Origin of the sequence: Methanococcus maripaludis (genome assembly GCF_013760955.1) — an archaeon.
GTDB classification, from domain to species: Archaea; AGJL01; Methanococci; order Methanococcales; family Methanococcaceae; genus Methanococcus; species Methanococcus maripaludis_A.
On record NZ_JACDUL010000004.1, the window covers coordinates 1 to 115,343 of the forward strand.

Sequence of the window (115,343 nt, forward strand, 5' to 3'; positions counted from 1 at the left end):
AGTTGTTATAACTTCAACTTCCGGGAATTTTTCCCCAATTACTGCCATATTTACCCCTCTTGATTTTTTAAATGCATAGATAAAATTTGAGATTTAGTGGATATATAGATTTTGATATTGATTTTAAAAATAAATTAAAGTTTTTTAGAACAACTTAAGAACTTTATATAAAACTAGGATTATATTTTTAATATTAAAAAAATTTTGAAAATATACCATTTAAGTTTGGGGGTAAGGGAATTTATGATGCCGTTAACTTCGTATCATCCGGTATTTCTTGCGTTAGTGGCAACCCTATTTACTTGGTTAGTGACTGCACTTGGGGCATCTTTAGTATATTTTACAAAAACTGTTAATCGAAAATTGCTTGATATTTCACTAGGGTTTGCCGCAGGAATTATGATTGCCGCAAGTTTTTGGTCGTTACTTGCCCCAGCAATTGAACTTTCGAATAGTATGGATAATTTAACATGGTTTCCTGCAAGTTTTGGTTTTTTAATTGGTGCATTTTTCCTTGCAGGAATTGATAAAATAGTTCCGCATCTTCATATGGGTCAGCCATTAAAAGAAGCAGAAGGTCCCAAAACAACATGGCATAAAAATCGACTTCTTTTATTGGCTGTAACAATCCATAATATTCCAGAAGGGCTTGCTGTGGGAATTGCATTTGGTGCACTTGCTTTAAACATGTCTGCGGATTCTTTAATGGCGGCAATTGTTCTTGCACTAGGTATAGGAATCCAAAATTTTCCAGAAGGAATTGCAGTTAGTTTTCCTTTAAGGGGGGAGGGACTATCGAAAAATAAAAGTTTTTTTTATGGACAACTCTCTGCAATTGTTGAACCTATTGCCGGTGTTTTAGGGGCTTTTTTAATTACTATTTTTACCCCAATACTCCCCTATGCACTAAGTTTCGCTGCTGGAGCAATGATGTTTGTAGTAATTGAAGATATAATTCCAGAATGTCAAAGGGAAGGAAACATCGACAGCGCTGCAATAGCTGCAATTCTTGGTTTCATAGTTATGATGATTTTGGATGTGGCTTTGGGATAATATATATATATAAAAATCATTTAAAACCATTAAAATCTAATTTTAACGTTTAATTGTTCTTCAATTCTTTTTTGTATGGAAAAATATATTAGTTTCTAAAAAATAAATATTATATGGGGGTGAATATTATGGCAAAAGTGTCTCGTGAAATGGTAGAAAATTCGGGCATTAATGTAGACGAACTAGTTGAACTCCTGGTTAAAAACGCTGCTGCTGAATTAACTACCTTTTACTATTATACAATATTAAGAGTTAATTTAATTGGATTAGAGGGTGAAGGCCTTAAGGAAATTGCAGAAACTGCTAGAATAGAAGATAGAAACCATTTTGAAGCGCTTGTTCCAAGAATATATGAATTAGGAGGGGCCCTACCAAAAAATATGAAAGATTTCCACGATATATCCGGATGCCCACCTGCATACCTGCCAGATAATATTAAAGATGTTAATAGCATGATCAAAGTTTTATTGCAGGCAGAACAGTGTGCGGTCAAGCAGTACACAAAAATTTGTAACATGACTGCAGGAAAAGATCACAGAACGTATGACTTGGCTCTTGCAATATTAAATGAAGAAATTCAGCATGAATCCTGGTTTTCAGAATTTTTAGGCGAAGGGCCGTCAGGACACTTCCTTAGAACGGGAAAAACGTCTCCATTTGTATCTAAATTTTTAGAATAACATAACTATATTATTTTTTTATTTTTTTAAAAGCATGTCCTATTTTAAATACTTCGAAATAAAATTCCAATAAAAAATTATTGTTTTTCCAGAAATGGACAAAATTAAAATTACAACAGGTAAATCTTTTGTATGAATATTGTAATACGTTAAATCTTACAGATTCACGATTTTAAAATAGTTTTAACGTAAATTTTAAAAACAGTGTTTCTCATGATGCCACCTATTATATATCTAAAAGCACCTAATTATGAAACAGTTTGAATAGAAACATGGTGAAACTTATGAAAGATGTTACAATTGGGCTATTTGGTGACTTTGCGGATGCTGGGAAAAACATCGCAAAAAAAGGAACTTCAACAGATATTACACTTTACAATCACAAAAATGGCGATGATTCAGCAGTATTTGTCGAACCTACAAGGTACCCAGAAAGAATCCAGCCATTAATATATACTATAAACATGATGGACTATGCACTCGTATTTATTGACGAAATAAAACCTGAAATCGGTGAAACACTCCTAGCTCTCGATTTATTCGGTGTTGAAAGAGGATTTTTAGTAGTTGGCGAATACATTGACATTGAACAGTTGAAAGGAATTATCTCAAATACCTCAATGAAAAACTTCGAAATTTTGGAAAAAGACTACATACAAATCAGAGAAAAAATGATTTCAATTCCAGAAGTTGAAAAAAGTGGCGAATTTGTAAAAATACCAATAGACCACTTCTTTTCAGTAAGGAGTGTTGGTACAGTAATTCTCGGAAAAGTAGACAAAGGAACTGTTTCTGTGCATGATAACTTAAGGATATACCCGACAAACAACAAAGCAATGGTAAAAAGTATTCAGGTACACGATAGGGACGTAAAAGAAGCTAAAACTAATTCAAGAGTTGGACTTTCATTGAAAGGAATCAGCACTGAAGACTTGGATAGGGGAATGATTCTTTCAAACGGCGAATTGAATGTTTCTGATGTAATTGAACTTGAAATGAAATGGAACCCGTACATGAATAAAGAAGTTGCTGTTGGTGAAGGATACCAAATTATCGTTGGACTTCAAACTGTAAGCTGTAAAATTGAAGAGAAAAACGGAAATAAATTAAAATTAAAGCTGTTAAAACCTGTTGCATTTGAAAAAGGAGATAAATTTATAATGTTAGATGGAAGTGCAAAAATTAGGATTATTGGAATTTCAAAATACGAATAAAATAAAAAATAATTAAAAATATTTCTTTTTTTCAAAAATTTAAAAAAATAAGTTAAGTTCCAATTCGTACGGGTTCTGAAAGATCCTTTATTAATTGAATAGCTGAATATGCTGCAAGTGCAGACGTTTTTGGATTGTCTTTGCAAGGATTATTTTCTACACACGTTTTTATAGTTCCAATTGAACCTTTAACCAAAATTTCATGCCGATTTACCATTAAATTAGGATCTGCAATGATTTTTACTTTTGCAGGGTACTTTGATGCAAGAGATAAAACGACAGAAACATTGATATTTTGTGGAAATTTCGAAATTGCTTCGAAAACGGTTCCTTCAAAAACCACTTTTGGATCCATTATATCATCAGTATTTAATCCCTGTTCTTCGAGAGCACTTTTTAAGCCGTGAACAGGTTTTGTTGTAGTTAACGTAACTTCTGAAATTTTACCAAGTGACCCAGATTTTACAGCATCTATTCCTGCAATTGCACCTGAAGGTATGTATATCTTTCTTCCAAGTTTTTCTGCAAGTTTATAAAGCTTTAAAAATAGATCTTTGTCTGCAAATGCGCCTACACTCATCACTATAACATCTTTGTCATTATTTAGTGATTTTATAACTGTATCTTCAACTGCAGTTACTGAAGCACATTCTACAATCAAATCAAGATCTTTTGAAACCAGTTCATCGAGAGATCTGCAAAAATCAGCTCCTGTTTCCATCGCAAGTTTTTCTGCTTTTTCCAAGTTCCCATCGTAAAAAGCCAAAACTTCTGCCTTGTTAAGTCTGTCTGACATTAAAGCCTTGGTGATTAGTGAAGCAATTGCTCCACAACCCACTACACCTATTTTCAACATTTTAATCTCGACTTGGTTATTAATTAAAATCTGCCTGTGATTGGAGGCTTTATCAAAATAATATTTCCTATTGCTGAAATTAAATTAAATGGCAATACTACTTTTTTCGTAGGATCATCGATATTTTCGCTTAAACATCCGCTTGAAACATCTGTAATAACAATACCGCTTATTGCAGCCTTATCAGTATCAACCATGGCGTCGTAAACTTTACCAACATATATAGCATCTGTAGTGTATATTTTTTTGTTCAACAAGTCACTAATTTTAATTGCCATATTACTCCTCCCGTTAAATTCTTTCAATAATATGAAAAAGGTAATATAAAATCTTTGTTAATCGTTAATATTTTTAATATACTTCATTTATATGTTTTATTAATTATTTTTTGAGGTGAGGCCATGTTTGTCGAATATATTAAATTTTATTTCGAAAAAGATGGAGATATTTGGGAAAAAATAGTTCAAAATAGGGATTCCGTTGAAACATTGGATATTATCCGTGATGCGGTTATGGTTGATGGATACAAACTCATAAAATGGGAGGAATGGGTTTCCGAAGAACATTATTAATTCATAACCTAAATTACAATTATTTTGGATAATTTTTGATTACTAGTTCTGTTATTTTTCGCCTTCCGTTAACCCTTGAATTTATTATTCTTCCTGCAAAGACTTTATCGATTTTAAATCCGTTGTAATGTTCTTCAAAAAAGCGGTCTTCTGGATCGGTGTTTGTTGGATCAGAATTACTAAGCATTAAGTACGCGCCTTTTTCATCCAGATCTTTAAACCAATTACTAAGTTCCACCTGATCCTTTTCAAGGAAATCTTCTTTAGAATAGGAAGTAAAACTAACTGTTTCTGGAAGCGGCCGGTATGGCGGGTCAATATAAATAAATGTTTCGTCGTCAATATCAATACAATTTTCAACGTTTTTATAATCCTCACACATCAATTTTACGCCTTTTAAAGCCTTGTTTACTCCCCTAAGTGTCGGTTCATCAAATATTCTCGGGCGAATATATCTCCCAAAAGGAACATTGAACATTCCTTTCTTATTTATCCGATATAATCCATTAAAACAGGTTTTGTTTAAAAAAATAAACTTTGCAACGTTTTCAATAATATCTGCAGGTTCATTTTTATCTATTTTTAATTTTTCGAGATTATAATCTTTTCTTATTTTATAATATTCTAATTTTTGTAATCTAAAAGTCATTTTATTAAATTTTTCTTCGATTGGTTGTAAAATAGAAATCAATTCTTTAATATTATTCTGAACGACTTTGTAAGAAAGCATTAATTCGTGATTTATATCGTTCAAAATTACTTTTTTAAATTTATATTTGCTCTGAAGACTAAAATAAACTGCACCACCACCCAAAAATGGCTCGACATACTTTTTAATCTTCCCAGCCCTTAATTCATCTGGATAATGATTTTCAAACTGGGTTAAAAGCCTTCTTTTACCGCCAGCCCATTTTAAAAAAGGTTTTGCTTCATGTGGCATAAGTTATCAAAAAAGATATAATGGCAATATATGTATATTTTTCGGTAATAGATCTTCTAATAAGGTTTTTTCAATTAAAAACTGTCAATTAGATCTGCATTTGAGATATTAACTCCATTGTTAAAATATTCATAATTTAATACGAGTATGATATGCTCAACTAGCCCTTTCTTTTCCAGATTCAAAATTTTTGTAAGGTCATTTCTTACCCGTTCATCCTGTATTTCTGGAAGCAACTTTTCAGTCATATTGATGGTGTCGATACCAGAAAGTGTTCTTCGTATGGTTTTTGGAAGAATTTCGGACACGTAAGTATGATTTTTACTTTCAAGATACTCCATATTTCTAAGTATTACTTCATTTTCCCCAATACTTCCATCATATCTTATCATTTTTGTCCCCCCGGATCTAACATTTATCTAAATTAAAATTTATAAAAAGAAGTATATATGTTTTATTAAGTAATATATCCTTCAAAACATCATATGCGAACATAAATTCAATTTACAATATGAAAAGGCGAGTTATGGAGCAGGTTCGAAAGTTAAAAAGTGAAAATATTAATAAACTCATTTTGAGATACGTCATCCCCTCAATTGCAGGTACCGTCATTATTGGAATTTATAGCATAATTGACGGGATATTTATTGGAAGAACCGTCGGAGCTGAAGGTCTTGCAGGAGTAACACTCGCATTTCCAGTTTTAATTGCAATTGGATCCATTGGAATTATGATTGGAGCGGGTGCTTCTGCAATAATTTCAATAAGTCTTGGAAAAAAAGATTATGAAATGGCTTCTCGCATTTTAAAAACTGCATTTTACTACATTATCTTAATAAGCTTTATAATTACATTTTTAGGATTATTGTTTATTGATCCAGTTATTTCAGGCCTGAATCTTACGAAAAATTTGGAAAACTACGTTTTGCAATATTCAAAAATAATAATTATTGGGGCAATTGCACAAATTTTTGCAATATCTCTTGACCCAATACTTCGAAATGACGGCTTTCCAAAGAAATCTATGATAATACTGACTTTGATGTCAGTATTTAACATTTTACTCGATTACATCTTGATAGTTGTATTTAATTTTGGAGTTATGGGGGCGGCTACTGCAACCGTGTTTGCACAAGCCCTTGGATCAGTTTTGTACCTAAAACATTTTTTGCTAGGTAAATCAAACGTAAAAATTGGAAAGAATAGTCCATTTTCTGAATTTTCAATTATAAAACGAATTGCAAAAACCGGATTTTCACCATTTATTATGGAACTTGCATTTGGAATATTGATGATAGTACACAATATCCAGTTTATAAGGTATGGTAGTTCCCTAGACGTTTCTGCATACGGTATTGTAATATATATCACGTCATTTTTATACATGGTGTATTTAGGGATTTCAGAAGGCGTTCAGCCATTAATAAGCTATAATTACGGGGCTAAAAAATTTAATAGAGTTTTTGAAATATTAAAAAAAGCAGTATTCATTAACGCAATTCTTGGTATTTGTTCATTTTTAACAATTTTAAATTTCCCAAATCTTTTAATAAAGATTTTCAATCCACATGATACGAATTTAATCGCAACAACCACTGTCGGCCTTGAAATACATAATTTCGCAATTTTAATTCTTGGAGTATCAATGGTTTTGACGATGTATTTTTTAGCTACAGAGCAACCAAGGATCGCGGGTTTTTTGTCGTTAGGAAGAACTATAATATTTATTCTTCCTGCGATCATTGTATTTCCAATATATTTTGGAATTAAAGGGATATGGTGGGCCACAGTATTTTCAGAGTACATGGGGCTTATATTTACCATTTACTTCATAGCTAAAGAGATTAAAAAGATAAAACGAAGAATTTAAGATTTTAAAAATAGCGATTTATGTAAATAGTATAAAAATAAAATAGTATTTCTTAACATTAATCCGAATTCTAAAATTTCAAAATGGTCATAATATGCTTCAATTAACCTTAGAAAGTGCATTTTCAAACACACTAACGGTTTCAGAACTGAATAATTATGTAAAAAGTACTTTGGAAGAAGATTATTTATTGAAACGGGCATCCATTAAAGGAGAAATTTCAAACTGTACTTTACACAAATCTGGACACGTTTATTTTACATTAAAAGATGAAAATAGCGTGATTGACTGTGTAATGTTTAAACCATACACTAAAAACTTAAATTTCAGCCCAACAGAAGGAATGAGTGTAATATTAAAAGGAAAAGTCTCGTTATACACAAAAACCGGAAAATACCAGTTTTACTGCAATTCTATGGAAAAAGATGGGATTGGAGATTTGTTTATAAAATTTGAAAAATTGAAAGAAAAACTTGAAAAAGAAGGATTGTTTGATGAAACAAATAAACAAAAAATCCCAAAATATCCAAAAAACATTGGAATAATTACTTCTCCAACAGGGGCTGCCATTAAAGACATTATCAAAGTTACACGAAATAGGAACAGTTCTGTTAATTTAATTATATATCCTGCAATAGTTCAGGGCGAATCTGCTGCAAAAACAGTTATTGCCGGACTTTTAGAACTGAATAAACTTGAAAAAATTGATTTGATAATTATTGCACGTGGTGGAGGTTCGATGGAAGACCTCTGGTGTTTTAATGATGAATCACTTGCAAGAGCAATTTTTGAATCGAAAAAACCAGTAGTTACTGGAATCGGGCACGAAATCGACTTTACCATTTCCGATTTTGTGAGCGATTTAAGGGCGGCAACACCATCAAATGCTGCAGAACTTACGGTTTACAATGAAAATGAATTGAAATCGATGGTAAATAACTTTGAAAGAATACTAAAACACCGCATGAAAATTGAAATTGCAAACCGTTCTTACGAATTAGATATTCTTTATTCAAAAATAGAAAAAAACAGCCCTAAATCCAAAATAGAAAAGCAAAAACTATATATTGAAAGAATCATGACTTTGATGAATCATGAAATTAAAAACAAGATTTCTTACGAATTAAAACGCTTTGAAAAATCATATTCGCTTTTGAATGCATATAACCCATTAAATGTATTAAACAAGGGCTACAGCATCATACAGGATGAAAATGATAATGTTATGAACTCCAAAAATTCGTTTAAAACGGAAAATAATGTAAAAATTACATTAAAAGATGGAACCATTGATGCACATATTACTTTGAAAGATTAAAAACGATACAGGTGATATTTATGGATAATTATGAAGAATTGATTGAAAAACTTGAAAATATCGTAAATTCAATGGAAAATGACGAATTATCTCTTGAAGAAGCCATGAAAAACTACGAAGAAGGGATAAAATTAAGCAATAAACTTTATAAGATTTTAAATGACGCCGAAGGAAAGATAAAAATTCTAACTGAAAACGGCGAAATTGACTTTAACGACGAATAAAGGGATTTTATGTATTACATCTCAATGATTATCGTAGTTTTAGCAAGTATACTCTACCACATCTGCCAAAAATCAATTTCAAGTGGTGCAAACCCATACGTTTCACTTATGGTTACATACCTCGTTTCGATAATTTCGACAGTTGTTGCAATTTTTATCCTGAATGGAAAAATCGATATCGTAGAATCTGTCAAAAATTTAAACTGGGCAACTTACGTACTTGGAATTTCTATTGTGTTTTTAGAGCTTGGATTTTTACTTGTTTACCGTGCAGGTTGGAATGTAAGCGTTGCGGCACTTACTGCATATGTTGCAGTTGCAGTTTTATTAATACCTGTAGGAATACTTTTATTTAAAGAAAATATAAGTTTTTTAAAAGTTTTAGGAATTTCATTTTGTATATTGGGACTAATTTTAATTAATAAATAATTCAAAGTCGGATTAATTGCGCACTTTACATCAATAAATTATCCGATTTTCGTACCGTTTTTATTTTATATATCGTTACCCATATTTTTATAAAAATTTTAATCCAAATTAGTCCAAATGATAGTTATGAAAGATATCATCATCAAAGGTGCGAGAGAACATAATTTAAAAAATATCTCGCTAACACTCCCAAGAAATAATTTAATAGTTGTAACTGGAGTTTCAGGTTCTGGAAAATCCACGATAGCATTTGATACGATATATGCCGAAGGTCAGAGAAGGTACGTTGAATCACTTTCAGCATATGCGAGGCAGTTCTTAGGGCTTATGAATAAACCCGATGTTGACAGTATTGAAGGACTATCCCCTGCAATTGCAATACAGCAGAAAACAACAAGTAAAAACCCAAGAAGTACCGTTGGAACAGTTACTGAAATTTACGACTACTTAAGATTACTTTATGCAAGAATTGGAATTCCATACTGTCCTGAACACAACATTAGAATAGAATCACAGAGTCCTGAAAAAATAGCTGAGAAAATCGAAGAAGAATTTTCTGAAACTGTAACGATATTATCCCCAATTGTAAGACAGAAAAAAGGAACGTATCAAAAACTCGTTAAGGACTTGAATTCTGAAGGTTTTGCAAGAATTCGTGTAAATGGCGAAATTTACAGAACGGATGACGAAATAACACTTGAAAGATACAAAAAACACGATATCGAAATTGTTATAGATAGATTAAATCCCAAAGAAGATCATTCAAGGCTTGTTGAAGCCTGTGAAAGAGCACTTGAACGTTCAGGCGGACTTTTAATCGTAACTGGCAGTATAAATAACGAAGAAGTTGAAAAAATTTATTCTTCAAATTTAGCATGCCCTATCTGCAGTATTTCATTCGAAGAACTTCAACCACGAATGTTTTCATTTAACAGCCCATTTGGTGCATGTGAATACTGTAGTGGACTTGGAATAAAAATGGAGTTTGATGCGGACTTAATAATTCCCGATAAAACCAAATGTATTGCTGACGGTGCAGTTGCACTTTATAGAAACTTCCTTGATGGATACAGGTCACAACATTTGGCGGCGGTTGCAAACCATTTTGGTTTTACGGTTTTAACGCCAATAAAAGACCTTTCAAAAGAACAGTTTGATATATTGCTGTATGGAAGTCCTGAAAAAATTCATTTTAAAGTATCAAACGGCAGTGGGGATACTGAATGGAGTCAAAATAAACCATGGGAAGGGCTTATTCCACAATCCATTAGATTATATAATGAAACTAAATCAGAATACCGGAGAAAAGAACTTGAAAAGTTCATGACAGTCAGTTTGTGTCCAAAATGTGGTGGAAAACGTTTAAAAGATAAAGCACTTGCCGTAAAAATAGAAGATAAGTCAATTATCGATTTAACCGACCTTTCAATTTCAAAAGCCGAAGAATTCTTTAATAATTTAAAATTAACAGATAAAGAGTATGAAATTGCAAAACAAGTCATAAAAGAAATAAAATCGAGATTAAAATTCTTAAATGATGTTGGTTTGGGATATTTAACTCTTTCAAGACGATCAGGAACACTTTCAGGTGGAGAAGCTCAGCGAATCAGGCTTGCAACCCAGATTGGATCAAATTTAACTGGTGTTTTATATGTACTCGATGAACCATCAATTGGCCTTCACCAGCGAGATAATCAAAAATTGATCGAAACACTCCATAAACTAAGAAATTTAGATAACACTCTCGTTGTTGTTGAGCATGACGAAGATACAATTTTGAATGCAGATTATGTCGTAGATATGGGTCCAGGTGCTGGAGTTCATGGTGGAGATGTGGTTACAGTTGGAACACCGACTGAAATTTCGAAAAATAAGGATTCTTTAACTGGAAAATACCTTTCAGGAGAATTAAAAATCGAAGTGCCTGAAAAAAGAAGAAAAAGTAGCAAATTTTTAAAACTTTCAAACTGTAAACAGAACAATTTAAAAAATGTGTCTGTTGAAATCCCCACCGGAGTATTTAACGTGATTACGGGAGTATCCGGGAGTGGAAAATCCACTTTAATTTATGAAAACTTGTACCCTGCGTTGAAAGAAAAAATAAAATCCGAAGAAAGTTTTGAAGAACTTGATTTTGAAGATCAGCTTTATGAAAACACGAAAGAAAAGTGCAACCTTGAAATTGATTCGGAAATCGATAAAGTTGTTGTAATTGACCAAAGTCCGATTGGAAGAACTCCAAGATCAAATCCTGCAACTTACACGAAGGTATTCGATAAAATCAGGCAGGTTTTTGCAGAAACCAAAGAAGCAAAAGTAAAAGGATATGGGCCAGGAAGATTCTCGTTTAATGTCAAAGGCGGAAGATGTGAGAACTGTCAGGGCGATGGAGTCATAAAAATAGAAATGAACTTCTTACCTGATGTTTTTGTAGAATGTGAGGAGTGTAAAGGTGCTAGATACAATAGAGAAACTCTCGAAGTAAAATACAAGGAAAAATCAATTTCAGACGTTTTAAACATGAGCGTTGAAGAAGCGAGAGAACATTTCAAAAATATTCCGCAAATTTCGACAAAATTAAAAACCTTGTGCGATGTTGGACTTGGTTACATTAAATTAGGGCAGAGTTCCACGACCCTTTCAGGAGGAGAAGCTCAAAGGATTAAATTAACAAGAGAACTATCAAAAAGAGCTACTGGAAATACGATATATTTACTAGACGAACCAACAACAGGACTTCATTTCCACGATGTTAAAAAATTAATCGATGTATTAAACAGCCTCGTTGAAAAAGGAAATACCGTAGTTGTAATTGAACATAACCTCGATGTAATAAAATGTGCTGACCATATAATAGATCTTGGACCTGAAGGCGGGGATTTTGGTGGCGAAATAATTGCAACAGGAACTCCCGAAGAAATTTCAAAATGTAAAGAAAGCCATACTGGAAAATTCTTAAAAAACATTCTTTCTAAAAATTAAAGATAATATGATAAATATTTCAGATATTCCAAAAAATCCCGGTTGCTATATTTATAAAGACGAATCCGGAACCGTAATTTACGTTGGGAAAGCAAAAAACTTGAAAAAAAGAGTTAGTAGCTACTTTAACAAAAAAAATCACGACCCTAAAACCGAACAGCTTGTAAAATCAATTTATGACATGGAATTTATTGTAACTGATAACGAAATCGAAGCTTTAATTTTAGAAAGTACTTTAATCAAAAAATACCGCCCAAAATACAATATTGACCTGAAAGATTCGAAAAATTATGCATATATCTACATTAGCGAAGAAGATTTTCCAAGAATCGGAATATCGAGAAATAAATCCGAAAAAGGAAAATTCTACGGGCCATTTACATCGGCAAAAGAACGGGATTACGTATTAGATGTTTTAAAAAAGACTTTTAAAATCAGGTCTTGTAAAAACATGCACAAACGCCCGTGTTTAAGGCACCATATAAAAAACTGCACTGCACCTTGCAGTGGCGATATAACTTCTAAAGATTATTTGAATCAAATAAAAAAGGCAGAATATGTTTTAAAAGGAAATATTGATTCACTAATTCATGAACTTAAAAATGAAATGGATTTGAAATCAAAAAATTTGCAGTTTGAAGAAGCTTTGGTAATTAGAGAAGAAATAAATGCAGTTGAAAGATTAAAAACCCGTCAAAATGTTAAAAGAGATGTAAAATACAACGAAGATGTAATCGGCATTCTTGAAAAAAGCGGAAAAATCCACATGATGGTTTTTAACGTATTAAAAGGAACGCTCTTTGATAGAAAATACTTTGAATTTGATTACACAGAAAATTTCTTTGAAGAGTTTTTAATCCAATATTATTTGGAAAACGAAGTTCCGTCTGAGATTATAATTTCCAGCCTACCAAAAAATCTTGAAGAAGAATCCAAAGATTATAATTCTGATGCACTTTTAGACTACTTATCTCAAAAAAAAGGTTCAAAAGTCGCTTTCAAAATCCCCCAAAAAGGAGAAAAAAAGCAGCTTTTAGATCTTGCAATTAAAAATCTTGAAATTTACGTTAATGGAAATGAAATAAAAGTTGAAAGCTTAAAAAATAAATTAATGCTTGATAAACCTCCAGAAATAATAGAATGCTTTGATATATCGCATCTTTCAGGAACGTCCACCGTTGCGTCGATGGTCCAGTTTAGAAACGGAAAACCTGACAAAAAAAATTACCGCAGATTTAAAATAAAAACTGTTTCTGGAATTGATGACTTCAAATCGATTTCAGAAGTTGTGTTTAGAAGATACAGTAAATTAATTGAAGAAAATTTAGAATTACCTGATTTAATAGTTATTGATGGTGGAAAGGGCCAACTTTCGTCAGCATTTTCTGAACTTCGAAAATTAAAACTTAAAATTCCAATAATTTCAATTGCAAAACGAGAAGAAGAAATATATGCTCCAGGAATTGAAAATCCACTTCCAATAAAGAAAAATGAAAAAGCATCCCTTTTTATTCAAGAAATTCGTGATGAAGCGCACAGATTTGCGATAAATTACAATCGATTACTTAGAAAAAAGGAATTGATAAAATGAGTTTTCCAGATTTCAAATTAAAAGCAGACTTTAAACCAAAAGGATCCCAGCCAGACGCGATTGCAGAGCTTGTGAATGACCTTGAAAAAAATTCAGAAAAAAGTAAGCAGACATTGCTTGGTGTTACAGGTTCTGGAAAAACTTTTACAATTGCAAATGTGATTGAAAAAGTTCAAAAACCAACTCTGGTAATTGCGCACAATAAAACACTTGCGGCACAACTCTATAATGAGTTTAAAGACTTCTTTCCCGAAAATCGAGTAGAATACTTTGTTTCGTATTATGATTACTACCAGCCAGAATCATATATTCCACAAAAAGATCAATATATTGAAAAGGATGCACAAATCAACCCGAAAATTGAGCAGATGCGTCTTCGTGCAACTTCTGCAATTCTTTCGAGAAGGGACGTAATAATAGTAGCATCTGTTTCTTGTATATACGGCCTTGGAAACCCAAAACTCTTCAAAGAGATGGGTTTTGAACTAAAAACTGGGGAAAAAATTAAAAGATCCGGTATTATTGAAAAATTAGTGGATATTCAGTACGAACGAAACGATATGGAATTAGTCCCGGGAAGATTTAGGGTAAAAGGGGATACTTTAGATATTATTCCTGGATATCAAGATGATATCGTAAGAGTTGAAATGTTTGGTGATGAAATTGATAGAATATATGAATTAGATCCAAAAAACATGACCAAAAAACATGAATTGGATTCCTTTTATATGTACCCTGCAAAACACTTCGTAATTCCTGAAGAAGATAAGAAAAATGCGATAAAATCCATTTTGAAAGAACTAGATGAATGGCTTCCAAATTTAGACATGCTAAAATCGCACAGGTTGAAGCAGAAAACTCTCTACGATATAGAAATGATCGAAGAAACTGGAAGCTGTAAGGGAATTGAAAATTATTCGAGGCATTTTGAAAATAGAAAAGAAGGAGAACCTGCATACTGCCTTTTAGACTATTTCCCGGAAGATTTTTTGATTGTAATTGATGAAAGCCACCAGACAATCCCACAAATTCGTGGAATGTATAAAGGAGACAGATCAAGAAAACAGTCATTAATCGATTACGGATTCAGACTTCCAAGTGCATATGACAACCGCCCCCTCAGATTTGAAGAATTTAAAAAATACATGAACAATGTAATTTTTGTATCCGCCACCCCCGGAGAATACGAGTTAGATAACTCCAATCAGGTTGTAGAACAGATTATCCGACCAACCGGGCTTTTAGACCCTGAAGTTGAAATAAAACCGATTGAAAATCAGGTTGAAGATATAATAAAAGAAACTGAAAAAATGGTCGAAAAGGGGGAGCGGGTACTGATTACAACCCTTACAAAACGGCTTGCAGAAGAATTAACAGAATATTTAGCAAAACGCCAAGTTAAAGCAAGGTATCTACATTCGGATATAGATACAATTGAAAGAACTGAAATCATTCGAAATCTAAGGCTTGGAAAATTTGACTGCCTTGTTGGAATAAACCTTTTAAGGGAAGGATTAGATATTCCAGAAGTTGGATTTGTTGGAATACTCGATGCCGACAAAGAAGGGTTTTTGAGAAACGATAAAAGCTTGATTCAAACAATTGGTCGTGCTGCAAGAAATGCGAACTCAAAAGTTGTGCTTTATGCTGACAAAATGACCGATTCGATTAAAAAAGCGGTTTCTGAGACCGAAAGAAGAAGAAACTTACAAAAAGATTATAACGAAATGCACAATATCACTCCAAAAACGATTGTAAAACCAATAAGAGAAAAAGTCGTCGATATTTCCGATATAAAACATATTCCTGTAGCAGATATTCCAAATGTCATTATTGAACTTGAAGCTGAAATGTATGAAGCTGCAGAAGCTCTCGAATTTGAAAAAGCAATTAAAATAAGAGATAATATTGCAAAGTTGAAGAAAAAACTAAAATAATCTATTTTTCTTTTTTAAATTAATTAGTCGAAAAACATAAAACTTTTTAAAATAAAGATTATTGTTAGGTATATTTTGTTACATGAGGTTGGTTATGGGAAAAACAGACAAATTTAAGAAAAAATACGGGATCAAAAATATTAGTGAACAGGGTTTTTTTGAACATTTTTTTGAACTTGCACTCTGGAATTCTAGATTTGTCGTAGTTTTAGCAGTTATTTTTGGAACCCTTGGATCAATTACGTTATTTTTAGCAGGATCTGCGGAAATATTTCATACAATCTTAGAATACATTTCGGATCCAATGAGTAGCGAACAGCATAATCAAATTTTAATTGGTGTTATCGGTGCGGTTGACCTTTATCTAATCGGGGTTGTACTTTTAATATTCAGTTTTGGCATATACGAATTATTTATCTCAAAAATAGATATAGCAAGAGCAGATGGCGATGTTTCAAACATTTTAGAAATTTATACCCTTGATGAACTAAAAAGTAAAATTATAAAAGTTATAATAATGGTTTTGGTTGTCAGCTTTTTCCAGAGAGTTCTATCAATGCACTTTGAAACGTCTCTAGACATGATTTATATGGCAATATCCATATTTGCAATATCTCTTGGAGTTTATTTCATGCACAAACAAAAAGTGTAGTTTTTAAACTACTGCATTTTTTAATTTAGCCAGTACCTCGATGTAACTATTGAATTCACTGAGGATATATTCAATAAATAAATCATGCCTGTATACTGGAGCTTTTTTTATGTTTAATTCATAAAAATAATGGTTTTCTGATTCTGAAATATTTATATCTAAACATTTTTTGCAGTATATATCATACAAAATATTTTCTCGCAGATAATTAAAATAACTTAGAGCATATTTGTCAGATTTTGATATTTCAAAACCATAACATTTATTGTGGTATAATAAAAACATTTTTTCTGCAATCGAAATTTCCTGAGAAACTACCTCAAGCAATTCTGGAATTTTTAGAACTATTTCCACGTTATTTTTAATACATTCTTCAAAACTATCGGAATTTTTAACTAAATACAGGTAATATCTGTATTCATGATTATATTCATCCAAAATACCCCTCGATAATTAAATAATTATGTGGTTGATTATGGGAAATCTGGATTAATACGCAGATTGGATTAATCGTTAATAATTCTGTTTTCATTCCGATATTAATATCTTTTGAAAAGTTTAAAATAGTAAAAATTTTGAACAAAACGACGGGTACTTCCTACATTAACCATTATTTCGTCAAGCAAATAAATAATTAAAATTTAAAAAAATATTATCTCGGCATTAATAAATACCAGGCTTTATCCCCATGTTCCTGATATCTAACAGCCATAAATTCAGTTTTAGACTTTTTTGACATTTCATGGGTGAAAGTTATAAATGGACATTTTTGTTCACTAACTTCCCCCCTCATTTGTTTTAGGATAGAATAAAGTCGTTTGAAATAAGTTATACTATCGTCTTCATCCGGATAAATGGCATCATAAACATTTCTAGTTATGTATACTGGTTCAATAAAGCCCCTCCTTTTTGCATATCGAGAAACATTTATGACTTCCGCGCCAGGTTTTATTACAGGTTCAAAATCTTCTAATTCTTCAGGTATTTCAAAATTGCCCCTCATCAAAAATCCCCTCCAAAGGAAGTAAACTAATATATGGGTTAACATTGCATTTAAATATATCGGTAAAAGGAATATTTTTGCTTTTTTCAAAAATAGGAATCCAAAAAAAGAATATAATAAAAATTAAAGCTATTTTTACACATTTGTGATAAATCTGATTCTTAGATCTATTTCAAAAATAGCATTGATAATTATCTAGTTGAACTCCATATATTGTACGGCGTGGTGTAAAAAGTAAGTTATATGTTAAATGACATTGTAAAATCTAAATTTTAAAGAAATAATCGATTTTGTACATTTAAGTCCTATTTTTATCCAAAATCCTTGAAAAAGTATTTAATGAAAGACATTCATACTCTATAAATTAAATCTGGAACGGAAAAACATGGTATCCCAAGACGACATACTTTACGAATTTTACAATAACGATGGAATACTCACTACCGATGAGTTAAAAGACTTATCTGGAATTCCAAAAGAAGAAAGTATAAGGAGTATTTCAAAATCCATGAATTCTTTGATCCAAAAAAAACTAATTGGAAAAGTAAAGGGGCCAAAAAACAGCACGATTTATTTTTTAACAAACCCTTACTATTTCTTATGTGACGACAAAGAACGGTTAAAGCATGAAAAAACGCACTGTTTGAATGTTATAAAAAAGGTCATGGAACACCACGATGAATGCAGAATTTTTGAACAACAGGATATGCTTATCCTAAAATTCAATGCAACGTACCAGATTCGAAACCATCTTAAATTGATAAAATCAATCATAGAACTTTTTGGAAACTGCTTAAAATATGTTTTGCATGACAATTACATTATAGTTACTGGAAAAACGCATTTGGAAATAGATATGTTTAATATCAACCATTTTTTACGGGAAGAAAAAGAAATGAACTTTAAAAAAAATATAAAATAAATTTAGATGCAGTATATTTCTTCTGCTTCCAAAACTTCGGTATTATGATCTTTTAATACGTCAATTCCTTTTTTAACGTCTTCAGTTCTTAAAACTGCGAGTGCTTTATCGCCCATTGAAAATGCGTAGACATAATCAATGCTGATGTTTTCTTTTGAAAGAATATCAAGGGTTTTTGAAAGAGCGCCTATCTCATTTGGAATGCATATACATATAACGTCAGTTAAGCTAACTGAAAATCTATTTTCCTTTAAAACTTTCAATGCAAGATCCGGGTTTGAAACAACCATTCTCAAAATTCCGTAATCTGATGTGTCTGCGACACTGAGTGCTGAAATATTTATTCCAGATTTTTCAAGTATCTCAGTTACTTCTTTTAGTCTTCCGGATTTATTTTCTAAAAATACTGATAATTGTTTGATAATCATATTAACCCCTCCATTAAAGTTTTCTGTTATCAATTACTCTTTTAGCTTTTCCTTCGGTTCTTTCGATAGTTTTTGGCTCTACAAGCTTAATTTTAACACTTATTCCGAGAGTACTTTCTATGTTATGCTTGATTTTTTTGCTTAATTGTTCAAGCATGCTGATTTTGTCTGAGAAGAACTGGTCTTCAACTTCCACCCAAACTTCAAGAACGTCTAAATTATTTATCCTATCTACTATTAATAAGTAGTGTGGCTTTGTTTCGCTCATTTCTAAAAGAACGCTTTCTATTTGTGATGGGAAAACATTAACTCCCCTTATAATTAACATATCATCGCTTCTTCCAGTACACTTGTTCATCCTAACAAGAGTTCTTCCACATTCACATTTTTCATAATTTAATGAAGTTAAATCCCTTGTCCGGTACCTTAAAAGAGGCATTCCTTCTTTTGTAATTGTTGTAAACACAAGTTCGCCCTCACTTCCTGCAGGAAGCGGTTGTAATGTATTTGGATCGATAATTTCTGGAACAAAATGGTCTTCGTTTACGTGTAACCCTGCCTGATATTCACAGTCACATGCTACACCTGGCCCCATTACTTCACTAAGCCCATAAATGTCCATTGCTTTTATTCCAAGTTTATTTTCAATTTCTTTCCTCATGCTAGGAGTCCAAGGTTCTGCACCAAAGATTCCAACCCTCAAACTGATGTCATCCGCAGTCATTCCTGCTTCTTCGAGTGCTTCTGCTAAATAAAGAGCATATGAAGGAGTACATGCAAGAACTGTTGTTTTAAAATCAGCCATTAATTGAACCTGTTTTTGAGTATTTCCGCCAGAAATTGGAATTACAGTTGCACCTAACTTTTCACTTCCGTAGTGCAGTCCAAGACCGCCGGTAAAAAGACCATATCCGTAAGCAATTTGGATAAAATCATCTCTTGAAGCTCCGGCACAGTTTAATGCTCTTGCAACAACTTCTGACCACATTGCAATATCCCTTCTGGTGTATCCAACAACTGTTGGCTTTCCAGTGGTTCCAGAAGATGCGTGAACTCTTACAATTTCACTCATGGGAACTGAAAATATTCCAAAAGGATAATTATCTCTTAAATCCTGTTTTGTTGTAAATGGCAATTTTGAAAGATCGTCAATACTTTGAATATCTTCAGGGTAAACTCCCATACTTTGCATTTTTTTCCGATAAAAAGGAACATTATGGTAAACACGACTAACAGTTTCAGAAAGCCTTTTACTTTGAAGTTCCCTCATCTCTTCTCGGCCCATGCATTCAATAGTTTCATTCCAAATCATGATATCCCTTCTATTCTAGATTGTAACCCAATTCAAAAGCTTTCATATTCAATTCCAGAAATTTTTCAGGAACAGTATCTTTTATAGCTTTTATCCATTCTTCTTTTTTAATGTTGCTATTTTTCGCTAGAACTCCAATTAATGCAACATTGACTGCTTTTATCGTTCCTGCATTTTTTGCAATTGATAAAGCATCTACTGGAATATATTCAATGTTTAATTCCCCAATTTTTTCACTTAAATCAGAAGGATATTTCACATCCCCGGTAATAACAGGCATTGGATCTATTTTTTGCGTATTTACTACCAATTTTCCATTTTCTTTTAAGTAATCAACGTATCTTGCACCTTCGAGCATTTCAAAAGCCAAAACTATGTCTGCGGTTCCTTTTTCAACTACAGGTGAATAAACTTTGTCACCAAATTTAACGTATGCGACTACGCTACCTCCTCTTTGGGACATTCCGTGAACTTCTGAAACTTTAACATCTTTTCCGAGGTTTTGTGCCAGCGTTCCTAAAATTTTAGATGTTAAAACTGCACCCTGCCCACCAACTGCTGCGATGACGATATTCATTATTTTACCACCTCAACTATTGCTGAAAATTTACATAAGTCCTTACAAAGCCCGCATCCAACACATAATGAATCATTTATTTTTGCAACTTTTCCGTCAAATGAAATTGCCGGACATCCTATTTTTAAACATAGTTTGCAGCCAGTGCAAAGTTCAGGATCTATTTTATAATCTTTAAAGTCAAATTTAACGCCTTTTATCAATACACAAGGCCGTTTTGTAATAATTAATGAAGGTTCTTCTGCATTTACTTCTTCTTTTATCGTTTCTTCGAGTGCTTTTAAATCGTACGCGTCAACTACTCGAATTCTGTTTATTCCAATCGCTCTTCCAAGTGTTTCAAAATCAATTTGGGAAGTACTTTCTCCAGAGAGTGTTTTTCCAGTTGAGGGGTTTTCCTGATGTCCAGTCATTGCAGTGATTGAATTATCTAAAATTATCACGGTACTGTGTCCTTTGTTGTATACAATATCCATTAAACCAGTAACTCCAGAATGACAGAATGTAGAGTCTCCGATAACCGCAACGGACTTTTTAGCAAAATCTTTTCCCCTTGCTTTTTCAAATCCGTGTGCCATACCGATACTTGCACCCATACAAATTGTGGTATCGATTGCATTGAGCGGCTCAAATCCTCCGAGAGTGTAACAGCCAATATCTCCTGCAACGTGGAGTTTTAATTTTTTAAGAACGTAAAATGGGCCCCTGTGGTGACATCCGGGACATAAGACTGGCGGTCTTTGAGGTAAATCTTCAAATTTATTAATTACTTCTTTTGATTCGTTCAAAAGTGCACTTCTAATTATTTCGCTACTTAATTCTCCGATAATTGGGAATATATCTTTTCCAATTACTTCTAAACCCATTGATTTAATTTTTTGTTCAAAAATAGGTTCTAATTCTTCGAATACGTAAACTTTATCACAATTTTTAACGAATTCTTTTATTTTTTCTTCAGGAAGTGGGTAGCTCATTCCGAATTTTAAAAAAGATGCATTAGGAATAACCTCTTTTGCGTAATTGTATGCAACACCACTTGTAATTATCCCGATTTTTTTATCATTGTATTCGATTTCATTTAAATCTGATGAATCTGCGAAAATGGAGAGTTCGTTTAACCTTTCTTCGATGAAAATTCTTCTTTTTTTCGCATATGCCGGTGCTGAAATATATTTCGAAGGATTTTTATCATATGGTTTTAATTCGATATCTCCTCTTTTTTCGAGTTCAACCAAGCTCTGTGAGTGGGATACTCTCGTACTGAGTCTTAATATTACGGGAGTATCGAATTTTTCACTGATTTCAAATCCCAATTTTACAAAATCCTTACATTCCTGACTGTCTGAAGGTTCCAATACAGGTATTTTTGCGAAAATTCCGTAATATCTTGTATCTTGCTCGTTTTGCGAACTGTGCATGCTTGGATCATCTGCAACAACTATTAAAAGTCCTGCGTTAATCCCAGTATACGCAACAGTCATCAAAGGATCTGCTGCAACATTTAATCCTACGTGTTTCATTGAAACTATGGTTCTAGCACCCGCAATCGCTGAACCAATAGCCACTTCAAGAGCAACTTTTTCATTTACAGACCATTCCGAATTAATTTCAGGATATTTCGAAATATATTCTGTAATTTCAGTGCTCGGAGTTCCAGGATACGCTGTTGCGACCATTACTCCTGCTTCGTAAGCGCCTCTCGCCACTGCCTCGTTTCCAAGCATTAATTTTTTCATGATCTGCCTCTCAAACGAATTATTGATAAAATATTTTTTCATGAATTTTATGAAAATAACGATTAATCCGATATTTGATACTGATTTAAACAATATCAAATCTTTCCGGTTTGAATATGGAATGACTGTTATTTATGCATATTGTAAGTTTAAAATAAAAAAGCCGTAAAACACTGTAATAATAAATTTAAAATAAAACTCGAAAAAAGAAATTCTGGATGGATATCCAGTTAATTTATAGTCAAAACCCCTATTTCTTAAATTACCCTTCCGATTATTCGAGCAATTGATAAAAGTATCCCTAAATTTTGGGACAATTAATTACTTTTGAATGGAAGCATATATAAAAATTGTTAATTGAATCGATTAGATAAATTTATATGAAAATCTTAGATAAAAGTCGAAAAAATTGGTTTTGTAAACATTAAACAATTAATTAATTCAAAAATAGAAAAATAGTGCGGTAATTTTAATTTTATTCAATTTCAAAGTATTTTAACCTTAATTCTTCGTATGTTCCATCGTTATATATGCCCATTAAAATCTTATTTATATTGTCTATTAAATATTCATTGTCAAGTGAAGAAACTATTCCAAAGTAGTGAATTTCAGTATTTTCTATTATTCTTAAATCATCGCCATTGTTCTTAAAATATTTGCAAACGAAATAATCAGCAAGTATTCCATCAACGTCACCATTTAACAGTGCAGAATTTAAATCATAATAATTATGATATTTCACAATTTCAAAATTAACACTTTTTTTATAGGATTCTGCATGATCTACATAAACAGTATCATCAACAACGCCTATGCGTTTACCCCCAAAATCCGCCAAACCAGCATATTTTGAATCTAAACATACAAGGGAAGAATAAGAATTCATGTAAAGTTGAGAATATGTTGAATCTTCTTCCCTTAATACAGTTTTAGTAATTGCTGAAATTGAAACATCAACGGTTCCAGAACGAGCAGCAATATAATTTCCATATTTATAATCAGTCTCAACAAATTCAATTTTTTTGTCCATCCTTTTAGCAATTTCCGAAATTAATTCTATTTCAAAACCTTTTAATTCACCATTCTCATAGTACTGGTATGGGGGCATGTATGGATATATTCCTACAGTTATAGTATCTGATTCAAAACAGCCATTAGTATTAGTACAGGCAGATGTTACGACCAGAATACTAAATAGAATAATTAAAGTAATTTTTTTCAAAAATTCACCTTTGTTTGGGGAATACCATATTGTTGCCACTTATCATTTTAATAATAAATATACTTTTCGAATATTCAAATATAATAAATTCAAATCCACTTTTTTCGCCTGAAAAACATTACCATCGAAGTTAAAATCAGCCCCATTACAATAAGAACATAAAAATATCCAAAAGACCACCTTAATTCAGGCATGTTCTCAAAATTCATTCCATAAAGTCCTGCAACAAATGAAAGCGGAATAAAAATTGTAGAAATTATCGTGAGCACCTTCATAATTTCATTCATGTTGTTGCTCATTACAGAAAGATGTATTTCTGCGATATTTGAGGTATTGTCTTTTAAAACGTCAATCGTTTCGATAAGATGAACAGTATGGTCGTATAAGTCATGAATATATATTAAATTGCTTTTTTCGATAAATTCATACTCGTCCCTACTGAATTTATGAAATATTTCTTTAAATGGCCCTATATTTTTTCTTAAAGCCACCAATATTTGTCGGATATGTTTTACACGTACAATTTCTTCATTTTCAATATCTGAAAACAGTTTTGCATCATACTTTTCGATCTCATCTTCGATATGTGAGATTATTCCAAAATAATGGTCAACTATCGAATCCAATACTGAATAAAATAAATAATCCAGTCCTTTTTCACATATTGATCCTTTTTTATTAGAAATCCTATCAAGTAAACTTTCAATTATTTGGATATCCTGCTCAAAAAATGTAATCAAAAGGTTGTTTTTCAAAATTATGCTAAGCTGTTCTGATTCAAGATGTATCATATCAGTTTTTTGGTGTACTATTCTTGTTACAAGATACTTATATTTCTCGTAAACCTCAAATTTGGTTCTTTGACTGGTATTGAGTATATCTTCAAGAGTTAATTTATGAAGTTCATATCTTTCACCAATTAACTTCATTTCTTCAGCAGTTGGTATTCCGGAAAATATAATCCAATTTACGCTTGAATCATCAATAACTATCTCATCAAGACTTTTTACCTGTTTTTTTAAAAAGTTATCTTTATTATAAGTGATAAATATTATTTCAATCGCTTTTAACCCCATTTCACCAGTATATACCAGATCTCCAGGGGGTAATCCTGCTTTTTTTGAATATTTACTTCCAATTTTCCTCATAGTCCACCTCAAAACAAAACTTCTTTTAAACCCGTTACATGTTTGCTTGATTTTTTGTGTCTTTTATATACTTTCAAAAGCTCGTGTGCCCCCAAAAATACAACTGATGCAGCTATGACGTATGCCCAATCAATAAGCCCCATCGGTGCAAACCCAATCGTTTTGTTTATTGGAGAAATATATATCGCAGTTAGCGTAAAACCTATCGAAATTATTATTGAATAAATCATATTCATATTTGTAAAGATTGTCCTGCTAAATAACGTTTCATAAGAGTATCTTCTTGAAAGAATGTTCATAAACTGGCAGCATGCAATTGTAGCATAGCTTATCGTGGTTGCAAGCGGATATAATTCATGAATCGTAGTTAATTCTAAATTATTTCTAAATATAAACAGTCCAAAGTTTAAAAATGCCAATAAACCCATTAAAAATCCAAAAAATAAGATTTCCGAGATTGCATATTTATTTAAAACGTGTTCCTCTTTTCTCCGAGGTGGTGCATTCATTATATCTTTTGATGCAGGATCGAATGTAAGTGCAGTTAAGGGCAAAATTTCGGCAAGCAGGTCGATTGCAAGTATTTGAATCGTTAATATGGGCATTGGCCAACCCATATAAGCTACAGCGAGTAAACCAATTAAAACTATTGTTAATTCTCCCCCGTTACTCGTAAGTGATGCAATAATTGTTTTTGTAAGGTTATTATAAATTGTACGCCCTTCTCGAATTGCATAAACGAGTGTCGCAAAACTATCATCCAGTAAAATAAGTTCGGATGCTTCTTTTGATACATCAGTTCCAAGTTTTCCCATTGCAACCCCGATGTGTGAACTTTTAAGGGCTGGGGCATCATTTACCCCGTCTCCAGTTACTGCAACGATTTGTCCTTGCGCTTTTAGTGTTTTTACAATTCTAAGTTTATTTTCGGGAGAAGTTCTTGAAAATATCAGTGCATCATTTTCAGACATTTTTTGTTTTAATTCTTCATCAGACATTGTGTCGAGTTCTTTCCCAGTTATAACATTTACTTCTTGTCCCCCATCTGCTAAAAATATCTGTTTTCCAACGGCCTGTGCAGTTATAGCATGATCTCCAGTCATTATGTAAGTTTTTATGTGTGCTTCGTGTGCTTTTTTTATTGCATCCTTCACACCTTCTTTTGGAGGGTCACTCATAGCCATTAAACCTAAAAAGACCATATCTTTTTCAGTATTTTCAACAGAATATTCTTTTTCGTTATTTTCTAATTCCCGATATGCAAATGCAAGAACCCTCATTGCTTTTTTTGAATATTCTATATTTAACCCGTTTAACCTTTCAATGTCTTCTTTTTTTAATTCAACAATTTTTCCATCCTTATAAATATATTTACTAACGGAAATAACGCTATCAATTGCTCCTTTCATCATTAACGTCTTTTTATCATCGAAAAGCCGAATAATACTCATTCTTTTTCGAACAGAATCAAAACTAAATTCTTGAATTTTGGGATATTCGCTATCTTCGTTTAATGACATGATATTTAATTTTCTAGCAACTGTTATCAAAGCAGCCTCAGTTGGGTCGCCGATTGGATACCATCCGTAGTGATTTTCGTCAGGTTCATGAATTTCTGCATTTGAAGCCATTGTTGCTGCATTGAAAATTAATTCTATTTTTTCAAGGCCTGTTTCATCCAGTTCATTTTCTGATGAATCAAGAATGGTGCCCTTTGGTTCATAGCCAACACCCGTTATTTCATACTCTTTTCCATTAAACCATACATTTTTAACTGTTATTTCATTTTTAGTTAATGTTCCAGTCTTATCCGTTGTAATTACGTTTGTTGAACCGAGTGTTTCAACTGCCGAGAGTTTTTTTATTACTGCATTTTTCTTCGCGAGTTTAGAAACCCCATTTGCAAGAGCTACAGTAATCTGCATTGGAAGGGCTTGGGGAACTATGGCAACTGCAATTCCTAGACCGTAAATTAAACCAAATTTTAAACCGAGTCCCTGATTTAAGCTTATAAAAAAAAGTATTGATGCAATAACTATTGCAAAAATCGTAATTTTATTTGCAATATTGCTGATTTCAACTTGTAAGGGGGATTTTGCAAGTTTTTCTTCGCGAGTTAAATTTGCAATTCTACCAAGTTCAGTATTCATTCCAGTTGCTACAACAATCCCCTTGGCATTTCCTGTCGCAATATTGGTTCCAAGATAAACCATATTTGTACGATCAGCAACTCCAGCTTCAGAATTAATTGTTTCAGTATCTTTTTCTTGAGGCATTGATTCCCCAGTTAGTGAAAAATCATTTGTAGTCAGATTGTAAGATTCAATCAATCTGATATCAGCAGGTACTTTGTCTCCCTCATCAAGATGCACGATATCTCCGATAACTAGCAAACCTTGCGAAATTTCTTTTAATTCCCCATCACGATAAACTTTTGAAGGGGACTGTATCAACTTTTTTAAAGAATCCATGATATTTTCGGCTTTATTTTCCTGATAATACCCGATTATTGCATTGATTATCACGATTAATGCCATTATGGTTCCGTCACGATAATTGCCGATCAAAAAAGAAACTGCTGATGCGACAATTAAAACTGCCGCAAAAACATCTTTAAATTGAAATAAAAATTTTAGCCATTTTGGAAGCCGGATTTCCACGTTTAATTCATTTTTTCCAAATTTTTTTAAACGTGTTTCAGCTTCTATTTCGGAAATTCCTGCCTTATCCGTTTCTAATCCTTCAAATACATCAGAAATGGGCATTAAATAATAATCAGTATCCGGCATCCCCTCCCCCCGACAAAATCCTCAGATTATTTAATTTTTAAAAAAAATCCATCATTTAACTAATTCTTAATATGTAAAAGAACTGATTTAAACATTTTCAAAATAGCGACTTTAAAAACTGGTTATCATTAAAATTTGTGAAAAAAAGAAAAAAGATTTGAGGTTATTACTCTGAAGGCACGAGTGTTACGTCTTGATCCACTATTCTTAGGTAATACTTAGCATTACCGCCCAGATTGCACATTTGGAAGTTAAAGTAGTCGCTTCCTTCTGGAGGTATGATTTCAAAGCAGAATGTGTCGATATCTATAGGTTCACCATTGATCGTAACATTAATGTCAGAATTTATCATCCTAAGAGTAATAGTTGATGCAGTGAAGTTTTTCCACGTTTCATTTAATGGAATGTACACTTTACTACCATCTTCATAATTCATAATTAAATTTTCATGTACATTATCTAATGAATAGATTATTACAGAATTATCTGTGAGATTAATGTATGTTGAATTGAATGCATTGTTAGAATCTGCATCGTTTGGGTTAACCTGAATTTCTCCAGTAGTAAGTGTTACTATCGCATTGTTGATTACATTAACATCGAATCCAGATGTAAACCCGCAGTATGAAGTTTCTTGAACCTCAGTAACGGAAGTTGTTTCAAAAGCGCCTTTTGACATGTTTAAAGCTACATATGAGCCGGAAACCAAAACTGCAATGATCAATATTACCATTTCTATAGATAACTGTCCTCTGTTGGACATTATTATCACCGCCTTTTAAAGACAAATATAACTTATATATAATTAAAATATATCTGTTCAATAATATTAATCTTATGTATCAATTAAATAAATTAATTAAAATCGGAAAAATTGGTCTAAATTAAAACAGTATTTCTAAAAATCAGTTTTTACGTTCAAAATGTAAAATCAAATATATAAATATAGTTATCAAACAGTCTGAAAAACGCCCCCATCGGGATTTGAACCCGAGTCCACGGATCCGCAGTCCGCGAGGATATCCTACCTACCCCATGAGGGCATGTGCATAATAATTACAGGATTTTGATTAATCCTTTTTAATATACTCGTAAAAAATATATTAATAGTTTTTGGTTGTTTTAAATAATTTTAAGCTAGTTAATTAAAAAATAAAACTTATTTTAAAAATATTTTGTAATTTTAAAATTTTTTAGATTGTTTATTGTCTGCATACTTTTACAATTTCTTTAACTAAATCTTTTTGAATTCTTCCTTCGTTCCTATCTCCTTTAGTGCATGCAGCACCCCTAACTCCAACAATGTCGCAGTTAATTTCTTTTAACATAGGAATTTCTTCAATTTTAATTGAACCTGCAAGAGCACATTTCATTCCGTATTTGTGTGTTTCTTCAACAAATTCTTTCAATAATTCAATGCTCATGTGGTCAAATAATGTTTTTCCATCTTTTACAGCAGTATCAAGCATTGCAACGTCGCATCCTGCATCTCTTGCAACTCTTGGAATGATTAAAGGATCAACCCCGCCAACTCTGTAAGCATCCGCATATCCTGCAGCTACAACAATTTTATTTTCGCCAGAATCTTTTACTGCTTTTGTAACATTTTTCATTACATCCAATGCTTCTTGATATGATCGTGTACCATAAAGTCCGACCTTTATATAATCAGCACCACTTATTGCTGCCCCTAAAGCTGCTAAAGTAACAGTTCCTGGTTTATAGGGAACGTCCCCTATTGCAGCACTTACAAGCATTCCTTCTGGTGTCGCTTCTCTTGTTTCTTTAATTACCCATGGGAAGTTTGCACCCAATGAACCTTCAGGAGGATTTTTGACATCGATTATATCAGCACCACCTTCGATTGCTTCGTGGGCTTCAGCAACATCTTTAGGACTTACAAGTAATATCACAATTTCACCTAATAATTTCCGTAGTTTACCTAAGATTATAAATATGTATTCGTAGTTATTCTATCTGATTTATAATATCCAAAATTATTTAATGTATAAAAATTTAACGATTTGTATAATGTATTAAATCCATAACTAGTAAAATTTACAAATACCTATGATTTAACCTACGGGCAAAATATATCATACGTACTGGGTGTTAAGATGGAAATCCCCCTTGCAATAGGGTACATATCCCTTTTATTTATCATTGGATCATTTATCGCTAAATTAGCGGATAGAATCGGAATTCCAGATATTCCACTTCTATTGATTATTGGTTTACTAATAGGCCCAGTATTTGGATTGATATCTCCAATTTATGCTCAAACAATTTTTTCTTTTGTGGGAACTGTTGGTCTTATAATTCTTCTGCTCGTTGGAGCCTTTGAAATGAGATGGATTGTTTTAAAAAGAGTTTTAAAAACAGTTTTAAAACTTGATACCATCGGCCTTGTCATTTCACTTTTAATTTCTGGACTTATATTCAGTTTTGTATATGCACTACCATTCACAAATCCGATTGGATTTATCTACGGTGCAGTAAACTGTGCAACTGACCCAGCAACCCTTATTCCAATATTCTCAAAATCAGATATTGACCCAAAAATTGCAGTTACTTTGGAAGCAGAAAGTGTATTTAACGACCCACTTGGTATCGTTGCAACAACATTAACACTTTCAACAATAGGGCTTAGCAAAAGTATGAATCCAATTCTTGATTTTATAATGTTGGCATTTGGCGGTCTTGTTTTAGGTTACGTTGGTGGAAAAATATTTGAATTTGTAGTTTCAAAAGATGAATTTGGAGAATACATTGCACCACTTGGTGTTGGGGCTGCAATGGCATTATGGTACTTTGGAGAAGACGTTGTTCCCCATTTCTTAGGACATGGATTAAGTGGCTACATGGCAGTTGCTATTATGGGACTTTATATTGGAAACGTAGTAACTAAAAATCCAAAAAATACAAAAGACATGCATAAAATGGCAGAATTTTGTACAGACCTGTCATCACTTACCAGAATTTTAATATTTGTATTTCTAGGTGCGAGCATAAGTTTACCTCTTCTTAAAAGCTTTGGATTTTACGGACTTCTTTGTGCTTTTGGTTCGGTATTTATTGCAAGACCAATAGGTGTTTTTGCTGCAACAGCAATTCCTCCGGCGAGTTCCCTAAAAGAGCGAATCTATTTTGCACTTGAAGGTCCAAGAGGAGTAGTCCCTGCAGCGCTTGCAGCAATGATATATTCAAGTATTATGCACAATCCGGGTGTAATACCACCAGCAGTAACAAAATATATGCCCCCAGAAATGATTGCAGGTTCAATCCTTGTTGCGACATTCCTTACGATACTTTTAAGCGTTATTGTAGAGGCTTCTTGGGCATACCCCCTTGCAAACAAACTTTTTAAATAATCCGGTGATTTAATGGAGAAACATGGCAATTATGATATTAAAAAGATCTGTGTTATAGGACTGGGCTATATTGGACTTCCCACAGCTTCGATGCTTGCAAATCATGGATACGAAGTTGTTGGTGTTGATGTCAACGAAAAACGAGTAAACCATATCAAAAACGGCGAATTAAAAATTGAAGAACCTGGACTTTTAACACTCGTAAAAGGTGCAATAAATTCAAAGAACTTAAATGTTCAAACTTCTGCAGAAGAAGCAGATGCATTTATCATTTGTGTCCCGACACCGGCACTTGAAAATGAAGATGGATCTAAAAAATGCGACTTGACTTATGTAATGAGTGCAGTTCAGGCCATTATTCCATTTTTAAAAGATGGAAACTTAATAGTAGTTGAAAGTACAATTCCACCGGAAACCACTAAAAAAATTTACGAAACCATTAATAAGAAAATATATGTTGCCCACTGCCCTGAAAGAGTTCTTCCCGGAAAAATTTTAAAAGAACTCGTTGAAAACGACCGTATTATTGGCGGAATAAATAAAAAATCTGCGGAAATGGCAAAAGAAATTTACAAATCATTTGTAGAAGGAAAAATATATATTACCGATTCAAATACTGCGGAAATGGTAAAATTAATGGAAAATACCTACAGGGATATAAATATTGCACTTGCAAATGAATTTGCAAAGATTTGCGATGAAATAGGAGTTAATGTATGGGATGCAATAAAAATTGCAAACAAACACCCTCGTGTAAACATATTAAATCCAGGACCTGGGGTTGGAGGCCACTGTATAAGCATTGACCCGTGGTTTATCGTTGAAAAAACAAATAATGCAAAATTTATACGTGCTGCAAGAGAATTAAACGACAATATGCCTGCTTACGTTTGTAAATCCGTGCTATCAGAATTGAATAAACTTGGAATTGAAAAACCAAAAATATCAATATTTGGTGCAACTTATAAAGGAAACGTGGAAGATACACGAGAAAGTCCTTCCAAAAATGTTATTAAAATGCTTTTAGAAAATGGTGCAACAGTTTCCACATTTGATCCACATGCAGACTGTTTTGAATACCCATTAAGTACGTTAGATGAATGTATTTCAGGTTCAGACTGTATAGTAGTCTTAACTGATCATGACGCATTCAAAAACATTAAAAAAGACGATATTGACGAAATATGTCCAAAACTTAAAAACAAAATCGTGTTCGATACGAAAAATATACTCGAGCATAATTTATGGAAAAAAGCAGGTTTTAAGGTTAAATTACTTGGTAATGGGGCATGGTGAATAAATGGTAAAAATAGGGGTAATTCTTGGGACTAGGCCTGAAATAATTAAAATGTCCCCGATAATTCGGGAACTAAAAAATAAAAATTTTTTTTTGATTCATACAAATCAGCATTATTCTGAAAATATGGATAAGGTCTTTTTTGAAGAACTAAATCTTCCAAAACCAGATTATAATCTAAATATCGGTTCTGGCAACCATGGAGACCAGACTGGAAGAATGTTAATTGAAATTGAAAAGGTTCTTTTAAATGAAAAACCTGATTTTGTACTTGTTCAGGGCGATACTAACACAGTTTTAGCAGGAGCTCTTGCTGCATCAAAATTAAGCATAAAAATTGGGCATGTTGAAGCAGGCCTTCGAAGTTTCGATAGAAAAATGCCTGAAGAAACAAACCGGGTTCTTACAGACCATATTTCAGAACTTTTATTTGCTCCGACAGAAACTGCTGCAAAAAATATTTTAAATGAAGGAATTTCTAGCGAAAAAATACATGTTGTTGGAAACACCGTTGTTGATGCAACTCTTCAAAACTTGGAAATTGCGGAAAAAAATGAAAATATTTGTAAATTTTTATCAGAAATAACAGAAAATAAAAAATATTTTTTATTAACGCTCCATAGGGCTGAAAACACCGATAACTTCGAAATTTTATCTAAACTCGTAGATTCTATAAATGAAGTATCTAAAAAATATGAAAAAAACATTATTTTTCCAATTCATCCGAGAACATATAAAAAATTAAGTGAATTTGGTTTAATCGACAAAATCAAAGACAATTCACTAATAAAAATCATTGAACCTGTAGGCTACCTCGAATTTTTAATTTTAGAAAAAAATGCCGAACTTATAATAACGGACAGCGGTGGACTTCAAGAAGAGGCCTGTATTTTGAATATACCTTGCGTAACACTACGGGAGAATACCGAAAGACCCGAAACACTTTACGTCAATTCAAATATTTTAGCAGGCAGTGATCCAGAAAACATTTTAAATTGTATTGAAAAAATGATAAAATCAAATAGACACTGGAATAATCCATTTGGAGATGGAAATTCTGGAAAACTTATTGTTAATATTGTTTTGGGTGGAAAAAAGAATTAAACTAATTATCTGAACCTATATGTGTAGTATTTTTATATAATATGTTATTCATTGTATAAGTGATATTTATTTAACATCCAGCGGTGAGATTATGGCAGAAGAATGCTCTGGAAATTGCGACAGTTGTAGTTCAAGTTCCGACTGTTCAGATACCAAAAAAATGATGGAACAGCAAAATGCACAAATTAGAAACAATATGTCAAAAATTAAGCATAAAATAGCAGTTATGAGTGGTAAGGGAGGAGTAGGTAAATCCACAGTTACCGTAAACCTTGCAGCAACCCTTAACATGATGGGATACAAAGTTGGAGTTTTAGATGGAGATATCCACGGCCCAAATATTCCACAAATGCTTGGAGTAGACCAAATCCAACCAATGGCTGATGAAAATGGAATTTACCCAATAGCTACCCCACAAGGAATTAAAACAATGTCTATTGGATATTTCTTGCCAGATAAAAACACACCAGTTATATGGAGGGGTCCAAAAGCAAGCGGTGCCATCAGACAATTCTTAAGCGATGTTAATTGGGGAGAACTCGACTTTTTATTAATAGACACCCCCCCAGGATCTGGAGATATCCAGATAACAACATTACAAGCAATTCCCGACATTGACGGAATTTTGATCGTCACAACCCCTGAAGAAGTATCTGTTTTGGATGCAAGAAAATCAGTATCCACTGCAAATACCTTAGAAATTCCAATAATCGGAATTATTGAAAACATGGGCGGATTTGTATGTCCGGAATGTGACAAAGTAATCGACATATTTGGTAAAGGTGGCGGTGAAAAAGCTGCAAAAGAATTAAATGTATTTTTCCTTGGAAGGATCCCTCTCGACATTAAAGCAAGAATTGCATCCGATAGAGGAGTTCCAATGGTTACAATGGACTGTAAAGCATCAGAAGAATTTAAAAAGGTTGTTAATACCGTTCTTGAAAGAATTAAAAAAGAATAACTTAATTTTTTTATTTTTATCCCTGATTTAGGTGTAGTTATGCTTCCGAATAAAAAAGCACTCGAGTTAATTAAAATTTACATGAAAAAAGATTTTACTTCAAAAAATTTAAACGAGCTAACTAAAAAACTAATAGAATTAGATTTACTTATAAAAACAGAAGACGGGACATTTACCGTTCGATCAGAAGATCCTGAAGAATTGATGCACTCAAGAGTTGGAGCTTTAAAAGAAGGAATTGAAAAATTTGCGATTCCTTCAAAAATTGAAGATATTAAAAATCCAAAAATTTTGGATCTATGCAGTGGCATGGGCTACAATGCAGTTTCTGCACTTCATTACAATATAAATTCAGAAATAGATATAGTTGAATACAGTAAAGAAATGCTTTTTTTATCGCTTGCACTCGATATCCCAATAAAAGAACATTTACTGGTAAAAAATGCAATATCTGAATTTTTCAAAGGAATTACGGATGAAAAAATTAGAATTTTTAATGAAGATGCGAGAATTACGCTTTTGAGAAAAGATTTAAAAAAATACAATTGCGTGTTTCACGATGCCTTTTCGCCTGCGAACGATCCTGTATTATATACAGTTGATTTTTTAAAGTTGATCTATGAAAATATGGATGATTCTGGTGTTTTAATATCATACTCTTCATCAATTCCATTTAGAAGTGCACTTGTCGAATGCGGATTTGTAATTTCTGAAGGGCCCTCAGTTGGACGAAAAAGAGGAGCTACATTAGCTTACAAAAATCCAAACGAAATTCAAAAAAGTGAAATAAAAAGAATTCCTGAAAGTGATGAAAGGTTAATTGCACTATCTAGTGTCGGAGTTCCGTTTTACGATAAAAATCTGAATTTAAATTCTTCTGAAATTATTAAAAATAGGGAAATTGAAAGAGTAAATCTAAAAAATTTGCTTGGAAATAAATGTTATTCGACTACAAAGATTAAAAGCGGAAAAATAGATGAAAAACTCCTAAAAATTCAAAAAGAAAATCTAAATTCATCTGAAATTATTAAAAAAATGAATAAAATATATTTTGAAAATTAATACTCTTTTGAATAATTTAAAGCTTCTTCAATTAAATTTTGAGCGATATCTACATCGGAAATCCTTGAAAGTCCCTCCCATGACGGGCATGCATTTACTTCGATAACTTTCAATCCATCAGTACTTTCAAGCACATCCACACCACCATAAACGAGTCCAACTGCATCTTTTGCCGCAAGCACAATTTCAGTCAATTCATCGGTTATTTCACACTTTTTAGGAACTCCGTTTTGATGTATGTTTGTAATCCAGTTATCAGATGTTCTATACATTGCAGAAATTACCTTGTCACCAACTGCAAATGCCCTGATGTCTCGATAAACATTATTTGGATTATTTACAAATTCCTGCATGTAAATTACGCCGTGAGTGCTTTTAAAAGTATTTAAAGCCTTTAATTTAGCAACAGTTGATCTTCCCTTAACTCGTACAAGCCCTTTTCCTTGATTTCCAAAAAGAGGTTTTAAAACAACATCTTCAAATTTATCTGCTGCAATGAGTGCTTTGTTTACATCTTCTGCAACGATTGTTTTTGGGTGCGGAATTTTATGGACTTCCATTAAAAAAGAGGTTCTAAATTTATTTCCGGCATTTTCAATTCCATCCATCGGATTTATTATGGGTATATAATTTTCAAGATACTTCAACATGTCAAACCTGTGAAACATTTCGACTCCTTCGCCAATGTTTCTAACAAAAGCACATTTTAAATCGAGTATACTCCTATTATTCTGTTCAAATTTAACGTCTGATCCAATAGAAGAAATTATTTTTGAAGGCTGTATAATAACCGGATCGATATCATTTTTTTCCATTTTGAATTTCAATTCATCGGTTACCCAGTCTCTTTCTTCAGAAATTATTCCCATTCTCATATTAACACCGTAAAAAATTATTAAAGGTAATAATATTGCATTTAAAATTCTGAAAATATTTTTTTAAGTTTAACATTTAGTGGCGTTGGGTTGTGGAAAGCTCTTGCCATCTGTGCATTAACTCCGTTTTCAGTTAAAATTTGCACCAATTCATCTTTAAACTCTTTTCCGAAAACGATTGCTGACGTATCCACATTGTGTGTCATTTTGTACGTTATAATATAATTAACTGCTGCATCGTTGTGCGCGAAACCAAAAATATAATCAACTTCAGCCTTATTTTTAAGACCTTCATCAATTGGTTGAAAACCGATTCCTTTCAAATAATACTTTTCAGGATCCACGGATTCAATCAATTTTAATGCTGCGGGGTTTGCTGAAACTATTATTTCGTGTCCTTTGTTTTTAAGCATATTTAATAAAAACATGAACGAAGGAACCAAAACAGGGGGCTCTGGACATCCCAAAATTATCATTATTCTCAAAAATACCACCAAAGTATATTAAAAGCATATAATTCTATCAATAAAAGATATTAATATTTTCCGATATTTCAAAATTCCAAAATCTATTTTGGTTTACCGTTTAGTTTATATAATATTATAGTGATAGGATATCAGATACATATGATATTATTGATAATTTATCGATCTAAATTGGAAATAAATAGAGACTGGTGCTTTAATGGATGATAAAATCGAAATTTCGAATGTAGAATCTGCAATTTTGGGTTTGCTCCTTGAAAAACCGATGTACGGTTATGAAATTGAAAAAATAATCGAAGAAAGAAACATGAGGCAGTGGACAGAAATTGCATTTTCTTCGATATACTATGTTTTAAAAAAATTGGAAGAAAAAGAGCTTGTTGAAGGCGAAACCATTAATAAACATGGAAGAACTCGAAAAACATACTTTGCAACACCATTAGGACAAAAAGCAATGCAAAACAAGGTAAAGGACCTTATTTCGAATTATGAAAAGTTAATATCAGGTTTTGACCTTGGAATGAGTAAGTTGGACATTCTATCAAAAGAAGAAGCGTTGGAATGTTTTGAAAAGTACATATCGGCAATTGAAGAAAAGATCGATTACATGAATGATATAAACAAAACTATTGAGAATGATTGTCCAAAACATATTTTGGCACTTTCAAATAGATGTTTAGCTCATTTAACCACTGAAAAGGAATTTATTATAGAATTTAAGGAGAAATTTAAAGATTAATAATTTAAATTTGTGATAGTATGGCATACAAAAGTGAATTTTTAGGTACTGAAGACGTTAAAAAACTTTTAGTTAAACTCTCGATCCCTGCAATAATTGGAATGTTGATAATGGCGCTTTATAACGTAGTCGATGGATTTTTTATCGGCAGATGGGTCGGAACAGCTGCATTTACTGGAATTGCACTGATATTTCCATTCCAAATGATAATTATGGCATTTGGAGTAACTTTTGGAATCGGTGGATCATCCCTTTTATCGAGAAAACTTGGTGAAGGAGATTTAGACTCTGCAAGAAAAGCCGGAGGAAATTCAATCAGCAGCGTTTTGATTTTATCAGTTTTGATAACAATTATCGGAATTGTATTCATGGTTCCAATTTTAAACATTCTTGGAACCTCTGCCGAAGTATTCCCTTACGCAAAAGACTATTATGAAATAATACTCTACGGAACGATATTTAACAGTTATTTAATTGCTGCAAACAACCTTGTTCGTGCAGAAGGAATGGCAAAAGTTGCAATGTTTGCAATGGTTGTTCCTGCAATTATAAACATGATTCTTGATGCATTATTTATCATGGTATTTAATATGGGAATCAAAGGTGCAGCAATTGCAACAGTACTATCTCAAATTATAGGTGTAATTTACATATTAAAACACCAGTTTGGAAAAAATACGAGCATTAAATACGCAATGAATGATTTTTTAATTAATTTAAAGATTTTAAAAGAAACAGTGTTTATCGGATCTTCTGAATTTGCAAAACTAATTATAAGCAGCGTCCTTGTAATTGTTGGAAATAATTTGCTTGGAATATATGGTGGAGATATTGCAATTGCAATTTACGGAGTAATTATGAGAATCGCAATGCTTTTGCTAATGCCTGTTCTTGGAATCGTGCAGGGTTTACAGCCAATTGTTGGATATAATTACGGAAAAGGACAGTTGAATAGAGTCAGCGAATCAATAAAACTCGCGTTAGTTGGAACTACGGGTCTCTGTTTACTCGGATTTATACTTGTAATGATATTCCCTGAAATATTTATACAGATATTTGTAACTGATCCAAACGTAATTGCACAGGGGGTTTTCGCAACAAGGGCATTTTTCATGTTCTCATTCCTTATCGGAGCACAAATGACAATAGGTGGATTATACCAGTCACTAGGTAGGGCAAAACCTGCATTCATCATTTCTTGCGCAAGACAGACTTTATTCTTAATGCCCACCATGATTATTTTGCCAATATTCTTTGGATTGAATGGAATATGGTTTTCATTTCCAATTGGAGATTTGTTAGGGTTCACCCTTGCAAGCGGCATTATCTACAAAGATAGAAAATCATTAAAACTATCTTCTTAAATTCTTAAAAAAATTATTTTAAATTTTTATTTTTAAAAAAGGTATTTTAAAAAATTCGGAATTAAATTTACCAGAATTTCAATTTTGAAAGTATTCCTTTCTTTTCATTACCATCTTTAATTTTTTCTTGTGATTTCATGTACTGCTTTAATGGAACCCTGAGTACGTGACTTCCATAGCAGGGCTTTGTAAACGGAAAAATTACGAAATCATCCTCGTAAGCAACAGGAATTGGGGGAAGTCCAATAAGCATTACTCCTTCCAATAGTTCATCGCCAGGATTAAATTCACGAATATTTTTGTAATTTTTTTTAATATAATCACTGCATTCTTTAAACGAACCTTTTAAGAGAATTTCATGGTTATAATTATCAATACATGACATAAAATCACCATATAAAAAATTAAAAGTTATTCCATGTATATTGCAGGTTTGTAAGGTATTGCAAATTTCTTTTTGCCTTTAACATCTTCACCGTTTACAATTACCTCGCAATCAAATTCACTTTCAATAAATGTTTTGGCATTTTCTAGTATTTCTACTTCCGCTATTGCCTTTTTGACACCGATTTTCATTATTTCGTTAATCAATTTCATCACTTCTTTTCCGTGTCTTTTAAATTTATCTTCTTTCATAACAAGCGGAATAATTGCTTTTACGTTTTTCTCAGAGTTTTCGTTCATAAATTCAAGGAGATCGTATTTCCAGTCGTCTGCAGTGTATAAATACATTTTTTCAGGGTTAATTTTTGCAACCCCTTTGATATTTCTGATATCTTCCATTGCAGACTTGATAAATTCTTCTCCAAGTTCTAAATCTTCATTAATTAGTTCTGATTTAATTTCAGGATACATTTCCTGCGAAATAAATCCACTGTATCCCAATTTTTCCCAGATTTCTTCACAGAGGTGAGGGGTTACAGGTGAAAGTAATTTCGTCCAGATTTCAACTACTTCTTTTAAAACATTGTTGTTTTCTCCGCCTCTTCTTTTATACCATCTTAAATCATTGATGAGTTCGTAGAACATCAAACCAATTTTTCTGAGCTGGAATTCTTCATATGCAGTTTCAGCACCTTTTATTGAACTGTAGGTTTTGTGTAAAAGCCATTTATCAATTAATGAGAATTCTTTTTGTGTACTTTCTTCTTCCATGACAGATACTGCAAGTTCGTATAATTTTATTAAATTATCTCTTGCTTTTTCCATTTCTTTGAATTTAACATCCGCATCCTGTGGAAGTTCGGCACATGTCGTGATGTAAAACCTTGCAACGTCTGCACCAAAGTTTTCTGCAACTTCTGAAACTGGTAAAACCGGACCTTTTGATTTTGAGAGTTTTTTGCCCTCAATTGTAACGTATCCGTTTATTTCAATTCCTCTTGGCCAGTGTTCTTTTTTAAATAAGGCTACGTGGTTGAATATCATGAATGTGAGGTGATTTGGAATTAAATCTTTTGCAGAACATCTCCAGTCGAGCGGATAATAGTATAAAAACTCTTTTCTCATTTCTTCAATCGTTTCTTTTGAAATGTTTGAATTTTTAGCTATTTCTTCAACATTCCCGTTTCCAAGGAATACGTACTCGAATAATTCTGGAACAAGCTGTTCTGGAGTTAATCCTTCGTTTATAAATCTTGCAATTGTGTAGTATGCCATGTAAATTGTACTGTCCGACAAAGACTCGATAATCCAGTTTTCGTCAAATGGCAGTAATGTTCCAAGCCCCTTTTTCCTTGCACAGGCTTTGTCCTTCATCCAGTCAACTTTGTTGTGGAATTCCTGCCTTATGTTTTCAGGCGCAAAGTTCATGCTGTCGATACATTCGTGAGCGAGTTTCTTCCAGTTTTCGTCAGAATAGTTAATAAACCACTGTCCTTTTACTGTTTTTATAATGCACTTTTCACCGCACCTGCAAACAACTTTCTGCTCTGAAAATTCGTACATTATTTCTGCAATATTTGAATTTAGGTAATCTTTTGTTAATTTTTCTTTAATATCCTTTACAGAAATTCCTGCGTATTCTCCGCAGTTTTCATTTAATTTTCCCTTGTGGAATTCATCCTTGTAAATTTTGCTCGTTGCTTGCTCGAGTAATTCATCATCATTTTGATCTTTAACTCCAAGTTTTTCTACAATTTCTTTTGCCGGGAATTTATCGTATCCTTCAATTTCAATTAATGGAATAAGGCCTACTTCTTCGATTTTTCCGAGATCCCTTAAAGCAATGTAATCATATGGTGCGTGTGCTGGAACACCCATTACGCATCCTGTTCCAATTCCCATTTCAACGAAATCAGCAGGGAAAAGAGGAACTTCTTTTTTAGTAACTGGATTTTTGATTTTTAAACCGAGTAATTCGCTTCCTTTGATTTCTTTTAAAATTTCAATTTTTCTATCTTGCTCTTTTAATTTATCAGCACATTCTTTTCCAACAATCCAGATTCCGTTGTATTTTAAATCAACGTCTTCACTATCCAATTTCTGGATTTCATCGTAAACTTCCGCCATTACGTACATTTCATTTGGATTAACCCATGCATTGGTTACACCAAAGAGTGTTTCAGGCCTTAATGTTGCCATTGGCATTATTATTTCTTTTCCGTCAAATTCAGAAGTAAATTTGATTAAACTGTATTCTACTGTTGTTGATTCTTCCCCATGGAGTAAATCGTGGTCTTCTACAGGGTTTTCACATTTAGGACAGTACCTTACAGGGTGTGATCCTTTTGTAATGTGGCCCATTTCTTTTAATTTATAAAACTGCCATTCTATGAATTTACTGAAAACTTTATCGTCGGTTTTAAAGTTTCTTCTCCAGTCAAGTGAAAATCCCATTCTTTTAAATGCTTCTGTTGCTTTTTTTGAAAAACATTCAACTATTGCCTCAGGAGTGTCCAGTTTTATGAGTTCATCCATTGGAATGTTGTGTAAATTGTTGTAAGCCCAGATAATATCTTCTTTTCTTTCTTTGATCTGGTTTGCAAGACCTAAAATTGGAGTTCCAGTAACGTGAAATCCAAATGTCCAGAGCACGTTTTTATTTTTCATTCTCTGGTATCTTGCAATTGTTTCTGGAATTGTAAATGTTCTTAAGTGTCCTGCGTGAAGTACCCCGTTTAAGTATGGGAATGCAGCAGTTATGAAAAATTTATCCCTTAAATCGTGTTCAGCTTCAAAAATTTTAGCTTCCGTCCATTTTTTCTGCCATTTGTCCATTATTTGAATTAAATCAATAGATTTATGTCCATTTCCCGCGTTTACTCCATTTTGATCCATGTTTTTCACTCTTTCATCTTAAAATTCATCTTCTATATTCTGTACAAACATTAACAACATTTTTAGAAATAAAATTAAATATTTATCAAATACTCATCAATCTAGCAATATTTTCACAAATTATATAAATATATTTTATAAATAGTCTGTCATGTTAGATGTATATGCATGAAATACTTATGTAAGTTATTTTACTGCTTATTTTATATTAAAACTATTAAAACACGTTAATTCTAAATATGATTATTTACGGTGAAAAAAATGGAATTTTCTGAATGGTATAGCGATATATTAGAAAAAGCCGGAATTTACGACTTAAGATACCCTATAAAAGGATGTGGGGTTTATTTACCCTATGGTTTTAAAATCAGAAGGTATTCTTTTGAAATCTTAAGAAAATTACTTGATGAAACAGGACATGACGAAACACTCTTTCCAATGTTAATTCCTGAAAATTTACTTGCAAAAGAAGGAGAACACATCAAAGGGTTTGAAGATGAAGTTTTCTGGGTAACCCATGGTGGAAAAACACCTCTTGAAGTAAAACTTGCATTAAGGCCTACTTCTGAAACCACAATGTACTACATGATGAAACAATGGATTAAAGTACATACTGACCTTCCATTGAAACTCTATCAGGTTGTAAACACTTTCAGATACGAAACAAAGCATACAAGGCCACTTATTAGATTAAGAGAAATAATGAGTTTCAAAGAAGCACACACTGCTCACGCAACAAAAGAAGATTGTGATGCTCAAATTAAAGAAGCATTAAATCTCTACGGCGAGTTCTTCGATGAAATCTGTGTGCCATACATCATTTCTAAAAGACCAGAATGGGATAAATTCCCAGGAGCAGACTACACAATGGCATTTGATACCATATATCCAGATGGAAAAACAATGCAAATTGGAACAGTTCACAATCTTGGTCAAAACTTTGCAAAAACTTTCGAACTTGAATTTGAAACTCCGGATGGCGAAAAAGATTTCGTGTACCAAACATGCTACGGAATTTCTGATAGGGCAATTGCATCATTAATTTCAGTTCACGGGGACGAAAAAGGTCTTGTAATCCCTGTAGATGTTGCACCAATCCAGATTGTTCTTATCCCGTTATTATTCAAAGGAAAAGAAGAAATCGTGATGGAAAAAATTAAAGAATTAAATAGTACATTAAAATCAGAATTCAGAGTGCATTTAGACGATAGAGACATCAGACCAGGAAGAAAATATAACGACTGGGAAATAAAAGGAGTTCCTTTAAGAATCGAACTTGGACCGAGAGATATCGAAAATGGACAGGCCTTAATCGTTAGAAGAGATACTGGCGAAAAAATAACTGTTGAATATTCAAATATTTTAGAAGAAGTTGAAAAAATAGTTTCAATGTACAAGGAAAACTTAAAAATAAAGGCTGATGAAAAAATTAAAAATTTCTTAACAGTTGTTGACTTTGAAAGCGACGTAAATGCACTTTCAGAAAAAGTTAAAGCTGCACTTTTAGAAAATAAAGGAATAATACTAATTCCATTTGATGAATCAGTGTACAACGAAGAATTTGAAGAATTGATTGATGCATCAGTTTTAGGTCAAACCACCTATGAAGGAAAAGACTATATTTCAGTTGCCAGAACTTACTAATAATTTCAAAAATTCAAGCCAAATTTCTTTTATTTTTTAAAATCGATGAGTATATAAAGCATTTATTATAAATTGATTTATATTAAGTGGTGATAAGATGATATCCAACAGCGAATACCATAAAGAGTATATGAAAGGAACGACCACCGTAGGATTACTTTGTAAGGATGGCGTCGTTTTAGCTACTGATAAAAGGGCTACTATGGGCAATCTTATCGCGGATAAAGAAGCGAAAAAGTTATATAAGATTGATGACTACATAGCAATGACTATAGCTGGAAGTGTTGGTGATGCTCAGTCACTCATAAGGCTTATTTCTGCGGAAGCAAAAATATACAAGATGAGAACTGGAAACAATATGACTCCTCTTTCCTGCACTACATTAATAAGTAACGTCTTGCATGGTAACAGACACTACCCTCTTTTAACACAATTAATACTCGGTGGATACGACCTGATTAACGGAGCTAAACTGTTTTCACTCGATCCAGTTGGGGGCATTAATGAAGAATCTTCATTCACTGCCACAGGATCAGGTTCACCTACTGCTTACGGAGTACTTGAAGCAGAATACCGTTCTGATGTCACAATAGACAAAGGATTATTAGTTGCTGTAAAAGCCCTTTCGTCTGCCATGCAAAGAGATGCATACTCTGGAAATGGTATTTCCCTAGCTCATATCAATAAAGATGGGGTAAACATATATTCAGACGAAGAAATTGAGGGTTTTTTGAAAAAAATCAACAAAAAAAGATAAATTAAAAAAATATACTATCTTAACATATACTATTGAAAAGTATTCTTTTCAAATTTTTTTTATGATTTAACACAAATTAATCAATTTTATAGGCGTTTCTAAAATTTAAACAGACATATTAATAGGAGGGACTATTTTGTCAGCTGAAGATATATTAAACGAGATAAAGGCGCAGGTTATAAACAAAGCACCTGGAAATGCGGTTATTACTGACGTCGAATTTGAAGGTTCAGAAGTAGTTATCTATGCAAAAAACCCAGAACTTTTTTCAAACAATCTAATCAAAGAATTTGCAAGAGATTTTAGAAAAAGACTTGCAATTCGACCGGATCCATCTGTTTTAGTCGAACCTGATATCGCGAAAGATAAAATTTTAAAAATCGTTCCAGAAGATGCTGAAATTACAAACTGTATTTTTGATGCAAACACTGGTGAAGTAATAATCGAATCTAAAAAACCCGGACTTGTAATTGGAAAAGAAGGATCAACCCTTGAAGATATCAAAAAAGCAATTCAATGGGCTCCAAAACCAGTTAGAACCCCGCCAATCCCATCAGATACAATCAAAGCTATTAGAGCTACAATGTATAGGGAAAGAGCAGATGTAAAAGACATTTTAAGAAGAATTGGAAGAAGAATCCATAGGGATGTTAGACTTAGAGATGACTCTTGGATTAGAACCTCATTTTTAGGTGGAAGTAGGGAAGTTGGAAGAACATGTCTTTACCACCAGACTCCTGAAAGCAGAATTTTGGTTGATTGTGGAATCAACATTGCTGTTGAAGATGAAAAAGCATTCCCACATTTTGATGCACCTGAATTTTCAATCGAAGAAATAGATGCAGTAGTAGTAACCCACGCACACCTTGACCACTGTGGATTTATTCCGGGATTATTCAGATACGGTTACGATGGACCAGTTTACTGTACAAAACCTACAAGAGATTTGATGACTCTTTTACAAAAAGATTACGTGGATATTACTGAAAAAGAAGGTAAAAATGTTCCATATTCATCAAAAGATATTAAAAACTGTATTAAACATACAATTCCTCTTGATTACGGAGTTACTACAGACATTGCACCTGCAATTAAACTGACACTCCACAACGCTGGACACATTTTAGGTTCAGCAATTGCACACTGCCACGTTGGAGATGGGCTCTATAACGTTGCATACACAGGAGATATTAAATTTGAAGCATCAAGATTGTTAGAACCTGCAGTATGTCAGTTCCCAAGACTTGAAACATTAATCATCGAATCTACTTACGGAGGATACGATGACGTACTTCCTGAAAGAGATGAAACTGAAAAAGAATTCTTAAGAGTAATTGCTGAAACCATTGCAAGAAAAGGAAAAGCAATAATTCCCGTATTTGGTATTGGAAGAGCTCAGGAATTGATGCTTGTTTTAGAAGAAGGATACAATCAGGGAATTTTCAACGCTCCAGTATATTTAGATGGTATGATTTGGGAAGCAACTGCAATACATACCGCATACCCAGAATACCTCTCTAAAAATATGAGAAACAGAATTTTCCATGAAGGAGACAATCCATTCCTTTCAGAAGTCTTCAAAAAAGTTAAAAATACAAATGATAGAAGAAACATCATAGATAGCGATGAACCAGGAATTATTTTAACTACTTCAGGTATGCTCAGCGGTGGGCCGAGTGTTGAATACTTCAAAAACCTCGCTGATGATGAGAAAAACGCAATCGTATTTGTAGGTTACCAGTCTGAAGGAACTTTGGGTAGAAAAATCCAGAAAGGATTTAAAGAAATCCCACTGATGGGTAAAAACGGAAGAAGTAAAGCTGTTAAAGTAAATCTTTCAGTTCACACATTGGAAGGATTTTCAGGCCACAGTGACAGAAAACAGCTCATAAAATACCTTAGAAAATTAAAACCAATCCCAGACCGTATATTAACAGTCCATGGGGAAGTTTCAAAATGTATCGACCTTGCAAGTACTGCATACAAGTTGTTTAAAAAAGAAACAAAAGCTCCAATGAATCTCGACGCAATACGATTGAGATAATTACCTTTTTTATTTTTTTAAATTTCGAATAATTGATATACTGCTTTTTTCAAAATTATATATGTGAATAAAGGGGTGGTATAATGAACTATTTTAAAATATTTGCTATTTTTTTAGTTTTGATTATTCCTGCATCTGCAAGCAACGTAGTACTTGTAAGTGACACGGTTTCAGACTGCGCAAGTGCAAATATTATTCCAACGATCAATGATTCATACGTCGTTATCAATACGAGCTGGGGTGTTTATGACGATAATGTGCTTGAAAAAATACTAAATGAATACCCCGAAAACGTAATTATTGTTGGCGGAACTGTGGCAGTTCCTTCTGAATATGATACGCAATTGGAAGAAGAAGGAATAAACGTTGAAAGAATATATGGAATTGATAGATACCAGACAAACAAAAACGTTATTTTAAAATTTAAAGATCAAATTCAGAATAGAAATATGTGGATAGTTTATGGGGATGATGATAGAGCCGAATTTTGTAATACTGGGCGTAATATTGTGATCCTTTCAAACGGCACTACACTATCAGTTGATGATGAGGATTTAGAAGATTTTAACCCCGGAAGAGTTACCATTATGGAAAATCCATTATTTAATTCAAATAATGTACAAACTCGACTTCAAAATTATGGATTTTATGTAAGTACGCAATCAATGCCGGAAAGTGTGTTGAATAGAACAATTTACAGAAAAATGGGCCAATTACAACTTCAAATTGAAAATATGGAACAGCTAGGAATAAATTGTACCCTGCTTCGAAATGATTTAAATTCAATAAATAATTCAATAAAAAACCAGAACTTAGAACGGGCCTATGTAGGAGAAATAGTTCTTGAAAGAACTATTTTAAGTTATAAACACCAAAACCGTCACTTTTACTGGAACGGACCAAAACTTACATACAATTCAAAAAATAATCGTTCTAATTATAACAACTAAATAATTTAATATAATACAAACAATAATACTATTTTATCTCTTACCTTTAAAACTTTTAGAGGGATTTTATGAACATTTTTAAAAAATTGGCTCTTTTACTGATCGTATTAATGCCTGTTTCATTTGCAAGCGATGTTATTTTGGTAAGCGATAACTTTGCAGACAAACTTGTGGCACAGACAATTGCAGAAGAACTCGATGAATTCGTACTTATCGAATCCCCGTGGGGAAATTTCAGCAACGATACATTAAATGAAATATTAAATCAAACTCCTGAAAATGTAGTAATAATTGGGGGAACTACAGCACTTCCTGAAAATTATACAACTGCATTAGAAAATGAAAATATCGCCGTTGAAAGAATCAATGGTTCTGACAGATACGAAACAAATAACTTAACAATAAACAGGTTTAAAAGTTTGTTTTATAACAAAACTATCTTAATCGTGTATGCTGAAGGAGAAAACGATACATTTGGAAATATCACTAACGTAACCTTCGTATTAACTGACGGAAACAAAACATCAGTCAGTGAAGACAATATGGAAAATATGTCAAATAACATTACAATTTGTGAAGATGTTGCATACAATTATAGTGGACTTTTATCAAGACTTCAAAACCATGGTTTCCAGGTAAGCACTTCAGCAATGCCAAGAAATGTTTTAAAAGCAAAAGTTGAAAGAAGAATGAATACAATTCAGACTACACTTCAAGCTTTAGAACAGAATGGAATCAATATATCAGACCTCGATACAAGATATGGAGAATTATCTGATACATACAATGGCGGAAACTATAGTTATGCATACTCTCTTGCAATTCAGTTGGAAGACGATTTAAAAGCTAAACAGTACAAAAGTAATGGCAATGTAAAAGTTGAAAAAACCGTTAAAGTAAAAACCAACAACGGTAAATCTTCAGAAGATGAAGAAGAAATCAACGAAACTTCAGAATAACGTTTGTGAAAAATAACAATCCAATATACTTTTTTCAGTTACTTTTTTTAAATCCATTTCACAATAGTATTACATTGGTGAAATAATGAGAGTGCAAATTTTATTTCTAAGTTTATTATTCAGTTTAATCGTAACGACTCATGCTTGGGATGACTGCCCATTCGGAGTTACTGATTCAGATTGTAAGTTTCCGGGGGCCTGTGGAAGATATATTGATACAAATAACAATAATATATGCGACCACTCTGAACCAGTTCCCGAAAATTCAGAAACACTTTCTAGTTCTGAAAATGCAAACTACGATGATTTAGTCGAAATTTATGTTTCGTTATCTGGAAAAGAATTAAAAACATATACGATTAAAGAAGTTTGCGAGTATTACGGCATAAAAACTGAATCCTTGAAAAATAAGTTAAATATTAATGTGGACGATGAGGTTACAATTGATCAAGTTCGCTCGATTTACGGTTTATCAGTTTTAGAAGTAAAATACGCAATATTTGATTGCATGGTAGATGAAGGCGTTGTAAATATTACTGAAAATACAATTTCAGAAGAAAATAAGTCTTTTTCAGAAAAAATAATTGATTTTTTATTTACCTGGATAGATTTAAGTAGTTTTTGGTGAATTAAATGAAAATTGGCTTCCAAACGATAAGAAATCTAATTAAAACATCCTTTTTAGGGTTTTTTTTAATAAGTAATAATTTTTGTCTCTGTATTTTAGGTTTTGTTCAAAGAATACTTTTAACATTTAATTTGCAAGAATTTACACCACAATTAATCGTGTTTCCTGCAATTGCGGTTGTATTTGGAAGGCTATTTTGTGGATTTGTATGCCCATTTGGAATTATCTTTGAATGGACTTACAAGTTAAAAATGAAAATGAAAAAATCTAAAATAATACCTAAATTCAATCCAAAAATTCACGAGAAATTGATTTATTTAAAATATATTCTATTAGTAATCGGGCTTTATTTGACTTTTAAATATGGATTTTATGTCATTTGCACAGTTTGTCCTATTGGATCATTTGTTGGCTTAAATGGAACGGTAATTTCATTCATACTTTTAGGATTGTTCCTAATTGGCGGATATTTTATACCCATGTTCTTTTGCAGGTATTTCTGCCCGATTGGGGCACTTCTTGGACTTTTATCAACAAAACCGGTTTTTAAAATAAAAACAAACGATAAATGTACTAAATGCAGACTCTGTGAAATGAATTGTCCAATGCAAATTGATATTTTAAATAATATGGACGAAAAAGAATGTATCAGGTGTTTTGAGTGTGTAAGTGCCTGTAAAAAAGGCGGAATAAAATACGAAAAATAATTTTTACATTTTACTTTTTTAATTTAAAAATAAAAAATGGAAAAAAGAGTTAAGATTTTTTAATTTATCCTATATACACAAATCTTGCTGCAAAGACAATTGCGAGTAAATATACAATTGGGTGTACTTCTTTTGCACGTCCTGCAATTAATTTAATTAATGGGTAGAAAATAAACCCTAATTGAAGTCCTGTTGCAATGCTGTACGTTAATGGAATTGTAATTAATGCAATGAATGCAGGAACTGATTCTGTAATATCTTCCAAATCAATTCTTTTTATTGCAGAAATCATCAAAGCTCCAACAATTACCAGTGCAGGTGCTGTCGCGTATGCAGGAATTGCTGCAACAAATGGTGAGAAAAATATCGAAAGCACAAACAATGCAGCAACTACAACTGAAACAAATCCAGTTCTTCCACCAAGTCCAATACCGGAAGCGGATTCAATGTAGCTTGTAACTGTCGAAGTACCAAGAGCAGCTCCAACCGCAGTTGCAACTGAGTCAGACATTAATGCTTTTTCTGCTTTTGGAAGTTTTCCTTCTTTTAAGTATCCTGCTTGCGAGCTAAGTGCACTAAGTGTTCCAAGAGTATCAAACAAGTCGACAAAGAAGAATGCCAAAATTATGTTTATGAGGCCAAAACTAAGAGCACCCATAACATCCATCTGCATCAGTGTTGGTGCTAGTGATGGAGGCATTGAAACTAAACCTGCAGGGAGTGCTGAAATACCAAGTCCCATTCCAATTACTGCGGTTAAGATAATACCCCATAGAATTGCACCCGTTACTTTTCTAGCCATCATTGCAGCGGTTGCAAATAATCCAAAGAGTGCTAAGAATGTTGCAGGTGAAAGCACGTTTCCAAGACCCACCAGGGTAGCTTCGTTTGCAACGATAACTCCCGCAGATTTTAAACCAATAAATGCAATAAATAACCCGATACCAACAGCAGTACCGTATTTTAAAGCGTCAGGTATTGCATCAAATATCCACGTTCTAATTTTAGTTAATGTTAACAAAATAAATAAAATACCAGAAATAAAAACAGCACCAAGAGCAGTCTGCCAACTTAGGCCCATGCCCATTACCACACCAAATGTAAAAAATGCGTTTAAACCCATTCCTGGTGCAAGTGCAAACGGATATTTAGCATAAACGCCCATTATAAAAGTACCGAGTGCAGCGGATATACATGTTGCAACCATTACTGCTCCAAAGTCCATCCCCGCTAGACTCAAAATTGACGGATTTACAAATATGATATATGCCATGGTCATGAACGTTGTAACCCCTGCCATGGTCTCTACTTTGAAGTTTGTGTTGTGTTCTTCAAACCCAAAGTACTTAGCCAAAAAATTTGCCATAACCTCACCCCAATTAATTAATATATAATATAAGCAACTAATTATGATATAAAGATTACATTTCAATCATAAAATTTAGAAATTTAGTGATAATAATGTTTAAAAGAGAAGAAATCATTGAAATGGCTAATAAGGACTTTGAAAAAGCATGGATTGAAACTAAAGACCTTATAAAAGCTAAAAAGGTAAACGAAAGTTACCCGAGAATAAAACCAGTTTTTGGAAAAACACATCCTGTAAATGACACTATAGAAAATTTAAGACAGGCATACCTTAGAATGGGTTTTGAAGAATATATAAATCCAGTAATTGTTGATGAAAGAGATATTTATAAACAGTTCGGCCCTGAAGCTATGGCAGTTTTGGACAGATGCTTTTATTTAGCGGGACTTCCACGACCTGATGTTGGATTGAGCGATGAAAAAATTTCACAGATTGAAAAACTTGGAATTAAAGTTTCTGAACACAAAGAAAGTTTGCAAAAAATACTTCACGGATACAAAAAAGGAACACTTGACGGTGACGATTTAGTTTTAGAAATTTCAAATGCTCTTGAAATTTCAAGCGAGATGGGTTTAAAAATTTTAGAAGAAGTTTTCCCTGAATTTAAGGATTTAACAGCAGTTTCTTCAAAATTAACTTTACGAAGCCATATGACTTCAGGATGGTTCCTTACTGTTTCAGACCTCATGAACAAAAAACCGCTTCCATTTAAACTCTTTTCAATTGATAGATGTTTTAGAAGGGAACAGAAAGAAGATAAAAGCCACCTGATGACATACCATTCCGCATCCTGTGCAATTGCAGGTGAAGGCGTGGATATTAACGATGGAAAAGCAATCGCAGAAGGTTTATTATCACAGTTTGGGTTTACAAACTTTAAATTCATTCCTGATGAAAAGAAAAGTAAATACTACACCCCTGAAACTCAAACTGAAGTTTACGCATACCACCCAAAATTAAAAGAATGGCTCGAAGTTGCCACATTTGGAGTATATTCCCCAGTTGCATTAAGCAAATACGGAATAGATGTGCCAGTAATGAACTTGGGACTTGGTGTTGAAAGACTTGCAATGATTTCTGGAAACTTTGCAGATGTCCGTGAAATGGTATACCCGCAGTTTTATGAACACAAACTTGATGACAGGGCTGTCGCTTCAATGGTAAAACTCGATAAAGTTCCAGTAATGGATGAAATTTACGACTTAACAAAAGAATTAATTGATTCGTGCGTTAAAAACAAAGATTTAAAATCTCCTTGTGAATTGACAATTGAAAAAACATTTTCGTTTGGAAAAACTAAGAAAAATGTAAAAATAAACATTTTTGAAAAAGAAGAAGGTAAAAACTTGCTCGGACCTTCAATTTTAAACGAAATATACGTTTACGATGGAAATGTAATTGGAATTCCTGAAAGTTTTGACGGAGTAAAAGAAGAATTCAAAGAATTTTTAGAAAAAGGAAAATCTGAAGGAGTTGCAACCAGTATTCGATACATTGATGCGCTCTGCTTTAAACTTACTTCAAAATTAGAAGAAGCAATTGTTACAAATACATCTGAATTCAAAGTTAAAGTCCCAATTGTTAGAAGTTTAAGCGACATTAACCTAAAAATCGACGATATCGCATTAAAACAAATAATGAGTAAAAATAAAGTAATCGATGTTAGGGGACCAGTCTTTTTAAACGTCGAAGTAAAAATTGAATAAAAATTTTAGATTGATTTCATAGATATAAAATAAGCAGTACTTGCCCAGCAATCAATTACTGATTTTATATTTCTTTTTCCATATTTTTTGTATGCCATTTTTCTAAGTTCGTATATAGTATCGGTTAATTCATCCCTACCCATTAAAGGAGCTTTTAACAACAAATTAACCGCTTTTTGATCAATATTTACCATTTTATTATTAGTTTTCATTATTATACCTCTTTTCTGAGTATACTCGATAAATAAAAAAATTGTTGAATTTTGAATTTAAAATCCAAAAAACCTGCCCATAGTATGTACAATAATTCCAACAATTGTTGCAAGTCCTAAATTATATGCTAAACCAAACCCGGTCCATTTTAAACTCCTTGTTTCAAGATATAGTGCTGCAATTGCTGAAACACACGGGATATATATCGTTGAAACGAGCGCAAGAACAAATGCATTCAAAGGAGTTAAATATTCCAGAATATTTCCCGAATAAGATATTTCTAAAACTGAAACTACGAGTTCTTTTGCAAATATTCCAAATAGAAGTGATAATCCCGCAGTTCCGTCAAGACCCATTAACATAGTTAAGGGTTCTATTATAGTTCCGATACTCATTGCATAATTGTAATCTGGAGTTGGGTATGTTGTGAGTGCATAGAATAAAACAGACCCCAGTGCAATTACAGTTCCTGCTTTTTTCAGAAATTCCTTACCTTTTTGCCACGTCATTTTAAATACATTTTTCCAATCCGGAACTCTGTACGGGGGCAGCTCAAAAATTAAATCGTCAGATTTGCCCTTAATTAGCTTTCCTAAAATGTACGAAACCAGCATCATCAGCAGAATTGTTATACCGATTATTGAAATTGTAAACAATGTTGCATTTTGTGGGAAAAATACTGCCGCCAAAAACCCGATTATTACAAATCGTGCTGAACATGGAACTAATGGGGCTACAAGCATTGTAATTAGTCTTTCTTTATGATTTGAAATAAACCTGGATCCCATAATACCTGGAACAGTACAGCCTAAACACGTTAGAAGAGGAATCGTTGATTTTCCATTCAAACCAAATTTGGACATAATTCCATGCATTAATGCAGTTACTCTCGATAAATATCCTGTATCCTCAAGTACAGAAAGTGATAAAATCATCAGAAATACTAGGGGGAAGAATTCAAGGACTGCACCAACTCCCGAAAAAAGTCCGTCAATTAAAATCCCTTGATAAGCAGAAGGTATAATTAATGACAACGATTCAAGGATTACTTCAAAAATTCCAGCTATTATTCCCGTGAATACATCACCCAAACCATATACGAATTTAAACATTAGATAAAACACAGCCAAAAATACTAAAAAACCGTATGCAGGATGTGTAACGATCGAATCTACGTCATCGTAAAATTCGCAACCCTTTGTAACTTCAGATAAAATATCATCTATTTTTTTATATCTCTGTTCAACGACGTAACTTTCTATATCGTGTTTTATTTCATTTTCAACTTTTTCTTTGATATTATTCCTTAAATTTACTATATCTTCGTCAAATGTACTTAAAAATTCAGGATCGCCCTCTAAAAGTGCAATTGCAATTCCCCTTCTAGATATTTTTTCGTATTTTTTAGGAATTAAACTTGCATTTATGTTATTTTCCAAGACTTTGGCAGAGTCTTCTAAAAGTTTACTGTACTTTATTTCCTGTTTTTCAGGACTGTAATCATAAACCGCTTTTTTTAGTTCGTCTATCCCGATATTGTATCTACCCGAAGTTTTTAAAACCACACTTTGAAGTTTTTCACTTAATTTTTTTATATCAATTTTCATTCCAGATTTTTCCGCTTCATCGATTAAATTTAGACAGATTACAGGAGAAATTCCAAGCTCCATTAATTGTAAAGTTAAATAAAGATTTCTATTAATATTAGACGTGTCAACAATGTTTAAAATCACATTATTCTTAGTTTCAGCTGATTTAATTATAAAATCTCGCGAAATTTTTTGATCTATCGAATCAGAATTTAATGAGTAGATTCCAGGTAAATCTGTAACCATGAAATGTACATTTTCATATGTAAATTCACCTTCCCTCTTTTCTACAGTAACTCCTGGCCAGTTACCAATTTTTTGACTACTGCCCGTAAGAACGTTGAATATTGTGGTTTTTCCGACATTTGGCTGGCCTAAAAGTGCAATATTTTGAAAATCGTACATTTTATTACCTCTTAAAAGCACTTTTTGAACATATGCAACTTTTGTTACTGCAATTTGAACATGAAGCCTTTATTGTTAATTTTGAAAGTTTTACGATTAAATTTTCGAATAAATTTTCACTTTTTTTCATATCATCACCTTTAAATTACAAAAATAGAACTTGCGAGTTGCCTTCCGATTGCAATTTTTGAATTTCCAAGCCGTACTGTAATCGGCCCTTGATTTCGAATATTTATAAGAGTCAGTACCGAACCAGGAATTATTCCAAGTTCATAAAATTTTCTACCGTGCCCCTCGACCTTAACTACTGTGTATGACCCGGGTTTTTTGCTTAAGATACAGTTCATAACCTGCCTCCAAAAATTTACTTTGTCTGATTTGACATATTTTAGTTTGATTAAATTATTTAAGTGTGCTTAAATAATATTGAATAAGATTTGTTTTTAGAAATTGAATACTTAAAAGACTAAAATTTATAACTACATTCTATGATTTTTTAGGGGTAAAAAAAATCTTAAAAAGTCTATTTGGTTTATTTAACAAGTGTTTCGGTTCATTAAATAAATCGTAATCGGTATCCGCATTTAGTAATAAAAAATTTATTCATCAAAACACCTGCCCATATACATTTTATAAAACTGGCAATTTTTTCTTTTACCAGTTATTCCGGATTTTGAACTCATATTTTCACATTTTTTATTTTATTAAGCATCCTTAAAATATTTAAGTGCGCTTAAATATTGTAAGTGCACTTAAATTATATAAATTTTTCTATGATAACCGGTAAAAATTGAATATAATTTAAAGAGTAAAAAAGAATTTTATTTTTAGATTTCTGCAATTAATTCCCTTATTGCATCTTCAACACATTTAGCTTTTACAACACCGGATGCAAGCAAAACACCGTTTGTTCCAAGTTCAAGCGCAGATTTCACATCTTCTCCTTTTGAAATACCTGCACCACACAATATTTCAACATTTTTGTTAATTTCTCGAACTTCCCTAACAGTTCCAGATACAACTTCAGGATTTGCTTTTGAAACAGGCATTCCACTTCCAATTAATTCTGGAGGCTCTACTGCAATAGAAGTTGGATTTAGCGCAGAAACTGCTTTTGAAACAGTTATATTGTTTGTACATACGACAGTTTTTAATCCCAGTTTAATTGAAATTTCGATGCATTTTTCAAGGTCTGCAAGAAGCATTCTTCTTTCAGAGTGGTTTAAAAGAGTTCCTGTAACTCCTGCATCTTTTAATACTTCTGGCAATATATGTCCCGTGCTGCTTCCAGGATTTACCGCATCCATGTGTTGCGCATAAACTGGTATATTTACTTCTTCTAAAATCATTCTTAAATCTAAAAATTGAGGTGCTACTCCTATCGTAACACCTGACTCGTCTGAAACTTTTTCTGCAGCTTTTGCAATTACTAAACCGCTTTTACCAATACTTTCCGTGTAAGTTTTGTAATTTATGATCACATTTGGCTTGATACTACCACCGCCCTTAATTATAATAATCTTTTTTAAAAAAATTAATATTTATAGGTAACTTTTTGAAAAAAGGAGAATTTAGATTTTTATTTCTTTTAATGCTTCTTTTACTTCCACATCTTCGTGAACAATTTTACAGATTGCACTCGTAATTCCCTTGACATCTTTGTGTTGGAACACGTTTCTTCCAGATGCCACACCTTTTCCACCTGCGTGCATTGCATCTTTTACCATTTGTAAGAATTCTTCGTCAGTGTTTGTTTTAGGGCCACCTGCAATAACAATTGGAGCAGGACATCCTTTAACAACTTCTTTGAATGTATCTGGGTCACCAGTGTAATTTGTTTTGATGATATCAGCACCAAGTTCAGCACCGAGTCTTGCAGCGTGAGCAACTACTTCAGGGTCTTTTTCATCTTCAATTTTTGGACCTCTTGGGTACATCATTGCAATTAATGGCATTCCCCATTGTTCGCAGGTTTCTGAAATTAAACCTAAATCCCTGTACATTTCAAAGTCGGTTTCTGCACCAACGTTTACGTGTAATGAAACTGCATCTGCACCGAGTCTCATTGCATCTTCAACTGTTGTTACAATCACTTTTTTATTTGGGTCTGGTGAAAGGGAAGTTCCTGCTGACATATGTATGATTAACCCGATATCTCTTCCGTAGCCCCGGTGTCCATGCCTTACAAGACCCTTATGGCCTAAAACTGCATTTGCTCCACCATCAGCAACTGCATTTGTCGTAATCCTCATATCTTTCAGTCCATCGAGTGGCCCCGATGAAACCCCGTGGTCCATAGGGATTATCACCGTTTTTTCACTTTTTTTATCGAATATTCTTTCTAATCTGATAAGTTTTCCTACGTTTTTGATATTGTCGAACATTTTCATAAACAATCACCGTTAAAAGTATATAGAGTCGTCTTTGGATTTATAGTATATAGTATGGAGAATATACTCTTGTCATTAAATTCCTTAAAATCTGCAAAACACCGCAATCGTACTTTTTTACGAATACAGCTTAATTTAACCAAACAATCTCAGCAGTTAATAATACCACTGGTATGAAAAAAACAATCTAAACCCTAATGCGCCACATAATTTATTTATAATACATTCCGAATTCCTGATGTTACTCTGCCTATGCGTCATTTTCCATCCCTCTTTTTTTCGTTTGTAGTAGGTCTTTAATTTTGTTTTTTTATTTTACAAAAATTCATCTAGCTATATTGATATATATATTTTCCGATTTTGTTCATTGAAAAATAAACCGCAGATTGAATGAATTTTAAATTATACAATTCTATAAATATCCACTGGAACGTTTACAGCCTTTTTAGTATGGAATTCATAAATTGCAGGGATTCTAAAATCTGCCTGGAATATATTCGTAATTTCTAGTCCTTTTTCTTTAACGTAATTTATTAAAAAATCCCTCGTTGCAGTATTGTGGATTGTGTAAATTACATCCCCAATTTCAAACGCCTTATCTAAAAAAATCCGGTCAGCATACTTTTTTTGAGATCCAAACGGCGGATTTTGAATAACTACCTTTTTTAAATTATTAAAATCGGAAAAATTATCTTCAAAATATTTTTTATCGATGTTTTTAACGTCAGAATTTATAAAATCGACCGTTAAATCCAAATTTGAATTCATATTTAAATTTTTCAAATTTTCTTTTGCTGTATCAATTGTTTCTTTATCAATATCAATCCCAACTGCATGTTCTGCGCCAAGCACTTTAGCACCGATTATAAGCCTACCGCTGCCACAACCAAGGTCAATTACAAAACTGCCTTTAATATCGTCTTTAGCAAACAATAAAAACTCGCTTGCGAGGTTTCCTTCGATAGAATACTGTTCAAGGTGTGCTTTTGGTTTTGGATGCGGTTTTAAATTGTCAAGTAAAATTTCAAGGTGTCTCTTTTTCATAAAAATCCCAAAAATCATTATAAGAACTGATTAAAATTACAACTATAAAAAATCATTATTAAAAATAAAATTAGTTAAATAAAAAAATAATTATGGTTAAATTAAGTTATTCTATGTCGATTCCAGTTCTCTTAGCTTTTTCTGCTTTTGGAAGTGTCACAATTAACATCCCATTTTCAAATTTAGCAGAGGAATTTCCTTCGACAACAGGTGCGGGTAATTTTATGGTTTTGTAAATTTCTTCGTCCTCAGGTACTTCTGAATAAATTATTTTTTCGGACTCCATTATTGCCATTGGAACTCTTTTTGCCCTTAATTCAAGAGTTTCTCCGATTGCATTGATTACAATGTCGTTTTTATTTACTCCAGGAACCATTGCAATTATCTTAATTGTTTCGTCGCCTTCAATCAATGTTATAGGCATGAAACCTTTTCCGCTGATTTCTAAGCCAATTGAGCTCATTTGAAACATGGATTTTCCCATTGGGCCACCAAAACCTTCCATAGGAATGCCCATGCCGAAAACCTTAAAGATTTCTGAAAATGGATCTTTTGGATCTCTACCAAACATGTTTTATCACCCCGTTTCTAATAATACTTACTTTGAAGTTCTATATAAATATAATAGGTAATAATTTTAAAAATAGTGCTTCAAATGTAATATATTTAAAATAAAAGGACGTAACATTGTATTACTAATTCCTATTGCCGCAAGGTGGAAAATAATGTTTGGAAGTTTAAAGGAAAAATTAAATAGTACAATTTCAAAATTAAGCGATAAAATTTATTCAAAAGGGAATGCTAAACCTGTAGAAGAGCCAATTTTAGATGAAACTCCGGAAAAAATTATTGAAGAAAACGAAACAATCTCAGAAGATTCAACAAATATTTTGAAAGAATCAGGAACTGAATCTTTCGCAAAAAAGGAAAAAGTTGGATTTTTGGATAAGTTAACAATTACAAAAAGCATTAAAAAAGTTCTTGGAAAAGATGTAGTTTTAACGGAAAGTGATATTGAAGATATACTTGAAGAAATGGAAATGGAACTTTTTGAAGCAGATGTTGCATTTGAAGTAGTCGAAAAAATTATTGAATCACTAAAAAACCAGCTTGTTGGACTTAAAATATCTGCTAAGGATAATCCTGAAGAAATAACGATAAATGCACTCAAAAAATCCATAAAAGAAATCTTATCTCAGGAACAAAGTGATGTTTTTAAACTTATCGATGAAAAAAAGGCTAAAGGAAAACCTGCAGTACTGCTATTTGTTGGAATAAACGGAACTGGAAAAACGACTTCCATCTCTAAATTAGGATATATCTTAAAAGAAAGAGGATATTCTGTAGTAATGGCTGCAGGCGATACTTTTAGAGCTGGTGCAATAGAACAGCTTGAAGAACACGGAAAAAATACGGCCATTAAAGTTATAAAACATCAAAAAGGTGCAGACAGTGCTGCAGTAATTTACGATGCGATAAGCCATGCAAAAGCAAAAGGAATCGATGTGGTTCTTGCAGATACTGCTGGACGACAGACTACAAATATTAACTTAATGGACGAAATTAAAAAGGTAGTAAGGGTTACAAAACCCGATTTGATCATATTTGTTGGAGATTCCCTTGCTGGAAACGATGCAATATCCCAAGCAGAAGAATTTAATAATGCAATTGATATTGATGGTGCAATCCTTACAAAAACAGATGCAGATGCAAAAGGTGGTGCTGCACTATCCATTGCATACTCAATTGGAAAACCAATTCTTTTCATGGGCGTTGGTCAAAGATATTCAGATATTCAAGAGTTTGACGTCGAATGGATGGTAAAAAAACTCTTTTCAGAAGAAGATACTAAATTATCGTCTGAAAGACAATTTTAATGGCTAACTTTAATATTTATAGTTCCTATCTTTTGGATTAATTGGCAAATTATATAAATATTAAAAACTTAACTTTTTTAACTAATTTACCGGTGGTATCGTGAGTACTAAATTACCTTATTTGATAACTGCCTTTGGGATATCAGTTAATGTTTTAGGCGGATTTATTGCTACATTTTATGAATTACCCATATTTTTAAATAATCTTGGGACCATACTATGTGGATTGTTGCTGGGGCCTGCAGGTGGTGCAATAACCGGCCTTTTTTCAAATCTGATAATTGGTTCTACCGTTAATTCTATTTATATTCCATTTACAATCGTAAATGTTGTTGTGGGTTTTGTTGCAGGTTATGCCGCAATTAAACATAATCGTGAGTTTACTTCAATGATAGTGCATGCTTTTTTAATATCAATCATAGCATTATGTCTTGCAATGCCAATAGAGATATTCATCTTTGGAGGGCCACTTGACCAGACCCTTATTTCATACGCCTCAACAATAACTGCAAATACGGGATTAAACATGTTTACTGCAACATATTTTGCAGAATTTCCACTAATGGTTGCAGATATTGTTTTGTCTGCGATTTGGGCTTATGCAATATTAATGTTACTCCCCACAAAAGTACTGACTATGTTAAAAATCAATAATGAAAATATTTAACCTTTTTTTAATTTTTAAACTAATTTAAGCGTTTTTTGGCTGAAATAACATCCAAAACATATTGTCGCTGCAAGAAATATCAATAGGGATATATTTAAGATATTTTGATCAGGCGCTAAATAATTTATAAATAAAACTGAGAATCCAAGTAAAATCAGTAATTTACACGTAATTAAATGTAATTTTGGATATTTTATCATATTTTTCGCCGTTTTATTTTTTTAAACCTTAAACTGTTTTTTATTTTAAATTCTTTTTAAATTGTATGCTAATTTATATCAGTTGTTCTTTTCTGCTGTTTATAATCTTATATATAATATTTTACCCATATTTATTTGGAATAAAAAAATGTTTTTCAAGGTTGTTAATGTTTGGAGGGTAAACTATGAAAAGAATAGCTTTGGGTTTTCAGCATGTACTCGCAATGTTTGGTGCAACTGTAACCGTTCCCCTTGTTGTAGGGTATGCGATTGGACTTTCGATGTCTGAAATTGCGCTTTTGCTTCAGGCAGTATTACTTGCGATGGGTGTCGCAACACTTTTACAAACGTATGCAGGTTCAAGATTTCCAATCGTTCAGGGATCAAGTTTTGCATTTATTCCGGGATTAATTGCAGTTGGATCCGGAATGGGCCTTGCAGCAGTTGAGGGGGCTTTAATTATGGGTGGAGTCATTGAAGCGGCCACAGGTGCACTTGGATTAATTGGTAAATTAAAAAAACTCTTTTCACCGATAGTTACGGGCGTTACAATCATGCTTATCGGGTTTAGCCTTGCAAATGTTGCAGTTCAGTATTCATTCAACTATTTTGCAGATCCAGCAGGTGGATCAATTGTAATATCTGCACTTGTTGCAGCAATCACTTTTATAACAACAATACTTGTTTCACTGCAGGGAAAGGGAACCTTAAAAGCAATGCCGGTTGTAATCGGGGCGACTGTTGGATATATCATAAGTATTTTCTTAGGTCTTGTTGACTTTTCAATGATGAACCAGCTTTCATGGTTTGCACTGCCAAAACTTATGCCTTGGGGAATGCCAGTATTCGACGTTAATGCAATTATAATATTGTTGTTTGCATTTATGGTCAGCATTATTGAAAGTGTCGGAGATTACCACGCAATTTCAACAATTGCAAATTTAAAAATTGATGACAATAAAATAAACAGAGGTATCGCTTCAGAAGGGTTCTCCTGTACTCTTGCAGGTCTTTTTGGTGCATGCGGTACAACGAGTTACTCTGAAAACATCGGGCTTGTTGCACTTACAAAAGTTTCAAGCGTTCAGGTAGTTCAAATCGGTGCTGGAATTTTAATACTTCTTTCGTTAATCCCAAAATTCTCAGGTATTTTGGCATCAATCCCTGCTCCAGTACTCGGGGGGCTTACTACAGCACTCTACGGTATGATCAGCATTACAGGTCTTAAATTGATAAAAGACAAAGTTGAGTTAAACGACAGAAACACACTCATATTAGCAAGCGCACTTATACTCGGTCTTGGTGCACCGCAACTTCCAGCAGAATTCTTAAGCCTGTTTCCACAGATCGTTTCAAGCATTTTAGAATCAGGAATGGCAGTTGGTGCAATAACCGCAATATTAATGGACCAGTTATTAAAAAAATAATTATTATGAAATAACTTAAGAAATCGAGGGTGGATTATGATAAAAGATGAAAGATGGGAAGGAGTTTACTCTTTTGAAGACTCGCCCTATTTGATGGAAACATTAACCGATTTAAGAAAGATTAGTACTGAAAACATATCTTTTAGAAAAGGACTCGTCAGACTTGGAAGATACATGGGCTATGAATTGACAAAAACAATGGAATTTGAAAAAATGCCCATTCAAACACCGTTAGAAAAAACAGAAGGCATTTTTTCAAAAGATAGGAAGAATGTAGTAATTATAACAATTTTAAGAGCTGCATTTCCACTTATGGAGGGGTTAATTAAAAATTTCGAGTCTGCTAAGGTAGGAATTGTTTCTGCTTCAAGAGGACATGCCCCAGACTTTAAAATAGAGATGAATTATATAAAAGTTCCACAGCTTAACAGTGAAGATACGGTTATTATCTCTGACCCAATGATTGCGACAGGTTCTACATTAATACGAGTATTAAATGAGTTTAAAGACTCAAAACCAAAACGAATGCTTATAGTTGGAGTTCTTGCAGCACCTGAAGGCATAAATGCAGTAAAAGCAGAATTTCCAGACGTTGAAATATTCGTAACAAAAATCGATGAAAAACTAAATAAAGACGGATATATAGTTCCGGGCCTTGGAGATGCAGGGGATCGTGCATTTGGCGAACCATATAAAGTATCTATGCTCCCGCAGATGCATAACTTGGAATAAACATAAAAAACTTTCTATTTCTCTTTTTTAAGTAATTATATATAGAATTTACACGTAATGTATTAAAATAGGCTTTTTGGAGGTATAATTATGGATTTTGGCATATTATCGTTATTGCCGCCAGTTGTTGCAATTGGGCTAGCCTTGATCACAAGAAGAGTTTATATGTCTCTATTCTTGGGTATTTTGGCAGGATCCCTCCTTTACAACAATTGGAGTATCGTTGCGAGCGCGTCACATATTGTAAATACAATTATAGGCAGTGTTGAATTAACTTCTGTTACAGGCGTTTCTGCATTTACTGGCGTTGGAAATCTCTGGAATTTGTTAATTTTGTTATTTTTAGTAATGCTTGGCATATTAATTGCATTGATCACAAGAGCAGGCGGAGCTCTTGCATACGGAAACTGGGCATCTACTAAAATTAAATCTAAAGAAAGTGCAAGCCTTTCAACTTCATTGCTTGGTATCTTATTATTTATTGATGATTATTTCAACTGTTTAACTGTCGGAACAGTAATGAAACCAATTACTGACAAATTTAAAATCTCAAGAGCAAAACTTGCATACATTATCGATTCGACAGCAGCACCTGTTTGTATTTTAATGCCAGTTTCGAGCTGGTTTGCAGCAGTTGTTGGAAATTTGGGGGAATCTGGTGTTGGAAGCGGAGCTCTTTCAAGCATGAGTCCATCAAGTGTATTTTTTTCAGCGATACTCTACAATACTTACGCCCTTGTTGCATTATTCATGGTTGCAGTTATCATATCCATTAAAAAAATGGATTTTGGTCCAATGAAAGTTCATGAAAAAGTTGCAGATGAAACGGGTGACTTGTTCAACGGAGATGCGGAAACTGCCGCAATTCAGTCCGAAATTGAACCATTAAGTGGCGGGAAAATTTCATACCTAGTATTACCATTAGTAGCCCTCATTTTAGCAATTATCTTTGCATTTATGATTTCTGGCGGTCTTTTCGCAGGTGCCGGAATTATAGAATCATTTTTAGGCATGGATGCATCCTGGGGTCTTTTCTGGGGCGGTTTGGTAACTTTAGTATTTACTGCACTCTATTTCATAGTATCAAAAGCAATTCCTGCAAAAGAAATTGCACACCTCTTTGCAAAAGGTTCAAAATTAATGCTCCCTGCAATTACAATCCTTATTCTTGCATGGTCGCTTGGTTCAGTTATTGGTGATCTTGGAACTGGAACGTACCTTTCAGGATTAATTCAAAACAACTTACCGGTTCAGATCTTGCCTGCAATAATCTTCCTTTTATCAGGATTTATGGCATTTTCAACAGGTACTTCATGGGGTACTTTTGGAATTATGCTTCCAATTGCGGTTCCTATGGCAGTTGGCCTTGGAATGCCCGAATTCGTTGTTCCATTCGTTGCAGCAGTTCTCGGTGGTGCAATATATGGTGACCACTCATCCCCAATTTCAGACACGACAATCATGAGTTCAACTGGAGCAGGCACAAAACACATTGACCACGTTCAAACACAGCTTCCGTACACGACATTAATCGGAATTATGGCATTTTTCGGTTACTTGATCGTTGGATACACTGTAAACTTAGGTTACTGGGTAAGCGGACTCATTAATCTTGCATTTGTGGCTTCAGCAGTTTACGTTGCAGCAAACTTCCTTTCAAAAAAGTAACTTGTAATAAAAACTTTCTTTTTTAATTTTTTATTTTAAAATAAATTATAATTTAAAAATAGAATTATGCGTTAAAAAATTTAAAAAAAAGCATTTTTATAATTATTTAGTTGATTTTTTCTTTTTTTCAATAAATTCAAGTAAATCTACGGTATCGCCGATTTTTTCGAGTTCGGATATACTCATGCTTGTTATTTGTTTGTTTTCATTTGTTTTCTTTTCTAAAACGAGTAGTGAATGGCTGTTTAACATTTTAGAAATCTCATCTACAATCATTGCCTTTCTTCTTATCTCTTCATTCTCAGTTTCCTGAATATTCGTAAATATTATATTTTGATTTTCAGCATCTTCACTTTTTGATTCTTCTGCTACCGCATCAAAAGGTGCTTTCGTAGTTTCAAGTAAATTAAAACCCATATCTCCTAAAATATCGATAACACGTATTTTGAAATCTTCCCCTTCTTTTAAAATCTTTTCAAAAGCTTCTTCACGACTTTTCTGAGATTTTAATCCTTCCATGTAATCAACTATATTAATTCCCTTGATTAATGGAACGTCCAGATATTCTTCTATTTTTATCGCAACTTCTGCTGAAGGATTTGCTTCGTTCTGTTCATATTTATATATCGTTTTTCTTGAAACTCGGGAAATTTCTGCAAGTTCTCCAACTGAGATTTTTAATTTTTCACGGGTTTCCCTTAAAACTGCCCCATCAATGTTTACGAAAAATCCACCCCTATTTGCGTAAACTACTGGAGGTTCTCCGGACAATTGATCCCTAAATGTATTGAACGTAACTGCTTTTATACCGTATCTTTCATATACTGCCCCTTCTTCCATTATGGAGTTTCTCGTACGAGTTCCAATGATTATCGGGACTGCCTGAAGCATTTTTGCGATATTTAACAATTCTTCAGACTGTTCAGTGCTTAAACTATCTATGTTTTTCAAAATCTTTATTAAAAATCTTAAATCCGCTTTTTTAGCAATTAAATCAAAGCATGACCTTCCAAAAGGCTTTGATATCACAAAATGGGACTCATACAGCAGATCAATGCATTCAGAAAGTAAAACTTCTCTCATAACGATATACCTGTGTGGCCATAAACCACATATTTTTAATTCTAAATCTAATCCACAATGTATATATTTCTTGCGGAAAACGTATATAATATGTTCTAAATATTGACTAGTAATGGTGATAACGTGAAAAAGATAGCAGAAGATAAAGGAATTTCCTCACAATTAAGACATTTTAAAGCCGTTGTTTCAGAGTACGGGTCTAAAAGCATATTATACAGTGGTTCAAAGGGAGTATGTCTTCCTTTCGCACTATTAAATGCTTATGCAGTAAGAACTGTTGAAGAACAGTATTTTAGCCCCGATGCAAAGTTAGATGAACTTTCAAAACTTAATTCTGGAAGTTTGGGATACACATACAACAATTTTGAAAATAATTCAGAATTTAAACCAGACATGCTTGTTTTAATGGGTGGACTTGCGATGCCGCATTCTAAAGTGACCCTTTCTGATGTTAACGATTTAATTGAAAAAATAACTCCAAAAAAAGTTGTCGGAATCTGCTTTTCAAGCATATTTCAAAAGGAAAAATGGGATAAAAACATCGACTTTGATTTAATAATTGATAGCCAGTTAGAACCCGTAACTGTTTATGGGAAATAATACTCTTTAAGATTTAATTGTAAATAAATTATAAATAAAATTAAAATATGTCTTAAAATTAAATCCTTTTTAAAGCGGTGTAGTCTAATGATAAACCCCCAAATATCATTATTAAACAGTCAAAACTCGGTAAAACTAAAATTTAAAAAGCTTTTAACTGACTTGAAACGGCTGATACTGTATAGAACTCTGCTTGATGACAAAATAATCGGTTATTTAATAAATATTATCAAAGAACTTGCAGAAGATGAACCTAATGAATTAATTGTTGAGAAAAATTACTATGAATTAACTCGTGACTTAATTATAACTGCAGAAACGGAAAATTTTAGTGGAAATATTTTAAAATCATATATTATGAATTCAATTTTAAAAGACGAAAATATCTTTGCAAGATCTTGTGAAAAACATAACCACGATCTTGAAAGCCTTTATGAACTTGCATTTAAAGATATAAGTGTTTTAAAAAGAGTTATGGATATTGATACTAAACATTTGCGAACAATTCTTGATTCAGATGATGAAACTATTGAAAATTATACTCCCACACTCTACAAGGATGAAAAAACTATATTTTCGGAATATCGGGAAGAACTTTTAAATATCGATTCAGTTCCTGAACTTTTAGATTCGATAATTGAATATTACTATAGAATCGGCTCTGGTGAACTTGTAGATCATGTTGCATTTAAATGGGATGGTAAAAAAGGGCTTTCCGGAATTAAATACTGCGATTTAGCGAGTATGGAAAGTATTGTTGGATATAATTACCAAAAAGAAATTCTTTTAAAAAATACCTCTGCCTTTATCGAAGGAAATCCTTCAAATAATATTTTACTTGTCGGATCCCGAGGAACTGGAAAATCGTCCCTTGTAAAATCTCTCGTAAAAGAATATTATCTTGATGGTTTAAGGATTATTGAACTTAAAAAAAGCCAATTGAAAGATTTTGAATTGATTATAGATCATTTAAGAAATAGAAATAAAAAATTCATAGTTTTCCTTGACGATTTATCATTTGAAGATAATGAAACAGAATACAAAGAATTGAAATCGATTCTTGAAGGAAGTTTAGAGAAAAAACCTGAAAATGTAATAATTTATGCAACTTCAAACAGGAGGAACCTGATAAAAGAGTCCTGGTCAGAGCGAGATTCAGATATTCATTCAAACGATTCGATAAATGAAAAAATGTCGCTTTCCGATAGATTTGGAATAACCTTAAGTTTTTATTCGCCAACCCAAGAAGAATACTTATCCATGGTAAAAAAACTTGCAACAGAAAATGGAATTAACCCATGCAACAAAGATGATGTTAAATTTTACTCAATGAACATTGGAAAATTGTCAGAGCAGACTGGAATGATTATGGCATGGGAAACACTTCGCGAAGATGCAATAAAATGGGGAATGTCCCAAAACGGTTTTTCTGGAAGAACTGCAAAACAATTTATTGATTACATCATCGGAACTTACAAAAATTAATTCTTTTACATTTTTAGGTGATTTTTAAAGATTTTTTGGAAATATATCTTCAAATAACTATTAATTAAAAATTTACTGTACATATAACATTTATTTTACCAATAAATATCATATTTGAATAATTTACGCCAAAAACGGATTAAATCAGTATTACTTTTTTTACATATATTTTGTTTTGAAACAGAGGTTTATCCATTTAACCATTATTTTTTAAAAATAAGATTAATTGTATGGTATAAAATTAAATTACGAATTATTATAACTTTTTACTTAAAATTGACGATTATTATATGATAAATTTAATATTACTTGAAAAATAAAGATTAATTTGATAGTTGGGGGTAGAATAACCTATCTAATACTCATCATTTATCACGGAGGGGGTGTAAATGATAAAACTTGTAGTGGCTACTATGGTCATATTATCAATTTTTTTGCCATTGCCAGCAGATGAAAGTAATAGTTCATACGCTGAAAAGGGAGAACAATACTACCTTGAAAAAGACTATGAACATTCCATAGAATGTTTTGATAAAGCCTTGGAGCTAGATCCAAAAAACACTTGTTCGTTGGAATATCTAGGAAAATATTATATAAAAACGGGAAATTACAGTAATGCAGAACTTTATTTTACGAGATTACTTGAAATAGAACCTGAAAATGAAATTGCCCTAAAAAATTTGGGACAGATCTGCATTTTAAATGAAGACTACGAAAAAGCGCTTTATTATTTCAATACTTCGCTTGAAATTGATAATTCTGTTGGAAAAACGTGGTTTTACAAAGGAGTATGTTTAAAAATGCTTGGAAACTATGACGAATCAGTTGAAGCGTTTGATAAATCTACTGGAAACTATGAAGAAATTGTTTTAATTTGGAATGAACTTGGATACATTTACTATCAAAATGAAAAATACGATAAAGCAATTGAATGTTTTGATAAAGCATTGGCATTAGATAGGAACTTGAAATATTCTTTCAACGGCAAAGGACTCTGTTATGAAAAAAAAGAACAATATGATCTTGCCATTGAATGTTTTGATAAAGCATTACTTGAAGATGAATTTTATTATGATGCCATATACAATAAAGGGATAATCCACTACAACTTAAAAAATTATTCCGTTGCGATCTCTTGCTTTGAAACTGCTCTTGAATTAAATAATTCTAACCCATACTGCCATTTCTACAAAGCAGATTCATTAAAAGGCCTTGGAAAATATAATGAAGCAGTTTTAAGCTATAAAAACGCAGTTCAACTAGATCCGAAAAATCCCATTTTTTGGAGTGGAATGGGACTTTCGTATAATTATTTGAATGAATACAACCTTTCAATTCAGGCTTATGAAAAAGCAGCTCAATTGAACCCAAAAGACGATGTTTCGTGGAGCAATCTTGGTTATATGCAATATAAAAATAAAAATTACAGCGAATCAATTTCTTGCTTTGAAACTGCTCTTGAATTAAACCCTGAAAATAAATACGCTTGGAATGGACTTGGGAATTCGTACATATTAATTAAAAATTATGAAAAAGCATTGATGTGCTACGAAAAAGCAATTAAAATAGATCCATTATACGGTGAACCTAAAAAAAGTAAATCATTGATTTTAGCATAACTAAAAAATTATTCCTTTTTTGATTTTAAATTTTCAAGGAATTTTATCTGTTCAGTAATAAACTCGTTATATGGCGTTTTAATTCCAAATCCTTTTGCACCGGATACCACTGCACCGTTTAAAAAATCTATTTCTGTGATATTTCCTTTTGAGATATCCTGAAGCATTGAAGAGTGGTGTGCAGCAGTATTTGGAAGCTGAAACTCTTTTAAATATGTTAAATATTCTTCGGGAGTATTCCATGGGAGAATTACTCCTTTTTTTGAAGTTACTTCAAATATTTCCGATACAATATTTTTAATTATATTCCAAGAGTGTTCATTTGAAAGTTCACCGTAAGGTACATTCATAACTGCTCCGAGAGGGTTTAATGCACAGTTGTAAATTGTTTTTGACCATATCGCACCTTGAATATTTTCTGTTTCATTTACAGGTATTCCAGAACTTTTTATCAATTTTACAAAAGTTTTTACCGCATTATCAGTTCCATTTGGAAATCTTCCTAGAGTCATCGGCCCCCCCTCTACTGAAACATGGACTTTTGCATTCCCCATCCATTCAAAACCCGTTATAATAGTTCCACCAATTATCTTATTGGTGTATCTCGAGATTATTTCTTCGTTTCCGACACCATTTTGGATGCTTACAACATTTTTACCTTTTATAATGTCTTTAAACTGCTCGCAGATTGATTCTGTTGCAAGCCCTTTTGAAGATATAATAATATAATCAAAATCGCGTTTTGGAACACTTTCAGAAGCTTCAAAATTAAAGGTTCCTTCCCCCCATATTCCAGTCATTTTAAAACCAGATTCGCGTATGATTTTTGCATTTCTCTCTCTCGTTACTGCAAAAACGTCTGCTACTTTTGATAATTTAGCTGCCAAACATAATCCGACAGCACCTGCCCCGATAATCAAAACATTCATTTAAAAACCCTCGTTTTACGTAAACTAAATTTAATTTAAATATCTGTAAAAATAGTATTAAAAGATTTAGATAAATAGTTAAAAATAAAAAATGTTTTTCTTATTTTAAAATTTCCTGAACTCGCCCAACAGCCCCATCTTCAAGCCTTACCTTTATTCCGTGTGGGTGGTAGCTTGAATTTGTAAGAATGTCTTTTACAATTCCGGTAGTTAATTTACCAGTTTTTTGGTCTTTTTTAAGAACTATATTTACTTTTAATCCGGCCGTTATTTCAGACCTATTTTTTCCATTCATATCTTTCACATTAAAATTTTATTTTTAATTTATCGCCTTTTTCAGAGATATAAACTCCAAACAATACCAAAATTGCACCAAATATCGCATAAAAATTTGGTATATTTTTTAAGATTATTGAATCTGCAATCATTGCAACGATTGGGATAAAATAAATCCCGTTATTTGTAGTGCTTGCTCCTGCAAGTCTTATTGACCTATTCCAAAACAAATACGCTATTGCCGAACAAAAAATTGCAAGGTATAGTACCGCAAGAGTTAATGGCAGATTTAAAAATACCCCTAAATCTAAAGCGCCTTTTGAGCCAAACTCAATTAACATGAATGGCACAGACAGTAATGCTCCAATTAACGTTATGTCCCTTGTAACTTTTAAGTTATCGTGTTTTTCAAGCTTTTGAATTACAAAGGTGTAGAGAACCCATGAAAGAACTGCTCCAATCATTAACAAATCCCCGATAGGATTTAATTCCAATATCAACCTTCCATTCAATATCAAAACCGAAACTCCAAAAAGTCCGATTAAACTTCCGAAGTATTGTATTTTACTTGGAATTCGCCTTTCAACTAAATCTGACACTATCATATAAAATAAGGGTACCGTTGCTGCAATCAATGCTGCATTAGTTGCAGTAGTGTATTCTAATGCCACGTTTTCAAATATAAAATAGGAAGTAATCCCTAAAAAACCTGCAAACACCAGATTTAAAAAATCTTTTTTCGAATAACTTGGAAAAGTTCTTATTAAAACAATTAAAATCAGTGCAGCAATTGCAAAACGTATAAATCCCAAGGTAATTGGCGGAATATATACTAAAATGATTTTTGTCGCCACAAATGAAACTCCCCAAAAAATTACGGTTAAAAACATTAACAAAATACCTAATGATTTGTCATTCATAAATCCACCAGATAATAAAAGACTAAATAAAGTAATCTCTAAAAAAACAGAAAATTTAAGTAAAAGTTAAAAAATTAAAAAGAATTATTCTTGTGTTTCAGCAGCTTCTTCTACAGGTGCTTCAACAGCAGCTTCTTCTACAGGTGCTTCAACAACTTTTCCAAATTCTAAAACTTCTGATTTGAAGATTTCTACTCTTTTTAATGGGAACATTTTTTTACAGTCGCCGTAGATTTTTGAACCTAAGCCACCCATTAACATAGCGTGTACGAATTCAGCGAATGCTGTTTCTTTTGCCATGTCTTTGATGATTTGTTCCATTTTAACTCTGATTTCTGTTTTGTGGTGGTCTCTTGCTCTTACAGCAGTTAAAACTAATGCTTTAACTCTTAATTTGAAACCATCTTTTGTTCTTACATCAACGATTGCGTTGATTTTGCTTCTTCTTCTTCTAACTTGTGATTTTAAGTATTCTCTTGTTGTGTCGTGACCTACAAACTGTGATGTAGCGTTGTTTCCACTTACACCATCAACTTTGAAGTACATTCTTGTCATGTGTTTTGAATGTTCGTTTGTTAAGTCTCTTAAGCTGATTTCTGAAATCCTACCGATCAATGTTGCAGGGTCGTTTGCAGGGGTTTGTCCGATTACGTCTCCACCGAATGATTGTGGTGTGTAAATATCGTACCATACTTTGGATTTCCATGTATCTTTGGCCACTCTTTTTCCTTTAGCGGACCTAGCTTTCATTCTTGCCATTGTTACACCTCATTATAACATATATTCGGTTAAATCTGTGTAATCTCTAAGTGGTTTTACAGGTTCACCGTATATTCTTTTGATTTTACGGGCTAATTCCCTTGAAAAATTTCCTTTTTCAGTTTTTATTTGTTTAATTCTAAAGAAGTCTCGTCCTGCACGGTAGATCTTCTTTTCTTCAAATACGAAATCTTGTGGAACAAGTATGTTGAAAGAATATGTACTTTCTCTCGAATTTATAGATATGCCAACTTTTTTAGGAACATCTACTGATTTTGCCCATATCATCTTTAAATCTTGTGCAGCGGATGAGGAAACCCTTCTTGAATCCTCAGTCTCTAATGCAGTTATTTCAACAGATTCACCAAATGCAAGGATTGTATCCTCGATTTTTAAAACTTCATCTGTTGCGATTTGAATTACAGACTGTTCTGATTCGTCGTATCTGCTTATCACTATTTTAATGTCTTTTAATTTGAAATTTTTTTCTATATCGTGTACAGTTCCACATTCCTGACACTTTACAGTAAGTTTCAAATGTTTTTTTGTGTCCCTTTCTTTCAATACTTCATGAGGGGTTACTTCATCGCAACCAGGGCATTCGAGATATAGTTCTTCCATTTAAATCACATAACTCTTTTTAAGAAGAATTATCTTCTTGGTCTTCTTTGGAATCTGCCTCTTTGTCTAGGTGCAGAATTCATTTTTACTTTAACGTTCATTGCTTTTTCGAGGAAATCATCGTAAGTGAATGGAACTTCTTCGCCAATAAGTCCTCTGTTTTTCATATATTCTCTTGCAATAAGGTAGTACATTAAAGATACTGATTTTCTACCTTTGTTGTTTGTTGGGATAATGAAGTCAATGTGTGCTGTTAAGTGTTCTGTGTCGCACATACCGACAACAGGGATTCCGATTTCGATTGCTTCTTTTAATGCTTGTTTGTCAACTCTAGGGTCGCTCAAAAACAAAACTTCTGGTTCAGCAAACTTTTTAGCTGAAGGGTTTGTTAAGGTACCTGGAACGAACCTTCCTGCTACCGTGTTTATTCCTGTAACCTGTCCGAACTTTTTCAAAGGGCCTACTGAGTAAACTCTTCTTGTAACAGCCATGATGTCTTCAGGCTCGTAGTTTGATAAGAATTTAGCAGCGAGTCTTAATCGTTCGTCAGTTTTTCTAACGTCTAAAACATATAATCCGTCAGCTCTTACTCTGTAGATAAATCTTCTCATATCTTCAGTTTTTTGCTGAGTACCGATGTGTATCCCAGACGCCAAATAGGTGTCTAAGGTCGTCAATAGATTTTCATCTGACATTTTTCTTCCTCCAAAAAAGTGGTTTCTTGACTTTGTTAAAATAAAGCCTTTTACGGTAATTTTTTTTATTCCAATTGTGTTTTAGTTTTTCAAATTCGAAAATTGACTATTAGAAAAATTTAAACAGTATATGAATATGTGATTTAATATATATAGTTTTCCTAAAAGCAGATTTTCTGGGCATAATAACCGATATTTGAACTTACTTTTTTATAATTTTTAAAAAAGCTTTAAATAAAGTTACTTCCTTAAGTGATAATTCGGATTAAACTATAAAGACTTTGATGTTCACATATTATGAATTATTTTATAATTATAAGGAATATAATATTGCATTATCTCGGATATTACGGATAATATTGGTGGAACAAATGGACTTCACGTTAATTGCAGGTGTCCTTGGAGGACTCGCATTATTCATTTATGGTATGAATTTAATGGGTAATGGACTTCAAAAAGTTGCAGGAGATGGATTAAAGCGACTTATAGAGGTTTTGACCAAAAATAAATATCTTGGTGTTTTAGTTGGAACTGTTGTAACGATGTTGATTCAAAGCAGCAGTGCAACAACAGTCATGGTTGTTGGTTTTGTAAATGCATCGTTAATGAACCTCAGTCAGGCGATCGGGGTAATCATGGGTGCAAATATCGGTACTACAGTTACTGCACAGCTTGTAGCATTTAAATTAACCGACATTGCGCCATTGATTGTTGCATTCGGGGTAATCATGCAACTTGCCTCAAAAAAACGAAAGCACTCAGACATTGCAGAGGTTCTGATTGGTTTTGGTATTTTATTTATCGGAATGCATACAATGTCAAGTGTACTAAAACCGCTTGCAGCAGAACCATTCTTTACAAATATATTAATGAACCTTGAAAACCCAGTTCTTGGATTGCTCGTTGGACTTGGAATGACACTTATGATCCAAAGCAGCAGTGCAACAATTGGACTTTTGATTGCAGTGGCGTCAACAGGTGCATTGAGCCTTGCTGTTGCATTCCCAATATTATTTGGTGACAACATCGGAACCTGTGTTACCGCCCTTTTATCAAGTATCGGTGCAAACAGGACTGCAAAAAGAGCTGCTCTCATGCACTTACTCTTTAACGTTATGGGTGCAATGATATTCATGGTTTTAATCTACACAACGCCGTTAATTTCGTGGATCCAGAGTTTGAGTGCAGGAAGTATTGAAAGACAGATTGCAAACGCGCACACAATATTTAACGTTACAAACACGCTGATAATGCTCCCCTTTGCAGGATTTTTCGTCTATGCGGTTGAAAAATTAATTCCAATAAAAGATTATGAAAAAGAATTCATGCCGGTAAAACATCTTGATTCAAGGATTATTGTTGAAATGCCATCGATTGCGATCGGACTTGGAATAAAAGAAGTTGTAGAGATGGGAAAGTTTGTACGTGAAAACTTAAGACTTGCAAAAGATGCATTTGTAAACAAAAACGTTCAAATTATCAAAGAAGTGCATGAAAAAGAAGGCATTATAGACACGATGGCCCATGAAATTACAAACCACCTAATTGAACTTTCGAATCAGGAAATTTCAGACACTCAAAAATTAAAAATTACAAGTCTTATAAGTAATGTTACAAGTCTTGAAAGAATCGGAGATCTTGCAGAGGATATTGCAGATCATGCTGAAAACGTAATTGAAGATAACGTTGAATTTACAGGTACTGCAATTGAAGAAATAAACCTCATGTTTGAGAAGGTAATGACTGCCTTAGAAACTGCGATTGAAGCTTTTGAGAACGAAGACGAAGTATTAATTGAAAGAGTAACTTTCCTCGAAGATGAAGTTGACAATCTTGAAAAATCATTTAGAAAACAGCATATACAGAGATTAAATGCTAAAGAATGTGCCCCAAAAGCAAGCATTATATTTTTAGATGTCATTGGATACCTTGAAAGAATATCTGACCACGCTGTAAAAATTGCAACTGGCCTTGAAGAAGAAGAATTTGATGCATAACTTACTTTTTTAATTTTTAAGTTGAAATAAAGTAAAAATAACTTATATTTATAGTTCATTTAAGTCCTTACAAATGCAAAATTCGCAAATAGAAAGTTCATTTGATTGTGCATTTTTTATTGGGCAGTAGTAATTTCCGTTTTTTTCAATTATTTGCTTTCCGCCAGGAAATCTTGTCGTTAAAGCGTGAAGTGGCCTTTTATTTATAAAAATCAGATAATTTATAACTGTTTTTACAAGTTTTTCGTAAGAATTTCTGCCCATTTTCTTGGAACCCATACTACAGAGCCTTAAATCGACTTTTTTTATTTCTTCTTCATCGATTTCAAAATCTTCAATTTCTTCTTCGGTTTTATTCTTTATTTCCCTCAAAACTTCTGGAAAAAATGTAAAAAAATCTTCAAGATATCCTTTTTTATAATCTTCGGGTAAATAAGTCATATCTTTTTCTAAATAGACTTTTGCATTCATTAAATCAAAAATACTTACATCATAAGATTCTTCCTTAAGTTTAGAGAATAATTTTCGACTATTCATGAGTTTCCCAAAATATAAATTTATGAAATAATTTTTAATCTATCCAATTATCCAAAGATTCTTTCGACACCAAAACATATCACTGCAACAATTACTCCCCCAAGAACCATCTTTAAACCAGATGTTATTAGATTGTTCCTTGAAAGCTTTCCAATGAATATTCCAAGACCCAAGAGTATCAATAACGTGAGTGCTATTGCCATTATTAAAGCAAAAGACGGATCAAATACAAAAAATGGAATTACCGGAATTATTGCCCCCAAACAGGTTGATAAACCATCGTAAGTTCCACTATACATTGTTTTGTTTATTTTATACTGATATTCGTGAGTTCCTTTTAAATTCCCGTTACCGATTAAAAGGCTTTTTTCTTTTTTCTCCCGTTCTTCTTCGATCATTGCACGTTCTGCAGTTAGTGCTCCGAGTATATTTGATATACCGTTTGCAATTCCACCACCGATTCCTGCTGCAATGATTATAGAAGTTTCGCCACCACTTGCACCAATAACTACACCGAGTGTCGAGAGCGAACCGTCGATTAAACCCCTCACAACATATCTTGTATCAAATTCTCTTTTGAAATTTTTTAAAACTTCCTTAATTTCCACTAAAAATCCCCTTTTGATGTTTAAACATTATTCTAACTTATCATCGGCAACATGCCATATCAAATTATCGAGAATGCTGACTTCTACAATGTTATCTGCTTTTTTAATTAACTTGTCACAATCCTTGCTCAAATTAAGGAGGTGAAGTTGTTTTCCATGTTGAGTATATTTCTCTGCAACACTATTTATTGCTTCGATTGCAGAATGGTCGTAAACCCTTGATTTGTTAAAGTCGATAACAACATCAATCGGGTCATTTTGATAATCAAACAGGCTCTTGAATTTCGATGTTGATGCAAAAAACAAAGGGCCGTGAAGCATGTATACTTTTTTGTTCTTCATAGATTTTGTACTTGCCCATATATCTTTTCCACGATTCCATGCAAAAACGAGTGCTGCAAGAATAATTCCCAAAAATACGGCTGTTGCAAGGTTAAATACAACCGTCATAATCGACACAACCGCAATAATTGCTGCATCAGAGCTCGGGATTTTTTTCAATATTCTAAAGCTGGACCACTCAAAAGTGCCGATTACAACGATAAACATGACCCCGACAAGTGCTGCAAGCGGAATCATTTCAATTATTGGTGCACCCCATACAATAAATACCAGTAACAATATCGCAGCGGAAATTCCTGAAAGCCTGCCACGTCCGCCACCCCGAATATTTATCATACTCTGGCCAATCATCGCACAGCCACCCATTCCGCCAAAGAATCCATTTAATATGTTTGCAATACCCTGACCGATGCACTCCCTGTTACTCCTACCGCGAGTTTCAGTTAATTCATCAATTAGCCTTAATGTCATTAATGATTCAATTAATCCGACACATGCTGCTAAAAATGAATACGGGAGAACTGTTTTAACTGTATCCCAATTTAGAGGAACATTTGGCAATGAAAATGAAGGAACCGAAACTGCAAGTGTTGTTCTTAATGGATCTATCGATTTTATAAAATCAAGCACCGTTAAAACGGTGTATCCTGCATTATTTAAGAAATACGAAATTATTGTTACAGTGATGATTGCTACAAGCGTTGCAGGAACTGCACGTGTGATTTTTGGCAGGAATATTGCAATAATCATTGTTATTGCAATTAAAACAAGCATTATCGAAAGAATTGGCCATGGAAATAAATTTCCATCTGCACCATAAAACTGCCCGATCTGAGATAAAAATATTATTATCGCAAGCCCGTTTACAAATCCAAGCATTACTGGGTGCGGAATAAGCCTTACGAATTTACCTACCTTTGATATTCCAAAAAATACCTGAATAATTCCCATGAAAAGTACTGCGATGAAAAGATATCCGAGTGCAGATTCCATTCCAGCAGTTTGAACCTTTGAAATTACCAGTGGAGCAAAAATAACTGCAACAGCACCTGTGGCTCCGCTTATCATTCCTGGCCGTCCACCAATTAATGCAGTTACAATTCCCATGATAAATGCGGCATAAAGCCCGATTGTAGGGTCGATTCCAAGAATAAATGAAAATGCAATTGCTTCTGGAACCAGCGCCAGTGCTACGGTTAATCCAGACAATACATCATTTTTTACACTTCCATTTTTTGGAATTACCAGGTCTACTATTTTATTTTTTAAATCCTTAGTCTCATACGAGTTTATTTTTTCATTCATTTTTAAATACCTTATATTTTATTGATTAAACGATTATTTCTTTTTAAATTATTTTTTAAGATTTACAATATTTTCTGCAAGTTCGTAATTTACAAAAAAGTCATCGAGTATGTTTTTTAAAGAACCGACTGAATTAGTTTTAATATTAACTTTAATCTCATCATTATCAAATTTAGTATCGATAATAAGCCCATCATCTACATCGTCGACTTTTAAGCTGTTTACAATTTCCTTTTTTGAATTGTAAGTCATTTCAAAATCTATTTTCATAAAAATCATTCTTTTAAATTTTTAAAATCGAGCCCTCTTTTTTTAAGCTCTTCGTATATTTCATCAGAAACTTCCGGACACTTTAACGCTTCTTCAGCCTCTTCACGAGTCATAAGGTCGTACCTAATCATTGCAGAAATTCTATCATATTCAAAACTAAATCCATGCTTTTTCTTAAATTCTACAAGTGCTGGAGCAAGTACCAGACAGTTTGTCGTGTATCCACCGAGATCGGGTTTTTCCCAAGGAATTTCTTTTAATATATTGTATCTATCTTCTTCTGTTAACTTGTATGCAACAAGGAGCCTTAACATATTTATTCCTTTTTTCATCTCCCGTATTGCAGTTGTACCAAATGGAAGTTCGTGTCCCGTCACAATTGTGTCGATATTCGTCTGCCTTGCAAACTGCCATATTTCGTGCATGTTCATGTCAGAACATACCCTGCATGGAGATTCGCCTTTGGAAATAGTTTCTTTAAAGAATTTCGTAAAATCCTTGTTTATTACAAGCCAGTCTACTCCAAAATGCTTTGCAACGTTTTTACAGTTTGTAAGTGCTTCTTCTGCTAAATAGCCGTTATCAACAGTTACACATAATGGCCGGATTCTAAGCTCTTTTACGAGCAAATACAACGCAACAACACTATCTTTTCCGCCGGAAAAACCAAGAATACAGTTATATTTGTTATTCCTAATTCTGAGTTCGTCTAAATATTCCATTACTTCGTTTCTCATTTCTTCGAAGTTTCTTGGAAATTTTAGGGCGTTTAAGCATTCAATACAGATGTTTTTTCCTTCGTGTTTGAACATCGGGCGTGTTTTGCTGTTGTGGAGGCAAATTTCGCAGTCTACCGTGTTTTTTCCTTTAATTTTTTCCATGATCTTCAACCAATACTAACTACTTGATTAAATTACTTAAATACATAACTCCAATAAAAATGAAGTTCACAAAAATTCGTTCTAAATTTAGAGCTTGATTTTCTTTTTTAAATTATATGTCCATTATTGCAATAATAACATATACTGCTTTTAAAAAAAGTTTAATATTGTCTAAAAAGCATACTTAATCCTAAAGGGGTGGAAAATGGATATTCAAATGATTGCCATTATTGCCGTACTTGCGATTGGAGTTGGGTTTTTAAAAGGGGCGAAAATTAAATTATAAAAAATATAATGACACTTCTTTTTTAAATTTTAAAGAAATCCCGCCAAATCTAATTATTTCAAATTTTAAAAAGAATATCTTTAATTTTTAAGTCTATTTTATAATTTCAACCAGTTTTAGAAAAATACTTTAATATAAAACGTGCAATATTATATACGTTTAAATAGTATTTTAAAAAAAGCCTAAAAATCTGTGCATTAACAAAATTATAAAAATTTCCCTTGTTTATTACGAGTTCGGCCCGGTGAATACAATGGATTTAAGAAAAAAGATAAGAATCGTGGAAGATTTTCCAATAAAAGGAATAAGCTTTAAGGATGTAACTCCAATTCTAAAAGACCCAAAGGCTATGAAACACACCACAAAAGAGATTACAAAATACCTCGAAGATAAAAATATCGATATTATAGTTGGCCCAGAAGCCCGCGGTTTTTTATTTGGTGTTCCAGTTGCCCATGAGCTTGATATCGGGTTTGTTCCAGTTCGAAAACCAGGAAAATTACCTTTCAAAACATTTTCAGTGGATTACGCACTTGAATATGGAACGGATAAACTTGAAATCCACAGCGATGGAATTGAAAAAGGCCAGAACGTTGCAATAGTTGACGACCTTCTTGCAACAGGTGGAACCGTTTCAGGAGTTAGTAAACTCGTTGAAAAAATAGGCGGGCACGTTTCAGCGCTTAATTTTGTAATCGAACTCACAGAATTAAAGGGGAGGGATAAATTAAAAGGATACGACATACAGTCGCTTGTTAAATACGATTTATAACGCTTTTTTTAAATACTAATTATTTTAATTTTGGTGAAGAATATGGTTGAATTATTGGCCCCTGCAAGAGATTTATCGGGCTTGATCACTGCATTCAATAACGGTGCAGATTCAGTATACTGCGGACTAAAAGAAATGAGTATGCGTGCAACTGCCAAAAATTTCGAGAGAAACGAGCTAATCGAAGGCATTAACTTCGCACACACCCAAAATAAAAAAGTATACCTCTGCACAAACACCGTAGTTTACGAAGATGATATTTTAAATTTAAATGAAATACTCGAATTTGCTAAAACTGCGGAAGTTGATGCCGTAATTGTAAATGATATCGGTGCAATGAGCCTTGCAAAAGAATTAGGACTTGAAGTTCACGTGAGTGTTCAAAACAACATTACAAATTCAAAAACTGCTGAATTCTTTTCAAAATTTGCAAGTCGAGTTGTTTTGTCAAGAGAACTCACATTAACCCAGATTAAACAGATTAAAGAAAATTTAAAAATAAATAAAGTTGATTTAGAACTTGAAGGATTTATTCACGGAGCACTCTGCACTGCAATGAGTGGAAGGTGTTATTTGAGTTCATATTTATTTAATAGAAATGCAAATTGTGGGGATTGTTTGCAACCATGCAGAAGATCTTGGAAATTGGTAAATGAACATGCTGATGGAACTCATGAGCTAATTTGCGAAGGAAAATATCTTCTTTCACCAAAAGACCTCTGTATGATTGAACATATTCCTGAACTGATTGAAGTTTTTGACTGCTTTAAAATTGAAGGAAGGGCTAAAAACGTAGATTACGTGATGCGTACAACAAAAACCTATCGAGAAGCTATTGATTCTATAATTGATGGAACTTACGAAGAAAAACTCCCGACATTCAAAAAAGAACTCGATAAAATATATAACAGGGGATACGATACAGGATTTTATTTCAGAGATATTACCTGCAATACCGATTTGCAGTACGAATTTGAAGGAAATATTTCCCCTTACAAAAAAATCGAAGTTGGAAGGGTTGTAAATTACTTTAAAAAAGTAGGCGTTGCAGAAATCACCCTTATTGATGATTTAAAAGTTGGAGATAGTGTTTTGATAACTGGGCCGACCACAGGATGCGTTGAAGAAAAAATTGAATCGATGCAGGTCGAAGGCGAAAACATTAACTCTGCTAAAAAAGGTCAGAATGTTGGAATCAAACTTGAAAATTTAGTAAGGGAAAATGACAAAATTTACATTCTAAAAGACGAATAATTTAGTTTTTAAATTAAAATTCCGAAATTAGTACAGCTAAATTTTTATATCTAGAAGTATGAATTATGAATATAAATCTTATGGTGATTATATGAAAGAAGACAAGATGTCCAAATTTGCACATATTACAAGCGTACACCCATGTTACAATGAAAAACTCCACCACAAAATCGGCAGGGTTCACTTGCCAGTTGCGCCAAAATGTAACATCGCATGCAGATTCTGTAAAAGATGTATTGGAAAAGAATCAGTCTGTGAAGATAGACCTGGAGTTTCACACCACATTATGAAACCAGCAGAGGTAGAAAACTACCTAAACGGATTATTGGAAGAAAGTCCAAACATTAAAGTTGCAGGAATTGCTGGACCAGGAGACAGTTTATTCAATGAAGAAACTTTCGAAACTTTGGCAATAATACAGGAAAAATTCCCAGATTTAGTCAGATGTCTTTCAACAAACGGGCTTTTACTTCCAAAATATGCTGAAAGATTGGCAGACCTTGGGGTAAAAACAGTAACAGTAACTGTAAATGCGGTAGATCCAAAAATTCAGGCACAAATTGTTGACTGGGTATACTACGAAGGAAAAGTTTACCGTGGAGAAGAAGGTGCTGAAATACTGATCAAAAACCAGATTGAAGGAGTTAAAAAACTAGCAGAATTGGGCGTTGCAGTTAAAATTAACACGGTATTGATTCCTGAAATAAACATGGATCATATTGTGGAAATTGCAAAAACTTTCGAAAAAGATGCGTTCATTCACAACGTAATTCCTTTAATTCCAATGTACAAAATGGAAAACTTGAGAAAACCAACCTGCGATGAAATAAGCGGTGTAAGGGATAGTGCAGAAGAATACCTCCACCAATTCAGAGCATGCCAACAGTGCAGGGCTGATGCCGTAGGGCTTGTAACCGAGCACAAAACTATTGGAGAAAAAGGTAAGGAGTTAAATATTTACGACTTAAAACACTTCTCACACTAAACTTCTTTTTTTAAATTCTATTTTTTAACCACAAGGTATAAATGATACTTTTTAAAGATAAAGGCTAAGATAAGAAACATGATTTTTAAAGGTGTTATTTATGGAAAATGTAGTAATTACCGTCGTTGGTGTTGATAAACCCGGTATCGTTGCAGCAGTTACAAAAGTTCTCGCAGAAAACAGTGCAAATATCGTAGATATCAGGCAGACAATCATGGAAGACTTGTTCACAATGATTATGCTTGTAGATATCTCCAAAATAAGTTCAGACTTTTCAGAATTAAATGCGGCTCTTGATAAACTTGGATCAGAAATCGGAGTTAAAATAAATGTGCAACACGAAAACATATTTAAATACATGCACAGAATTTAATTTTTTAAAAAATACTTTTTTTAAACTTTAAACTAAAAATTAAAAAAGAATTAATATTTGAAGTAATTATTTGAAGTTTTTGAGTTCTTCCTGAAGTTTTATTGCCTCATTCATCCATTCTTCTTCGATTGGCTTTTCTGATGCAACCATAACTACAGTTTTATCCCGAATTGTTTTTCTAACCCTCATTCCTTCAGGAAAAACACGGTTCATAAAATCAAGGACTCTATCGACAAAATCATCCTTTGCATCGTGAATTACCATGTTTAAATCAACCTCAGAATCCGTAACAATCTCAAATCTTGAAGGCTGGTCCATAACATTTATTTTTGATAAAAGTTCAGTTGCGTAAGTTTCATCGTCAATTATTAATTTAGTTATTTTTTTTCCGTTCGATTCCTTTGCTTCATCTATTGTTGCAATATCCCTCAATCTTATCAATTTTGAAGTTGATTTTGGCAGAATTCCAATTATAAAATATGGAACATCTTGCTTACAGATCATTTTTGTCTTTATGATAGATTTTCCCAAAACGAGGTCTTCGAGAGATGTTTGAATAATTCTTTCGTAAATTGCTTTTCCAGCTTCGTCATTGCATTCGACATCGATATAAGCCATATTACCCCTGAATCTTAAAAATGGATGATTATTTTCTTAAAGTAATATATTGCAAAAATAGTATATAAATAAAGTCTTAGCCACCAGATACAATTGGAACCAGTCTTAAAGTATCGTTTTCAGAAAGAGTATCTGTTTCAGAAAGAATTTCGCCATTTCTAACAACAAGATTGTCTTTTATTTTCATTTTTTCGATGAAATCTCTTAACTTTGCATTTTCTGGCAGTTCAATTTCGGACATTTCTCCTGCATTCTTTATAAAAATTTTCAAAAGAACCACCTGAATTTTAAAATAATAAAAAATAGTTAAAAATGAAAAATAAATAAATTATTCTTCTTTTTCAAGACCGCACATTTTTCTTAATTTTGCACCGACTTCTTCGATTTGTAATTCTCCTTCGAGTCTTCTCATTGCTTTTAAATGTGCGTGGTTTACTTGTTTTTCAAGAACGAATTCTTTTGTGAATCTTCCGTCTTGGATTTCTTTTAAGATTTCTTTCATTGCAGCTTTTGAATCAGCAGTTACAATTCTGCTTCTTCTTGTAAGTCCACCGTATTCTGCAGTGTTACTTACGTCGTTCCACATGTTTTTGAATCCTTTTTGGTAGATTAAGTCAACGATTAATTTCAATTCGTGGCATGTTTCAAAGTATGCCATTTCTGGTGCGTATCCTGCTTCTACGAGTGTTTCAAATCCTGCTTTGATTAATTCGGTAACTCCACCGCATAAAACAGCTTGTTCACCGAAAAGGTCAGTTTCTGTTTCTTCTTTAAATGTTGTCTGGATAACTCCAGCTCTTGATAAACCGATTCCTTTTGCCATTGCTGAAACAATGTCAAATGCGTTGTTTGTTGCATCTATTTCGATACAGATTAAACCTGGAACACCGAAACCTTCTTCGTATGTTCTTCTAACCATTTTTCCAGGTGATTTTGGAGCAACTAAAACCACGTTAACTCCTTTTGGTGGAACAATGAATCCATAGTGGATGTTAAAACCATGTGAGAAACTGAGTGTTTTTCCTTCTTTGAGGTATGGTTTTATTTGAGCATCGTAAACTTCTGCCTGTAATTCGTCAGGGATTAAGATGTGGATGATGTCAGCTTTTTCAGCAGCTTCTTCGATAGTCATTACATTGTGACCGTCTGCTTTAGCGTTTTCCCACGAAGCTCCATTTTTCCTTAAACCAACAACAACGTTTAATCCACTGTCTTTCATGTTTAAGGACTGTGCTCTTCCTTGACTTCCGTAACCGATTACTGCAATTGTTTTTTCTTTTAAAGCATCTAATTTAAAATCTGAGTCATAGAATACCTTCATTGTCTTCACCTCTAATCTCACAAACTCTTATATTATAATCCTATATAATGTTAACATCGAATACTGATTTGTATCCGCAAATATATTAATTTAGTATAATTAACAGTTAAAATCATGATATTTATAATTTCCCCATTTAACAAACAAAGAACGTAGAACGCTTATTTTTTTAGTAGATATTTAAACATATAAGATGACGATTTTTAAGTGTTATATGAAAAACGATTAACTTATCGTTATTCATTTTGTCGAGATTTTAAGTTTCGAATGAATTTTCCATAACTCCCCAAATGGCATTATTATTTCTGATTGATAGCTTTGAAAGTTGTGCTAGTTTATCTAAAAAAGTAAGTTTTCATACAGTACGTGCTTTTAACTTATGATTTAAGCTTGAATCAGAAAAAACAGTACATTCATTAAATTAATTATTATTTAATAACCACATTAAACTTCTTTTTGATATTTAAACAATAAATTGGAAATTAAACCTTTAAACTATTTATAATATCTTTAATAGAAATATAACCATTGATTTAGATCGGGTGGAATATGGCAGATTCTATGGGCACTCATAAAGATAATTACGACATATTTGGAGATTTTGAGATCGAATCTCTGCCTAATGGTTGTAAAATAGTGGGATATCATGGCAATTTTGGAGATTTAGATATACCTACTGAATATTACGGTAAACCAATAATACATATCGAAGATAATGTTTTTAAATTTAAAAATTTGACGAGTGTGGTTATTCCTAACTCGGTAACCAGTATTGGAGAAGGGGCTTTTTCACATAATCAGTTGAAGAGTTTGGTTATTCCAGATTCTGTGACTAATATTGGGAGAGGTGCTTTCGCATACAACCAGTTGAAGAGTTTGGTTATTCCTAACTCGGTAACCAGTATTGGAGAAGGGGCTTTTTTATACAACGTGTTATCAAATGTGGTTATTCCAGATTCCGTAATTAACATACGTGACGGAAGTTTTTCGAACAACCAGTTGAAGAGTTTGGTTATTCCTAACTCGGTAACTAGTATTGGGAGAGGTGCTTTTTCAAATAATCAGTTGAAGAGTTTGGTTATTCCAGATTCTGTGACTAATATTGGGAGAGGTGCTTTCTCGAACAACCAGTTGAAGAGTTTGGTTATTCCTAACTCGGTAACCAGTATTTTGGAAGGTGCTTTTTCACATAATCAGCTAAAAAACGTAGTTATTCCAGATTCTGTGACTAATATTGGGAGAGGTGCATTTTTATATAACTGGTTATCAGATGTGGTTATTCCAGATTCTGTGACTAATATTGGGAGATGTACCTTTTCACATAACGTTTTTGAAAACGAATCAGATATAAAACTAGGAAATGGATTTAAACGGTATATTATTTTTGACGAAAAGAATGGAACCATCAATGGAACCATTAGTAATATTGTTAAAAATTTAAATATTCCATCAAATATCGAAGGGATACCTGTAACCGCTATCGGGGAAGGGGCTTTTTCAGATGATCATCTGACAAGCGTGATTATTCCAGATTCCGTAAAAATTATCGGGGAAGGTGCTTTTTCACATAACCGGCTTACGAATTTGATTATTCCAGATTCTGTGACTAGTATTGGGAGAGGCGCCTTTTCGTACAATCAATTGGAGAGTGTGGTTATTCCTAACTCGGTAACCCGTATTGGAGTTTTGGCTTTCCATAATAACGAATTGTCAGACATAATTCTTCCAGAGTCCATAACATCCATAGAAAATATGACGTTTTCAGATAATCCCATAAAAACTGTGGTTATTCCAAAGTCCGTAATTAACATTGAAGATGGGGCTTTTACGACCATGCCGATGAGTTCTGAAAACTCCATTAAATTTGAAATTAAATCTATGCCTTATACTTACGCTGAGACGTATGCGAGGATAAATTGTATGCCCTACACAGGAATAACCCCATTAGAAGAATTACAAATTTATGAATCAAATCTTAAAAATTGTGAAAAGTACGTTTCATACCAGTTTGCAGAGAAAACAGATTATGACACTGCTTTAGAATGGTACAATTTAGCACGAAATGAACAAGATTATTCTAAAAAATACGAATATTGCAAAGAAGCACTCATCATATATCTAGAACTTTTGAATTCGAACCCATCAGATATCGATGTCCTTTATAATGCCGGGGTAGTGTATTATGCCCTACAAGAGTATGCCAAATGTAGGGCTATTTTATTAAAGTTACTTAAAATTAACAACACCCATGAAAAAGCTCTACAGCTTAGATTATTGTGTGAACAGGCAATTGAGCTTTTTAAAGTTGAACATAAGTAATTAAAAAAGTTATTTTTCAATAACTTCCAAAAACTCCCTCTTTGTATACATTTTATTATTTTTTGATTCTTTAAACTTAACATCCAACATTAAAAACGATTATACGAATAAAAGCCATCAATTGATGGATATATAGAAATAAAATAAACCCTTAATGGCATCTAGACTTGGTCATGATATCGAATAAATTACGATGAAAAGCGCAATTAATGTTACGGTGATTACAATGAATACGGGGTCGGTTTGGCTAAAAAAGACTCTTTGGAAACTTACAAAATTTTCAGAGGATTATTTCGCAATGCTTGTTATTTTAGGATCAATTATCGGTTTTTTAAATCCTGATTTATTTGGATGGTCACTGCCCCATATTTCACTTATTCTTGGAATTATCATGTTTGGAATGGGAATGACACTAAATAAAGATGACTTTAAAACAGTTTTGAAAAGACCTTTTGACGTAGTTTTTGGAACAGCTTTACAGTTTATTTTAATGCCGTTACTTGCTTTTTTTGTAGTTACGCTACTTAATTTACCAGGGGAACTTGCAATAGGCGTAATTTTGCTTGGTGCATGCCCCGGAGGAACTGCATCAAACGTGATAACTTATCTTGCAAAAGGAGACGTCGCACTCTCGGTTGCAATCACAACATTCTCAACACTTATTGCACCGTTAATGACACCCATACTTGTACTCGGGTTTGCAGGATCGTGGATAGATGTTTCAGCATACTCGATGTTTCTTTCAATTTTAAAAATTGTATTGATCCCAGTAATTCTTGGAGTTATTATCAACAATTTATTTGGAAAAAAAATAGATTCAATACGACAGATTTTGCCATTAATCTCTGTTGCTGCAATAGTTTTAATCGTTAGTGCGATAATAGGAGTTAATTCAGAAAAAATAATATCTTCAGGAGTTTTTGCTTTACTTGCAGTAATTTTACATAATGCATTTGGTCTTTTATTTGGATATATCGGATCAAAACTCGTTGGAATGGATGAAAAAAAATCAAGAGCAATTACAATAGAAGTTGGGGTTCAAAATTCAGGACTTGCGGTAGCACTTGCAACAATTTACTTCAACCCGCTTGCAGCAGTTCCCGGAGCAATTTTTAGTGTTTGGCATAATATTACCGGGCCAATATTAGCAAATTACTGGTCTAAAAAAGATAAAAATAAGCTTTTGGCATAATTTTCAGATTATAAATTATCTATAAATTTTTTTAAATCTAAAAAATTCTCTGGTTTTACATATATTCTAAACCAGTCATCCTCGAAACCCCAAAATATCGAAGGTATTTTCTTTTCATTTAATAATAAATAACCATAAAAAAGTCTCGATAATTTATCCAAAATATCAATTTCTCTAAATTCAGATATTAATTCAATTTTATCGTTTCCATAAGGTGCCCTAACTCCAAATATCCCCAATTTCTCAGAATGTACATCTTGAAACACCAAAGTATCGTAATTGCATAATTTTAAAAAGTATGCATTTAGTGTATTCATTGAAATATCATTCCTTCACACATCCACTCTTCATAAACACATACCTCTTTAAAAGGATGATTTCTCGATACGATATTTTCCCAAATCTGATTTAAGGGCGCTTTTAAATAATAAGTTCTGGTTTTTATATCCTCACCATTCATGAGTTCCACCTAAAAAGATCCCCTAACATAATTAAAACTAAAAGAATCGAATAGTTCAAAAGTTTAAACGCAATAATATATCCGACATCCTTGAATATATATTATTTGGGTAATCTAATCTTTAAAATTAATTTATACGATTAATTGGAGTTAATACGAAAAAAGAGAAAAAAATAATAGTAAAGTGCCATAAAATTAGTTTGGTATCGTCTTAATAAATCATATCCCACAATGGTTTTGGAATGCCGTAAACGAGTATTTCTTTTATTATGGATTCTTTTAAGCTCGATTCTACACGTTTTTCACAAGTGTTATGAACCTGTAATTTTTTTGGCACCCCTCCTGAATTATTCGATATAACACATCAGCACATTTATTTTCCCCAACTATTGATTTTGCAGTTAAGAGCGTGTTTTCATCAAGACCCTGAATTTTTTTTTCTATTTCATCGTCCTGATATCTGATATCATATTGCATATTCTCCCCCGTAATACCCGCCAAATTAATAGATTATTTTGAAATTTCTTACCGATTCATTATTTTTTAATGTTGTTGTGAACATTTAAAAATTTCTTTAATGGGTAATATATAATTATCGAAAAAGCATGCTTAATTATTTAAATTTTAAAAATCATAAATAATATTAGGTCATGATCTTCGATTTTATCCAAATTTCCGTTTTTTATGGTTATTGGTGATCTGAAGATTATTTCCTGTGACACTCTCTATTTCAGCTAAATTAGCTCGATGAGATAAAGTATTGTTTTTGGAGCCCCCCTTCAAAAATACTCAATTCCATATTTTTATTTTTTTGAAAAAAGGTTTAGTTAATTATAAAGTTTAAAAAAGAAAATTTATGCTTTATTTGATTTTAAGATTTTAGAACCCCTCATGAGTGCGGTGAGTCCAGTTCTTGCGATTTCTTTGATACCCATTGGCCTTACAAGGTCTAAAAATGCGTTTACTTTCTGTTCGTCACCTGTAATTTCAACGGTTAGTGTTTCAGTGCTTAAATCGATGATTTTTCCCCTAAATATGTTTGCATACTGGATTACCTGAGATTTACTATCCTCAGTTGGAGCATAAACTTTTACAAGACATAATTCTCGTTGTACTGACTTTTTACTATTTAAATCAGTTACTTTTATAACTTCGACGAGTTTATTCAACTGTTTTACAACCTGTTCGAGTACAGTGTCGTCCCCCTGAACAACAATAGTCATTCTTGCTACATCTGGGTTTTCAGTACTTCCAACAGTCATGCTTGAAATGTTAAACCATCTTCTGGTAAATAAACCTGAAATTCTCTGGAGTACACCTGGCTTGTGTAAAACCAGAACTGAAATGATGTGTTTGTGTTCCATGATAATCACCCGATTAGACCTTAGGATTAAGTATTTTTTTCATTTCGCTAAAGCATTGAGCTTTTGGAGTTGGTTCCTGTCTTTCCGGGAATAATATATTTGTCATGTTTCCTCCAGGGGGTACCATGTGTAGTGCTTCTGCCGGGTCGATTATAATATCAATTAAATATGGTTTTCCACTGTTTAATGCAGTTTTAAAGGCTTCGTTTATATCTTCAGGTTTTTCAACCCTCGAAGCATCGATCCCATAACTTTCTGCAAGTTTTATGAAGTCAGGTGTTTCTCCAAGGTGCACTGCACACTGGCGCTTTCCATAATAAAGATTCTGCCACTGGTAAACCATTCCAAGTGTCCTGTTATCAAATATTACAACAATAACGGGTATTTCATATTCTGCAATTGTAGCAAGTTCCTGTGAATTCATTAAAAATCCACCATCCCCCGTTACTGCAATTACGTTTGCATCGGGCCTTGCAAATTTAGCACCAATTGCTGCAGGGAATCCGAATCCCATTGTACCTTGCCCCCCTGATGAAATGAATGATTTTGGAGCGCTTGTTTGGAAGTAGTGTGCCATCCACATCTGATTTTGACCTACATCTGTTGTAAGAACTGTGTTTGTCAAACTTGGATCGACTTCTCGAATTGCGTTCATCATTTCTTTGATAACTTTCTGAGGCTTTATTGGGGTGTTGTCAAACTCCATTATCGGAAGTGACTTTTTCTGAAGTTTTTTAACATTTTCCATCCATTCTGTCTTATTAGCAATTTCTTTTTTCATTAAATAAATCAATATATCTTTTAAAATTGCTTTTGCATCCCCAACGATTGGAATATCTACCCTAACGTTCTTTCCAATTTCTGCGGGGTCTATATCAATATGAATAATCTTTGCATTGGGTGCAAATGTAGAAATGTCTCCAGTAATCCGATCTGAAAACCTGCATCCAATTGCAATTAAAACATCACTTTCGTAAACTGAGTAGTTAGAAGCTTGTGTTCCGTGCATTCCAACTAAACCGAGTGCAAGAGAGTGCTCTTCAGGGAAAACTCCCTTACCCATTAAAGTAGTGCATGCAGGGATTTGAGCGTATTCTGATAATTTTATAAGTTCTGGTGTTGCATTTGCAATTTGAACGCCACCGCCTGCAATAATAACAGGTCTTTGTGCGATTTTCATCAATTCCACTGCTTTTTTAATCTGTAATGGGTGTCCAAACTTGGTTGGTTTGTAGCCTTGAAGATTAATTTCTGCAGGAATTGGATATTTTTCTAAGTCTAATTCGTTATCCTGAACATCTTTTGGTAGATCGACATGAACTGCACCAGGTCTTCCGGTTTTTGCAATTTCAAATGCTTTTCTAAATATTTTTGGAATTTCGCTTGTTTTTTGAATCTGGAAATTGTGTTTTGTAATCTGCATGAAAATTCCAAGTGCATCAATTTCCTGAAATGCATCATTTCCGATTAATTTTGTTGGAACCTGTCCAGTTAATGCAACTACGGGAGAAGAATCTGCATGTGCGGTTGCAACTCCTGTAACAAGATTTGTAGCTCCTGGTCCAGACGTAGCAACACAAACTCCAACATTCCCACTTGCTCTTGCGTATCCGTCTGCCGCGTGTGCTGCAGCCTGTTCATGCCTTGTTAAAATGTGTACAAGGTCACTGTGGTACAGTGCATCGTAAAAGGGAAGTAATTGGCCCCCAGGGTATCCAAAGAGGACCTTCACATTTTCCGCTTCTAGGGCCTTCATCATAGCCTCTGCTCCTTTCATGAGATCACCAAGTAATAAAAACGTAATGGATTTGAAATTAATTCGTTTCTAGTTTATTAACTCAAAATCTTATATAAATATTATGAAAACATAAAATGGTTTAAAATCTGTCTGTTCGAATTATTTCTCATCCGCCATATATTAAATTAATCAAGTGAAATTATGATTTTAGGTATTTGCGATGGCCACAATTCAAGTGCATCATTGATCGATGAAAAAGAAATCATTTACGCAGCAAGCGAAGAAAGATTTACAAGAAAAAAGAATTTTAGAGGATATCCTGCAAATTCCATCGATTACGGAATTAATTCTTTTGTAAGTGAAAAGGATGAATTGTCAGCAATTACTGTTGGCGGGCAGTTTAGAAAGGGAGAAAGACTGAAAAAACTCAAAATACTTCAAGAAAATTTAGAAATTCCAATGTACTACTTTAACCATCATTTATGCCATGCTGCAAGCTATAAGCTATCAGATTTTAAAGAATGTTTGATTTTAACAATGGATGGTGGAGGGGATGGACTTTCTTCAACAGTATCTATTGGAAACGGTTCAAAAATAGAAACTATTGCTCAAAGTGATTTAATTGATTCCGTAGGAGATTTTTACGCATCAATTACCGAATTACTTGGATTTAAACCAATGGAAGACGAAGGAAAAGTAATGAGTCTTTCGAGTTTTGAATCGGATGATTCCAAAATTAATCTCGATATTATTGATTATAATGAAAAAACTAAATCTTTTAAGAATTATCTCGGAGTAATCGGTTCTGAATCAACAAAAGCATTGAAAAGAATTTTAGATTATTCAACCCCAAATAAGTCATATGATATTCAAATTTCAAAGTTTGTCCAAAGTAAATTAGAAGAAGTTGTTTTAAAACTTTTAAAGCAGTTTGTGGAAGAAACTGGAATTAAAAATATTGTATTTAGTGGAGGGGTTGCACAAAACGTTAAACTAAATAAACAAATAATCGAACAGGACTTTGTAGATAACTTGTACGTCCCCCCATTTACAGGAGATGAAGGATTATCCATTGGATCGTCGATTTTGTGCTCAAAACACGATTTTGATTTAAAAAATACATATTTAGGTTATGAAATTGATAATTGTAATGTTGAAAAAATTGTGGATTTGGAAAAAAATTTTAAAGTTCAGTATATTGAAGAAAATGATATTTCTGAGAGCGTTGGGAAATTAATTTCAGAAAATAAACTTGTCTGCGTTTCGAGAGAAAAAATGGAATTTGGACCGCGTGCTCTTGGAAATAGGAGCATTTTAGGACTTCCGACAAATGAAAATGCGAAAAAACTTGCAAAAACTCTAAAAAGAAATTCATTCATGCCCTATGCCCCAACAATTCTAGATGAATACTCTGAAAGTTATTTAAAAAACAAAAAATACAGTCCGTACATGACCATGCTCTTTGATTGCTTTGAATCTAAAAAAAGTGAAATTGAAGGAACCGTTCATGTTGATGGAACTACACGGGCGCAAACATTGAAAAAAGAATTCAATGGAACTTTTTATAACACCATTAATTTTTTAAACGATGCAACACAAATTCCTGCAGTTTTGAACACCAGTTTTAATTTACACGGTGAACCTATTGTTTGCAATGAAATTGATGCCATAAATTCGTTTAAAAAAGTGGGAGATTATTTACTACTTGGAAATTATTTAATCGAAAAACTTGATTAGGAGAATATTTATGATTACAATTGATGGAAGTTATCTCGAAGGTGGGGGGCAAATTGTAAGAACCGCAGTTTCTCTTTCTGCAATAACTAAAAAGCCAGTTAAAATCATAAATATTCGAAAAAATAGGAAAAATTCAGGGTTGTCAAACCAGCATATTGCATGTGTAAATGCAATTTCAAAAATCTGTAATGCAAAAGTCGAAGGGCTTTTAAAAAGCTCTGAAACCTTGGTTTTTTATCCTGGAGACATTATTTCTGAAAATTTCGAAATAGATATTAAAACTGCTGGAAGCATTTCTCTTGTTATTCAGTCATTACTACCGATTGCTCTTGCAATAGACAAAAATATTGAAATTACACTGATTGGAGGAACAAATGTTGAATTTTCACCACCAATTGATTATATTAAAAATGTAACGTTGAAATTTTTAGAAAATATTGGAATTAATTCTGAAATAAATATTATTGAACGTGGATTTTTCCCTGAAGGTGGCGGAACTGTTAAAATAACAATAAAACCTTCAAAAATCATTCCATTTGAATTAATTGAAAATAAAAGTATAGAGCTTAAAGGAATTATTTTTAACCAGAACCTCGATGAAAATATTTCAAAACGAATAAGAAAATCTGCAAGCGATATTTTATTAAATAAAGGATTTTGTCCAGAAATTAAGCTTGAAAAAACAAATGGTAAAAGTACAGGTGTAGGAATATTCTTGTTTACTAATTATATCGGTTCAGACTGTCTTGGAAAAAGAGGGATTCCATCGGAAAAAGTTGGAAAAATTGCATCTGAAAATTTAATTGAGGAGTTAGATACAAAAATGGCGATAGATTCGCATTTGGCCGATCAAATAATTCCATTCATGCCATTTTCAGATATTAAAGTTGGTGTTTCAAAAATTACAAATCATACTTCGACCAATATTTACGTGGTTGAAAAATTCTTTGATGTTAAATTTAATATCGATGAATATTCGAAGGATAATGCAAAAGGATACGTAATATCGACTAAAGGTGTTTAAATTATGTATAATTACTTTGAAACTACTGCAGATATTGGGATAATCGCATTTGGAAAAACTCTTGAAGAATCTTTTGAAAATTCTGCGAGAGGCCTATCAAATATTATGGTTGATATCGAAAAAATAGAAAAAATAGAAAAGCATTCGTTTAAGGTTATTTCAGAAGACCTTTTCGGACTTTTATACGACTTCTTAACAGAACTTTTGATACTTCATGATTCTGAGTTGTTAATATTTTCAGAGTTTGATGTAAAAATCGAGAAAAAAGAATGCTATGAATTAAGCTGTACTGCTTTTGGGGATAAGTATTCAAAAGACAAATACGAACCAAAAGAAGAAGTAAAAGCGATTACGTACCACAAAATGGAAATAATAAATGATGAAAACTGCTGGAAAACGCAGTTTATTGTAGATCTGTAAAATTAACACTTCATGGACATATCATAAGCTGTATCTGCCCATGAATCCATAGTAAATCTTGCGTTTCTTCTTCCCGATTTTTTAATTGCCATTTTTCTTAAAGTAAGTAGCGTCTCATCGAACTCTTCTTTTGACATCAAAGGAGCTTTCAATAACATTTCAACTGCTAGCTTATCCATTTTCTGATCATTTTCAAAATCCATAAAATCATCCCTAAAGTCGTCTATCATAATTAATTATATTTTTGTAATATTAATTTTGATAAATTATGCTTTCAATAATACTAATTTTAAATATATTATTATCATATATATAAATTTCCATGAAAAATAGTATTGATGAATCCCTACATTCGGTTAGATATATATGTATAGAAGACGATATAGGAATTGTTTTTAACAGCAAGGGTGAAACTATGGAAGTATCAATTATTGGGGCATCCGGCAAAATCGGGAGTGTTTTATCATTGCTTTTAGCAAAGGAAAGCTATATAAAAAATATTAATTTAATTGCCAGGAATGGTTCCATAAATAAGTTAAAAGGACTTAAAATGGACCTTTATGATGCCATGGCGGCAGCAGGTCAAGATACCAATATCCAGATATGTAGTGATGATGATTTATCCTGCACAGGAACCTCGGATATTACAATAGTTACGGCAGGTATGGCAAGAACGGGAGACATGTCTAGAATCGATTTAATGCGTGAAAATGCAAAGATTATAAAAAATTATGCAAAAAAAATCGCAAATGCAGGAGATACAAAAATATTCATGATTTCAAATCCTGTTGACATGATGACTTATAAAGCATTTATTGAAAGTGGCTACGAAAAAAATCAAGTTTTCGGGCTTGGAACACACCTTGACTCAATGAGATTTAAAGTTGCAGTTGCAAAATATTTTGAAGTTCATATTGATGATGTAAGAACAAGGATCGTCGGAGAGCATGGGGACAGCATGGTTCCATTAATCAGCGCAACCGCAGTTGGGGGAATTCCAATTGTAAGGTTACCCAAATACGAAAATTTCCCTTATGACAGAATTCTTGAAAAAATCAAAGGTTACGGAAAAGAAATCATAGATTTAAAAAACGGTTCAGAGTACGGGCCAGCATCTGCAATTGTAAATATTGTAAGGTGTATTGCACATGATGAAAAACGACTTTTAACCCTTTCTGCATACATTGAAGATGAAATTGAAGGTATTAAAGGCGGTTCGTGTATCGGAGTTCCTGTAAAGGTAGGCAAGAACGGAATTGAAGAAGTAATCCATATGAAAATGAATGATGATGAAATTGAAGGATTTAAAAAATCTTTTGACCTCGTAAAAGGATATTGTAAAGAGATCGAATCGATTTAATACCTGAGAAGATATTGTGGAAGTTTCTGAAAGAATAAGCATTGGAAATAAAATTTCCAAAATCACGATTGTTGCAAACATTGGATTGTCTATCTTGAAAATACTTGCCGGAGTATTTGGAAGAAGCAGCGCTTTGATTGCAGATGGAATGCATTCATTTTCCGATATTTTAAGCACTTTTATAGTGATGCTTGGATTAAAACTTTCAGAAAAACCTGCAGATGAATCCCACCCGTATGGCCACGAACGAATAGAACCTGCTCTGACAAAGCTTTTAGCAGTAATTTTATTTGGAACTGCCTTAATGATTTTTTACTGCGGATTAACTACCATTCTTAGGGGAAATTACCAAATTCCTGAAAACATAACGATAGTTGCGGCAGTAATTTCTATTTTTACAAAAGAATGGATGTATAGATACACCAAAAAAGGTGCTGAACAGATTGAAAGTTCAGCACTCATTGCTGATGCCTGCCACCACAGATCTGATGCATTTTCATCGATTGGAACTTTAATTGGTGTTTTTGGGGCACGACTTGGATATCCAATACTTGATCCCCTTGCGTCCATATTTATTTCATTATTTATTGCTAAAATGGCCTTTGAAATATACTTTGAAGCATTAAATCAACTTCTCGATAGGGCCGCAGATCCAAAAACTATTGAAGAAATCAGAAAAATAATTCTTTCAATTGACGGTGTTTTGGGAATAGATGTATTAAAAACAAGAATTCATTCAAACAAAATCTATGTCGATGTTGAAATTTCAGTTAATAAAGATTTATCATTGATTGAAGCACATAACATTTCTGAAAACGTCCATTCAAAAATTGAACGCAAATTAAAAAGAGTAAAACACTGTATGGTTCATGTGAACCCGTATTTGAAATAATAATTTAGCTTAAACTTTCAGCAACTTTTTCAAACATTAACTCAGTTGGGTCTTCCAAAGTTATTCCATTATTTCTTTTTCCGATATTATCCATTACGTGATTTACAATTTCATCTAAATCTCTTGTGTGGATCATTCTTTCTTTGTCAATCAAGTAGTTATCAACACCCAAAAGCTTTTCTGGATAGCAGGAAATTGTTGGAACGCCAAGAACTGCTGCTTCACGGTTCATTGTTCCGCCAGCACCAATCATTGCATCGGAATAATAAAGTAAAGATATTGCATCAATTGTTTTTGGAACCGTTACGCCCATTGATACGTATTTTTCCCTTTGGTCTTCGTCTCTTGGAAATGCAACAATATTGCAGTCCATCTGACTTTTTAATTTTTCAATAATCATTGGAATTATGTCTTTTTTTCCGTTACAGTACGAAGAATTGGGTCTTGGTCTCATTATTGCCAAAGGCAGTGATTCATCGATATTTAATTTTTCCTTTATCGATTCATCAATTGAAAATGAAGAATTTAACCTCGAATTAACATTAGAAACTTCACAAGTTCCTGCAAAAGAATCAATGTATTTTCCAAATGAACTTCCGTTTAAAACTAACTTTGTACCTTCCGGACATATTACGTCGTCCACAAGAGGAACCGTTAATCTGTTCTGTGCACTTGCGTGTTCATTGTCTAAAACAAATATTGAATGGATATTCATTCCAAATGATACTCTTGGAAGTTCCACAGAGTGTTTTGCAATTGCAATTTTTGGGTCCAATTTTTTTGCAATTTTTGTGAGTTCAATTACCCTTTTTGAAGAATTTATAAGCTTTTCTTCTAGCGAATCCGCATGATTTCCCACAGAAATATAATCATAACCATAAATGTCGATTAAATCTTCTAAACTCTGGAATTTTCTTGCAGTAATGTAGTATTCAATTCCTTCCCGATTGAATTTGTCAATCAATTGCGAAAAGTAATGAATATGAGGGGAATTTGTTAAATCGATCCATACATCCATAAAATCACCAATATATCTCTACTGGATCACTAAAATAATTCTATTTAGTAATGAGGTTAAATCAAAAAGTTCTTAATAAAGTAGTACTGTTTTATATATAACTATTGGTATTTGAAATTTATTATCTTTTGTATGGGAGATTATGATTGTTGTAGGGATTGATCACGGCACATCCGGAATTACCGCATGTGTGATGGAAAACAAAACTGTAAAATCTATTTTTAAGATGAAAAGAACTGAAATTAACGAAAATTCTTTTTTAAAAGAACTTGAAAAACATGTGAATTTAAATGACATCGATTTGATGGGCGTATGCTACTCGATGGGTGACGGAATAGATAAAATAACAGATATAAAAAAAGTTGAAAATAGGGGAGTAATAAACCTCGAAGGGATTGGAAAAAAGGTTGGTGGCGGAACGAAAGTTTATGATGAAATAAAATCATCAAATATTCCCGCAGTTGTCATTCCTGGACTTCATAAGGGCGTAAAAAGTATGGATGAAAGATTTAACGCCCTTTTTTCGCATATTGCATCTCCAGAAAAAATATCCATCTGCTACAATGCATACAAAACATTTGGCTTTGAAAATTTCATTCTTTCAGACATTTCTTCAAATACGGTTACGCTTTTGATAAAAAATGGTAAAATATTTGGCGGATTTGATGCATGCGTTGGTGCTGTTGGAATATTACATGGACCAATTGATTTAGAATTAATTAGAAATATCGATTCGAAAAAAATTACTGCAAATGAGGCTTTTTCAAAAGCGGGAGTTGTTAAAATTACAGATTCATACAAAGGCGTTGAAGATACGAAATTTGAAATTATGAGTAACTACAAAAAAGATAAAAAATGCACCTTAGCAGTTGATTCACTTGTTTTAAGCGTTTCTATGGAAATAAATTCTTTAATGTTTTTAAATCACGACAAAAATGTAGTTCTTGCAGGTTCCATTGGAACTTGGAAAAATCCAAATATTTCCGAAATGATAAAAGAAAATATCGATGGAAATGTTCTTGTTTTAGATGGGGACAGTGGTGCAGTCGGCAGTGCAATGATTGCAGAGGATATATTAAATGGTAAAAGGGAAATTCTAGGAATATCAGTTGATTTTTAAATTTTCTAAATTTTTAGACTTCATACCATAACTATTATATACCACTTTTCGATATATGGTAGTTGCCGCTCTTTTAAAACCATGATGATATGAGTGGGCGCCATCCGGATAAAAAAATTTTTTTAAGTGATGAAGGAGGTCATAATATGGCTGTATATGTTAAATTTGAAATATCACAAGAACTCGAAGAAAAAACTGCAGAAGTAGTTGCTAACGCTGAAAAAATCAAAAAAGGCGCTAACGAAGTTACAAAAGCAGTAGAAAAAGGAATTGCAAAATTAGTTGTAATCGCACAAGATGTACAACCTGAAGAAATCGTTGCACACATTCCAGTAATCTGCGACGAAAAAGGAATTGCATACTCATACAGTTCAACAAAAGAAGCTTTAGGAAAAGCTGCTGGTTTAGAAGTACCTACATCAGCTATTGCAGTTGTTGCTGAAGGAAGCGCTGACGAATTAAAAGATTTAGTTGAAAAATTAAATGGATTAAAAGCATAATTTTAGCAGCTAACAATAAATAAAATCAGGTGATTTAAATGGCTGATGATATGGTATACCAGGAAGCAGTGGCTGCTGAAGTTATCCAAATCAACGGAAGAACAGGAGTTACTGGTGAAATTTTCCAAGTAAGATGCAAAATCTTAGGTGGAAAAGACACAGGAAGGATCTTAACAAGAAACGTGAAAGGACCTGTTAAATTAGGCGACTTCATCATGTTAAGAGAAACCGAAAGAGAAGCAAAACAACTCGGTAAAAGAAGAAAATAATTCCCGCTAGGTGATTACAATGGAATGGAAAACATGTAGCTTTTGTGAAGGCACAATTGAACCTGGATGCGGAAAAAAATACGTTAAAAAAGACGGTTCAGTTATGCACTTCTGTTCATCAAAGTGTGAAAAGAACTTCAAACTCGGAAGAGTTGGAAGGAAAGTAAAATGGACTAACACTTTCAAAAGAATTAACAGAGGACAATAAATCCTCCAAATCTTTTTTAATATTTGTTTTAAATTAAAACTGGCTTTTTTGGAAAATATTTTAAAAATTTAAAAAAAGAAATGAAATTTTTAGTTATTCTATTGTTATTTTATAGATTTTAGTGTTTGTTGAGCTTTCACGTCCTTCCCATGAACGGTAGTAATCAAATGTTATTTCAACTTCTCCAGATTCTGTTGCATTAAAAGTCCACTCGTGAACTCCGCCTGCACCAACTACGCCTTCTTCTACGTTGTTTTGAATGTACTCATCAGACAACAATTCTATTTTACTATCGTCATTTATTGTATAATTCCACGTGTAGCCTGTTGTCGGGTTTTCATCAAGTTTTATAGTCATATTTTCCCCCAAAACCATCTTTTCTTCAGTAGTTTCTACTTCAACATCTGAAGTATCTTCTACTGATTCAATGTAAGGTTCATAATAAGGATATTCATATTTTGGCAAATTAATTGTTTTTACGGTTTCCCAAGTATTTTCATCAATTACGTGTATTTCGTAATTTGAAAACGTGTAGAGATAGACTCCAATATACAAAGACCTTAAAACACTGTAGTCTTTGAAAACGTCATCTTTAACCATTTTAATTCCATTTTCATTAACTTCGAAAGCGTATGCGTGGCTTCCTGCCGGAAGTACGAGTATTTCTTTTTCAGAATCCCACAAAAATGCGTGGTGTTCGTATAGTGCAGTTGACCAGTACTCGTTTAATGAATATTTCGAAAGTTCCATTGGGTTTTCAAAGTCAGATATGTCAAATAATGAAATTTTTACCATATTTGAATCATCTTTTCCAATTCCAATTAATTTATTGTTCCCAATTGGATGTAAATAAGTAGAATATCCCGGAATTTTTAGTTCACCGAGTACTTCCGGATTTTTTGGATCTTCTAAATCAATTACAAGTAAAGGATCAGTTTCTTTATAAGTTACAATGTAGGCTTTATCCCCGATAAACCTTGCAGAGTATATCCGTTCCCCTTTTTCAAGTTCGGTCACTTTTCCAACGATTTCCATGTTTTCGTCAAATACATAAATGTTATTTGTTTGAATATCCCTGTATCTCCAGTCGTTTCCGATTGTTGTTGCAATTCTTAAATTTCCATTGTATTCATCCATTGAAAAGCTGTTTAAAATGGTTCCAGGAACTTTTCCGCTTGTTAATTCAAAACTTTCGAGGTTTATTTTTACAATGCCTGTTCCCTCAAGTTCTTCCCAGTTTTCATTTAAATATAATTCATAATCATTTTCAATTTCATTTTCCAGATTATTCATTTCTTCTGAAGATAATGTTTTTAAATAATCTTCAAGAGTTTCCGTCATCTGTAAGTATTTTGCACTGTCTCCAAAGTCAGTGTTTGAAAATATTCGATCAAGTTTGTCAGATACTTCTTTTGGGAAATATTTATCGCTATTTTTCCATATGAAATCCATCATTAGTTTATCTTCATTGTAATCCAGTTCATAAGCAAAATAAATGTTTTTTTCTGAAACATAGACCGTATTACTGTATGAACCAACTAAAGCTACCGTGTTTTCAATATCTCCGCTTTCAATGTCCATTGATGAAATAATATAGGTTGATTCAAACCTAGGGTAGATAATATCTGGAATTACTGGAATGTATATATCATCATAGCCAATTTTAACGTTATTCCAGATTATCGGCCCATTTATTCCGTATTCCTGAACTATTAAATATAATTCTCCGTCAATTAATCTTGAATCAACATAAGATTCGTTTAAATATTTTGCCCATATTAATTCAGGCGTTCTTGGATTTGAAATATCGTAATTTTTAATTCCATCATAAGTAATTACAATTAAATTATCCCCATCAAGGTAGAGATTTCCACCTTCCGAGATATTTCCAATTATTTGAGCTGTTTCTGCAGGCAATGCATCGATTACATAGGTACTCTGGCCCCAGTATGAACTTGACCATACTGGAGCTTGGGTTGTATAAAATATAAAGTCCCCATTGGTTTTTACAATGTCAGCTTCATCAACACCAATTACCTGAACATTTGTTTGAGAATATCTCTCTTCAGAATAACCCTGCACTCCTGAATCGGTATCGTAAGCAATTTCAGATGTTACAGCATATTCTTTCACTGCAATATTACCACTGCCATAATAATATCCAGAATCTGACATTTGTTTTAAAAAATTATTAAAATTTTCTTCTGAATTTGCGGGAACTACCTTAAAATCTCCAGTATAACTTATTGCAGAATTATCTTCTGGATTATACGTTAAAAAAACTGCAGAAGTTACTAAAAGTAGCCCTAAAATAATAATTATGTTGCGATTCATGAAAATCACCATTTTATCTTCATAATAAATATGTGTGGTAAATACTTAAAAATAGTTTTTAAATCGTTCGGTGAGTTCCGAACAGTTTTTAATTGAAAATAAAAAAATGATTAGTTGGATTTGTACGTTATTTTTGAAATTACGTGATATGCGATAAGTAAACTTATTAAAATCAATCCAGTACCAATTAACAGATTTAAATCAGAATTAACAACAGTTACAGATTCTGAAACCCCTGAAGCTGCTACATCAAACTCAGAAACTTTTAAAGCTTCACTCGTAGCTTGAAAAGCTGAATCCGTTAAAAGCAGATTTTTTCCAATTTTAAGAAACAATATACTGTATAAACCGCTTAAAAATACAATTACCGACATCGGGAACAATATTATCATTTTTTCAAGATCATTTCTGATTAAATACTGTCCTTTTTCCGTTAATCCATAGTATACCCATTTTCTACCATCTTCATTCTTTTTTACAAGTTCCCCGTCAACCAATACTGATAAATGTTCGTGAACTGTTGATTTTGATAGTTTCAGACTTTTTGAAAGCTCAGTTACAGTGTAATTTTTATTTCCGAGTGCTTTTAAAATGGATATTCTTGAACGCGAGGATAGTGCTTTTAAAAATTTTTTGTTAACTTCAAATCCCGTCATGTTAAACCACTTAATAAAATTTAAGAAAAAAATAATTTATTATTCTTCTTCAGAGTCTTTTCTCTTTTTCCATCTCCTATATAAAATGTATGCTACAACTGCTAAAACAATAATTATTCCTATAAATGAATAATTAGTTCCGTCCTGATTTACCTGGCTGTTAGCTGGATCGAGTTCGAATTCCTGTGTAATTGTGAATTCTTCGTGGTATTCATTAAAGTACGTCAGTGTTGCAGTAATATTTGTTTTTGAATCCCCAAATATTTCTAATTCGTATATTCCTGAATCAGAATCATCCTCTTCTAAATCTCCGATATATCGAATATAGTTGTCATTTAATTCAACTGCTCCATCAACTTCAAGTACACAGTGCTTCAATTTTGAAGTTCCCCTGTTTGCAAGTGCAATTGTTACTTCTTGACCCCCAGAAATTGATTGCACACCATCGAGGTATAAAAACGGCTGGTTGTCAAAAATTATACTTTTTACTTTCAAATTTATCGGAATTGACGAAGTATATTCCGCCCCATCTTCCCCAACCCATTCAATATTTGCATTTATTGAATAAATTCCATCCTCCGTTGTTGGAATTGCATATGCATCAACAGTTATCAATTTCTGAGTTTGTGGACTTAATGATTCTAAATAAAACGTTGTTGGCCCTACAATGTTTAGATCGCTTGTTCCAACCAAATTTAAAGTTAAATATTTTGCAGTTCCAGTTCCCTGATTTTTAATATATATTTCAAGTTCTTCAGATTCTGAAGGGTTTATTGGATTGTTATCTTCTAAATTAATTTCAAATTTAGCAATTCCATATATCGGAACGTAATATATTTTTGTTAGGGATCTCTGCTTTTCATTTGCATCTCCATCGGAGTCATATTCCGTTGCAGTTACTGTAACATCAATTCTGTACTCGTCAGAAGGAGCATTCTCGCTTACGTGTATCTTAAAGTATGCAGTATCGCTTTCACCCTCGTTAAGATGTGAAATTTCAGCTAAACCAGTTTCTGGATTTACCTGTTTTATTTCAAAGGGATAGTGTGGACTTATTTCAACTTTGATATCTTTTAACTGTTTATCGTAGTTGTCGTTAACTATTTTTATCCAGATGTTTACATCATCACCCGGATGTATCACATTTGGATTTGTTTCTCCAAACTCCGAATTATCTACAACATACTGCGGATCGTCCACAGATAATGCATAGGTACTCGTTAGTAATGCAAGTACAAGTAATAATAGCCCAGATTTAACTGAAAGCTTCATTATATCACTCTTTTTAATTTTTAGGTTGGTTATCATTTAACAAAATCATTTTTGTACATATTATCTAATTGAAATTAACATTACATTTTTCCCACCAACCAATTTACCTTTAAACATTCATTCTCAGTATTTTTTAAAAAATCTCAGAATTTCTTACCCAATTATTTCATAAACCCAATCTAATTGAATTCTTCAATTTGAAAGTTTTGAATCTTTTTCAGAACAATTTTATCAAATTATGCCGCTTTTTTGATAACTTCGGTTTCGACGACTTTGCCATCTTTAACTTGATCAATTTCAAGGATTTCCCCATCTTTCATTCGAATGACCCTTGTAGCATATTTTATCATGTAATTATCGTGAGTAACCATAATAATCGTCATTCCTTCGGAATGTAACTTTTCAAGTATATCCATTACCTGTTTACCACTTTTACTGTCAAGATTTCCTGTGGGTTCATCTGCAAACAGTAATTTTGGATTGTTTGAAAGAGATCTTGCAATTGCTACTCTTTGCTGCTGCCCCCCTGAAAGTTGGGATGGTTTATAATTTTCTCTTTCACTAAGGCCAACAATATTAAGTAAGTCTCTGGCTCGCTTTTTCCTGAAAGTTTCATCTTTTCCATCTAACGTCATTGGGAGTTCAACATTTCCTAACGCAGTTAATGTTCCAATTAAATGAAATTGCTGGAATATAAATCCACTAATTTTTCGTCTGAATACTGCACGTTCATTTTCATCCATTTTAGTGGTTTTTTTACTCTTTATGTATATGTCTCCTTTCGAAGGAACGTCTAAAAGACCCAAAATATTCATTAAAGTGGATTTTCCACAACCACTTGGACCCATTATTATTACAAATTCCCCTTCTTCAATTTTTAAATTAATGCCCTTCAATACAGTTGATTTAGCTTCGCCAATACCATACGTCTTGATTACATTTTTCGCTTCAATTAACGCCATATTATTCCCCTCTCAAAGTATCAACAGGGTTTAATTTTGCACCACTTCTTGCAGGGAAATATCCACTTAAAATTCCAACTACAAAGGAGAATAGCAACACTCCAGCAATTAATTCCCATGAAATCCATGCCCTAATTAAGCCATAACCTGAAATTTCTGCAATGTATTCGATACCCTTTGCAATCAAAATTCCAAGGATTGTCCCAATAATTCCACCAAATAAACCTAAAAATCCGGCTTCAACTACAAATATTGAAAGAATCGTGTTATTTTCTGCACCGAGTGCCTTTAAAATCCCAATATCTTTTCTTCGTTCTAAAATACTCATGTGCATCGTGTTTGAGATTCCAACAGCACCGACAAGCAAGGAAATTCCTGCAACACCAACTAAAAATATAGTTAAAACACTGAAAATACTGTTAATTGATTCTGCAAGCTGTTCTGAAGTTAAAACTGAAAAGTTTTCGTCGCCCCTCGAATCTTCGAGTTCGCTTTTAATATCTTCTGAAACTTTAACAACGTCTTCTCCGTCCCGTACCTTAACCATGAACATATTATATTCATCAGTAACATCAAAAACTTCTGAAGCTGCTTCATAAGGAATTACAATAGAGTTATCATCGTCAGGGTTTCCAATCTGATCTAAAATACCTACAACCTTGTATTTTTTATCGTTAATTTCAATTTTATCCCCTATACCAATTTCTCTATCAAATGTTTCATGGGCAAGACTATTTCCTATCACGCAAGTGTATGTATCACTATCTTTCATCCACCTGCCCTGTTCGAGCTCATATCCATATGCTTCAGTAAAAAATATCTGATATGTTGACGATTTTGTTGCAAAAACACTTGAATAATAGTCTTGATCATTATAAGTTACAAGAGTTCCACCAAACCAACCGTACAATACAACATCAACACCCCTAACGCCTTCTACAGCCTTTAAGTCCCTATCGTTAAAATTTTTAGACATTGCAATACTTGTAAGCTGTTGCGAAGGGTATACGGTAATAACACTGGCTCCCGCTTTAGATATTTCCTCAGTAATATAGTTTTGAACACCATATCCAAGAGAAATAAGGCTAACAATTGCCAGAATACCTATAACAATACCAATTATCGTTAAAAGACTCTGTGTCTTTTTTTGAGTTATGTTTCTTCCCGCAAAAGAAACTATATCATTTAGTTTCATTGATTTTCACCGGAGATACCGATTGAAAGTTGATAAAAATAGATTATTTACTTTAGTTCTTAATAAACTAGGGAATATCGTGATTTATATTCTTTTTGGAATTAATTTAAAAAAATATCTTAAAAAAATTAAAAAAAAAGTTAATAGTCTTCACATTGCTTTTCAAAGTATGCTGTTGGGTGTCCACATGAAGGGCATTCAGCTGGCGCGTCCTTGTCTTTTACCAGATATCCACACTTCCTACAGGTCCAGTAGATCTCTTCAGCTTTTTTAAACATTGAATCTTTTTCAATTTGTTCTATTAATTTTTTGTACCTTTGTTCGTGGTGCTTTTCAGCTTCGGCAATCGCAAGAAGCCTATCTGAAATTTCAGCCAGTCCTTCTTCTTTTGCTATTTTTGCAAATTCTGGATACATTTGAGTATGTTCGTAATTTTCCCCAGATGCTGCTTCTTTTAAATTTTCTATCGTTGTTCCGTATGCTGTTGGAACTGCTGCTCCATCGATTATGATTTCAGCAGGGTTGCCGTTATCTTTTTTGAGCGAATCAATTAATCTAAATAACCATTTAGCATGTTCTCGCTCTTGTTCGGCCGTCATTGTAAATATTTCAGCTATTTTTTCGTAGCCTTCTTTTTGAGCTATCTTTGCATATATTGTGTACCTATTTCTAGCTTGACTCTCCCCAATAAATGCTTTTGAAAGATTTTCGATTGTTTTCTGCAAAGCACTCACCTCTTTTGCGATGCAGTAATTTATAAAATTCATTTTATATATTATTTATACATTTGAATCGTTAAAACAGGAATCAAAGCGTTATTTAAAAATAGAAATTAAAAAAGTGAGAGTATTCCTTTAATAATACTCGTATTTGCTATTTCAATGCTTGAAGCCATTGCTATGTCTTTAAATTTTTCTCTTAAACAGGGTTCTGCAGATACTGCTTCTTTTAGTAACCCCCTAGTTTCTGCCAAATCTGTTGAATCCACGTTTTTTGAAAGGATGTAAACAGCAGATATTGCAGCAACAGATTTATTTTCATCCCGAAGCTCTTCTGAAAGTTTTAATAATGCAGTTTCTAAATTATCCATGCTATAACTATTTTTAGAGAGTTTTCTGCTTACCGCATCTCCGTCAATTACTTCCGAAGGGTATATTACAACTTTAGTATCCTTTTCAAATTTTTCAATTCTTCTTTTTGAAGTAACTGAATCTGAATCAATTACCTCAATTTTAGAAATTTTTGGCGATTCTTCCCGTTTGATAACTTCCTTCTCAGTTTTTTCTTCTTTTTCATCTTTTTCAGGGGCACTTTCAACTTTGCTCATTAATTTTTTGAGCCTTATGTCAATTCCTTTTACAAAATGTAAAAAAATGCTCTGATTAAATTTATTAATCGTTTTTTCAGTTTTTCCAGAAATTTTATAGGCCGATTTGACAAATTCTGAAATTTTAATCTTTCCCGAATTAATTTCATTTAAAAATTTGTAAATTATTGAAATTTTTTCATCGTCATCTAAAGGAAGTGTATGTGCGTGCAATTTCGAATTTAAGAAATTATCATACCATTTTTCAAAATCTCGTTCTATTAAATTAAATTTAAATATCACAAACTCCAAAACTTCGTTATTTTTGCAGTAGTTTAAAAATGCAGCCAGTGATTTTGTATAAGTATCGTAAGATGCGTTCGTTACTTCTTCAGCGTAAATTTTAAATGTTTTATACGCTTTTTCTATTTCTTCCCTTGTAAATTTTGGATTTTCGAAAGTATCCATTCCTTTTTCGGATAATTTTATAGAATATCCTGTTAATCCAGGATTGTTCCCCATATCAATAAATCCTTTTTGCTTCAATATATCTATATTTCGATACAGATCTGCCCGTTCTAGAGAAAATTCTTCCTTAAAAATTTCGCAAGACAAAAATGCATCGTTATCCCTGCTGTTTATTTTGTAGAGATGCTTTAAAATGTTTTGTTGAATTTCTTCATCAGTAATATTTCCGACCATAAGCTGCACCTTCGGATTAAGATTAACATTAAAATAAAAATCAGAACAAGTATCTATGAGATATATTGCTAAAAAATATTTAACCGTTATGATTTAGTTTTTTTAGAAATTTAATCTTAAAAAAGTCTAAATTATAAATAATATTTAAAAAAGTTTAACTTTTAATTACTTTAAATTTATTTTGTAGCCATGTGGACACTTTTCGGGGCGATCTATAAATTCATATAACTTTTCGATTGTTTTGTCAGACACAGCATGCTCTATTTTACATGCCTCCTCTTGTGCAAATTCCAAATCAAGACCTAAAATTTCAGTTAAAAAACACTCGATAATCCTGTGCTTTCGAATGGTTTCTTTTGCAATTTTTTCGCCAGATTCTTTGAGATTTATTCCAATGTACGGCTGGTAATCTATCAATCCGTCACCGTGCAACTTTTTAGCCATACTTGTTACTGCGGCAGGCTGAACATTCATTAATTTTGCAAGTTCAGTTGTTTTTATCGGCCTTTTATTTTCTCTTATGAATAAAAATATATTTTCAAGATAATCTTCGATGTTTTGGGATACCAAACTAACCACCCAATGGAAAAATATATATAGTTTCAAAATATTATAGAATTTAAGTTAAGTTAAATTATTTAATCTATCTTAATTAATTTATATATATAATTTTGGTGGTCATATGGAAAATCTTTTGCACAAAGACCCTGGTTCATACATAGTAGTTAAGGTTGAAGGACACTGTAGAAGATTTTATGAACTTGGAATTCTTCCAGGTTGTAAAATAACCTTGATATCCAAAACTGACCGGGGCCCAGTACTTATAAGAGTTGGAAACTCGAAAGTAGCTCTTGGAAGAGGCATGGCCGAATCTATTTTTGTAGAATAATTTAAAAAAATTTATTTAGAAAAAATCATAACCTAATTTACGAAAAAATATTTAACCATGCTTAAATTATTTAAGCTAGGTAAAATATGAATGGCCTGTGTGATTCAATATGGAAACTTTAAAAAAAGAGAAAAAGGAGAATCTTATTGAAAAAATTCTCGTTAAAATTTCAAAAAATATTGTGAAAGCCAGCTGTTCATGCTGCAGCGAGAAAAAAAACTGCAAAGGAAAATGTAATACTGAATAAAACTGGTGAATAGAATGGATGAAAAAAATATTGTTGCACTACTCGGTCAGCCCAATGTTGGAAAAACTACCCTTTTTAACCACCTAACTGGAATGAAACAGAGAATTGGAAACTGGCCCGGCGTTACTGTTGAAAAAAAAGAAGGTTTTTTTAAAAAAAATAATGAAAACTATATTGTAGTCGATTTACCCGGAATATACTCATTAATGTCTGATTCGATCGATCAGAAAATTGCAAGAGATTATATTGTTGAAAATAGCGAAATTACTGTAATTGATGTAATTGACACCCCAAATATAAACAGGAACCTTTATTTAACCATACAACTTTTAGAACTTGGAATAAGTCCAATTTTATGTTTAAATTTAATCGATGAAGCGGAAAAATTTGGAATTTATGTAAATGACCAGAAATTAAGTGAAAAATTAGGCGTTCCCGTAATAAGAACATCAGGAAGGCTTAAAATAGGTATTGATAACTTAAAAGAATCACTCCATCAATACAAGCCTGTAGAAGCTGTAAAAATTAGCTATTCTTCATTACTAGAAGAAAATATCGAAAAAATAGTCGATAAATTAGAAGATGGTTCATATAAACTATCTGAAATTTATGAAAGACTTCCTAAAAGATGGATTGCAATATCCCTTCTCGAAAAAGACCCTGATGTCGTAAATGAGTTTTCAAAATATCCCGAATTTATAAAATTTGTAAAAGACCTGAAAATTGAAATTGAGAACGAAATAAAACACGATGTCGAAAGCTACGTTGTAGAACAGAGATACAAAAAATGCGATGAAATTTTAGCAGGCGTCATGGTAAATAGTGAATTGTACGAAGATATTGACACTATTGTGATTCATCCAGTTTACGGGAGTTTGATATTTGGAGTAATATTATACACGATGTATAATTTCGTATTCGGGTTAGGGGACATATTTTCAGGATTTATCGGATCATTCTTTGAAATCCTTGGAAATTACTTAATGAATATCCTTCCAGAATCAATTTCTGGAGTAATTGTAGATGGATTACTTGCAGGAGTTGGTGGAGTTCTTGAATTCTTCCCACTAGTATTCTTAATAATGTTTTCACTTTCAACCCTTGAAGATACAGGTTACTTATCAAGAGTCACAGCTTTAACGCACTCGATCATGTCCAAAATGGGATTAAGTGGAAAATCATTTATTCCAATGATTACTGGTTTTGGATGCAGTGTTCCGGCATTAATGGGCACAAGGTTTATTTCAAGCCATAAAGAAAGGTTAATTACGCTTTTAGTAACGCCACTTGTTCCCTGCTCTGCAAGATTCGTCATTATCGGATTTTTTGCATCATTTTTCTTTGTAGAACATGCTGCACTCTTTACATTGGGCATTCTTGCAATTACATTTGCAATGCTCTTCATGGTGTCCTATTTATTAAGTAAATTCATAAAAGGAGAATCTGAAGAATATATATTTGAATTACCGCCATATCGAACTCCTGATTGGGACAATATCATTAAAATGACCTGGGAAAAAAGCAAAGAATTTCTAAAAAAAGCAGGAACTGTTATTGCTGCAGGCTCCCTTTTATTCTATGGCCTTATAAATTATCCATCTCCTGATGCAAATTACGCCGCGGTTGTTGGAAAAATTCTTGAGCATGTAACATTGTATATGGGACTCGACTGGAGGGCTGCAATATCACTTATATTTGGAATATTTGCAAAAGAACTGGTTGTTTCAAGTTTTAGCATATTGTATCCTGAAAATATTGCAACAGCATTCAGTCCATTAAAAGCTTTCGTATTAACGCTTGTTTCAGTACTCTATATGCCGTGCCTTGCAACACTTGCAACACTTTACCTTGAAACACGAAGTTTGAAATGGACCGCGTTTGGGATAGGCTATAATTTAGTACTCGCAACAGTTGTTGGAATAATAACATACAATTTAGGAACAATGCTTGGCTTTTAATCCAAATTACTATTTTTTTAATTTTAAGGCCGCTTTGAAATTAACGATTTTTAAAAAATAGATTCTGTATAAAAACATATTAGGTACAGTTACTTAAAATAAAATTTCTGTAATAGCATAATAATTTAAATATATTAATGCATTTATAAAAATTAATATTCTTAAAGTTATAAAATAAATTAAAAATAAATGGAAAAGGAAATTAGTTGGATTCTATTTTAATGGCTACTTTTAATGTAGTTTCAATGTGTTTACCACTGACTTTTTCATCAATAGATGCCAAGTCATTTAATTTTTCTTTTATTGATTCTGAAATCAATTTTACTATTTCAACAGGATCTATTGCTGAATAAAGGTAAGGCTTTTTACCAAGGCCGTCTCTATCCATTTTTTTCCTGATAACATATTCTTCGTTGTACATTTCAAATATTGATTCCCTTATAGTTGAAGGGTAAATTCCAGTACCTTTTGCTATTTCATCCACCGTACTTTCTGGGTACATTCTTAAGAATATGTATATTTTAGCCCTAACTTCACTTGACAAAAGCGAAGATACGTTGGCTATTAATGTTTTTTCGACACTCTCTATAGTTTTACTCATATTGACACCGTATTTATTTCGTTGGATTATTGTCTTTTGGATTTGGATTAATAGTTATATAAAAATAGTGGCCTCGTAAGTATATTATATTTTAAAATATATAAAGAGGTATTCGATTATTCATTAGTACCCCTTAATAAAAAAGTTATTTTGAGTTAATAGATTCTTTATTTTTCAATCATTACTGAAGTTGATTTAACTAGTACAGTTACCTCATCCCCAACTTTCAAACCAAGATCTTTTTCTGCATCAAGAGTAATTACAGACACTATATTGTTTCCCCCGCCAATATCCACCTTAATTTTTGCAACCACTTGTCCCTCTACAATTTCAAGTATTTTTCCCTTGAACTGGTTCCTAATACTCATTTTCATGGCATATCCCCTTTTAAGATTGTTTATCCATAGTAAAATTTTGAATTTAATAATTTATAAACTTTCCAGTATCGAGATAACCTTTTTATATTTGGTAACGATAGTTATGATGTTATGGTACGGCCATAATTTGGAGAATTCTCTAAATTTTGTTTTCCCTGCGATTTTTTTAAAAATTAAACCTGCAGTGATTGCTGTTTTTTTTGAATTAAATTCTTTAAAATGGCGCAAAAATGGTTAATATAAGAAATACCCTGAAATGTACCTAAACTTTATATACTTTTAAATAAAATAGATTTTGGAAAACCATTTGGAGGTTATACTATGCCTGCCCCAAGATATAAGTCAGGTTCATCTAAAAAAGTGTACAGAAAAGCACCTGGAAACAGTTCAATCGTGCACTATAGAAGAAAAAAACAATCAAAAGCAGTTTGTGGAGCTTGCGGTGCTTTATTAAATGGAGTACCTAGAGGAAGAGCAGTAGAAATCACAAAATTAGCTAAAACACAAAAAAGACCAGAAAGAGCATTCGGTGGCAACTTGTGCCCAAAATGTGTTAAAAAAATGATGGTCATTAAAGCTAGAAACTTCTAAGGTGCCAGTATGATTATTACCATTGGAGGATTACCGGGTACAGGGACTACAACGACTTCCAAGTTAATTTCAGAAAAGTACGGGTTAAACCATGTCTGTGCAGGATTTATCTTCAGAGACATGGCAAAAGAAAGGAACATGACCCTTCAGGAATTCAGCAGTTACGCAGAAACAAACACTGAAGTTGACAACGAAATTGACAGAAGACAGGTTGAGGCAGCTCAATCCGGGGATTTAATCCTTGAAGGTAGACTTGCAGGATGGATCCTCAAAAAAAGTGACATAAAACCGGATTTAAGCATTTGGCTTAAAGCAGACCCGATGGTAAGATGCATTAGGATCAGCGAACGAGAAAACGAGAACGTTGATCTGGCACTTGAAAAAATGATTTCAAGGGAAGCTAGCGAAAAGAAAAGATACAAAGAAATATATAATATCGAAATTGATGATTTATCGATATACGATATTGTAATCGAGTCCTCGAAATGGGACGCCAATGGGGTATTTAATATCATCGAAAAAGCCATTGAAAACTTGAAAGCTTAGATGGTAGTAAATCTCTCTGTTTGAAGTATGACATGTGATTGGCGACATTCACATTAACAAAAAATAAGACGAGGTAATAATTATGGCAGCAATTGAAGTAGGAAGAGTTTGCATCAAAACATTAGGAAGAGAAGCAGGAAACACCTGTGTTATCGTTGAAGTATTAGACAAAAACTTTGTAGTTATCGACGGTGGCGTTAAAAGAAGAAGATGCAACTTAAAACACGTTGAACCAACTGACAAAAAAGTTGACTTAGAAAAAGCAGCTTCAACCGAAGAAGTTAAGTTAGCTTTAGATGCAGCAGGCTTATTATAACTCCAAATCAGTGCTAAAATCGCACTCTAATTTCTTTTTTTAGAATATTTAAAAAAATTTAAAACTGTTTTAAACTTAAACTAAATTTAAAAAAAAATTTATATTTAAAAATTTAATCATCTGTTTCAATTAATTTTCCAGCGTCTTCTCCAGGTTTTACGCTGTAAATGCTTGTAATTGTAATAACAATTGCTCCTTTTGGAGTTAAACCAGGAATTTTTGCTTTGTTTAATTCTTTTGCTTTTTCATAGTATTCTCCATCAGTT

At 32.8% G+C, this 115,343-nt stretch carries 118 protein-coding genes and 1 tRNA gene (1 of these 119 running past the window's edge); 58 read left to right on the forward strand and 61 right to left on the reverse strand.

Translation table 11 applies throughout. From position 1 onward, the window contains the following. The first annotated feature begins 243 nt into the window (after positions 1–243). The 3 genes from HNP90_RS07580 to HNP90_RS07590 all read left to right on the forward strand — a co-directional run bounded on the left by HNP90_RS07580 (position 244) and on the right by HNP90_RS07590 (position 2,947). Positions 244–1,053: a ZIP family metal transporter gene (locus HNP90_RS07580; RefSeq protein WP_012068276.1), complete on the forward strand. Its 810-nt coding sequence runs from the start codon at positions 244–246 to the stop codon at positions 1,051–1,053. A 128-nt stretch (positions 1,054–1,181) separates the two neighbouring features. Beyond that, positions 1,182–1,733 (forward strand): DNA protection during starvation protein, encoded by a 552-nt coding sequence (gene dps / locus HNP90_RS07585; RefSeq protein ID WP_012068275.1) that lies wholly within the window; start codon positions 1,182–1,184, stop codon positions 1,731–1,733. A gap of 284 nt (positions 1,734–2,017) precedes the next feature. After that, positions 2,018–2,947 (forward strand): EF-Tu/IF-2/RF-3 family GTPase, encoded by a 930-nt coding sequence (locus HNP90_RS07590; RefSeq protein ID WP_012068274.1) that lies wholly within the window; start codon positions 2,018–2,020, stop codon positions 2,945–2,947. 52 nt (positions 2,948–2,999) lie between these two features. On the opposite strand, the gene HNP90_RS07595 is transcribed toward HNP90_RS07590, so the two are convergent. Both HNP90_RS07595 and HNP90_RS07600 read right to left on the reverse strand, forming a co-directional pair. Then, the gene (locus tag HNP90_RS07595; protein WP_012068273.1) at positions 3,000–3,803 is read right to left on the reverse strand and encodes an aspartate dehydrogenase; all 804 of its coding nucleotides are present in this window, start codon (positions 3,801–3,803) and stop codon (positions 3,000–3,002) included. Between the two features lie 23 nt (positions 3,804–3,826). Continuing rightward, positions 3,827–4,081 (reverse strand): PRC-barrel domain-containing protein, encoded by a 255-nt coding sequence (locus HNP90_RS07600; RefSeq protein ID WP_011868608.1) that lies wholly within the window; start codon positions 4,079–4,081, stop codon positions 3,827–3,829. 123 nt (positions 4,082–4,204) lie between these two features. Between HNP90_RS07600 and HNP90_RS07605 the strand changes: the two genes are divergently transcribed. Next, entirely contained in the window at positions 4,205–4,375 is a 171-nt protein-coding gene (locus HNP90_RS07605; RefSeq protein WP_012192958.1) for a hypothetical protein, read from the forward strand. Between the two features lie 19 nt (positions 4,376–4,394). Here the strand turns inward: HNP90_RS07605 and HNP90_RS07610 are convergent, their stop codons facing one another. Further along, positions 4,395–5,315: a DNA adenine methylase gene (locus tag HNP90_RS07610; protein WP_012068272.1), complete on the reverse strand. Its 921-nt coding sequence runs from the start codon at positions 5,313–5,315 to the stop codon at positions 4,395–4,397. Positions 5,316–5,389: 74 nt separating this feature from the next. Next, positions 5,390–5,707, reverse strand: a complete 318-nt coding sequence (locus HNP90_RS07615) for a hypothetical protein (RefSeq protein ID WP_012068271.1) — start codon at positions 5,705–5,707, stop codon at positions 5,390–5,392. 134 nt (positions 5,708–5,841) lie between these two features. Here HNP90_RS07615 and HNP90_RS07620 point away from each other — a divergent pair, with 134 nt between their 5' ends. The 8 genes from HNP90_RS07620 to HNP90_RS07655 all read left to right on the forward strand — a co-directional run bounded on the left by HNP90_RS07620 (position 5,842) and on the right by HNP90_RS07655 (position 16,318). Further along, positions 5,842–7,185 (forward strand): MATE family efflux transporter, encoded by a 1,344-nt coding sequence (locus HNP90_RS07620; RefSeq protein WP_048060478.1) that lies wholly within the window; start codon positions 5,842–5,844, stop codon positions 7,183–7,185. A gap of 94 nt (positions 7,186–7,279) precedes the next feature. Beyond that, complete coding sequence (xseA, locus tag HNP90_RS07625; RefSeq protein ID WP_012068269.1) at positions 7,280–8,503, forward strand: exodeoxyribonuclease VII large subunit; 1,224 nt, start codon at positions 7,280–7,282, stop codon at positions 8,501–8,503. A gap of 20 nt (positions 8,504–8,523) precedes the next feature. After that, complete coding sequence (locus tag HNP90_RS07630; protein ID WP_012068268.1) at positions 8,524–8,727, forward strand: exodeoxyribonuclease VII small subunit; 204 nt, start codon at positions 8,524–8,526, stop codon at positions 8,725–8,727. A 9-nt stretch (positions 8,728–8,736) separates the two neighbouring features. Next, positions 8,737–9,156, forward strand: a complete 420-nt coding sequence (locus HNP90_RS07635) for an EamA family transporter (RefSeq protein WP_012068267.1) — start codon at positions 8,737–8,739, stop codon at positions 9,154–9,156. A gap of 126 nt (positions 9,157–9,282) precedes the next feature. Beyond that, complete coding sequence (gene uvrA / locus HNP90_RS07640; protein ID WP_012068266.1) at positions 9,283–12,138, forward strand: excinuclease ABC subunit UvrA; 2,856 nt, start codon at positions 9,283–9,285, stop codon at positions 12,136–12,138. Positions 12,139–12,145: 7 nt separating this feature from the next. Further along, on the forward strand, positions 12,146–13,729 hold the full coding sequence (gene uvrC, locus HNP90_RS07645) for an excinuclease ABC subunit UvrC (RefSeq protein ID WP_012068265.1): 1,584 nt from the start codon (positions 12,146–12,148) through the stop codon (positions 13,727–13,729). Then, positions 13,726–15,666: an excinuclease ABC subunit UvrB gene (gene uvrB, locus HNP90_RS07650; protein ID WP_012068264.1), complete on the forward strand. Its 1,941-nt coding sequence runs from the start codon at positions 13,726–13,728 to the stop codon at positions 15,664–15,666. The genes uvrC and uvrB overlap by 4 nt, the downstream gene beginning before the upstream one ends. 94 nt (positions 15,667–15,760) lie before the next feature. After that, entirely contained in the window at positions 15,761–16,318 is a 558-nt protein-coding gene (locus HNP90_RS07655; protein WP_012068263.1) for a YqhA family protein, read from the forward strand. Between the two features lie 3 nt (positions 16,319–16,321). Here the strand turns inward: HNP90_RS07655 and HNP90_RS07660 are convergent, their stop codons facing one another. Both HNP90_RS07660 and HNP90_RS07665 read right to left on the reverse strand, forming a co-directional pair. Further along, entirely contained in the window at positions 16,322–16,756 is a 435-nt protein-coding gene (locus HNP90_RS07660) for a hypothetical protein (RefSeq protein ID WP_012068262.1), read from the reverse strand. A 214-nt stretch (positions 16,757–16,970) separates the two neighbouring features. Continuing rightward, positions 16,971–17,321: a hypothetical protein gene (locus tag HNP90_RS07665; RefSeq protein WP_012068261.1), complete on the reverse strand. Its 351-nt coding sequence runs from the start codon at positions 17,319–17,321 to the stop codon at positions 16,971–16,973. 385 nt (positions 17,322–17,706) lie between these two features. On the opposite strand from HNP90_RS07665, the gene HNP90_RS07670 reads away from it, so the two are divergent. Beyond that, positions 17,707–18,243 carry a MarR family transcriptional regulator gene (locus HNP90_RS07670; RefSeq protein WP_012068260.1) on the forward strand — a complete coding sequence of 179 codons (537 nt, stop codon included), beginning with the start codon at positions 17,707–17,709 and terminating at the stop codon, positions 18,241–18,243. 2 nt (positions 18,244–18,245) lie between these two features. On the opposite strand, the gene HNP90_RS07675 is transcribed toward HNP90_RS07670, so the two are convergent. The 10 genes from HNP90_RS07675 to HNP90_RS07720 form a co-directional block, all read right to left on the reverse strand. Continuing rightward, entirely contained in the window at positions 18,246–18,671 is a 426-nt protein-coding gene (locus tag HNP90_RS07675) for an ACT domain-containing protein (protein WP_012068259.1), read from the reverse strand. A gap of 13 nt (positions 18,672–18,684) precedes the next feature. Then, a complete protein-coding gene (locus HNP90_RS07680) occupies positions 18,685–19,983 on the reverse strand; it encodes a phenylacetate--CoA ligase family protein (protein ID WP_012068258.1) in 1,299 nt (432 codons plus the stop codon). A 10-nt stretch (positions 19,984–19,993) separates the two neighbouring features. Beyond that, positions 19,994–20,560 carry an indolepyruvate oxidoreductase subunit beta gene (locus HNP90_RS07685; protein WP_012068257.1) on the reverse strand — a complete coding sequence of 189 codons (567 nt, stop codon included), beginning with the start codon at positions 20,558–20,560 and terminating at the stop codon, positions 19,994–19,996. Continuing rightward, on the reverse strand, positions 20,560–22,296 hold the full coding sequence (gene iorA / locus HNP90_RS07690) for an indolepyruvate ferredoxin oxidoreductase subunit alpha (RefSeq protein WP_012068256.1): 1,737 nt from the start codon (positions 22,294–22,296) through the stop codon (positions 20,560–20,562). Before iorA ends, HNP90_RS07685 begins: the two co-directional genes overlap by 1 nt. A 475-nt stretch (positions 22,297–22,771) precedes the next feature. After that, positions 22,772–23,518, reverse strand: coding sequence for a substrate-binding periplasmic protein (locus tag HNP90_RS07695; RefSeq protein ID WP_012068255.1), 747 nt, complete (start codon positions 23,516–23,518; stop codon positions 22,772–22,774). An 89-nt stretch (positions 23,519–23,607) separates the two neighbouring features. Further along, positions 23,608–24,666, reverse strand: a complete 1,059-nt coding sequence (gene corA / locus HNP90_RS07700) for a magnesium/cobalt transporter CorA (protein ID WP_012068254.1) — start codon at positions 24,664–24,666, stop codon at positions 23,608–23,610. A gap of 8 nt (positions 24,667–24,674) precedes the next feature. Beyond that, a complete protein-coding gene (locus tag HNP90_RS07705; RefSeq protein ID WP_012068253.1) occupies positions 24,675–27,455 on the reverse strand; it encodes a cation-translocating P-type ATPase in 2,781 nt (926 codons plus the stop codon). 166 nt (positions 27,456–27,621) lie between these two features. Next, positions 27,622–28,218 (reverse strand): class III signal peptide-containing protein, encoded by a 597-nt coding sequence (locus HNP90_RS07710; protein WP_012068252.1) that lies wholly within the window; start codon positions 28,216–28,218, stop codon positions 27,622–27,624. A 206-nt stretch (positions 28,219–28,424) separates the two neighbouring features. Next, positions 28,425–28,498, reverse strand: a tRNA-Arg gene (locus HNP90_RS07715). Between the two features lie 159 nt (positions 28,499–28,657). Continuing rightward, entirely contained in the window at positions 28,658–29,368 is a 711-nt protein-coding gene (locus HNP90_RS07720) for a (5-formylfuran-3-yl)methyl phosphate synthase (RefSeq protein WP_012068251.1), read from the reverse strand. Between the two features lie 204 nt (positions 29,369–29,572). On the opposite strand from HNP90_RS07720, the gene HNP90_RS07725 reads away from it, so the two are divergent. The 5 genes from HNP90_RS07725 (at position 29,573) to HNP90_RS07745 (ending at position 35,250) form a co-directional block, all read left to right on the forward strand. Beyond that, entirely contained in the window at positions 29,573–30,826 is a 1,254-nt protein-coding gene (locus tag HNP90_RS07725) for a cation:proton antiporter (protein WP_012068250.1), read from the forward strand. Between the two features lie 12 nt (positions 30,827–30,838). Next, positions 30,839–32,122 (forward strand): UDP-N-acetyl-D-mannosamine dehydrogenase, encoded by a 1,284-nt coding sequence (gene wecC, locus HNP90_RS07730; RefSeq protein WP_012068249.1) that lies wholly within the window; start codon positions 30,839–30,841, stop codon positions 32,120–32,122. A gap of 4 nt (positions 32,123–32,126) precedes the next feature. Then, entirely contained in the window at positions 32,127–33,227 is a 1,101-nt protein-coding gene (gene wecB, locus HNP90_RS07735; RefSeq protein ID WP_012068248.1) for a non-hydrolyzing UDP-N-acetylglucosamine 2-epimerase, read from the forward strand. 91 nt (positions 33,228–33,318) lie between these two features. Next, a complete protein-coding gene (locus tag HNP90_RS07740) occupies positions 33,319–34,188 on the forward strand; it encodes an Mrp/NBP35 family ATP-binding protein (protein WP_012068247.1) in 870 nt (289 codons plus the stop codon). A 39-nt stretch (positions 34,189–34,227) separates the two neighbouring features. Next, on the forward strand, positions 34,228–35,250 hold the full coding sequence (locus HNP90_RS07745) for an MnmC family methyltransferase (protein ID WP_012068246.1): 1,023 nt from the start codon (positions 34,228–34,230) through the stop codon (positions 35,248–35,250). On the opposite strand, the gene mptN is transcribed toward HNP90_RS07745, so the two are convergent. Beyond that, the gene (gene mptN, locus HNP90_RS07750; protein ID WP_012068245.1) at positions 35,247–36,125 is read right to left on the reverse strand and encodes a tetrahydromethanopterin:alpha-L-glutamate ligase; all 879 of its coding nucleotides are present in this window, start codon (positions 36,123–36,125) and stop codon (positions 35,247–35,249) included. The two genes, HNP90_RS07745 and mptN, sit on opposite strands and share 4 nt — an antisense overlap. A 41-nt stretch (positions 36,126–36,166) precedes the next feature. Then, positions 36,167–36,610: a DUF1890 domain-containing protein gene (locus HNP90_RS07755; protein WP_012068244.1), complete on the reverse strand. Its 444-nt coding sequence runs from the start codon at positions 36,608–36,610 to the stop codon at positions 36,167–36,169. 199 nt (positions 36,611–36,809) lie between these two features. Here HNP90_RS07755 and HNP90_RS07760 point away from each other — a divergent pair, with 199 nt between their 5' ends. Together HNP90_RS07760 and HNP90_RS07765 are read left to right on the forward strand one after the other, a co-directional pair. Next, positions 36,810–37,349 carry a PadR family transcriptional regulator gene (locus tag HNP90_RS07760; protein WP_012068243.1) on the forward strand — a complete coding sequence of 180 codons (540 nt, stop codon included), beginning with the start codon at positions 36,810–36,812 and terminating at the stop codon, positions 37,347–37,349. A 20-nt stretch (positions 37,350–37,369) separates the two neighbouring features. Further along, the gene (locus tag HNP90_RS07765; RefSeq protein ID WP_012068242.1) at positions 37,370–38,713 is read left to right on the forward strand and encodes an MATE family efflux transporter; all 1,344 of its coding nucleotides are present in this window, start codon (positions 37,370–37,372) and stop codon (positions 38,711–38,713) included. A gap of 67 nt (positions 38,714–38,780) precedes the next feature. Here the strand turns inward: HNP90_RS07765 and HNP90_RS07770 are convergent, their stop codons facing one another. Both HNP90_RS07770 and leuS read right to left on the reverse strand, forming a co-directional pair. Then, the gene (locus HNP90_RS07770) at positions 38,781–39,098 is read right to left on the reverse strand and encodes a DUF1894 domain-containing protein (RefSeq protein WP_012068241.1); all 318 of its coding nucleotides are present in this window, start codon (positions 39,096–39,098) and stop codon (positions 38,781–38,783) included. A gap of 26 nt (positions 39,099–39,124) precedes the next feature. Then, on the reverse strand, positions 39,125–41,992 hold the full coding sequence (gene leuS / locus HNP90_RS07775; RefSeq protein WP_012068240.1) for a leucine--tRNA ligase: 2,868 nt from the start codon (positions 41,990–41,992) through the stop codon (positions 39,125–39,127). 261 nt (positions 41,993–42,253) lie between these two features. On the opposite strand from leuS, the gene proS reads away from it, so the two are divergent. From proS to HNP90_RS07810, 7 genes are all read left to right on the forward strand, one after another. Next, entirely contained in the window at positions 42,254–43,636 is a 1,383-nt protein-coding gene (proS, locus tag HNP90_RS07780; RefSeq protein WP_012068239.1) for a proline--tRNA ligase, read from the forward strand. A gap of 97 nt (positions 43,637–43,733) precedes the next feature. Then, complete coding sequence (gene psmB / locus HNP90_RS07785; protein ID WP_012068238.1) at positions 43,734–44,393, forward strand: archaeal proteasome endopeptidase complex subunit beta; 660 nt, start codon at positions 43,734–43,736, stop codon at positions 44,391–44,393. Between the two features lie 136 nt (positions 44,394–44,529). Further along, positions 44,530–46,437 (forward strand): beta-CASP ribonuclease aCPSF1, encoded by a 1,908-nt coding sequence (locus tag HNP90_RS07790; protein ID WP_012068237.1) that lies wholly within the window; start codon positions 44,530–44,532, stop codon positions 46,435–46,437. Between the two features lie 83 nt (positions 46,438–46,520). Continuing rightward, entirely contained in the window at positions 46,521–47,387 is an 867-nt protein-coding gene (locus HNP90_RS07795; RefSeq protein WP_012068236.1) for a cell wall-binding repeat-containing protein, read from the forward strand. A gap of 68 nt (positions 47,388–47,455) precedes the next feature. After that, positions 47,456–48,346: a cell wall-binding repeat-containing protein gene (locus tag HNP90_RS07800; protein WP_012068235.1), complete on the forward strand. Its 891-nt coding sequence runs from the start codon at positions 47,456–47,458 to the stop codon at positions 48,344–48,346. Between the two features lie 85 nt (positions 48,347–48,431). Next, the gene (locus HNP90_RS07805) at positions 48,432–48,974 is read left to right on the forward strand and encodes a hypothetical protein (protein ID WP_012068234.1); all 543 of its coding nucleotides are present in this window, start codon (positions 48,432–48,434) and stop codon (positions 48,972–48,974) included. 5 nt (positions 48,975–48,979) lie between these two features. Beyond that, positions 48,980–49,681 (forward strand): 4Fe-4S binding protein, encoded by a 702-nt coding sequence (locus HNP90_RS07810; RefSeq protein ID WP_012068233.1) that lies wholly within the window; start codon positions 48,980–48,982, stop codon positions 49,679–49,681. A gap of 64 nt (positions 49,682–49,745) precedes the next feature. On the opposite strand, the gene HNP90_RS07815 is transcribed toward HNP90_RS07810, so the two are convergent. Continuing rightward, positions 49,746–51,047, reverse strand: a complete 1,302-nt coding sequence (locus HNP90_RS07815) for an NCS2 family permease (protein ID WP_012068232.1) — start codon at positions 51,045–51,047, stop codon at positions 49,746–49,748. A gap of 95 nt (positions 51,048–51,142) precedes the next feature. On the opposite strand from HNP90_RS07815, the gene sepS reads away from it, so the two are divergent. Further along, the gene (gene sepS, locus HNP90_RS07820; RefSeq protein WP_012068231.1) at positions 51,143–52,756 is read left to right on the forward strand and encodes an O-phosphoserine--tRNA ligase; all 1,614 of its coding nucleotides are present in this window, start codon (positions 51,143–51,145) and stop codon (positions 52,754–52,756) included. 5 nt (positions 52,757–52,761) lie between these two features. On the opposite strand, the gene HNP90_RS07825 is transcribed toward sepS, so the two are convergent. The 7 genes from HNP90_RS07825 to HNP90_RS07855 all read right to left on the reverse strand — a co-directional run bounded on the left by HNP90_RS07825 (position 52,762) and on the right by HNP90_RS07855 (position 58,968). Then, positions 52,762–52,968 carry a hypothetical protein gene (locus HNP90_RS07825; RefSeq protein WP_012068230.1) on the reverse strand — a complete coding sequence of 69 codons (207 nt, stop codon included), beginning with the start codon at positions 52,966–52,968 and terminating at the stop codon, positions 52,762–52,764. 57 nt (positions 52,969–53,025) lie between these two features. Further along, positions 53,026–54,963 (reverse strand): ferrous iron transport protein B, encoded by a 1,938-nt coding sequence (gene feoB, locus HNP90_RS07830; protein ID WP_012068229.1) that lies wholly within the window; start codon positions 54,961–54,963, stop codon positions 53,026–53,028. A gap of 140 nt (positions 54,964–55,103) precedes the next feature. Then, positions 55,104–55,310: a FeoA family protein gene (locus HNP90_RS07835; protein WP_012068228.1), complete on the reverse strand. Its 207-nt coding sequence runs from the start codon at positions 55,308–55,310 to the stop codon at positions 55,104–55,106. Positions 55,311–55,790: 480 nt separating this feature from the next. Further along, positions 55,791–56,444 (reverse strand): triose-phosphate isomerase, encoded by a 654-nt coding sequence (tpiA, locus tag HNP90_RS07840; protein ID WP_012068227.1) that lies wholly within the window; start codon positions 56,442–56,444, stop codon positions 55,791–55,793. 90 nt (positions 56,445–56,534) lie between these two features. Continuing rightward, positions 56,535–57,353, reverse strand: a complete 819-nt coding sequence (locus HNP90_RS07845; RefSeq protein WP_012068226.1) for a 2-amino-3,7-dideoxy-D-threo-hept-6-ulosonate synthase — start codon at positions 57,351–57,353, stop codon at positions 56,535–56,537. A 402-nt stretch (positions 57,354–57,755) separates the two neighbouring features. Beyond that, positions 57,756–58,397 (reverse strand): METTL5 family protein, encoded by a 642-nt coding sequence (locus HNP90_RS07850; protein WP_012068225.1) that lies wholly within the window; start codon positions 58,395–58,397, stop codon positions 57,756–57,758. Between the two features lie 106 nt (positions 58,398–58,503). Further along, positions 58,504–58,968: an Hsp20/alpha crystallin family protein gene (locus HNP90_RS07855; RefSeq protein WP_012068224.1), complete on the reverse strand. Its 465-nt coding sequence runs from the start codon at positions 58,966–58,968 to the stop codon at positions 58,504–58,506. A 154-nt stretch (positions 58,969–59,122) separates the two neighbouring features. Here HNP90_RS07855 and ftsY point away from each other — a divergent pair, with 154 nt between their 5' ends. The 5 genes from ftsY to HNP90_RS07880 all read left to right on the forward strand — a co-directional run bounded on the left by ftsY (position 59,123) and on the right by HNP90_RS07880 (position 64,968). Further along, positions 59,123–60,274 (forward strand): signal recognition particle-docking protein FtsY, encoded by a 1,152-nt coding sequence (ftsY, locus tag HNP90_RS07860; RefSeq protein ID WP_012068223.1) that lies wholly within the window; start codon positions 59,123–59,125, stop codon positions 60,272–60,274. Between the two features lie 100 nt (positions 60,275–60,374). Continuing rightward, a complete protein-coding gene (locus tag HNP90_RS07865; RefSeq protein ID WP_012068222.1) occupies positions 60,375–60,941 on the forward strand; it encodes an ECF transporter S component in 567 nt (188 codons plus the stop codon). 385 nt (positions 60,942–61,326) lie between these two features. After that, positions 61,327–62,568 (forward strand): uracil-xanthine permease family protein, encoded by a 1,242-nt coding sequence (locus HNP90_RS07870; protein WP_012068221.1) that lies wholly within the window; start codon positions 61,327–61,329, stop codon positions 62,566–62,568. Positions 62,569–62,604: 36 nt separating this feature from the next. Beyond that, positions 62,605–63,300, forward strand: a complete 696-nt coding sequence (gene upp / locus HNP90_RS07875; RefSeq protein WP_012068220.1) for a uracil phosphoribosyltransferase — start codon at positions 62,605–62,607, stop codon at positions 63,298–63,300. Positions 63,301–63,390: 90 nt separating this feature from the next. Beyond that, positions 63,391–64,968 carry a Na+/H+ antiporter NhaC family protein gene (locus HNP90_RS07880; protein WP_012068219.1) on the forward strand — a complete coding sequence of 526 codons (1,578 nt, stop codon included), beginning with the start codon at positions 63,391–63,393 and terminating at the stop codon, positions 64,966–64,968. Between the two features lie 102 nt (positions 64,969–65,070). On the opposite strand, the gene HNP90_RS07885 is transcribed toward HNP90_RS07880, so the two are convergent. After that, on the reverse strand, positions 65,071–66,051 hold the full coding sequence (locus HNP90_RS07885) for a transcriptional regulator (protein ID WP_012068218.1): 981 nt from the start codon (positions 66,049–66,051) through the stop codon (positions 65,071–65,073). Between the two features lie 123 nt (positions 66,052–66,174). Here HNP90_RS07885 and HNP90_RS07890 point away from each other — a divergent pair, with 123 nt between their 5' ends. From HNP90_RS07890 to HNP90_RS07900, 3 genes are all read left to right on the forward strand, one after another. Next, positions 66,175–66,651, forward strand: a complete 477-nt coding sequence (locus HNP90_RS07890) for a DUF2124 family protein (RefSeq protein WP_012068217.1) — start codon at positions 66,175–66,177, stop codon at positions 66,649–66,651. Positions 66,652–66,738: 87 nt separating this feature from the next. After that, the gene (locus HNP90_RS07895) at positions 66,739–68,136 is read left to right on the forward strand and encodes an ATP-binding protein (protein ID WP_012068216.1); all 1,398 of its coding nucleotides are present in this window, start codon (positions 66,739–66,741) and stop codon (positions 68,134–68,136) included. Positions 68,137–68,525: 389 nt separating this feature from the next. Then, positions 68,526–69,755, forward strand: a complete 1,230-nt coding sequence (locus HNP90_RS07900) for a tetratricopeptide repeat protein (RefSeq protein ID WP_012068215.1) — start codon at positions 68,526–68,528, stop codon at positions 69,753–69,755. 8 nt (positions 69,756–69,763) lie between these two features. Here HNP90_RS07900 and HNP90_RS07905 read toward each other — a convergent pair whose 3' ends face one another. The 6 genes from HNP90_RS07905 to rpsB form a co-directional block, all read right to left on the reverse strand. Further along, on the reverse strand, positions 69,764–70,684 hold the full coding sequence (locus HNP90_RS07905) for a ketopantoate reductase family protein (protein WP_012068214.1): 921 nt from the start codon (positions 70,682–70,684) through the stop codon (positions 69,764–69,766). Between the two features lie 100 nt (positions 70,685–70,784). Continuing rightward, a complete protein-coding gene (locus tag HNP90_RS07910; RefSeq protein ID WP_012068213.1) occupies positions 70,785–70,979 on the reverse strand; it encodes a YwbE family protein in 195 nt (64 codons plus the stop codon). Positions 70,980–70,989: 10 nt separating this feature from the next. Continuing rightward, entirely contained in the window at positions 70,990–71,880 is an 891-nt protein-coding gene (locus HNP90_RS07915; RefSeq protein ID WP_012068212.1) for a DMT family transporter, read from the reverse strand. A gap of 84 nt (positions 71,881–71,964) precedes the next feature. Continuing rightward, the gene (locus HNP90_RS07920) at positions 71,965–72,639 is read right to left on the reverse strand and encodes a 30S ribosomal protein S3ae (RefSeq protein WP_012068211.1); all 675 of its coding nucleotides are present in this window, start codon (positions 72,637–72,639) and stop codon (positions 71,965–71,967) included. A gap of 12 nt (positions 72,640–72,651) precedes the next feature. Continuing rightward, complete coding sequence (locus HNP90_RS07925; protein ID WP_012068210.1) at positions 72,652–73,260, reverse strand: HVO_0476 family zinc finger protein; 609 nt, start codon at positions 73,258–73,260, stop codon at positions 72,652–72,654. Positions 73,261–73,289: 29 nt separating this feature from the next. Then, complete coding sequence (rpsB, locus tag HNP90_RS07930; RefSeq protein ID WP_012068209.1) at positions 73,290–73,955, reverse strand: 30S ribosomal protein S2; 666 nt, start codon at positions 73,953–73,955, stop codon at positions 73,290–73,292. A gap of 371 nt (positions 73,956–74,326) precedes the next feature. Here rpsB and HNP90_RS07935 point away from each other — a divergent pair, with 371 nt between their 5' ends. Continuing rightward, positions 74,327–75,952 carry a Na/Pi cotransporter family protein gene (locus HNP90_RS07935; RefSeq protein WP_012068208.1) on the forward strand — a complete coding sequence of 542 codons (1,626 nt, stop codon included), beginning with the start codon at positions 74,327–74,329 and terminating at the stop codon, positions 75,950–75,952. 48 nt (positions 75,953–76,000) lie between these two features. Here the strand turns inward: HNP90_RS07935 and HNP90_RS07940 are convergent, their stop codons facing one another. Genes HNP90_RS07940 through HNP90_RS07960 form a run of 5 tightly spaced genes read right to left on the reverse strand, consistent with a single transcriptional unit; the run spans position 76,001 to position 79,895 of the window. Then, on the reverse strand, positions 76,001–76,489 hold the full coding sequence (locus tag HNP90_RS07940; protein ID WP_012068207.1) for a DUF2115 domain-containing protein: 489 nt from the start codon (positions 76,487–76,489) through the stop codon (positions 76,001–76,003). Between the two features lie 47 nt (positions 76,490–76,536). Further along, positions 76,537–77,097 (reverse strand): TIGR00267 family protein, encoded by a 561-nt coding sequence (locus tag HNP90_RS07945; protein ID WP_012068206.1) that lies wholly within the window; start codon positions 77,095–77,097, stop codon positions 76,537–76,539. 27 nt (positions 77,098–77,124) lie between these two features. Further along, entirely contained in the window at positions 77,125–78,744 is a 1,620-nt protein-coding gene (locus tag HNP90_RS07950) for a SulP family inorganic anion transporter (protein WP_012068205.1), read from the reverse strand. 48 nt (positions 78,745–78,792) lie between these two features. Further along, positions 78,793–79,023, reverse strand: coding sequence for a KEOPS complex subunit Pcc1 (locus HNP90_RS07955; protein WP_012068204.1), 231 nt, complete (start codon positions 79,021–79,023; stop codon positions 78,793–78,795). After that, positions 79,020–79,895, reverse strand: a complete 876-nt coding sequence (locus HNP90_RS07960; RefSeq protein ID WP_012068203.1) for a phosphoadenosine phosphosulfate reductase domain-containing protein — start codon at positions 79,893–79,895, stop codon at positions 79,020–79,022. Before HNP90_RS07960 ends, HNP90_RS07955 begins: the two co-directional genes overlap by 4 nt. 539 nt (positions 79,896–80,434) lie before the next feature. On the opposite strand from HNP90_RS07960, the gene HNP90_RS07965 reads away from it, so the two are divergent. From HNP90_RS07965 to HNP90_RS07980, 4 genes are all read left to right on the forward strand, one after another. After that, the gene (locus tag HNP90_RS07965; RefSeq protein ID WP_012068202.1) at positions 80,435–80,953 is read left to right on the forward strand and encodes an adenine phosphoribosyltransferase; all 519 of its coding nucleotides are present in this window, start codon (positions 80,435–80,437) and stop codon (positions 80,951–80,953) included. Between the two features lie 42 nt (positions 80,954–80,995). Further along, complete coding sequence (locus HNP90_RS07970; protein WP_012068201.1) at positions 80,996–82,207, forward strand: U32 family peptidase; 1,212 nt, start codon at positions 80,996–80,998, stop codon at positions 82,205–82,207. Between the two features lie 91 nt (positions 82,208–82,298). Continuing rightward, a complete protein-coding gene (locus tag HNP90_RS07975; protein ID WP_012068200.1) occupies positions 82,299–83,192 on the forward strand; it encodes a radical SAM protein in 894 nt (297 codons plus the stop codon). A 100-nt stretch (positions 83,193–83,292) separates the two neighbouring features. After that, a complete protein-coding gene (locus HNP90_RS07980; protein WP_012068199.1) occupies positions 83,293–83,565 on the forward strand; it encodes an ACT domain-containing protein in 273 nt (90 codons plus the stop codon). A 66-nt stretch (positions 83,566–83,631) separates the two neighbouring features. Here HNP90_RS07980 and HNP90_RS07985 read toward each other — a convergent pair whose 3' ends face one another. The 3 genes from HNP90_RS07985 to ilvC all read right to left on the reverse strand — a co-directional run bounded on the left by HNP90_RS07985 (position 83,632) and on the right by ilvC (position 85,504). After that, positions 83,632–84,183: a methanogenesis marker 17 protein gene (locus tag HNP90_RS07985; protein WP_012068198.1), complete on the reverse strand. Its 552-nt coding sequence runs from the start codon at positions 84,181–84,183 to the stop codon at positions 83,632–83,634. A gap of 76 nt (positions 84,184–84,259) precedes the next feature. After that, positions 84,260–84,454 (reverse strand): MoaD/ThiS family protein, encoded by a 195-nt coding sequence (locus HNP90_RS07990; protein ID WP_012068197.1) that lies wholly within the window; start codon positions 84,452–84,454, stop codon positions 84,260–84,262. A gap of 57 nt (positions 84,455–84,511) precedes the next feature. After that, a complete protein-coding gene (gene ilvC / locus HNP90_RS07995) occupies positions 84,512–85,504 on the reverse strand; it encodes a ketol-acid reductoisomerase (RefSeq protein ID WP_012068196.1) in 993 nt (330 codons plus the stop codon). 549 nt (positions 85,505–86,053) lie between these two features. Here ilvC and HNP90_RS08000 point away from each other — a divergent pair. Next, positions 86,054–87,823, forward strand: a complete 1,770-nt coding sequence (locus HNP90_RS08000) for a leucine-rich repeat protein (protein WP_012068195.1) — start codon at positions 86,054–86,056, stop codon at positions 87,821–87,823. A 226-nt stretch (positions 87,824–88,049) separates the two neighbouring features. Next, entirely contained in the window at positions 88,050–89,015 is a 966-nt protein-coding gene (locus HNP90_RS08005) for a bile acid:sodium symporter family protein (protein ID WP_012068194.1), read from the forward strand. A gap of 8 nt (positions 89,016–89,023) precedes the next feature. Here HNP90_RS08005 and HNP90_RS08010 read toward each other — a convergent pair whose 3' ends face one another. The 5 genes from HNP90_RS08010 to HNP90_RS08025 form a co-directional block, all read right to left on the reverse strand. Further along, positions 89,024–89,332, reverse strand: a complete 309-nt coding sequence (locus tag HNP90_RS08010) for a hypothetical protein (RefSeq protein WP_258558954.1) — start codon at positions 89,330–89,332, stop codon at positions 89,024–89,026. Continuing rightward, positions 89,329–89,475 carry a hypothetical protein gene (locus tag HNP90_RS09435; RefSeq protein ID WP_258558955.1) on the reverse strand — a complete coding sequence of 49 codons (147 nt, stop codon included), beginning with the start codon at positions 89,473–89,475 and terminating at the stop codon, positions 89,329–89,331. The genes HNP90_RS08010 and HNP90_RS09435 overlap by 4 nt, the downstream gene beginning before the upstream one ends. Positions 89,476–89,766: 291 nt before the next feature. Beyond that, the gene (locus tag HNP90_RS08015) at positions 89,767–89,952 is read right to left on the reverse strand and encodes a hypothetical protein (RefSeq protein ID WP_048060476.1); all 186 of its coding nucleotides are present in this window, start codon (positions 89,950–89,952) and stop codon (positions 89,767–89,769) included. A gap of 377 nt (positions 89,953–90,329) precedes the next feature. Beyond that, the gene (gene ilvN / locus HNP90_RS08020; protein ID WP_012068193.1) at positions 90,330–90,839 is read right to left on the reverse strand and encodes an acetolactate synthase small subunit; all 510 of its coding nucleotides are present in this window, start codon (positions 90,837–90,839) and stop codon (positions 90,330–90,332) included. Positions 90,840–90,852: 13 nt separating this feature from the next. Beyond that, complete coding sequence (locus HNP90_RS08025; protein WP_012068192.1) at positions 90,853–92,616, reverse strand: acetolactate synthase large subunit; 1,764 nt, start codon at positions 92,614–92,616, stop codon at positions 90,853–90,855. 162 nt (positions 92,617–92,778) lie between these two features. Here HNP90_RS08025 and HNP90_RS08030 point away from each other — a divergent pair, with 162 nt between their 5' ends. Genes HNP90_RS08030 through HNP90_RS08040 form a run of 3 tightly spaced genes read left to right on the forward strand, consistent with a single transcriptional unit; the run spans position 92,779 to position 95,758 of the window. Then, entirely contained in the window at positions 92,779–94,314 is a 1,536-nt protein-coding gene (locus tag HNP90_RS08030) for a carbamoyltransferase C-terminal domain-containing protein (protein ID WP_012068191.1), read from the forward strand. A gap of 10 nt (positions 94,315–94,324) precedes the next feature. Further along, positions 94,325–95,338: an RNA 3'-terminal phosphate cyclase gene (rtcA, locus tag HNP90_RS08035; RefSeq protein WP_012068190.1), complete on the forward strand. Its 1,014-nt coding sequence runs from the start codon at positions 94,325–94,327 to the stop codon at positions 95,336–95,338. 3 nt (positions 95,339–95,341) lie between these two features. Further along, positions 95,342–95,758, forward strand: a complete 417-nt coding sequence (locus HNP90_RS08040) for an archease (protein ID WP_012068189.1) — start codon at positions 95,342–95,344, stop codon at positions 95,756–95,758. A 2-nt stretch (positions 95,759–95,760) separates the two neighbouring features. Here HNP90_RS08040 and HNP90_RS08045 read toward each other — a convergent pair whose 3' ends face one another. Further along, the gene (locus tag HNP90_RS08045) at positions 95,761–95,988 is read right to left on the reverse strand and encodes a hypothetical protein (protein WP_012068188.1); all 228 of its coding nucleotides are present in this window, start codon (positions 95,986–95,988) and stop codon (positions 95,761–95,763) included. A gap of 185 nt (positions 95,989–96,173) precedes the next feature. On the opposite strand from HNP90_RS08045, the gene HNP90_RS08050 reads away from it, so the two are divergent. Both HNP90_RS08050 and HNP90_RS08055 read left to right on the forward strand, forming a co-directional pair. Further along, complete coding sequence (locus HNP90_RS08050; protein ID WP_012068187.1) at positions 96,174–97,118, forward strand: malate dehydrogenase; 945 nt, start codon at positions 96,174–96,176, stop codon at positions 97,116–97,118. A 16-nt stretch (positions 97,119–97,134) separates the two neighbouring features. Next, the gene (locus tag HNP90_RS08055) at positions 97,135–98,010 is read left to right on the forward strand and encodes a cation diffusion facilitator family transporter (RefSeq protein WP_012068186.1); all 876 of its coding nucleotides are present in this window, start codon (positions 97,135–97,137) and stop codon (positions 98,008–98,010) included. 4 nt (positions 98,011–98,014) lie between these two features. Here HNP90_RS08055 and HNP90_RS08060 read toward each other — a convergent pair whose 3' ends face one another. Beyond that, positions 98,015–99,028, reverse strand: coding sequence for a DUF354 domain-containing protein (locus tag HNP90_RS08060; protein ID WP_012068185.1), 1,014 nt, complete (start codon positions 99,026–99,028; stop codon positions 98,015–98,017). A gap of 142 nt (positions 99,029–99,170) precedes the next feature. On the opposite strand from HNP90_RS08060, the gene HNP90_RS08065 reads away from it, so the two are divergent. From HNP90_RS08065 to HNP90_RS08080, 4 genes are all read left to right on the forward strand, one after another. After that, positions 99,171–100,148 carry a methanogenesis marker 12 protein gene (locus HNP90_RS08065; RefSeq protein WP_012068184.1) on the forward strand — a complete coding sequence of 326 codons (978 nt, stop codon included), beginning with the start codon at positions 99,171–99,173 and terminating at the stop codon, positions 100,146–100,148. A gap of 146 nt (positions 100,149–100,294) precedes the next feature. Next, entirely contained in the window at positions 100,295–100,648 is a 354-nt protein-coding gene (gene rpl7ae, locus HNP90_RS08070; protein ID WP_011170585.1) for a 50S ribosomal protein L7Ae, read from the forward strand. 38 nt (positions 100,649–100,686) lie between these two features. Beyond that, the gene (locus HNP90_RS08075; RefSeq protein WP_012068182.1) at positions 100,687–100,917 is read left to right on the forward strand and encodes a 30S ribosomal protein S28e; all 231 of its coding nucleotides are present in this window, start codon (positions 100,687–100,689) and stop codon (positions 100,915–100,917) included. Between the two features lie 19 nt (positions 100,918–100,936). After that, positions 100,937–101,125, forward strand: a complete 189-nt coding sequence (locus HNP90_RS08080) for a 50S ribosomal protein L24e (protein ID WP_012068181.1) — start codon at positions 100,937–100,939, stop codon at positions 101,123–101,125. Positions 101,126–101,218: 93 nt separating this feature from the next. Here HNP90_RS08080 and HNP90_RS08085 read toward each other — a convergent pair whose 3' ends face one another. The 8 genes from HNP90_RS08085 to HNP90_RS08120 all read right to left on the reverse strand — a co-directional run bounded on the left by HNP90_RS08085 (position 101,219) and on the right by HNP90_RS08120 (position 110,122). Next, positions 101,219–103,459: a beta-propeller domain-containing protein gene (locus HNP90_RS08085; protein WP_012068180.1), complete on the reverse strand. Its 2,241-nt coding sequence runs from the start codon at positions 103,457–103,459 to the stop codon at positions 101,219–101,221. A gap of 110 nt (positions 103,460–103,569) precedes the next feature. Further along, positions 103,570–104,115, reverse strand: a complete 546-nt coding sequence (locus HNP90_RS08090) for a winged helix-turn-helix domain-containing protein (protein ID WP_012068179.1) — start codon at positions 104,113–104,115, stop codon at positions 103,570–103,572. Between the two features lie 39 nt (positions 104,116–104,154). Then, entirely contained in the window at positions 104,155–105,387 is a 1,233-nt protein-coding gene (locus tag HNP90_RS08095; protein ID WP_012068178.1) for a COG1361 S-layer family protein, read from the reverse strand. Between the two features lie 236 nt (positions 105,388–105,623). Continuing rightward, positions 105,624–106,349 carry an ABC transporter ATP-binding protein gene (locus HNP90_RS08100; RefSeq protein ID WP_012068177.1) on the reverse strand — a complete coding sequence of 242 codons (726 nt, stop codon included), beginning with the start codon at positions 106,347–106,349 and terminating at the stop codon, positions 105,624–105,626. A 1-nt stretch (position 106,350) separates the two neighbouring features. After that, the gene (locus HNP90_RS08105; protein ID WP_012068176.1) at positions 106,351–107,544 is read right to left on the reverse strand and encodes an ABC transporter permease; all 1,194 of its coding nucleotides are present in this window, start codon (positions 107,542–107,544) and stop codon (positions 106,351–106,353) included. A 140-nt stretch (positions 107,545–107,684) separates the two neighbouring features. Further along, positions 107,685–108,269: a rubrerythrin gene (rbr, locus tag HNP90_RS08110; protein ID WP_012068175.1), complete on the reverse strand. Its 585-nt coding sequence runs from the start codon at positions 108,267–108,269 to the stop codon at positions 107,685–107,687. A 107-nt stretch (positions 108,270–108,376) separates the two neighbouring features. Further along, positions 108,377–109,552 (reverse strand): hypothetical protein, encoded by a 1,176-nt coding sequence (locus HNP90_RS08115; RefSeq protein WP_012068174.1) that lies wholly within the window; start codon positions 109,550–109,552, stop codon positions 108,377–108,379. Between the two features lie 165 nt (positions 109,553–109,717). After that, on the reverse strand, positions 109,718–110,122 hold the full coding sequence (locus HNP90_RS08120) for a metal-dependent transcriptional regulator (RefSeq protein WP_012068173.1): 405 nt from the start codon (positions 110,120–110,122) through the stop codon (positions 109,718–109,720). A gap of 112 nt (positions 110,123–110,234) precedes the next feature. On the opposite strand from HNP90_RS08120, the gene HNP90_RS08125 reads away from it, so the two are divergent. The 3 genes from HNP90_RS08125 (at position 110,235) to feoB (HNP90_RS08135) (ending at position 112,646) form a co-directional block, all read left to right on the forward strand. After that, the gene (locus HNP90_RS08125; protein ID WP_012068172.1) at positions 110,235–110,441 is read left to right on the forward strand and encodes a FeoA family protein; all 207 of its coding nucleotides are present in this window, start codon (positions 110,235–110,237) and stop codon (positions 110,439–110,441) included. A 109-nt stretch (positions 110,442–110,550) separates the two neighbouring features. Then, positions 110,551–110,688: a hypothetical protein gene (locus HNP90_RS08130; protein ID WP_155810755.1), complete on the forward strand. Its 138-nt coding sequence runs from the start codon at positions 110,551–110,553 to the stop codon at positions 110,686–110,688. A 14-nt stretch (positions 110,689–110,702) separates the two neighbouring features. Continuing rightward, positions 110,703–112,646, forward strand: coding sequence for a ferrous iron transport protein B (feoB, locus tag HNP90_RS08135; RefSeq protein ID WP_012068171.1), 1,944 nt, complete (start codon positions 110,703–110,705; stop codon positions 112,644–112,646). 202 nt (positions 112,647–112,848) lie between these two features. Here feoB (HNP90_RS08135) and HNP90_RS08140 read toward each other — a convergent pair whose 3' ends face one another. Together HNP90_RS08140 and HNP90_RS08145 are read right to left on the reverse strand one after the other, a co-directional pair. Further along, positions 112,849–113,247: a helix-turn-helix domain-containing protein gene (locus HNP90_RS08140; protein ID WP_012068170.1), complete on the reverse strand. Its 399-nt coding sequence runs from the start codon at positions 113,245–113,247 to the stop codon at positions 112,849–112,851. A 167-nt stretch (positions 113,248–113,414) separates the two neighbouring features. Continuing rightward, positions 113,415–113,621, reverse strand: coding sequence for a TOBE domain-containing protein (locus HNP90_RS08145; protein WP_048060474.1), 207 nt, complete (start codon positions 113,619–113,621; stop codon positions 113,415–113,417). Between the two features lie 324 nt (positions 113,622–113,945). On the opposite strand from HNP90_RS08145, the gene HNP90_RS08150 reads away from it, so the two are divergent. The 3 genes from HNP90_RS08150 to HNP90_RS08160 all read left to right on the forward strand — a co-directional run bounded on the left by HNP90_RS08150 (position 113,946) and on the right by HNP90_RS08160 (position 115,077). Then, a complete protein-coding gene (locus tag HNP90_RS08150; RefSeq protein WP_012068168.1) occupies positions 113,946–114,215 on the forward strand; it encodes a 50S ribosomal protein L34e in 270 nt (89 codons plus the stop codon). Positions 114,216–114,224: 9 nt separating this feature from the next. Further along, positions 114,225–114,761, forward strand: a complete 537-nt coding sequence (gene cmk, locus HNP90_RS08155) for a (d)CMP kinase (RefSeq protein WP_012068167.1) — start codon at positions 114,225–114,227, stop codon at positions 114,759–114,761. Between the two features lie 82 nt (positions 114,762–114,843). Continuing rightward, positions 114,844–115,077, forward strand: coding sequence for a 50S ribosomal protein L14e (locus HNP90_RS08160; RefSeq protein WP_012068166.1), 234 nt, complete (start codon positions 114,844–114,846; stop codon positions 115,075–115,077). Between the two features lie 112 nt (positions 115,078–115,189). On the opposite strand, the gene HNP90_RS08165 is transcribed toward HNP90_RS08160, so the two are convergent. After that, positions 115,190–115,343, reverse strand: partial view of a pyridoxamine 5'-phosphate oxidase family protein gene (locus HNP90_RS08165; protein ID WP_012068165.1) — the end only. Its footprint extends 248 nt past the window's final position; the window shows 154 of its 402 coding nt (coding positions 249–402); its start codon lies beyond the right edge, outside the window; the stop codon is at positions 115,190–115,192.

What these genes read in the sequence shown, in the direction of transcription:
- HNP90_RS08005 (WP_012068194.1), top strand. Translation starts at nt 88,050, where the DNA reads ATGAATACGGGGTCGGTTTGGCTAAAAAAGACTCTTTGGAAACTTACA.
- HNP90_RS07725 (WP_012068250.1), top strand. Translation starts at nt 29,573, where the DNA reads ATGGAAATCCCCCTTGCAATAGGGTACATATCCCTTTTATTTATCATT.
- HNP90_RS07770 (WP_012068241.1), bottom strand. Translation starts at nt 39,098, where the DNA reads ATGTCATGTATTGATAATTATAACCATGAAATTCTCTTAAAAGGTTCG.
- HNP90_RS08045 (WP_012068188.1), bottom strand. Translation starts at nt 95,988, where the DNA reads ATGATAGACGACTTTAGGGATGATTTTATGGATTTTGAAAATGATCAG.
- HNP90_RS08015 (WP_048060476.1), bottom strand. Translation starts at nt 89,952, where the DNA reads ATGCAATATGATATCAGATATCAGGACGATGAAATAGAAAAAAAAATT.
- HNP90_RS08075 (WP_012068182.1), top strand. Translation starts at nt 100,687, where the DNA reads ATGGCTGATGATATGGTATACCAGGAAGCAGTGGCTGCTGAAGTTATC.
- HNP90_RS07670 (WP_012068260.1), top strand. Translation starts at nt 17,707, where the DNA reads ATGGTATCCCAAGACGACATACTTTACGAATTTTACAATAACGATGGA.
- HNP90_RS08025 (WP_012068192.1), bottom strand. Translation starts at nt 92,616, where the DNA reads ATGAAAGGAGCAGAGGCTATGATGAAGGCCCTAGAAGCGGAAAATGTG.
- rpl7ae (WP_011170585.1), top strand. Translation starts at nt 100,295, where the DNA reads ATGGCTGTATATGTTAAATTTGAAATATCACAAGAACTCGAAGAAAAA.
- HNP90_RS07955 (WP_012068204.1), bottom strand. Translation starts at nt 79,023, where the DNA reads ATGATTTTTATGAAAATAGATTTTGAAATGACTTACAATTCAAAAAAG.
- HNP90_RS08140 (WP_012068170.1), bottom strand. Translation starts at nt 113,247, where the DNA reads ATGAGTAAAACTATAGAGAGTGTCGAAAAAACATTAATAGCCAACGTA.
- HNP90_RS07915 (WP_012068212.1), bottom strand. Translation starts at nt 71,880, where the DNA reads ATGAATGACAAATCATTAGGTATTTTGTTAATGTTTTTAACCGTAATT.
- HNP90_RS08095 (WP_012068178.1), bottom strand. Translation starts at nt 105,387, where the DNA reads ATGAAGCTTTCAGTTAAATCTGGGCTATTATTACTTGTACTTGCATTA.
- cmk (WP_012068167.1), top strand. Translation starts at nt 114,225, where the DNA reads ATGATTATTACCATTGGAGGATTACCGGGTACAGGGACTACAACGACT.
- HNP90_RS07910 (WP_012068213.1), bottom strand. Translation starts at nt 70,979, where the DNA reads ATGAATGGAAAAAATAGGTCTGAAATAACGGCCGGATTAAAAGTAAAT.
- HNP90_RS07810 (WP_012068233.1), top strand. Translation starts at nt 48,980, where the DNA reads ATGAAAATTGGCTTCCAAACGATAAGAAATCTAATTAAAACATCCTTT.
- HNP90_RS07795 (WP_012068236.1), top strand. Translation starts at nt 46,521, where the DNA reads ATGAACTATTTTAAAATATTTGCTATTTTTTTAGTTTTGATTATTCCT.
- HNP90_RS07905 (WP_012068214.1), bottom strand. Translation starts at nt 70,684, where the DNA reads ATGAATGTTTTGATTATCGGGGCAGGTGCTGTCGGATTATGTTTGGCA.
- ilvN (WP_012068193.1), bottom strand. Translation starts at nt 90,839, where the DNA reads ATGGAACACAAACACATCATTTCAGTTCTGGTTTTACACAAGCCAGGT.
- HNP90_RS08065 (WP_012068184.1), top strand. Translation starts at nt 99,171, where the DNA reads ATGATTGTTGTAGGGATTGATCACGGCACATCCGGAATTACCGCATGT.
- HNP90_RS08160 (WP_012068166.1), top strand. Translation starts at nt 114,844, where the DNA reads ATGGCAGCAATTGAAGTAGGAAGAGTTTGCATCAAAACATTAGGAAGA.
- HNP90_RS07745 (WP_012068246.1), top strand. Translation starts at nt 34,228, where the DNA reads ATGCTTCCGAATAAAAAAGCACTCGAGTTAATTAAAATTTACATGAAA.
- HNP90_RS07685 (WP_012068257.1), bottom strand. Translation starts at nt 20,560, where the DNA reads ATGAATATCGTCATCGCAGCAGTTGGTGGGCAGGGTGCAGTTTTAACA.
- HNP90_RS08030 (WP_012068191.1), top strand. Translation starts at nt 92,779, where the DNA reads ATGATTTTAGGTATTTGCGATGGCCACAATTCAAGTGCATCATTGATC.
- iorA (WP_012068256.1), bottom strand. Translation starts at nt 22,296, where the DNA reads ATGAAAAAATTAATGCTTGGAAACGAGGCAGTGGCGAGAGGCGCTTAC.
- HNP90_RS07960 (WP_012068203.1), bottom strand. Translation starts at nt 79,895, where the DNA reads ATGGAAAAAATTAAAGGAAAAAACACGGTAGACTGCGAAATTTGCCTC.
- HNP90_RS07825 (WP_012068230.1), bottom strand. Translation starts at nt 52,968, where the DNA reads ATGAAAACTAATAATAAAATGGTAAATATTGATCAAAAAGCGGTTAAT.
- HNP90_RS07620 (WP_048060478.1), top strand. Translation starts at nt 5,842, where the DNA reads ATGGAGCAGGTTCGAAAGTTAAAAAGTGAAAATATTAATAAACTCATT.
- HNP90_RS07665 (WP_012068261.1), bottom strand. Translation starts at nt 17,321, where the DNA reads ATGAGGGGCAATTTTGAAATACCTGAAGAATTAGAAGATTTTGAACCT.
- HNP90_RS07740 (WP_012068247.1), top strand. Translation starts at nt 33,319, where the DNA reads ATGGCAGAAGAATGCTCTGGAAATTGCGACAGTTGTAGTTCAAGTTCC.
- rtcA (WP_012068190.1), top strand. Translation starts at nt 94,325, where the DNA reads ATGATTACAATTGATGGAAGTTATCTCGAAGGTGGGGGGCAAATTGTA.
- feoB (WP_012068229.1), bottom strand. Translation starts at nt 54,963, where the DNA reads ATGTACGATTTTCAAAATATTGCACTTTTAGGCCAGCCAAATGTCGGA.
- HNP90_RS08150 (WP_012068168.1), top strand. Translation starts at nt 113,946, where the DNA reads ATGCCTGCCCCAAGATATAAGTCAGGTTCATCTAAAAAAGTGTACAGA.
- HNP90_RS07975 (WP_012068200.1), top strand. Translation starts at nt 82,299, where the DNA reads ATGAAAGAAGACAAGATGTCCAAATTTGCACATATTACAAGCGTACAC.
- sepS (WP_012068231.1), top strand. Translation starts at nt 51,143, where the DNA reads ATGTTTAAAAGAGAAGAAATCATTGAAATGGCTAATAAGGACTTTGAA.
- HNP90_RS07855 (WP_012068224.1), bottom strand. Translation starts at nt 58,968, where the DNA reads ATGTTTGGTAGAGATCCAAAAGATCCATTTTCAGAAATCTTTAAGGTT.
- HNP90_RS07950 (WP_012068205.1), bottom strand. Translation starts at nt 78,744, where the DNA reads ATGAATGAAAAAATAAACTCGTATGAGACTAAGGATTTAAAAAATAAA.
- HNP90_RS08060 (WP_012068185.1), bottom strand. Translation starts at nt 99,028, where the DNA reads ATGGATGTATGGATCGATTTAACAAATTCCCCTCATATTCATTACTTT.
- HNP90_RS09435 (WP_258558955.1), bottom strand. Translation starts at nt 89,475, where the DNA reads ATGAATGGTGAGGATATAAAAACCAGAACTTATTATTTAAAAGCGCCC.
- proS (WP_012068239.1), top strand. Translation starts at nt 42,254, where the DNA reads ATGGAATTTTCTGAATGGTATAGCGATATATTAGAAAAAGCCGGAATT.
- corA (WP_012068254.1), bottom strand. Translation starts at nt 24,666, where the DNA reads ATGAGGAAAATTGGAAGTAAATATTCAAAAAAAGCAGGATTACCCCCT.
- HNP90_RS07600 (WP_011868608.1), bottom strand. Translation starts at nt 4,081, where the DNA reads ATGGCAATTAAAATTAGTGACTTGTTGAACAAAAAAATATACACTACA.
- HNP90_RS07590 (WP_012068274.1), top strand. Translation starts at nt 2,018, where the DNA reads ATGAAAGATGTTACAATTGGGCTATTTGGTGACTTTGCGGATGCTGGG.
- HNP90_RS08115 (WP_012068174.1), bottom strand. Translation starts at nt 109,552, where the DNA reads ATGGTCGGAAATATTACTGATGAAGAAATTCAACAAAACATTTTAAAG.
- upp (WP_012068220.1), top strand. Translation starts at nt 62,605, where the DNA reads ATGATAAAAGATGAAAGATGGGAAGGAGTTTACTCTTTTGAAGACTCG.
- ilvC (WP_012068196.1), bottom strand. Translation starts at nt 85,504, where the DNA reads ATGAAGGTATTCTATGACTCAGATTTTAAATTAGATGCTTTAAAAGAA.
- ftsY (WP_012068223.1), top strand. Translation starts at nt 59,123, where the DNA reads ATGTTTGGAAGTTTAAAGGAAAAATTAAATAGTACAATTTCAAAATTA.
- HNP90_RS08050 (WP_012068187.1), top strand. Translation starts at nt 96,174, where the DNA reads ATGGAAGTATCAATTATTGGGGCATCCGGCAAAATCGGGAGTGTTTTA.
- dps (WP_012068275.1), top strand. Translation starts at nt 1,182, where the DNA reads ATGGCAAAAGTGTCTCGTGAAATGGTAGAAAATTCGGGCATTAATGTA.
- HNP90_RS08085 (WP_012068180.1), bottom strand. Translation starts at nt 103,459, where the DNA reads ATGAATCGCAACATAATTATTATTTTAGGGCTACTTTTAGTAACTTCT.
- HNP90_RS08000 (WP_012068195.1), top strand. Translation starts at nt 86,054, where the DNA reads ATGGCAGATTCTATGGGCACTCATAAAGATAATTACGACATATTTGGA.
- psmB (WP_012068238.1), top strand. Translation starts at nt 43,734, where the DNA reads ATGATATCCAACAGCGAATACCATAAAGAGTATATGAAAGGAACGACC.
- HNP90_RS07870 (WP_012068221.1), top strand. Translation starts at nt 61,327, where the DNA reads ATGAAAAGAATAGCTTTGGGTTTTCAGCATGTACTCGCAATGTTTGGT.
- HNP90_RS07705 (WP_012068253.1), bottom strand. Translation starts at nt 27,455, where the DNA reads ATGCCGGATACTGATTATTATTTAATGCCCATTTCTGATGTATTTGAA.
- HNP90_RS08105 (WP_012068176.1), bottom strand. Translation starts at nt 107,544, where the DNA reads ATGAAACTAAATGATATAGTTTCTTTTGCGGGAAGAAACATAACTCAA.
- HNP90_RS07920 (WP_012068211.1), bottom strand. Translation starts at nt 72,639, where the DNA reads ATGGCAAGAATGAAAGCTAGGTCCGCTAAAGGAAAAAGAGTGGCCAAA.
- HNP90_RS07580 (WP_012068276.1), top strand. Translation starts at nt 244, where the DNA reads ATGATGCCGTTAACTTCGTATCATCCGGTATTTCTTGCGTTAGTGGCA.
- HNP90_RS07985 (WP_012068198.1), bottom strand. Translation starts at nt 84,183, where the DNA reads ATGGCTTATATCGATGTCGAATGCAATGACGAAGCTGGAAAAGCAATT.
- HNP90_RS08080 (WP_012068181.1), top strand. Translation starts at nt 100,937, where the DNA reads ATGGAATGGAAAACATGTAGCTTTTGTGAAGGCACAATTGAACCTGGA.
- HNP90_RS07885 (WP_012068218.1), bottom strand. Translation starts at nt 66,051, where the DNA reads ATGAGAGAAGTTTTACTTTCTGAATGCATTGATCTGCTGTATGAGTCC.
- HNP90_RS07940 (WP_012068207.1), bottom strand. Translation starts at nt 76,489, where the DNA reads ATGAATAGTCGAAAATTATTCTCTAAACTTAAGGAAGAATCTTATGAT.
- HNP90_RS08040 (WP_012068189.1), top strand. Translation starts at nt 95,342, where the DNA reads ATGTATAATTACTTTGAAACTACTGCAGATATTGGGATAATCGCATTT.
- HNP90_RS07595 (WP_012068273.1), bottom strand. Translation starts at nt 3,803, where the DNA reads ATGTTGAAAATAGGTGTAGTGGGTTGTGGAGCAATTGCTTCACTAATC.
- mptN (WP_012068245.1), bottom strand. Translation starts at nt 36,125, where the DNA reads ATGAGAATGGGAATAATTTCTGAAGAAAGAGACTGGGTAACCGATGAA.
- HNP90_RS07615 (WP_012068271.1), bottom strand. Translation starts at nt 5,707, where the DNA reads ATGATAAGATATGATGGAAGTATTGGGGAAAATGAAGTAATACTTAGA.
- leuS (WP_012068240.1), bottom strand. Translation starts at nt 41,992, where the DNA reads ATGGATCAAAATGGAGTAAACGCGGGAAATGGACATAAATCTATTGAT.
- HNP90_RS07815 (WP_012068232.1), bottom strand. Translation starts at nt 51,047, where the DNA reads ATGGCAAATTTTTTGGCTAAGTACTTTGGGTTTGAAGAACACAACACA.
- HNP90_RS07925 (WP_012068210.1), bottom strand. Translation starts at nt 73,260, where the DNA reads ATGGAAGAACTATATCTCGAATGCCCTGGTTGCGATGAAGTAACCCCT.
- feoB (WP_012068171.1), top strand. Translation starts at nt 110,703, where the DNA reads ATGGATGAAAAAAATATTGTTGCACTACTCGGTCAGCCCAATGTTGGA.
- HNP90_RS07655 (WP_012068263.1), top strand. Translation starts at nt 15,761, where the DNA reads ATGGGAAAAACAGACAAATTTAAGAAAAAATACGGGATCAAAAATATT.
- HNP90_RS08145 (WP_048060474.1), bottom strand. Translation starts at nt 113,621, where the DNA reads ATGAAAATGAGTATTAGGAACCAGTTCAAGGGAAAAATACTTGAAATT.
- HNP90_RS07635 (WP_012068267.1), top strand. Translation starts at nt 8,737, where the DNA reads ATGTATTACATCTCAATGATTATCGTAGTTTTAGCAAGTATACTCTAC.
- HNP90_RS08130 (WP_155810755.1), top strand. Translation starts at nt 110,551, where the DNA reads ATGGAAACTTTAAAAAAAGAGAAAAAGGAGAATCTTATTGAAAAAATT.
- HNP90_RS07845 (WP_012068226.1), bottom strand. Translation starts at nt 57,353, where the DNA reads ATGAAAATGTTCGACAATATCAAAAACGTAGGAAAACTTATCAGATTA.
- HNP90_RS08100 (WP_012068177.1), bottom strand. Translation starts at nt 106,349, where the DNA reads ATGGCGTTAATTGAAGCGAAAAATGTAATCAAGACGTATGGTATTGGC.
- HNP90_RS07630 (WP_012068268.1), top strand. Translation starts at nt 8,524, where the DNA reads ATGGATAATTATGAAGAATTGATTGAAAAACTTGAAAATATCGTAAAT.
- HNP90_RS08010 (WP_258558954.1), bottom strand. Translation starts at nt 89,332, where the DNA reads ATGAATACACTAAATGCATACTTTTTAAAATTATGCAATTACGATACT.
- xseA (WP_012068269.1), top strand. Translation starts at nt 7,280, where the DNA reads ATGCTTCAATTAACCTTAGAAAGTGCATTTTCAAACACACTAACGGTT.
- uvrA (WP_012068266.1), top strand. Translation starts at nt 9,283, where the DNA reads ATGAAAGATATCATCATCAAAGGTGCGAGAGAACATAATTTAAAAAAT.
- HNP90_RS07800 (WP_012068235.1), top strand. Translation starts at nt 47,456, where the DNA reads ATGAACATTTTTAAAAAATTGGCTCTTTTACTGATCGTATTAATGCCT.
- HNP90_RS07610 (WP_012068272.1), bottom strand. Translation starts at nt 5,315, where the DNA reads ATGCCACATGAAGCAAAACCTTTTTTAAAATGGGCTGGCGGTAAAAGA.
- HNP90_RS07675 (WP_012068259.1), bottom strand. Translation starts at nt 18,671, where the DNA reads ATGATTATCAAACAATTATCAGTATTTTTAGAAAATAAATCCGGAAGA.
- HNP90_RS07970 (WP_012068201.1), top strand. Translation starts at nt 80,996, where the DNA reads ATGGTTGAATTATTGGCCCCTGCAAGAGATTTATCGGGCTTGATCACT.
- HNP90_RS07965 (WP_012068202.1), top strand. Translation starts at nt 80,435, where the DNA reads ATGGATTTAAGAAAAAAGATAAGAATCGTGGAAGATTTTCCAATAAAA.
- HNP90_RS07835 (WP_012068228.1), bottom strand. Translation starts at nt 55,310, where the DNA reads ATGAACTGTATCTTAAGCAAAAAACCCGGGTCATACACAGTAGTTAAG.
- uvrB (WP_012068264.1), top strand. Translation starts at nt 13,726, where the DNA reads ATGAGTTTTCCAGATTTCAAATTAAAAGCAGACTTTAAACCAAAAGGA.
- HNP90_RS07880 (WP_012068219.1), top strand. Translation starts at nt 63,391, where the DNA reads ATGGATTTTGGCATATTATCGTTATTGCCGCCAGTTGTTGCAATTGGG.
- HNP90_RS07895 (WP_012068216.1), top strand. Translation starts at nt 66,739, where the DNA reads ATGATAAACCCCCAAATATCATTATTAAACAGTCAAAACTCGGTAAAA.
- HNP90_RS07850 (WP_012068225.1), bottom strand. Translation starts at nt 58,397, where the DNA reads ATGAAAAAGAGACACCTTGAAATTTTACTTGACAATTTAAAACCGCAT.
- uvrC (WP_012068265.1), top strand. Translation starts at nt 12,146, where the DNA reads ATGATAAATATTTCAGATATTCCAAAAAATCCCGGTTGCTATATTTAT.
- HNP90_RS07935 (WP_012068208.1), top strand. Translation starts at nt 74,327, where the DNA reads ATGGACTTCACGTTAATTGCAGGTGTCCTTGGAGGACTCGCATTATTC.
- HNP90_RS08125 (WP_012068172.1), top strand. Translation starts at nt 110,235, where the DNA reads ATGGAAAATCTTTTGCACAAAGACCCTGGTTCATACATAGTAGTTAAG.
- HNP90_RS07805 (WP_012068234.1), top strand. Translation starts at nt 48,432, where the DNA reads ATGAGAGTGCAAATTTTATTTCTAAGTTTATTATTCAGTTTAATCGTA.
- wecB (WP_012068248.1), top strand. Translation starts at nt 32,127, where the DNA reads ATGGTAAAAATAGGGGTAATTCTTGGGACTAGGCCTGAAATAATTAAA.
- HNP90_RS07900 (WP_012068215.1), top strand. Translation starts at nt 68,526, where the DNA reads ATGATAAAACTTGTAGTGGCTACTATGGTCATATTATCAATTTTTTTG.
- HNP90_RS07680 (WP_012068258.1), bottom strand. Translation starts at nt 19,983, where the DNA reads ATGATTTGGAATGAAACTATTGAATGCATGGGCCGAGAAGAGATGAGG.
- HNP90_RS08090 (WP_012068179.1), bottom strand. Translation starts at nt 104,115, where the DNA reads ATGACGGGATTTGAAGTTAACAAAAAATTTTTAAAAGCACTATCCTCG.
- HNP90_RS07765 (WP_012068242.1), top strand. Translation starts at nt 37,370, where the DNA reads ATGGCATACAAAAGTGAATTTTTAGGTACTGAAGACGTTAAAAAACTT.
- rpsB (WP_012068209.1), bottom strand. Translation starts at nt 73,955, where the DNA reads ATGTCAGATGAAAATCTATTGACGACCTTAGACACCTATTTGGCGTCT.
- HNP90_RS07710 (WP_012068252.1), bottom strand. Translation starts at nt 28,218, where the DNA reads ATGTCCAACAGAGGACAGTTATCTATAGAAATGGTAATATTGATCATT.
- HNP90_RS07980 (WP_012068199.1), top strand. Translation starts at nt 83,293, where the DNA reads ATGGAAAATGTAGTAATTACCGTCGTTGGTGTTGATAAACCCGGTATC.
- HNP90_RS07605 (WP_012192958.1), top strand. Translation starts at nt 4,205, where the DNA reads ATGTTTGTCGAATATATTAAATTTTATTTCGAAAAAGATGGAGATATT.
- wecC (WP_012068249.1), top strand. Translation starts at nt 30,839, where the DNA reads ATGGAGAAACATGGCAATTATGATATTAAAAAGATCTGTGTTATAGGA.
- HNP90_RS07760 (WP_012068243.1), top strand. Translation starts at nt 36,810, where the DNA reads ATGGATGATAAAATCGAAATTTCGAATGTAGAATCTGCAATTTTGGGT.